The organism is Hydrogenophaga sp. (assembly GCF_030651625.1).
Lineage (GTDB): Bacteria > Pseudomonadota > Gammaproteobacteria > Burkholderiales > Burkholderiaceae_C > Hydrogenophaga.
In genome coordinates this window covers 1-112,901 of sequence record NZ_JAUSCF010000023.1, presented here as the reverse complement: position 1 = coordinate 112,901, position 112,901 = coordinate 1, and the positions used below count along the sequence as shown (strand labels likewise).

Sequence of the window (112,901 nt, the reverse complement as noted above, 5' to 3'; positions counted from 1 at the left end):
TGCTATCGCGAGGATTTGCAACGCAGCCATGGGTGTGAAGGCGCGGCTTCATATGCAAGTTATTTGTGGGACAGCACACTAGCCCGGTCCTGTACACGGGGCTGTCATCCAGGCACCTCCAGTGTCGCTGGCCCGATGACCGTTCTTGGGGCAATGCTGTCGTTGTCTGCGGCCATGGGGCCGAGGCCGGCCGAGCACCAGTTGACTGAATGGTCCGACAGGCACTGCCGACCTGGCGCGGGCTTCCTACTTCAAGCAGCTTACTGGACACAACCCAGGAACCAGCCTTTTTGTTCGTGCTGGAATGAGGGATGCCTCCGGGTTTCGTGCCCCCGAAACAAGGCCTGGACCTTGGTCGGTCCGGGATCATGTGTGCTGCTGAGAACAGGTTCAGAAACTGTAGTTGTAGTTGATTCTCAGGGTTGTCTGGCTGTGCGACACCGTGCCTGCCATGCCTGGGCCAAACATGTTGGGGTTGGTGCGCGTCACCTTGGGCGCAATGGCCACGGAGCCTGCCACCGAGTGCCCGCCACCGCTGCTCCAGCCCATGCCCAACGTGTAGTGGGTTTCGACCGTGGCAGGAAAGAGGGGGTTCAACGCGCTATCGGGCACAGGGTTTTTGCCGTGGTTGATGCCTGCACGCAAAGCCACGTTCGGTGTGAGCATGTACTGGCCACCCAACATGAAGACGGTCTGATTTTTCCAGTTCTGCGGGATGGAACCTTCCTGGAAGCCCATGCCCATGTCCATGGCCAGGCGGAAGGTTTTCATGCTGCTGGACCACTGCAGGCGCTTGATGTCGGCCGCCAGCATGAATCTGGGCGTGGCTTGCCAGGCCACACCTGCGCCGAATGTTTCTGGCCATTGGAAGTCCACCACTTTGAATTGTGTGGGTATCTGCCCACCCTGGGGGAACATCGCGTTGGGGAACATGGTGAAGGTGCCGCTCCCTTCCAGATCGCTGATGTCGGTCTTGCTGTGGTAAGTGCCCCCGATTGACAGCGTATCGGACACCTTGTAGTGCGCGCCGAGCTTGTATGCCCAGCCATTGCCTTTCGTCTGGCCGGTGAAGTCGCTGCTGTTGCTGAAGCTGACGTGTCCAGATCCGTCTGGCATCAGCATCTGCACGTCCATACTGGCCCAGACGTAGTCGACTTGACCAGCCACCGTCAATGCTTCGTTGACGCTATAGGCCAACGGCACCATCAGGCGGCCGAAGCCCACCTCGGACCGCATGGGCAAACCCGTGCCGTTGGACAGGAACGAGTTTGATCCGTACTCCGTCCCCATGCCGCCCTGGGCCAGCATGCCGAATCCGTAGGTCAGCTGACCCGTCTTCCGAATGAAAGACAAGGACGGCATGTGATAGGCGTCTCCCCCGGATTTGGCGCTCATGGGGCCGGCCATCGGATGGTTCATGCTGGTGTTGACATTGGGGGACAACAGGGTCCACCCCAACCCGAGGTTGATTCCCTCGGCTCGCAAGCCCAGCGTGGCCGGGTTGTTCATCAGCGCGGAGTTGCCATTGTCGTAACCGAACGAAGCCCCTCCCATGCCACCCGCTTTGGCACCGTAGGCTTCGAGGTTCATGCCATTGGTGGCTGCCGCAGGCACAGACACCAGACAGATCAGGGCCGCGGTGATGGCGGTGCGCTTGTGGTTGAAATGACGTCGTTGAGCGTTTGACATGCGAGGGCCCCAAGGTGGAGGAAGTTGATGGCGGCCCAAGATTACGCACGCGGGTATGGCGTGAACATGGGTGGAAACCGCATTACCCAGATGGACTACGCGTCATCACCCGTCGCGGTGATAGACGGTTCGGGCGACCTCTTGAAGAATCGGTTTCCACGCGGCGATGGACGCCTGCCCAGAACACTTCAGGAGACACAGATGGAATTCAACAAGGAATTTGACGCCTCGGGCCTGGCCTGCCCGATGCCGATCGTCAAGACCAAGAAAGCGCTGGCGGACATGACCAGCGGACAGATCCTGCGCGTCGTGGCGACCGACCCCGGCTCGGTGTGCGACATGGCCGCGTTTGCCGAGCAGACGGGCAACGCACTGCTCGAACAGGGCAACGAGAACAGCAAGTTCGTGTTCTACCTCAAGAAGGCCTGAACCCCTTCGCGCCCATTCACCCGCAGGAGACACGCAACGTGGCAACAAAAAAAATGGCGTTGATCGCCACCAAGGGCACGCTGGATATGGCCTACCCGCCGTTCATTCTGGCGTCCACCGCGGCCTCACTGGGCTGGGATGTGCAGGTCTTCTTCACCTTCTATGGCCTGCAACTGCTGCGCAAGAGCCTGGATGGCGTCCAGATCAGCCCGCTGGCGAACCCCGCCATGCCGATGCCTGTGCCGATGCCTGTGATGGTGCAGATGCTGCCCGGCATGGAAGCGATGGCCACGATGATGATGAAGAAGAAGATGAAGTCCAAGGGCGTGGCCTCGCTGCAAGAACTGCGCGACGTGTGCCTGGAGCTCGATGTCAAGTTCGTCGCCTGCCAGATGACGGTGGACCTGTTCGAGTTCGAGACCAGCGAATTCATCAAGGAAGTCGAATACGGCGGCGCCGCGACCTTCATGAAATTCGCCGGCGAGTCGGACGTCTGCCTGTTCATCTGACACCCTGTTCCGGCAAGGCAGCAAACACGGCGAGGTGGTCGTCCCATGCTGCCGCGTGCTGCTGCAGCGGTTGGTCTTTGCCTGAAATGGAGCCCTGCACATGAACGAAGGAATGAACCCGTCGATGCTGGTCGTCTGGGGCGGTTTTGTCCTGGCCTTCATCTTTGGCGCTGTGGCCAACAAGACCAATTTCTGCACCATGGGCGCGATTTCGGACGTGGTCAACATGGAGCACTGGGGCCGCATGCGCATGTGGCTGCTGACCATTGCCGTGGCGGTGATCGGAGCCAACCTGCTCTATTACTTCGGTCTGATCGATCTGTCCAAATCGGTCTACCAGCGACCGGTGCTGCCCTGGCTGTCGTTGCTGCTGGGCGGCGCCCTGTTCGGCGTGGGTATGACGATCGCCGCCGGCTGCGCCAACAAGAACCTGGTGCGGGTGGGCGGGGGCAGCCTGCGATCGGTGGTGGTGCTGACCGTTCTGGCGATCTCGGCCTACATGACGCTCAAGGGTCTGTTTGGCCAGTGGCGCGCCAGCTTCCTCGACCCGGTCTCTGTGGACCTGTCGAAGTGGGGATTCAGTGACCAGGGCCTGCCGCAGGTGCTGTCCAGGCTGACCGGTCTGCCGGACAAGACGGCACTGCTGATCACCATGAGCGTGGTGGGGCTGGCCCTGCTGGCCTTCGTGTTCAAGGACAAGCGCTTCCGCAGCAACCCATCGCACGTGTTCGGCGCGCTGGTGCTGGGCCTGCTGGTCGTGGCCGCTTGGTACCTCACCGGTCATCTCGGGTACGGTGAAGATCCCGAGACGCTTGAAACGGTCTACTTCGCCACCAACACGCGAACGCTGGAATCCTTGAGCTTCGTTGCGCCGGTCGCCTTCAACCTGGAAATGCTGATGCTGTGGACCGACAAGTCGCTGCGCATGACCTTCGGCATTGCATCGGCCATCGGCGTGGTGCTCGGCTCTTTCGTCTATGCCATCAGCACGCGGCAGTTTCGCTGGGAAGGCTTTGCCTCGATGGAGGATCTGCGCACCCAGCTCATCGGCGCGGTGCTGATGGGCTTTGGCGGGGTCACGGCGATGGGCTGCACGATCGGTCAGGGCCTGTCGGGCGTTTCCACGCTGGCGATCGGCTCCTTCCTGGCGCTGACGGGCATCGTGGGCGGTGCCGTGGCCACGATGAAGTGGCAGCAGCGCTGATCCGTTTATCAAGCCCCCACGCTCCACCGCTGACGCGGGTCGCTGCCCCCCCGAGGGGGCTGACCTTGCTTGGGGCGGCCCGGCGCTGCGGTCTTTTTGACCCCCACGCTCCACCGCTGACGCGGGTCGCTGCCCCCCGAGGGGGCTGACCTTGCTTGGGGCGGCCCGGCGCTGCGGTCTTTTTGACCCCAACGCTCCACCGCTGCGCGGGTCGCTGCCCCCCCGAGGGGGCTGATTCGGCTTGGGGTGGACCGGCACGGACTCTATGCCCCCACGCCCCGTCGTTTCACGCGTCTGGCGTCGAGGCGCGCCGCCGCGGCTGTGTGGCCAGGATCTGCGCGACGATGTGTTCCCAGGGCAGTTGCACCAGGCTGCCGTGTTCCCGCTGGGCCTGCACCACCAGGCGGTGCACATCGGGCTGTGGGGCGTTCAGCACCTGCTGCAGACCTCTGAGGCCACCACAGTGGAGGCGCATGACGGTGCCGTGGGTGAGTGGTGCGCCCGGGCGCAGCTTCAGCGGAAAGGTGGCCCGCTCCAGGAACAGGCGCTCCAGCGTTTCACAGTTCAGGTGAGCCGGGGCCTGGCTGCAGGCCAGCACCTCGCGCTCGGCCACCGAGTGCCGGACCGCCAGCTCGCAAACGGCCTGGCGCGACAGCATTGCCGACCTGAACACACAGGGCAGGTGGTTGACCTCGGCCTGGGTGCGACGGTAGGCGGCCTCGTCGACCATGTGCCGGACCTTCTTTATTCTTCGCCCGGTGGACCCGGTTCGCGCACCTGGCACAGCAGTTCTTCGGCCTGCCATTCGTTCTCGGCGAAGATCACCTTCACCTTGTCGGGCGTGTCTGGCGGCAGTGCGGCACGCACCGTCTTGGCCTGGCCGGAGGCGGCGGCAAAGGCGCCGTGCTCTTCCAGTTTGTCGAGCTGGCCAAAGGGCCTGATGCGGTAGATGTAGTACGGCACGGGGGTTCCTCAAAGGGACAGGGATGGGCTCATACGTAGCGTTTGCTGGCATTGCGCCGTCCAGGCAGCGCCTTCTGGATGATCACACCCCGCACGGCCGAGAGATCGGGCAACGGCCGGTCGGCGAAGGCCGGGTTGAGCGCGTGCAGGGTCCAGCCGCTGGCCTGCCGGCAGAGCTGGCGGAAGATCCACTCGCCGCCATGCTGGGCCAGCACGAAACTGCCGTCGCGCACCAGCCCCCCGGGCTCGATGAGGATGATCTCGCCCTCCAGGAACTCGGGCTCCATGCTGGTGCCAAGCACGCGCAGGGCAAAAGCTTCGCTGCCTGAACATGCCCCCACGGCGGCCAATGCCCCGGTAGCGCTCGACCGGGCATCGACGGGCAGGTCTTCCTGCGCTGCACTCACGCGGTCTCCCCCACTGGCTCGGCCAGCATCAGGGTGTGGATCTGCGTCGCCGGCACGCCCGCAGCGCGCAGTTCGGTGTCGAGCGCCTCCACGAAGGCCTCTGGTCCGGCGAGGTAGAAGTCGCAGTCGATCTCGAACAGGTCGGAGCGCATGGTGCGCGCCAGTTGCAGCGCACCGAAGGTCACGTCGGGCTCGGCCAGCAGCTCGTATTCGAACGGGTCCAGTGCCTCCGACCAGGCCCGGCACTGGTTGGCCAGAAAGTGCCCGTCCGGCCGCGTGGCAAGCCAGAAGAGCGAGAGCGAGGGCGCGTTGTCGAGGGCCAGGGCATGTTCGACCAGGCTCTTGACTGGCGCAAAACCGGTGTCGCAGGCGGCGAAGACCAGCGCTCGGGCGCTCTCGGCCAGCACGAAATCCCCCACCGGCCCCCACACCGTGACGCTGTCGCCGGTGTGGATACCGTCTGAAAACAGCTGGCGCGAAAACGGGTCCCGTGCATGGCGCTCGATGAAAAAATGCAGGTTGCGGTCGTCGCACGGGCAGCTGGCGATGGGGTACAGGGCGTGCACGTCGCTGCCGTCAGGTCGGTTCAGGCCCAGCGTGACCGACTGGCCCGCCAGGAAACGCAGGCGGTGGCTGCGCGGCGTCTGCAGGTGCAGCAGGCGCGTGCCCGGCGCCAGTTGCGTGACGGCCCGCACCGTGGCGACGATCTGCTGCTGCGGGATGTCCTGCGGGCCGCTGGCCTCCAGGAGTTCCAGCGTCAGCTCGCTGCTGGCTGCGGTGTGCGCACACGCCAGGGTATAACCCTGCGCACGCTCCGCCTCGGACAGCGGGTAGTCGCAGGGCTGGGTGCGTGCCACCTGGCCTGAGATCACGCGCACCTTGCACATGCCGCAGGTACCGTTGCCGCAGCCGTAGTTGAGTTTGAGCCCGGCGCGCAGGCCGGCCTGCAACAGCGTGTCGTGACCCTCTACACAGAACTGGTGTCCGCTGGGGCGCACCGTCACCTGGGCTGTCATGACCTTGAGCATGTCGTCCATCACCGTGAGCAGGTCGGCCTGTTCGGTCGCGAGCGCCTGGGCCAGACCCTGGTCGACAAAATCCTGCAGTTCAGACAACGCCAGCGGCGTGGCGCCGTTGTCTTGCAGGGCATGGATGCGCGCCTGCAGCGCAATGACCAGCGCGTGGTACCGCTGCAACCAGCGCCGCACATCGGCCAGCTCCTGCGTCTGGTGGAAGAGCCGCTGCGCCAGCACCTCCTGGCTGGGCAGCAGCCGCTCGCGCAGCCGCTTGCCGAAGGCCTCGTCGCGGATGTGGGCCACCCGCTCCAGCAGACCGGATTCTTCCAGCTGCACGCCGGGATAGAGCCGCAGCAACTCGTCGGTGGACACCAGACCCTCGGTCAGCGTCAGGGTGCCCGAACGCACCTGCTGCTGCAGCACACCCCGCGGCACGCCCACGAGCTGGGCCGCACGCCAGATGGTCAGCCAGTGGCTCATCGGCATGCCTCGCCCTGCGGGCTGCGGTGCGAGCTGGCTTGGGAGCGGCCCGGCGCTGCGCTCATGCCAACAGCTCCGGCTGGGCCGCCTGGGACGCATGGCGATTGGGCACTGGCGGCGCTCCGACACGGTCGAGAAAACGGGCCCGGTACAGCAGGCGCGGGCGCTGCGGGTCATCGGTGAAGTCGCTGCGCTCGTGCGGCACGTTGTTGGCGACGATGCCCATGCCAGGCTGCAGCCGCAGGCGAAAGATCCAGGGTGCTTGGCTGGACAGCAGTTGCTCCACAAAAGCGACCGCCGCCTTCGTGTCGGTGTCGTCCTTCCAGTTGATGCTGCGGGTGCGCGCGGTGTAGCGCATGTGCAGGGCGCCCAACGCTGGTAACACAGTGAACACCGGTCCGCTCTGCGCGGAGCGGGCCACGCCGTGCGCGTCAGTCCGCTCGGGAATGGTCATGGCGTCGGGTGCCATCAGCGCGCGTACCCATGCCGGGTTGGCATCGCGCAGCGCGATGTAGACCCGGTCGTGGTCCACCAGCCCGCTCATCCCGCCCACACCCGCCTCTCGCACGCAGTGCAGGACCATGCCTTCGATGCGACGCGAGAGTGGATGGTAGTAGCCGTCGGTGTGCCAGCGGATGGGCTTGTCGGTGTAGGGAATGAAGTCGGCTCGGGCGCCCGCCGCCCGGGATGACACCGCGATCGGCGAAATGCCGTCTTCGTCGGCCAGCCAGTTGGCGTCGAGCCGGTGCAGGCCCAGCTGCGCCCCGAGCAAGCGGGGCAGCGCCTTGTCCTCTTCGACGACCGGGCTGCGGTAAATCACCATGTTGGCACGCGCGCAGCTGTGCAGCAGGGCAGCGCGCTCGCCTGCGCTCAGGTACCGCGGATCGGCCACGTCGACAATCAGGTCTTCCACGCACCTGGGCTGGGTGGCCAGCTTGGCCGCCCGCCACTGCGCATACGCCTGCGGCTGGTCAAGGTCAAACGGGCTGTTTTTCGCAAGCAGATTCATGTTATCGCCTCCGGATACACAGGCGTCGCGAAGCCGACGCAAGCGAGAGTCCCATCGGAGTGCGTGGCTGCCACAGCACACGCCGTGGAACCGGCTTTGCCAGGCCACCAGCGTGGTCCCCCTCTGGGGGGAAGGCAACGGAGCCGACGCAGGGGGGCACCATTTCTAGTCTCCGCTGATCGCGGCGCGGCGTTTGGGTCGCGGCTCGGTGGACAGGGCGCCGTGCATACCCCGGCGCACCATCTCCAGCGCCTCCGGCACCTCGATGGCCATCAGCTGGTCTTTGACCCAGTGCCGGTCCTTGGCCGGCATGACGCCCTCGATGCGGCTGCCCAGGTAGCGCACGAAACCGAAGTCCGGCCCGTCGGGGCCGTGCCCGAAGTCGGCATAGGCTTGGCCCATTTCGTTGCAGAAATCGATGAACTGGTTGCGCCAGCTGTCCGCGCCGGCGGGCGGCGGCCCGAGCCATTCGAGTTCGCTCTCTTCCAGGATCTCGGCCACGCGGCGCACCAGCGCAGCCGTGAACTCGCCGCGCTGTTCCATGCCCATGCGTTCGAACGCCATGCGGTCCACCACCTGCAGAAGAAAGCCCAGGATCTCGCGCATGAAGGCGAAATACTGCGGGCCGACGTCGATGTCGAAGCGGGCTTCACGCATCTGCCTGACCATGTTCTGCGTCACGCGCCAGACGATGAAGGCGACGACGCTCGCGGTCTCCTTCGCGGACTTCGGTCGCCCGTTGTCAAACCACTGGTTCTTGATGCGCAGGGCCATGCGAACGTCTCAATATCCGCCCTTGCCGAGCGGCTGCGGCAAGCCGGCCACCTTCGCCGCCTGCTTGGCCGGCCCAAGCGGGAACAGGTCGTACAGGTACTTGCTGTCCACGCCCTGGCGGATCTCGCTGTAGCCCTTGAGCATGTTGCGGAAGTTGGGTGTGTGGCCGTGCTCGCGGTACTGGTCCCGCATGTAGCCGATGACTTCCCAGTGTTCGGCCGTCAGGACGATGCCGTCGGCCGCCGCGATCACCTGCACCGCCTCCTCGCTGTAGTCGGGTTCGAGCAGGTAGCCTTCGGCATCGGTTTCGATTTCAACGCCATTGATCTGATAGCCCATGCTGGTGTCTCCGTGTGAGGGTTGTTGAGGGAAGCGCCCTATTCGCCGACCGCCGCGGCCGACTTGTGCGGCACGAAGATGCCGCAGCCCAGCAGGCGGTGCCGGCCGAGACCGAGCTCCTGCAGGCGCAGCGAATCGGATGCGGAGAGCCCATGCAGCATCAGGCTGAAGGTGGTCAGCGCGCCGGCGGGCCAGGCGTGTTGCTGGCGCTTGCCGCAGATCAGCTGCGAGCGCACGGCCAGCGTCTGCAGATCGGCGTCCATCGTCTGCATGAAGGCGATCTCGTCGTCCACCTCGGCGGCCACCGCATAGGCATACAGGGTGCGGTGCGGCAGCAGTTCACGCGCATGCGGCTGGCCCAGGGTCACCGCCTGGTCACCCAGTTGCAAGGTGCGGCCGGCGAGCCCGGTCGCGGCAGCGAAGCGCTCCCGTGGCAGCCTCAGCAGCAGTCGCGTGCGTTGCGACAGCAAGGCCTCGGCTTCGGTGCCGGGTACCAGCTTGAGGGGGTGTATGCCGGCCAGCGGCTCGTGGTCGAGCCAGGGCATTTCCCGCTGAAGCGCCGCCCGCAAGGCCGGCGCCGCATCGCGCGGCAGGCTATGACCACCCAGCGGAAAGACGATGTCGATCACGGTGGCGAGCAGCTGTTCGTCAAGGCTGGCGCTCATGAGGTACCCGTCCGTCCGGGTTGTTCCCGCGCCCAACGCAGCAACGCCTGGCCCCAGTGCTCGGCGGTATGGGGGTCGATGTCGAAGATCGTGAAGCGGCGCCCTTCGCGGATGCGCGTGCGAAGCAGGCTCATGCCACCAGCGTCGTGGTCGTGCTGCTGCAACTCGATCTCCTGCCCACCGAGGGGGACCCGGAATCGGTCTAGCGGGGTGATCTGGCTCATGTCTCCGTCACTCCAGGGGTCGGCGCCGGCTGGCGGGCTTCGGTCAACCTGGAGACGGCAGTTGGACAGGCCGGAGTGGGACTGTCCAACTGCCGTCTCCAGGTTCATTTGCTATTGGCGCAATTCCGGGGCCGGCAGTCTATAGCCGGGACGGGTGGGGCTGCATAACCCATATGGGTAGTCCCGCCTAGCCAACGAGGGGGATAGCAAGACGCCCCTCTCGCCTCCTACGATGCAACCCATACCGGAAGGCGGGCCGACAGAGCCCCCGCAATGCCCACGATGCGAGACCGCCGTTGCCGACAGTGGCACCCCGACAGGAGACAAGACATGGCCAAAAAAATGCACGACACCCCGATGCTTGACGAGCTCGAGAGTGGCCCGTGGCCCAGCTTCGTGACCGGCCTCAAGCGGCTGGCCGGTGAGAAGGACTACATGGTGGACCTGATGGGTCAGCTGGAGACCTCTTACCGGACGCGCAAGGGCTACTGGAAGGGCGGCACGGTCGGCGTGTTCGGCTATGGCGGCGGGGTGATCCCGCGCTTCACCGAGCTCAAGGACGCCGATGGCAAGCCCCAGTTCCCCGATGCGGCCGAGTTCCACACGTTGCGCGTGCAGCCGCCACCCGGCATGCACTACGACACCGATGTGCTGCGCAAGATGTGTGACATCTGGGAAGAGCACGGCTCCGGCCTGATTGCCTTCCACGGCCAGTCGGGCGACATCATGTTCCAGGGCGCCAAGACCGACAAGGTGCAGGACGCCTTCGACGCGCTCAACGAACTCGGCTTCGACCTCGGCGGGGCCGGACCGGCGGTTCGAACCTCGATGAGCTGCGTCGGCGCGGCACGTTGCGAACAGAGCTGCTACGACGAGGCCAAGGCGCACCGACAGGTGATCAACACCTTCCTCGACGACATCCACCGCCCGGCACTGCCCTACAAGTTCAAGTTCAAGTTCTCGGGTTGCTCCAACGACTGCATGAACTCGATCCAGCGCTCGGACATGGCTGTCATCGGCACCTGGCGCGACAACATGCGCACCGACGAAACCCTGGCGCGCAAGTGGTTCGACAAGCACGGCATGAACGAGCTGGTGAACGATGTCATCAGCCGCTGCCCGACCAAGACCATCATGCTCAAGGAGGTCAAGGACGTGGCCCAGGGCCCGAAGATCTCCAGCGTGAAGATCAACGACACGCAGTGCCTGGAAATCGACAACGGCAACTGCGTGCGCTGCATGCACTGCATCAACGTCATGACCGGCGCGCTGGCCCACGGCACCGACACCGGCGCCACCATTCTGGTCGGTGGCAAGCGCACGCTCAAGATCGGTGACCTGATGGGCACGGTGGTGGTGCCTTTCATGTCGCTCAAGACCGACGAGGACTACAAGGGCCTGGTCCAGCTGGCGCAGAAGATCATCGATTTCTTTGCCGAGAACGCGCTGGAACACGAGCGCACCGGCGAGATGATCGAGCGTATCGGCCTGGTCAATTTCCTCGAAGGCATCGAGCTGGAAGTGGACCCCAACATGGTTTCCACCCCGCGCACCAACCCCTATGTGCGCACCGACGACTGGGACGAAGAAGCCGCCAAGTACATGGCGCGCAAGCAGGCCTCCGCCTGACCGGCACCTCGCGCCATCCTTCATCCTTCCGTCCAACTCCTCCACCGTCCAACCCGGGAAGGCAACCCATGGCCCAAATGCGAACACCCATCGAAAGCGGCGTGCCGGACAACAAGCCGTACCTGCATCCGACCCTGCTTAAAAACTACGGCAACTGGCGTTACCACGACCGCCCACGGCCCGGCGTGCTGCACCACGTCTCGCACAGCGGTGACGAGGTCTGGTCGGTGCGCGCGGGCACCCAGCGCCAGATGGACGTGCACACGATCCGCAAGCTGTGCGACATCGCCGATACCTATGCCGAAGGGCATGTGCGCTTCACCATCCGCTCGAACATCGAGTTCATGGTGGCCGACCCGAACAAGGTGGCGCCACTGATCTCGGCCCTGACCGAAAGTGGATTCCCCGTGGGCGGCACCGGCAACTCGGTGTCGATGATTGCGCACACCCAGGGTTGGCTGCACTGCGACATTCCCGGCACCGATGCCTCGGGCGCGGTGAAGGCCCTGATGGACGAGCTCTATACCGAGTTCATCCGCGAGGACATGCCCAACCGCGTGCACCTGTCCACCAGCTGCTGCGAGATCAATTGCGGCGGCCAGGCCGACATCGCGATCGTGATCCAGCACACCAAGCCGCCCAAGATCAACCACGACCTGGTGGCCAACGCCTGCGAACGCCCGGCCGTGGTGGCGCGCTGCCCGGTGGCGGCCATCCGCCCGGCGCTGGTCAACGGCAAGCCGTCGCTGGAGGTGGACGAGAAGAAATGCATCTGCTGCGGCGCCTGTTTCCCGCCCTGCCCGCCGATGCAGATCAACGACCCGGAGCACTCCAAATTCGCCATCTGGGTTGGCGGCAAGAACTCCAACGCGCGCGGCAAACCGACCTTCATGAAGATGGTGGCTTCCGGCATTCCGAACAACCCGCCACGCTGGCCCGAGGTGTCGGAGATCGTCAAGAAGATCCTCTACACCTACAAGGCCGACGCTCGCCCCTGGGAGCGCCTGTCGGACTGGGTGGAGCGCATCGGCTGGCCGAATTTCTTCGAGAAGTGCGAACTGCCGTTCACCAAGTACCTGATCGACGACTGGCGCGGTTCACGCGCCAGCCTGAACGCGTCGACCCACATCCGTTTCTGACCAACGCCTGCGGACCCAGCCCATGAAATTCGGACTACTTGTCAGCGAGGGGCCCTACACGCACCAGGCCTCGGACAGCGCCTACCAGTTCTGCGTGGCAGCGATTGCAAAGGGGCATGAGATCCAGCGCGTTTTCTTCTATCACGACGGCGTCAACAACGCCACGCGATTGACGGAGCCGCCGCAGGACGACCGGCACATCGTCAACCGCTGGTCGGCCCTGAAGGCCGAGCACAACGTCGACCTCGTGGTCTGCGTGGCCGCCGCGCTGCGCCGCGGCATCAAGGACGAGGTGCTGGCCCCGGGGTTTCGCATATCGGGCCTGGGTCAGCTGGTGGACAGCGGCATCAAGGCCGACCGCCTCGTGACCTTTGGCGATTGATATGAAGAACACCCCCGTTGCTTGCCCACTTCGTGTGGCCGCATCCCCCCTCAAGGGGGCAACGCCAGTGGCCCGGCAAAGCCGGTTCCACGGCGTTTCCCGCCCAGGCCATTTCACTCCCCAGTCCCATGCTGACTGGTTGAGTCTTTGAAATCGAGGATGTCTGAATGAAGAAGTTCATGTTCATCAACCGCAAGGCTCCCTACGGCACGATCTACGCGCTGGAGAGTCTGGAGGTGGTGCTGATCACCGCCACGCTCGACCAGGATGTCAGCCTGGTGTTCATGGACGACGGTGTCTACGAACTGGTCAAAGGCCAGCAGACCAAGGACATCGGCATCAAGAACTTCTCGCCCAGCTACCGCGCACTGGAAGGCTACGACGTGGAGAAGCTCTACGTGGATCAGGCCTCCCTGGCGCAGCGTGGCCTGAACGAGGTCGACCTGCTGGTGCCGGTCGAGGTGCTGGACACCGCGCAGATGGCCGAACTGATGGCGCAGCAGGACGTGGTCCTGAGTTTCTGAGGAGAACCCCATGCTGCACATCGTCAACAAATCCCCCCACCAGACCGGCTCGCTGGCGAGCTGCCTGCGCATGGCCCTGCCCGGACACGCCGTGCTGCTGATCGAGGACGGCATCTACGCCGCCACCACCGGCAGCCCGGTGGAGGCCCACCTGCGCGAAGCCGGTTCGCAAGTCAGGTTCTACGCACTCAGGCCCGACATGGACGCGCGCGGCATGGCGTCGCGCGCCCTGGACAACGTGACGCTGGTGGATTACGGCGGCTTCGTGGATCTCGTGGCCGAACACAGCGCATCGAACAGCTGGCTCTGAAGCCAGAGCCAGCTGCATTTTCATTCCGACAAACTGAGGAAATCACCATGAGCATCGCAATCAATGGCGCCACCTACGAAACCGACGAAGAAGGCTACCTGATCAACCTGGCCGACTGGAACAGGGAGATCGCCGAGCACATCGCCGAGGAAGAGAAGGTCCCGCTGACCGACAACCACTGGGAAGTCATCAACTTCCTGCGCGAGTACTACAACGAGTACCAGATCGCCCCGGCCGTGCGCGTGCTGACCAAGGCCATCGGCAAGCAGTTCGGCGAAGAGAAGGGCAACAGCAAGTACCTGTACGACCTGTTCCCCTACGGCCCCGCCAAACAGGCCTGCAAGATCGCCGGCCTGCCCAAGCCGACCGGCTGCGTCTGAAGCATCAGCTTCCGCCCGGCCTGCCGGGTTCGACCTGACTTCCTGACCCCTTCGCCACCCCGACCCAGGTCCATGCGATGAGCGCCCTCTCGATCTTCTTCGCTGCGCTGTTCTACCTGGCCACCGCCATCTTCGTGGTCGGGCTGGCGTTGAAGATCCGGCAGTACGCGGTCACGCCCGCGCCGTTGAAGATCGCCCTCACACCCGCACCGCTCACGACCACCGGCGTGGGCTGGCGCCTGACGCGCGAAGTGGTGTTTTTCGAGAGTCTGTTCCGCTCCAGCAAATGGACCTGGCTGTTTGGCTGGATGTTCCATGCCGCGCTGCTGCTGGTGGTGCTGCGCCATGTGCGCTATTTCCAGGAACCGGTCTGGCTGCCCATTGCCATGGTCCAGCCCTTCGGAACCTACGCGGGTTTCGCCATGGTGGCCGGTCTGGCCGGCCTGTGGGCGCGGCGCTTCCTGGTGGACCGCGTGCGCTACATCTCCACCCCATCGGACCACCTGATGCTGGCACTGCTGATCGCCATTGGCCTGACCGGCCTGGCGATGCGCTTCGTCGCGCACACCGACATCGTGGCGGTCAAGGTGTTCATGCTGGGCCTGATGCGACTGTCCATCCAGCCGCTGCCTGCCGACCCGGTGCTGCTGGTGCACCTGTCGCTGGTGGCCCTGCTGATGATCATCTTCCCCATCAGCAAGCTGCTGCACGCGCCTGGCCTGTTCTTCAGCCCGACGCGCAACATGACCGACAACCCGCGCGAAGCCCGGCATCTGGCCAGCTGGGCCGCGGCCCTGGACAAATAAACGGAACCCATCCGCCATGGCCACCGCCGCATTCACCACCCCCAAGCTGAAGCCCTACCCGGTCATCCCGCTGGTGCAGGTGGGCGCCACCTCGCACCTCAAGCCCTTCGTGGCATCGGAAGCGATCCAGAAGAACCTGGGCTTTCCGGGTGAGCTGGTGGAGGACTGGCAAGCCAAGGCGATCGCCAAGATGGGCGAGCTGCTGGGCAAGTACCGCTCGCTGCGTGTCTACATGGACGCCTGCGTGCACTGCGGGGCCTGCTCCGACAAATGCCACTACTTCCTCGGCACCGAAGATCCCAAGAACATGCCGGTGGCGCGCCAGGACCTGATGCGACAGGTCTACCGCCGCTACTTCACCTTTGCCGGCAAACACTTCCCCCGACTGGTCGGCGCCAAGGACCTGACGCGCGAGGTGCTGGACGACTGGTACAGCTACTACCACCAGTGCTCCGAATGCCGCCGCTGCTCGGTGTTCTGCCCCTACGGCATCGACACCGCCGAAGTCACCATGGCCGCGCGCGAGATCATGGACTCGATCGGCATGGGCCAGAAATATTCCAACGAGATCATCGGCAAGGTGCACCGCATCGGCAACAACCTGGGCATTCCCGGGCCGGCGCTGGAAAACACCCTGCTGGGGCTGGAAGAAGACACCAGGGACGAGACCGGCCTGGACGTGCGTTTCCCGCTCGACGTCAAGGGCGCCGAGGTGCTGCTGATCACGCCGTCGGCCGACTTCTTCAGCGAGCCGCACGTGGACAGCCTGATCGGCTACGCCAAGGTGTTCCACGCTGCGGGCGTCAGCTGGACGCTCTCCAGCATGGCCAGCGAAGCGGGCAACTTCGGCATGTTCATCGGCAACTACGAGCAGTTGCGCAAGATCGCGCTGCGCATCCGCGAGGCCGCGCTGGAGCTGGGTGTCAAACGCATCGTGGTCGGCGAATGTGGACATGCCTGGCGAGTGGCCTACAGCTTCTGGAACACGCTGGTGGGCGTCGGCGCCGGTGGCAAGGATCCATTTGCCATTGAGCTGCAGAACCAGCTGGACCACCGCTACAAGCAGCCCATGCACATCTGCGAGTTCACGCACGACCTGATCGAGCGCGGCGCACTGCAATTCGACAAAGAGAAAAACGACAACCGCATCATCACCTTCCACGACTCGTGCAACGTCGCGCGCGCTTCGCGCATGGGCGACTTTGCCGGCGGCCAGTTCACCATCCCTCGCGACATCATCAAGGCGGTGGCCAACCACTTCCACGACATGGCGCCCGAAACCATCCATGAAAGCACCTTCTGCTGCGGTGGTGGCGGCGGCCTGCTGACCGACGACCTGCTGGAGCTGCGCGTCAAGGGTGCGCTGCCGCGCATGGAGGCGCTGAAGAACGTGGTCGATGAACACGGCGTGAACTTCATGGCCACCATCTGCGCCATCTGCAAGGCGCAGTTCACCAAGGTGCTACCGCAGTACGGCTTTGACATGAGCATGGTGGGCGGTGTGCACCAGCTCGTGAGCAAGGCCATCCGGCTCGGTGACAAGTAAGCGCGCGCCGACGCCCCGCGACCACACAACGATCCCAGGAGACACGACATGTCAGCCAACCCCGAATCCGTCAGCGTCCAGCCCCTCAACTTCCGGCGCTACAAGGACGGCGACCACAAGCCGGGGCCTTGGCAGAAACAGATCTTCAACGCCGATCATTCGCACAAGTGCCCGACCTACATCCAGAGCACGCCACCCTGCCAGGGCAGTTGTCCATCGGGTGAGGACATTCGCGGCTATCTGAACATCGTGCGCGGCGTCGAGAAGCCGCCGGCAGGCATGCCCTGGCAGGAATACGCCTTTCGCCGCCTGACCGAGGCCAACCCCTTCCCCTCCGTCATGGGCCGGGTCTGTCCGGCGCCCTGCGAATCGGGCTGCAACCGCAACCAGGTCGAAGACTTCGTCGGCATCAACTCGGTCGAACACTTCCTGGGCGAGTACGCCATCGCCAACAACCTGGCTTTCAGGAAGCCAGATTTCTCCAGCGGCAAAAAGGTGGCGGTCATCGGCGGTGGCCCGGCCGGCCTGTCAACGGCCTACCAGCTCGCGCTGCGCGGCCACGCCGTCACGCTGTTTGACGAACGCGCCGAGCTCGGCGGCATGATGCGCTACGGCATCCCGGGCTTTCGCACACCGCGCCAGGTGCTCGACGCCGAGATCCAGCGCATCCTGGACCTGGGTGTGCAGGCGCGCACCAACTGCCGCATCGGCACCGACATCACGATGGAACAGATCCGCGCCGATTTCGACGCCGTGTTCCTCGGTCTCGGCGCCCAGTCCGGCCGCGGCCTGCCGGTCGAGGGTGCGGACGCACCCAATTGCGTGACTGCGACTTCCTTCCTCAAGGCCTTCAACGACGGGCGCCTGCGCCATGTGGGCAAACGCGTGGTGGTGGTCGGTGGTGGCGACACCTCGATCGATGTGGCCACCGTGGCGCGCCGCCTCGGCCACATCGACCAGATCCACGAGAGTGACCGCCCCGAGCATGCGATCGCGGGTCATGTGGCGCATGACGTGGCGGCGGTGTCGGCCAAGCAGGGCGCGGACGTGACCCTGACCTCCATCTTCGCGGTGGACAAGATGCAGGCCTCGCGCCACGAGGTCGAGCACGCGCTGTCGGAGGGCATTTCCATCCGCGGCGGTCTGGCGCCAGTGGGTGTGGTCCGCGGGCCGGACGGGCGCGCCACAGCGCTGCGCGTCATCCGCTGCGAGGCCAAGATCGTGGGCGGCAAGCTGGAGATCAAGAACATCGAAGGCACTGAAGAAGACCTCCCGGCCGACCTGATTGTCTCGGCGATTGGCCAGGCGGTGGACTTTACCGGGCTGGAGGAGTTCAACAACGGCAAGGGCGCGGTGCCGGCCGACAAGAACTACCAGGTACAGCCGGGCGTGTTCGCCGGCGGCGACATCATCCGTCCACACCTTCTAACCACCGCCATCGGCCACGGCGCCATCGCGGCAGAGGGCATTGACCGCTTCCTGCAGGGTGAAGCGCTGGAGAAGCGGCCCAAGATCGATGTGCATGTCTTCGACCTCCAGCGCAAGATGATCGAGAAGGGTCTGAGTTTCAGCGAGGTGCACGAACCGATCCACGGCACCGACGCAAGCAATGTGGCGATACACAACTTTGACAACCGCTCTGACCGCTACGTGATCTCGCACAAGGAGCTGTTCCTCGGCCACTTCAACTACACGCCGCGCAACCGGCGGACCATCGTCAACCTCACCGCCGAAGAGGCCCTGGGCAACTTCGACGAGCGCCTGCAGGCGCTGGTGGAGGCGCAAGCCCAGGCCGAGGCCAAGCGCTGCATGAGCTGTGGCCAGTGCTTCGAGTGCGACAACTGCGTGGTCTATTGCCCCCAGACCGCCGTGTTCAAGGTCCCCAAGTCCAAGTCCACCACCGGGCGTTATGTGGACACCGACTACAGCAAGTGCATCGGCTGCCACATCTGCCAGGACGTCTGCCCGACCGGCTACATCCAGATGGGCTTGGGCGAGTGACGGCCATGGGCCACCTGCTTCGACACCTCCCTCGCGCTGCGGCCCTGTGGCTGCTGCTGGCCAGCGCCGCTGTGCTGGCCGCCGATACGCCGGGTGTGGCACCTCGCGTGCCGCAGCCCGTGATCGAGCCCGCGCGCGGTGGCCAGTGTGTGGAAGACCCGGCCACCATGCGGCGTGACCACATGAAGTTCCTCCAGCACCAGCGCGACGAAACCGTGCACGGTGGCGTGCGCGGTGCGAAGCACAGCCTGAAGGCCTGCATTGAATGCCACGCCAGCCAGACCACCCAGAGCGTGGCGGCCAGCAAAACCAACTTCTGCGTCAGCTGCCACAGCTTTGCCGCAGTGAAGATCGACTGTTTCGAATGCCACGCCACGAAACCTGCGGCGACATCGGCCTTCCACCCGTTGGCCCACCCCACCGGCACCACCGCCCAGCTCACCCGGCTGGTGCGCGCGCTCGGTGCCGAGGGCGCCCCTGCAACGTCCCAACCATGAACCCGGCGCCTCCCACCTCGTCACAGAAGGCTGCCCAGCCCGGGCGCCGCGGCTTCCTGGGCATGGCAGCGGCGGGCCTGGCCGGCATCCTGCTGGCGCCCGGCGTGCGACTGATCGAAATTGCGCAGGCATCGCCTGCGGCCGGTGCGGCCACCGCTGGTGCCGACCCCCAGGTGCGCTGGGGCATGTTGATCGACAGCACAAAGTGCAGCAGCGGCTGCACCGACTGTGTGACCGCCTGCCGCACCGAAAACGGACTGCCCGAGAACCCCGGAACGACCGGTGCGCAGTGGATCCGCAAGATCGAGATCAAAGAGGTGCGCACCGGCAGGACGCAGTCTCTGCCCGTGATGTGCCAGCACTGCGCCGAACCACCCTGCGTGGATGTGTGCCCTACCGGCGCCTCGTTCAAGCGGGCCGACGGCATCGTGCTGGTGGACAAGCACATCTGCATCGGGTGCCGCTACTGTGTGATGGCCTGCCCCTACAAGGCGCGCTCGTTCATCCATGAACCCGTGACCAACCAGAACCCCGACGTGCCGCGCGGCATGGGCACGGTGGAGGGTTGCACGATGTGCGTGCACAAGGTGGACCGCGGCGAGCAGCCCGCCTGCGTGCAGGCCTGCAGCGCCGCAGGCCACGGCGCCATCGTCTTCGGCAACCTGAACGACCCGGAGAGCGAGATTTCGAAGCGCATCCGCGCGATCCAGACCTCGCAGTTGCGCGCCGACCTGAAGCTGGACCCTGGCGTCCGTTACCACGGTATCTAGCCCCAGGAAGCTCGACCATGAGAACCCGCGAAGACACCCGCAACTTCTGGCTGCTCGCCATCCTGGCTGGCGCGATCACGGCCGTCGGCCTGGGCGCGTCGCACTACATGGAGGTGCACGGCCACATCGTCACCGGCATGAACAACCAGATCGTCTGGGGTCTGCCCCACGTGTTCGCGATCTTCATGGTCGTCGCAGCCTCGGGCGTGCTCAACGTCGCCTCGATCGGCTCGGTCTTCGGCCAGGCGGCGTACAAGCACCGCGCACCGCTCTCGGGCCTTCTGTGCATCGCCTTGCTGATGGGCGGACTGATGGTGCTGATGCTGGACCTGGGTCGGCCCGACCGCGTGATCGTCGCGGCCACACACTACAACTTCAAATCGGTCTTCGCATGGAACGTCTTCCTCTACTCGGGCATGACGGCCATCGTGGCGGTCTACCTGTGGACGATGTTCGAGCGGCGCATGAACAAGTATTCGAAGACCGCCGGCCTGGCGGCCCTCGTCTGGCGCTTCGTGCTGACCACCGGGACCGGCTCGATCTTCGCCTTCCTGGTCGCGCGTCAGGCGTACCAGTCGGCGCTGCTGGCGCCGCTGTTCATCGTGCTGAGCTTCGGCTGGGGCCTGGCGGTCTTCCTTATCGTGCAGTCCACGATGTATGCGTGGGAGGGTCGCGTTCTCGACAGCGCGATCCGGCGCCGCATGGCCCGGCTGCTGGGGATCTTCATCGCTGCATCGCTGTACCTGGTGGCGGTCTACCACCTGACAAACCTCTACTACGCCAAGCAGGTCGCGTTCGAGCGTTTCCTGCTCGTCGACGGCGGCATCTATCCCTTGCTGTTCTGGGTCGGCTATGTGCTGATCGGCTCGGTGCTGCCGCTGCTGCTGGTGTTTCACCCGAGGCTCTCCAGCGAGCGAACCACCTTCGCCGCGTCGGTGCTAGTCGTGGGCGGCGCGTTTGCCTTTCTCTATGTCTTCATCATCGGCGGCCAGGCCTTCCCGCTGGAGATCTTCCCCGGCCACGAGGTGAGCAGCAGCTTCGGCGACGGCGTGATTGCGAGCTATGTTCCCTCGCTGCCAGAGTTCCTGCTCGGTGTCGGAGGTCTTGGGGCGGCCCTGCTGCTCACGGTCGTGGGCGTCCGCGCCTTCGACTTCATGCCGCAGGACGACTTCGTGTCCGCCAAGGTCTGATCATGAACCGCCTGCTGATCTCCGCGGCACACAAGTCTTCGGGCAAGACCACGGTCAGCCTGGGCCTGTGCGCGGCCTTCGCCGCACGCGGCCTCGCTGTGCAGCCCTTCAAGAAGGGGCCTGACTACATCGACCCGATGTGGCTGGGACGGGCCAGCGCCCGCGCCTGCCACAACCTCGACCCTTACCTCATGACCCCGGAGCAGATCGGCGCCGTGTTTGCCCGGCAGGCCGTCGGCGCCGACATCAGCATCGTCGAGGGCAACAAGGGCCTGTACGACGGTCTCGCGCTCGACGGCAGCAACAGCAACGCAGCGCTCGCACAACTGCTGGACCTGCCGGTGCTGCTGGTGATCGACGCGCGCGGCATGACGCGCGGCATCGCGCCGCTGATCCTGGGCTACCAGGCCTTTGACCGCCGGGTCCGCATCGGCGGCGTCATCCTGAACCGGCTGGGCGGCAGCCGGCACGAGGCCAAGCTGCGCGCCGTGATCGAACACTACACCGACGTGCCGGTGCTGGGCGCGATTGCCGAAGACACCGACCTCGCGGTGGCCGAACGCCACCTCGGCCTGATGCCGAGCAACGAACACGCCGACGCCGCACACCAGATCGACCTGATCGGTGAGCGCATCGCGGACCAGGTCGATCTGGAGCGCGTGCGGGCGCTGGCTTCCAGTGCGCCGGCGCTGGCCCTGTCATCCATTCACGTGGCGCCCACCGTGAACCTTGTCAAGCCCGTGCGAATCGCCCTGGCGCAGGACCGGGCCTTCGGTTTCTACTACCCAGATGACCTGCAGACCCTGCGCGACGCCGGCGCCGAGCTGCTCCCCTTCGACTCCCTGATCGACCCGGCGCTGCCCGAGGCCATCGACGGTCTCTTCATCGGCGGCGGCTTCCCCGAGCTGTTCATGCGTGAGCTGCAGGCCAACGCTTCGCTGCGCTCAAAGATCGCCGCTGCAATAGCGGAAGGTCTGCCGACCTACGCCGAGTGCGGTGGCCTGATGTACCTGGCCCGTTCGCTGCAATGGCGCGGCGAACGCTGCGCCATGGTGGGCGCCTTGGCGGGCGATGCCACGCTGCACGAGAAACCGGTGGGGCGCGGGTATGTGCACTTGGCCGCCACCGACCACATGCCCTGGAGCGGTCTGCAGGGTCGGTCCCTGCGCGGCCACGAGTTCCACTATTCCAGCCTGGACGGGCTGCCCGCAGACACGCGCTTTGCCTGGCGCGTCACGCGCGGTCACGGCATCGACGGACGGCACGACGGCATCGTGCAGCACAACCTGCTGGCCACCTACACCCACCTGCGCAGCGTGGCGGGCACCGACTGGGCACGCCATTTTGTCGACTTCGTGCGCGCCCGGCGTTCGCTCAGCGCCCGTGTTGCCTCGCAAGAGAGGCTGGCGGCATGAACTCGACCTTGACCTATCCAGCCGATGCGTTCACCCGCATCCTGACGGTCAACGGCCACCCGGTCGAAACTGACTCCGAAGGTTACTTGCGCCATCTCGGCGACTGGTCGGAAGACTTCGTGCGCGCGCTCGCCGCACAGGAGGAGTTGACGCTGACCGACGAACACTGGCAGCTGGTGCGCTACCTGCGGGCGTACTACGCCGAGCACGGCGTGCAGGCCCAGGTGCGCGCCATGATCAAACACTTCACGGCGGTCTGGGGCCCCGAGCGCGGCAGCAACCACCACCTGCACGATCTCTTCCCCCGCGGGGGTCCGCAGAAACAGGGCAACCGGCTGGCCGGCCTGTTGCGCACCAAAGGCGAACACTGAAAGGCGACCCGCAGCATGTTCACACTCACAGCAACAGCAGCACAGCAGATACGACAAGCCGCTCGCGAGAGCGACGCCGAACAACTGGCCCTGCGCGTGGCCGCCCGGCGCGAGCCCGACGGCTCCATCGGCTACGGCATGGGCTTTGACGATGTTGCGGACAACGACACGCGCCTGATGCTGGAAGACGTGGCGGTGGTGATCGCCGCGGCGCACGCCGACCTGCTGGAAGACACCGTGCTCGATTTCGTCGAGCTGGAGCCGGGCCAGTTCAACTTCATTTTCGCAAGCCAGCAGCCCTTGGCCCAGGTCCCCGCCACCAGCGGCTGCAGCACCGGAGGGGGTGGTGGCGGTTGCGGCAGCGGTGGTTGTGGCACGGGTGGCGGCTGTGGCTCCGGGAGCATGACCCTATGAACATCCGACCTTTTGGCGACCGGTCACGCGGCTGTGTCTACCTGGTGGGCGCCGGGCCGGGCGACCCGGAACTGCTGACGCTGAAGGCGGTGCGGCTGCTGGAGCGGGCCGACGTCGTCGTCTACGACAACCTCGTGTCATCAGGCGTGCTGGACTTTGCTTCGCCCGATGCGCAACGCATCTTTGCTGGCAAGCGGCGCAACGAGCACACCATGCGCCAGGAACAGATCAATCTGTTGCTGGTGCAACTGGCGCGCGAAGGCAAGCGGGTGGTCCGGCTCAAGGGGGGCGATCCCTTCGTCTTTGGGCGCGGCGGCGAAGAAATGCAGGAGCTCGCCGCACACGGTGTGGACTTCGAGGTGGTCCCCGGCGTGACCGCCGCCTGCGGGGTGGCCAGCTACGCTGGCATCCCGCTCACACACCGCGACCACGCACAGGGCTGTCTGTTCGTCACCGGTCATCTCAAGGACGGCAGTGCCAATCTGGACTGGGAAGCGCTGGTGCGCCCGCACCAGACCGTTGTGATCTACATGGGGCTGAACGCGCTGCCCGACATCTGCCGCCAGCTGATGGCGCACGGCGCTCCGGCCACGCGACCGATTGCCGCCGTTCAGCACGGTACGCTGTCCACGCAGCAGGTGCTCACGGGCACACTGGGCGACCTCCCGGCCAAGGTGGCAGGCAGCGGCTTCACATCACCCAGCCTGCTGATCGTGGGCGACGTGGTGAGGCTGCACGGCACGCTGCACTGGTTCGACCCGCAGACCGCTGCCGACAGCAGCCTCTCGCCCGCCCACCACGAGGTGCCTCAGCAGTTGCCGGCGCTCAATGCGGCAGTAGCCAACTGAAGTGAGCACCGCCGCAGCGCTTCGCGCTACCCACTCAAGGGGGCGGTACTGGCCGTCCGTCCTGAGCTTGTCGAAGGGCGACCCGGCGGTGCCCTGGGCTGCATCGCTTCATGCAAAGGGGTGGCGCTCCGGCCTTCAGTTCGAACGGCGTCCGGAGGAGTTGTCCGGGTCACCGCCCCTGCCTGAATGTTCGGTCGATGTGCGGTGCTCGAACGCGAACACGGCCGCTTCCACGCGCGAGCCCAGGTCGAGCTTGGCCATGATGTGGCGCACATGCAGCTTGACGGTGTTGTGGCTGATATCCAGTGTCTGCGCGATCACCTTGTTGCTCTTGCCGCGCGCCACCTGATCCAGCACCTGCCGTTCGCGCTCGGTCAGCGTGTCCACCAGGTCGCGCTTGACCGATCCCTTCTGTCCGCTCTGCCACATCTGGGCCAGCTTCAGGGCCATGGTCGGTGCCACCACCAGCTCACCACGCGCGGCACGACCGATGGATTCGATCACGTCGTCGGGATCCATGTCCTTGAGCAGGTAGCCGCGCACGCCAGCCCGCAGCGCCGCCGACAGGTCTTCTTCGCTGTTGCTCATGGTCAGCACGACCACCGGCACCTCGATGCCTTCGGTGCGCACCGCGCGCAGGACACTCAGGCCATCGACCGGGCCCAGGCTCAGGTCCAGCACCATCAGCTCGGGCTGAAACTCGCGCAGCAGGGGAATCACCTGCGCACGGTCACCGGTGGCCGCGACCACGACCATGCCGCTGCGGTTCTGCAGCAACTCGGACAGCCCGCTGCGGCACATGGCATGGTCGTCCACCAGCATCACCCGGGTCTGCATGGCCTGCGTGGCGGGTGTCGTCATGGTGTGTGTTCTGCGGTGGTGGCGGTGGACGCGGGCAGCAACAGGCGCACGCGGGTACCGCCACCCGCATTGTCACCCACCTCCAGGCTCGCACCGAGGCGCTGGGCCCGACTCTGCATGATCTCCAGCCCGAAGTGGGTGGATGCCGCGAGCTCTTTGGCCGAGGTCACGATGGTGGAGACGCCCGGCGCTGCCATGCCCAGGCCATCATCCTCGATGACGAATTCAAGTCCTGCCGGAGTCTTGTTGATGATCACCGCCGCGTGGCGGGCCATGGAGTGCTTGGCGATGTTGGCCAGCGCTTCCTGCACGATGAAGAACACCTGGACCTCCTGCGCATCGGACAGGTTCAGGCACCGGACTGTGTTGTGGATCTCCAGCGCGATGCCGGTCCGACCGAAGAATCCGTCGGCAATGCCCTGCAGCGCGTGCAGCAGACCCAGCGGGTCCATGCGGGTACGGAAATAGGTCATGACCTCGCGCAGGTTGTCGTGCACCTCTCCCACCGCCTGCTTGACGTCTGAAAAGTACTTGATGGCTTTCGGGTCGTCGTGGTCCAGCATGGCGTCTTTCAGCAGGGGCAGCCGCATGCGCGCGTACGCCAGGGTCTGCGCGATCGAGTCATGCACCTCGTTGACCATTTCCTGCCGCTCCTTCAAGACGGTGACCCGCAGGCGCTCGCGCTCGATGCGGGCATTGTGCAGTGACAGTCCCAGCAACTGCCCGATCAGGCGCAGGATGGTTTGAGTCGCCGGCGGGAGATCGAACCGGGATTCAAAGAACAGGTTGTAGATCCCCAGTACCTCGCCGGCGTGCGTCAGCGATATGGCCAACACGCCCTGGCACTGTCCGCCGAAATAGTGCCCACCGCCTTTTCGTTCACACGACCGCAGATCGTCCACCCAGCCCAGCACGTCGCCATCGACCGCGGTGCCACACATGCCGCAGCCCCGGTCCACCAGCCGCTCCGCTTCCTGCACATGGGGTGGCAGGCCCTGCTGCGCCACCAGCCGCATGTGATGGCCGTCATCGGTCAGCACGCGCACCGCACCGGCCTGGGCGCCCGCCAGTTCGGCAATGGACACCAGGAAGCGTTGCAGCAGCAACTCCAGACCGGTTTCGTCCCAATCCACCGACGTCGCCACACCCAGGGAGGTGGCGCCATCCTGCGTTGGGTTGCATGCAATCGTGGTCATGTTCTGTAGGGGCCCCGGCTTGGGCATGGCTGTGCAAACGAACCATAGTAGTGCACAAGCATGTACTGATACATGCTGAAAACCCCAAGTCGCCTTTGCGTAATGCGTCATGGATGTGCCGGGTGGCGGTCAGCCCGCCCCGCACGGGGCGACGCTACCCATCTGGGTGATGCCGGGTCACCCGTGTCGGTAATAGACGGGGATGCGGCCCCTGCTTTTAATAGGACCTCTCTGACGGTCCGGCCTGTGCGAAGCGAGGCTGGCATGGCTCCGTTTTGTAGACCCGCCAGCGAAAAGACCCCAACGCATGTCTGCCACACCGCTTCACGACCCCTGCACTGCTCCCCTGGCCGGCGCCACCACCGAGACGCGCAACACCACCTGCTACATGTGCGCCTGCCGCTGCGGCATCCGGGTGCACCTGCGCAATGGAGAGGTGCGCTACATCGAGGGGAACCCCGAGCATCCTTTGAACCAGGGCGTGATCTGCGCCAAGGGCTCGTCGGGCATCATGAAACAGTACTCGCCCGCGCGGCTCACGCAGCCGCTGCGCCGCAAGGCGGGTAGCGAGCGTGGCGCCGCCGAGTTCGAGCCGATCAGCTGGGACGAGACTTTCCAGATACTGGAAGACCGCCTTCGCCACCTGCGCAGCACCGACCCGAAGCAGTTCGCGCTGTTCACCGGCCGCGATCAGATGCAAGCCTTGACCGGGCTGTTCGCGCGCCAGTTCGGCACGCCCAACTACGCGGCGCACGGCGGCTTCTGCTCGGTCAACATGGCCGCCGGCATGATCTACACCATCGGGGGATCGTTCTGGGAGTTCGGCGGCCCCGACCTGGACCGCGCCAAGCTGTTCGTGATGATCGGCACCGCCGAAGACCACCACAGCAACCCGATGAAAACGGCGCTGGCCAAGTTCAAGCGCCAGGGCGGGCGCTTCGTCAGCATCAACCCGGTGCGCACCGGCTATTCGGCCATTGCCGACGAGTGGGTGCCCATCAAGCCCGGTACCGACGGCGCGCTGCTGCTGGCCCTGGTGCACGAGATCATCGCGCTGGGCCTGTACGACCGTGAGTTCCTGGCGCGCTACACCAATGCCGGCCAGTTGGTGAACCAGAACGCCGACAGCGATGACTTCGGCCTGATGCTGCGCAACGCCGAGGGCGACATCGTCAACCCGCTGCGACCGGCCAACTTCTACTGGTGGGACCGCCACAGCCAGTCCCCGGTGGCCGACCACACCGAGGGCACCGACCCTGCGCTGCTGGGCCATTTCCAGATGCCCGATGGCACGCCCGCCGTACCGGCCTTCCAGCTGCTGCAGGAACGCGTCAAGCCCTACACGGCCGACTGGGCCGAAGGCATCACCGGCATCCCGGCCGACACCATCCGCCGCCTGGCACGCGAGATGGGCATCACCGCGCGCGACCAGAAGATCGAGCTGCCCATCGCCTGGACCGACAGCTGGGGCAAACGCCACGAATCGGTCATTGGCAATCCCGTGGCCTTCCACGCCATGCGCGGCCTGGCGGCGCACAGCAACGGCTTTCACACCATCCGCACACTGGCCATCCTGATGAGCCTGCTGGGCACCATCGACCGTCCGGGCGGCTTCCGCCACAAGGCGCCTTATCCGCGCGCCGTGCCACCCAACGCCAGGCCACCGAAAGGACCGGATGCCGTCCAGCCCGACACGCCGCTGGGCGGCGCGCCACTGGGATGGCCCGAGAGCCCCGACGACCTGTTCGTGGACGACCAGGGCGAGCCGGTGCGCATCGACAAGGGCTTCAGCTGGGAGCACCCGCTCTCGGCACACGGCCTGATGCACAACGCCATCACCAACGCCTGGCGCGGTGACCCCTACCCGATCGACACGCTGATGATCTTCATGGCCAACATGGCCTGGAACTCGACGATGAACACATCCGAGGTCCGCAAAATGCTCAACGACAAACGCGAGGACGGCGAGTACAAGATTCCCTTCCTGGTGGTGTGCGACGCGTTCCAGAGCGAGATGACGGCCTACGCCGACCTGATCCTGCCCGACACCACCTACCTGGAGCGGCACGACTGCATGTCGTTGCTGGACCGCCCCATCAGCGAGTTCGACGGCCCGGTGGATGCGGTGCGCATCCCGGTGCTGGCGCCCACCGGCCAGTGCAAGCCCTTCCAGGATGTGATCGTCGAGCTGGCCTCGCGGCTCAAGCTGCCAGCCTTCACCGCGGCCGACGGCGGCCGCAAGTTCCGCGATTACCCCGACTTCGTCGTCAACTACGAAACCGCGCCCGGCTCGGGCATTGGCTTCCTGGCCGGCTGGCGCGGCAAGGGTGGCGAAAAAAGCATGCGCGGCGAGCCCAACCCCAAGCAGTGGGAGATGTACGAGAAGAACAACTGCGTGTTCCACCACCAACTGGAGCCCTCGCAGCAGTACATGCGCAACTGGAACGACAACTACATGCGCTGGGCCCAGGGCGTGGGCCTGCGACGCGACCGCGACCCCGTCGTCATCCACATCTATTCGGAATTCATGCAGCGTTTCCGCCTGGCCGCACAGGGCAGGAAGCCCTCGGGTCAGGGACCCAGGCAGCCGCCGGACCGCCTGCGCCAGCGCGTGATCACCTATTTCGACCCGCTGCCGTTCTACTTCGCCCCACTCGAAGAGCAGGCCACCGACACCACGCGCTACCCGCTCAATGCGGTGACGCAGCGCCCCATGGCGATGTACCACTCATGGGATTCGCAGAACGCCTGGCTGCGCCAGATCCACACCCACAACTACCTCTTCGTCAACACCCGTACCGCGCAGGCCCAGGGCATTGCCGACGGTGGCTGGATGTGGGTCGAGTCGCCCTGGGGCAAGGTGCGCTGCATGTGCCGCCACAGTGAAGCGGTGGAGCCCGGCACGGTCTGGACCTGGAACGCCATCGGCAAGGCGGCGGGTGCCTGGAACCTCAGCGCCGATGCCAACGAATCGCAACGCGGCTTCCTGCTCAACCACCTGATCAGGGAAGAGCTGCCCACCGCCAACGGCAAGACCGTCTCGAACAGCGATCCCGTCACCGGCCAGGCCGCCTGGTACGACGTGCGGGTCCGCATCTACCCGGCCGGCCCCGACGAACCTCAGCAAACCTGGCCACAGGCCGAGCGGCCCATGACCCTGGTGCCGGGCATGAGCGAAGCGCCGAAGCGCCGCGGCTGGATGGCCGGGATGGGCATGGGCAAGAGAAAGGGGCAGCCGTGACCCCGCTGGGAACCCAGGAGGGCAAGCCGTGACACAACTCGCGCTGGTCATCGACCTCAACGTCTGCGTGGGTTGCCACGCCTGCGTCACCAGTTGCAAACAGTGGAACACCTCCGGCGCCGCCGGCCCGCTGGTGGACGACAACCCTTATGGCGCCGACCCCACCGGCACCTTCTTCAACCGCGTGCAAACCTTCGAGGTGGGTGAGTACCCGAACACCCAGACCGTGCACTTCCCCAAGAGCTGCCTGCATTGCGAAGACCCCCCCTGCGTGCCGGTGTGCCCCACTGGCGCCAGCTACAAACGGGCCGAAGACGGCATCGTGCTGGTGGACGTGGACAAGTGCATCGGCTGCAAGTACTGCAGCTGGGCCTGCCCATATGGCGCGCGCGAGTTCGACGAAGACCGAAAGGTGATGAACAAGTGCACGCTGTGCGTGGACCGCATCACCAGCACCACGCTGCCCGTGGCCGAGCGCCAGCCCGCCTGCGTGCTGGCCTGCCCAGCCAAGGCGCGCCTGTTTGGCGACGTGCACGACCCCGAATCGGTGGTCTCGACGGCCATCCGCGAGCAGGGTGGCTACGCGCTGATGCCGGAGTGGAACACACGGCCGTCCAACCACTACCTGCCGCGCCGCCGCACCGAAATCACCATCCATGCCGAAGACCTGGTTCGGGTGGACAACCCACTCAAGATCGACGGCCAGCAACCCGAATTGCCACAACAAGGTGCAGGCCGCGAAGACTATGCAACTTGACGGAGGCCCAGACACACCATGAACCCAGCCTTCTCGGTCATCTTCCTCACGACGCTGATCGGCGCGGCGCAGGGCCTGTTCCTGGCCTTGTTCGGCGCGCAGTTGGCGGGCCTGGCATCACCGTTCTTTCTGGCCACCGGCGGCGCTGTGGCGCTGGCGTTGACGGTGGCGGGTCTGGTGGCCTCGTTCTTCCACCTGGGCCGGCCCGAGCGCGCCTGGCGCACCGCCACCATGTGGCGCACCTCCTGGCTCAGCCGCGAAGTGATCGCCCTGCCGCTTTTCATGGGCAGCCTGTTCCTCTGGACGATCGCGCAGGCGATGGGGCTGGGCCAAACGCTGGCCCTGGGCGTGCTCACGGCGCTGGCCTGCGGGGTCCTGTTTGTCTGCACGGCCATGATCTACGCGTCCATCAAGTTCCTGCAGGAGTGGGCCAGCGCGTACACGCTGGTGAACTACACCCTGCTGGGCCTGGCCTCGGGCTGCACGCTGGCCACGGCGCTGGCGGGCCAACTGGCACCGGAGCTGGTCGGTGGCTTCGGTGTGGCGGCTCTGCTGTTCACGGCGGTGGGGCTGGTCAGCCGGGGCCTGTCGCTGGCGCGCAATGAGCGCCTGGTGCCGCGCTCCACGCTGCAGACCGCGATCGGCATTCGCCACCCGCAGATCACTCAGCGCGCCCAGGGCTTCATGGGCGGCTCGTTCAACACGCGCGAGTTCTTTCACGGCAAGACGCCCGGTGCGCTGCGCAACGTGAAATGGGCCTTTCTGCTTGGCGCTTTCGTGCTGCCGCTTGCGCTGGTGGCGTTGGGCCTTGTGTCGGCCTCGGCCGGTCTGCTGGTGCTGGCCTTCGCGGTGCAGTACCTGGGCCTGCTGGCCGAGCGCTGGTTCTTCTTCGCGCAGGCCAACCACCCGCAGAACCTGTACTACCAGACGGTGGCCTGATGCGAGTTGGTCACACTGCCCGCTGGATTGCCTGGCTGCTGGCCATGACCGCCATGCTGATGGCTTCGCCCGCCCATGCGGCGGCCGGCGCTGCGGTGGCTGCGGGCACCGCCGTGGCCTGGTGGGTATGGCCACTGGCATTGTTCGGGGCGTGCTTCCTGATGGGCATCGTCGCGGTGCCCGCGGGCATTGGTGGCGGCACGTTGTTCGTGCCCATCGTGGGAAGCTTTTTTCCCTTTCACCTGGATTTCGTGCGCGGCGCCGGCCTGCTGGTGGCACTGGCCAGCGCACTGGCCGCCGGCCCCTCGCTGATGCGCGGCGGCCTGGGCAGCCTGCGCCTGGCCCTGCCGCTCTCGGCGCTGGCGGCAGCCAGCTCAATCGGTGGTGCCATGCTGGGCCTTTCCATGCCGGTCAACGTGGTGCAGATGCTGCTGGGTGGTGTGGTGCTGGGTATCGTGGTGCTGATGTTCGTGTACAAGAGTTCCGAGTACCCGCATGTGGCCCAGCCTGACGCGCTGTCACAGGCGCTGGCGCTGAACGGCGTTTTCATCGACGGGGCTTCACGCCGCGTCATCCACTGGCAGGTGCACCGCACCATACCTGGTCTGGTCACTTTCCTGCTCATCGGCGTGTTGGCGGGCATGTTCGGCATCGGCGCGGGCTGGGCCAATGTGCCGGCGCTCAATCTGCTGATGGGCGCACCGTTGAAGGTATCGGCTGGCACATCGAGCGTCGTGCTGTCGCTGGTGGACTCGTCGGCCGCCTGGGTCTACATCAACAAGGGTGCGGTGCTGCCCATGATCGCCGTACCTTCGGTGGTGGGCATGATGCTGGGCGCGCGCATTGGCGCGCGCTTGCTGGATGTGCTCAAGGGATCGGTGATCCGCAAACTGGTGATCGGCGTGCTGCTGTTTGCCGGCGCGCGCGCGCTGCTCAAGGGCACCGGGATATGGCCGTGAACGACGTGCTCCCGCCGCAGACCACGCCGGTGCAACCGCCCGAGCAACAGCGCTACGCCGACCTGCTGGTGTGGAGCACCCGGGTGGGGCTGGTCGTGGTGCTGCTGGGATTTGCGGCCTACGTCAGCGGCCAGGTGGCGCCACAAGTGCCCCTGGAACGCCTGCCCGAACTGTGGACCCTGTCATTGGACCAGTACCTTGCACAGACCGGCACGCCCACCGGCTGGGGCTGGCTCGCGCTGGTGCAGCGCAGCGATTTCTTCAGCCTGGGAGGCATCGCCCTGCTGGCAGGTTGTTCGGTGCTGTGCCTGCTGTCGCTGGTGCCGCTGCACGCGGCACGTGGCGACAAGGCCTTCGTATTTGTGTGTCTGGCCGACGCTGCCGTGGTGCTGCTGGCAGCATCGGGCGTTCTGACAGGGGGGCACTGAAATGGAGCACGCCACCAGGCCGCTTCAATGGACCTTCTCAAGGTGCGCGAGGGGTGCGCCCTGCAAGGTGCACTGGCCATCCGGCTGGCTCGCTTGGCAGCCCAGCGTCAACACCCCCTATCACGAGGCAGCGGAACCGCAGGACGTCAGACTGCCGGGGGACGAAAAGGTCTGCAACATGCTGGTGGCCAACGCCAACAACCGAACATCTTCCAACGACACACAAGGAAGCACACATGAGTGACGCACTGAACTACCTGCTCAAGGCCCGGCCCGATGCGCTGAGCCACTATTTTGCTTTTCTTAAGGATGCAGGCAAACACCTGGACCCCAAGACCCGCAACCTGATCTCGGTGATCACGAAGGTCGATGCGCAGACCGAACGCGGCTTCAAGCAGTACCTGGGCCGGGCACTGCGCGAGGGCAGCACGCCAATGGAGGTGCTGGACGCGCTGCTGATGGCCTTTCCCACGCTGGGGTTGGCAAAAATCATCTGGGCGGTGGACATCATCCTGGAAATGGACCTACCTGGGTTCCAGCCGGAGGCGCTCACCCGGCTCGCCCAATGGCACGACGTGATGGCCTGTGCCGAGGTCCCGGATGGCACAGTCGTTCGCACGGAATGTGACGGCCGGGGCCTCTTCATCTACCGCGACCAGCAGTCCTATCAGGTGTTCGACAGCCGATGCCCGCACCAAAATACCGACATCTCCGAACTGGCCCTTAAGAACAACATCCTGACCTGCCCCAAGCACCAGTGGGAGTTTGATGCACACAGCGGCGCCTGCATCAAGAATGGGAACAGTCCGCTAAAGCGCTTCGAATCCAGGGTCGACAATAACCGCCTGCTGGCGTATTGGTAGCCCGCGTTCCTCGGAACAGGTGTGGTGTGCCACGAACTCGCTCGACATGTTGTGAACAGGCGGGATGCTGGGCAATCGCCTGAACGGGTAGGCACCTGCGTCAAAGCCTGTTTCACCCGTGGGTTGTCAAACTTCCAATCAGCCCTGCGCCTCTCGACGCATGACGCACAGGTGGGCTCCTGCGGCGTGGATTCGAATGGAACAACAGGTGCGGGTCTTGGCACCAGTTCGTACCTTTCATGAGCGATCGTTGCTGGAACATGGTCTGGTCGCCCTCCGTCGGCGGCTGGTCCGGGTGGCCAAGCGCTTGCTTGAGTTCACGCTCGGTGAATGACCGGTTGCGGCGCTCGCACGCGTTTTGGCGGCATTCTCCAATGTCAGGACCCAGCCTGGAACCGACTTTGCGCAACCTAGAGACAGCGATGCAGCGTTTGCTGCCGGTAGCCGCCGCCTCGGGTACTCACGCTGGCTGATACCAAGCGGTCATAGGCCTAGGTGGAATTTAAGTGGCCTCCTTGCCGAGATCTGCTGCTCTCCATGTTCCAAAACTGCTGTCGCGATCAACCAGAGCAATTCACGACTTTCGCCTTCACACTTCGACAGATGCTGACTAGTCTGAAAACATCGCGTAACATCTTGTCGATGAGACTGTGTTTTACGAAGTCACTCGCTATTGCTACGGCGGTTTTTCTGACATCTTGCGTCACACTGCGCGAACCTGATTTTTACCCGATCAACAGCACTGCCTCGGCTTTGACTGCGCAACCATTCAAAGCAAGAATGGTCCCGGACACCGGTGGTGGGTGGACTGCTGGTTCAATCGAGGTTGTCGTCCCTGGGGGAGAGGCCTACCGTGGGCGATTCAGCATTGCTGCCGGCGGCTCCGTTGGTGTTTCTACGTCAATGTCAAGTGTTGTCGTCCCTGGGGCTATGCCTATCACAGGAACGGGTCTGGCATTTGGCGTGTCGCAGAACATGAAAGGCCAGGGCGTTGCAATGGCGGTGAGCCCAAGTGGAGCATCGCTGCAATGTGAAATTACCCAGGACTTCACGACATTTCACGGATTCGGAACGTGCCGTTCAACTGATGGCGCGGAATATCGCTTTATGTATTAGTTCTTTCTGGAGAACTCGCTTTAGTTTTTATCAAAACTGCAAGAAATTATATGATACGGATAAAGTTCTTTTCAATTCTTTGTGTTGCGATTTTGGTGACGGGATGTAGTACCGTTGCAGACCACAGAAAGGCAGTCACTGATGCCTCAGAGAACAAGTTGACCTTGGGCGTCGCCCAGAGAACCATCCAAGTTGGTATGTCACAGGCAGAAGTGGTCACGGCGCTTGGTTCGCCAAACATGGTCACAAGAGACAGATCCGGTGTCGAAACCTGGGTTTATGACAAGTTCAGCACGGACCGTGCATATTCAACCAGCAACGGTGGCGTTGCGGGGCTTGTGATCGGCTCTGGTGGCGCCGGAGTAGGCGGTGGCGCTAGTGCATCTGGGGCATCCTCCACCGTTCAACGGACACTCACCATTATCATTAAGTTCGAAAATTCGAGTGTTCGAGATTTTTCCTACAACTCAACCGCATTTTAAGGGTGATCATGCATTTTCTCTCTGCGCTGACCATTGTGGCTGCACTCGTTACGGCTGGATGTGTCACTCAGCCAATCGAACAGAAGTCTGCTCTTGAGTTGCAGGCTATCCAGGTCAAGGAGTTTGAGACCAATCAAAGAACAGCCTTTACTGCGGTGATGTCTGTTTTTCAAGATCTCGGTTACATCGTGAATTCTGCTTCGCTTGAGACCGGATTCATTACAGCAAAAAGTCCAGCCAAGACGGAGATGGTGATTTTTTCCGGATACATCATTACGGATGAAAAGGCAAATGCCTTCATCGAACAGATTGCGCCCAATCGAACAAAGGTTAGGCTGACTTTTGTGAGGACCGAGCAAAAAAGCACTGGGTTTGGTAAGGTGGGTGAGCGTGATATCCCAATAACTGATCCGGCTCCTTACCAGAGCGCATTTGCCAAGATCCAGCAAAGCATTTTCATTAGGTCTAATGTGAACTAGCTGGTGCGCCGGAAGTTGTATTGATCCTGCGAGTTTCTTGTTTGACCGTTGCACACGGCGCAGCACTTGCCAGAACGGCACCAGCGAGGCGAATTGCCATCTCCAGGCGGGGCGGCATTCATGCCCTGCTGCGGTCAAAGTTCCTTAAGTCAGTTATTGAACTCCCGTCATATACAGGTTGTCCATTTCAAGCGGCACTAAAGCGGGGTGCGGGTTGAGGAGCAAACTGACCGAGAGCAACTGAAAGACAGGTTAGAGCTGGTACAGCCGTTCATCGCGTCAAACTGGAGCGGCAGCATCCAGCCTAGACCTGACCTTGTCTGCCGTGGTTTGAACGGTCGCTCCTGGTCGATTGCTGTCGCGAGAGTCCGCGCAAAAACGGCCATTGAACAAACCCTTCCTCCTTCCGACAAAATTCTCGATACCGCTTACCCGATGGAAGCCGGTTACAGAGGGAACGGAAGCGCGGCCTAGAATGCTTGTTTCAACTGAAGAGCCTCCCATGACCACTGCCAAGAAGCCAACCGCCTTCAACCGTGCCCTCACCCCCAGCGCCGAGCTGGCCGCTGTGATCGGTGCGACGCCGCAACCCCGCACCGAAGTTGTGAAGCTGATGTGGGAATACATCAAGGCCAACAACCTGCAGAATCCGAAGAACAAGCGCAACATCCTGGCGGACGCCAAGCTCAAGGCCGTCTTCGGAAAAGATGAAGTCACCATGTTCGAGATGACCGGATTGGTGGGCAAGCACCTGAGCTGACTGGAAGCCGCGACGCGCTGTTCTGCAACAGCAGCGCCACCCCACTCGGCGGGCTCGGAAGATGACCAGCATCCCGCGCGCCGGACCGCCATCGTTCAGGCTGGTCCAGTCGAAACGCTTGCCATGGTGCTGGTGAGCTCCATGGCAAGCGCAAGTTGCACAGGTGGGGGCGTCGCTGTGGCAAGCTCAAGCGGTGAGCGGCAGCCGCAACCCATTCAGGTGACGTAGTCGCCACTCGCTTCGGGCTGGAACAACAAGCCAAGCACCTGGGCCTCGCGCAGCTTGCCGTCTGGCGTGGTCCAGCGCGCCACATCGCCCACGCGCAGGCCGATCAGGGCCGCGCCCAGCGGCGAGAGCACCGATATGAAGCCCTCTGCGGGCTCGGCATCGGCCGGGTAGCACAAGGTGAAGGTCTGCTGGCGCAGGGAGGCCGGGTCCTCCAGCACGACCTGCGAATACATGGTGAGTACATCGGCAGGTACGGCGCGTGACGCCACCAGGTCGGTGGCGGCGAGCACCTGCTCCAGAGCGGACGGCGGGTCACCGCTGTCGATCTGGTTCAGGCGGGCGAAGTCGAGTTCGGTGAGCAGGCGCTCAGCCGGCGGTTTCAGATTCATGAAGCACTCCAACGGGTGCGGTCCCGCCGCTGAAAGGCGGGCACGCGTTCGCGCGGGGCAGGTGCCCGGCGATCGTTGGTTTGCGCAAAAGAAAGAAAAAGGGGATCGCCGGGCTCAGGAAAGTGCGGCTGGCTGACGTGGCCCGGCCGCGCGTACGTGCTCGCACACGTTCACCGCCACCCCCGCCGATGGGCACGGGTCCGCCAGCGAGACGCCAAAGGGGATGAAAGGCTGCGACATCGGGGGATTATAGGAACCGGCCAGCAACCGGCACTGGCCAGGGCCAAATCAGACGGCCCGGACAAGGTGGCTAGGAGCCTGCGCGGCAGGCAGGAAGGCGGCAAGGGTTGGCGGCCCACGGCGACGAAGTGGCCTGTTTTTGTGCCGCATTTCACATTTCACGGATCTGTGCGGCCTGCCGATACAGGCCACAGAGCCACAGACATCCTTCTGTGCTCGGTGGCGCCGGCCAAGAGCCAGCGCTGCGGGACCTTTGCAGGGCAACGCCCTCACCGCTTCGAGACTTTCATGAAACTCACACTCAAACTGCCGCTGGCGTTTGCCACGGCCATGCTGGTGCTGCTGTGCGCGGCGCTCTATGGCATTCACAACCTGAACCAGGCCACCATTTCCTACGGCAACGCCCTGCAGACCAGCCAGCAGAACGCGGCAGCCGCCAGTGAACTGCTGGTGCAGTTCAAGACGCAGGTGCAGGAATGGAAAAACACGCTGCTGCGCGGCAAAGACGCCAAGGCACTCGACCGGCACTGGGGTGCTTTCAACCGGATCGAGACCGACATGCGCCCCACGCTGGAGGCCCTTGCCACGCGCCTGCCAGCCGGCGAATCCCGCCAGTTGGTGGAGCAGTTCGCACAATCCCACACCACCATGGGGGTGAACTACCGCAAGGCGTTCGAAGCGTTTCGCGAAGGCGACTTTGATCCCACCCTGGGCGACAAGGCGGTGAGTGGCATGGACCGCGAACCCGCCAAGCTGCTGGACGAAGCCGCTGCCCGCATCGCTGCCGATGGCGTGGCTGCGGCCGAAATCGCCAGCGCGCAGGCGCAGCGGGCCACGTGGCTGAGCATTGTGTTGATGGTGGTGGTGTGCGCAGCCGCGGTGCTGGCCGGCGTTGCCTTCAGCCGCTCGATCACCCGCCCGATTGCCGAAGCCGTGGCGGTGGCCAAAGCGGTGGCCGACGGGGACCTGAGCGTGAAGGTGAACGCGCGCGGCAAAGACGAAGTGGCGCAGTTGCTGCACGCCCTGGTTGCCATGCAGGGCAACCTTTCGCGCGTGGTCGCCGAGGTGCGGCGCAACGCCGACAGCGTGGCCTCGGCCAGTTCACAGATTGCCCAGGGCAACCAGGACCTGTCCGAACGCACCGAACAGCAGGCCTCGGCCCTGCAGGAAACCGCTGCGTCCATGGAAGAGCTGGGCACCACCGTGCGCCAGAACGCCGACAACGCGGGTCAGGCCAACCGGCTCGCACAGAGCGCATCCACCGTGGCGCTGCGGGGCGGCGACGTGGTGGGCCAGGTGGTCGACACCATGAAGGGCATCAACGACAGCAGCCAGCGCATCGCCGACATCATTGGTGTGATCGACGGCATCGCCTTCCAGACCAACATCCTGGCCCTGAACGCTGCGGTGGAAGCCGCCCGCGCCGGCGAACAGGGCCGGGGCTTCGCGGTGGTGGCCTCGGAAGTGCGCAGCCTGGCCGTGCGCTCGGCGGCGGCGGCCAAGGAAATCAAGGCACTGATCGACGCCAGTGTGGAGCGCGTGGGCCAGGGCACCGCCCTGGTGGACGAGGCCGGCAGCACCATGACGGAGATCGTGGCCTCGATACAGCGCGTGACCGACATCATGGGCGAGATCAGCGCGGCCTCGTCTCAGCAAAGCGCCGGCGTTTCGCAGGTGGGCGACGCGGTGAGCCAGATGGACCAGGCCACGCAGCAGAACGCCGCACTGGTGGAAGAAAGTGCGGCGGCTGCGGCCAGTCTGCAGGGGCAGTCGCGCCAGCTGGTGGAAGCGGTGGCGGTGTTCCGCCTGGGCTGACCCGGCAAGCACCTTCTGCCCGGGGACAGGCACCGGGATGGCTCAACTGGCTCCGGTGTGGGCCATGAAGAACGCCAGCATGGCCGCCGAGGCATCTGGTCCGGTGGGATCGGTGTGGCTGCCGCTGGCATCGCCGCCGGCCCAGGTGTGCCCGGCACCGTGCAGCGTCCACGCTTCGACCATGGGCTTGCCCGCGGTGTCCGTGTGCAGGGTGCGCTGGTAGCGGCGTCCGCCAGGCGACACGCCAGGCTCGGTGCGCACACTCAGCGGTGCTTGCGCCGCGTGCAGCGCCACCGTCTGCTGCACGATGTGTTCACCGTTGCGGTGCTGCACCGTGTGGTCGCGGTCGCCATGAAAGACGATGGTGGGCACCGCCTGGCGCGCCTGGCCAGTGGCCTTTGGCGTGCTGGCCGGCCGGGCGGCCGGGCCGGCAGCGGCGCGGCCCTTCATGGCGGCCAGCGCCGAAGGGATGTCGCTGGCCGCCATGAAGGGCAGGCCGGAATGCACCCCCACCGCACTGAAAAGCTCAGGGTGGGTTTCGCCCAGCACCAGCGCCATGGCGGCACCGGCCGAGAGGCCCGCCACGTACACCCGGCCATTGGCCACGGCGTGTTCGGACTGCACCGCCCGCACGATGCCGGCAATGATTTCAGGCTCGCCACCGGCGCGCGCCTGGTCCTGGGTGCGGAACCAGTTCCAGCAGCGCGACGGGTTGGCCCCGGCAGGCTGTTCGGGGTAGACCACCAGCAGACCATGTTCGTCGGCCAGGCGGTTCATGCGCGTGCCAGCGGCGAAGTCGTCGGGCGACTGGGTGCAGCCATGCAGCATGACCACCAGCGGCAGAGGCGCCGCGCCGGTCTTTACGGCCTGCGGCGGCAGGTAGAGCTTGAAGTTGCGGCTGCCGGCTGGGCCGGTGTGGCTGCGTGCGAGGAACTGCCCTCGGGCCTTCGCGCTTGCTGGTGCAGCCGGTGCTGCACCCAGATCGCGCGCCTCCACGTCGAACGTGCGCGCTTCATCGGCGGCGGCGGTGGTCCGTGAGACAGCCTGCGGGGCAGTGGCCATCCCCAGGCCAGCGGAGGCCAGGGCCTGTCGAATGGTCTCGGTGACGCCCTGCATGGGCCCCGCTTTGGTGTCGAGCCCGGCGCTGGCCAGGGCCTGTTCGATGGTGTCCTGGATGTTCATGGCGAGGGTGCCCGAGATGGGTTGTAGAAGTTTCAATGGGTGGTTCTCTGAACAGGGATGGAATGGATTGAAAAATGAAGCGATGCGCGGTACCGGGTTTCCGGCGGAAATGTCTGGGCCCGGGGTACCTTGGAACCGGCCTTGCCGGGCCGCAGGTATCGCCCGTCTTGTGGGGTGGCGCGAAGCGCTGCGGGGGTTACTTCGTCCTGTCGGCCAGCGCTTTTCGCACGGCCGGGCTGGCCTGGAAGGCGCCCAGCACCGTCACGGATTCGATCGCGGCCAGGGCCAGTTCGGGGGTCACATCGGCATCGATGCGGGCGAGGCCCACCACCTGGATCTTCAGCCGCTCGCCGGCGGCCACCGCGCGCTCCAGGTCGGCCCGGCCCAGGCTCTGCAGACCCAGCGTCAGGGTGCGGCGCGCCACGGTCTGGCGCAGGGTGTCGGCGTGCACGGCCAGCAGGTTGCGAACGGCGGTGCGGATCAGGTCCGACCGGTTGGAATAGAAGCCTTCCTGTACGAGCAGATCGATCTGCCCGAGGTCGACCACGCCCATGTTGATGGTCATCTTTTCGGTATCGCCCACGCGGGGTCTGGGTTCTGTGGTGGGCATTGTCATGGCGGCTGGCGGTGTTGAAGGAAGACCCGAATATAGGCCTGATGGATGTCAAATGGAATCCATATGGAATCTATTTGGCATCCATGTGTAACCCAACCAGGGTCTGACACCTGTCTCTGGGTAGGGTGCCGGGGGCGCCTGCATGGGTCAGTTCGACCACTCCAAGCCAGTCAAACGTCCCATGCAACGGACGCTGGGAGGGTGCCGGCGTGGCGAATCGCACGGATTCGGCGGACTTGTGAGCCAAGTCGGGTAAGTGCGCATGGGCAAGTACTGTCGCAACTGCGACCATGCGCGGATTTCGCAATGAAGCCCCATCAGGGCACCACCAGAGGCAAGACTCGATGCTCCCCAGCCTGACCAACGCCGCGCGGCACTACCTGCACGCCGGTATCCTTTCGCTCACCGCCCTGTGTTCCATGGGCGTCATGGCACAAAGTCCGGCACCGCTGAAGCTGGGCATCATCGGGCCCATGAGCGGGGGCTCGGCCGACTTCGGGCAGGCCATGCTCAACGGCATTCAGATCGCTGTGTCGGAAATCAACGCGGTGGGCGGTTACCTGGGACGCCCGCTGGAACTGGTGATCAAGGACGATAAGGGCGATCCCGAAACCGGTCTGAAGATGAGCGAGGAACTCGTCAAGGTGGACAAGGTGATTTCCACCATCGGTTTTTGCAACACTGGCGTGGCGATCAAGGCGATTCCGGTGTTCCAGTCCAACCAGAACCCGCTGATCGTGCCATGCGCGGCCGGCTCTCCGGTGACTCAGCAGGTGGAGCCCGCCGCGAGCTACATCTTCCGTGTGTCGCCAAGCGAGAACATCAAGGCACCCTTCATGGTGAAGGACATCCTGCGCCGTGGCCTGAACAAAGTGGCGATCTTTGCCGACGCCACGCCCTACGGCGAATCGGGCAAGAACGATGTCGTCAAGGCGCTGGCTGCGGCCAACCTTCAACCGGTCCATGTCACCTCGTTTCCGCTGGGTGTGAAAGACCTGAGCGCGGAAATGGAAGCGGCGCGCAACGCGGGCGCCAACGTGATCATTGCCTACACGGTGGGACCAGAGAACGCGGTGATCGCCCGCAGCCGTGCGGCCGTGAAATGGACCGCGCCACTGGTGGGGCCGTGGACGCTCTCATTCCCCAACTTCATCGACACGGCCGGGCCTGCGGCCGAGGGCACCATGACGGTACAGACCTTCATCGCCGAGCCCAGCAACGAACGCCGCGTGGCGTTCCTGAGTTCGTACCGGCGCATGTTTAAGGACAGCCGCATGGCCGTGCCCATGGCTTCTGCCCAGGGCTATGACGCCACCTACCTGCTGATGTACGCCCTGTTCGGCATCCGCGATGGCCGGCTCACCGGCCCGGCGATCAAGGCCCAGCTGGAGGACATCCGGCGCGTGTACTACGGCGTGGTGGCCACTTACGACAAACCGTTCAATGTCTCCAGCAAAGACGCCGTGACCGAGAACATGCTGGTGATGGGTCTGGTGCGCAACGGCGCGGTCACTTTTGCCTACCCGGAAGACGCCAGGCGCAACCTCTTCATCCAGCGCAAAACGCAGTGACGCCGATCGGGTGAAGCGTCGCGGATGCTTGCAAACGCCCGCGGTGCCGCGATACTTGGCACCAGCGCAGACCAAAAAGGTCTGTGTTCTGGTTTGGGTAAGGGCCCTGCAACGGAGCACGCGCCCGCGTCCATGCTTCAACCTCCTCACACGAGCCTCCAAGGCCATCCAGCATGCCGTTGCGAATCCTGATGATCGATGACAACGAAGACGATCTGCTGTTCACGCGGATCGCGCTGACGCGGTGTGGCGTCGACTACGACGTCCGCTCCTTCCAGAAGGCGCAGGACGCTCTGGACCACCTGAGCAACACGGCCGACCACGGCGTGGATCTGATCCTGCTGGACATCAACATGCCGGTGATGAACGGTTTCGATTTTCTCGAGGCCTTCGAGGCACTTGCCCCCCGGCAGCGCGGCAACACCGTCGTGGTCCTGCTGTCTTCTTCGCGCGACGCGCTCGACCGCGAACGCGCCACCCGGTTCGCCAGCGTGCGCGGCTTCCTGACCAAACCACTGGAACGAACAGCGGCTGCCGATCTGCCCGCACTCATCCCGGGCTGAGCTGGCAACGGCACCGGTTGACTGCCTGGGAAATGGATGGCACACACCGTCCTTTTGTCACGATTGACGACGCAGGGGGGGTGATAGAGTGCCCTGCATCCGTTCCACTGGGCGGTGCCAGCCCCGTACGCAGGTATCCCTCAGGCTTCGGGTGAACGACTCAGGTGAGGGGAACATCAACGCACTCGTTGCCGGGAGAAGCGTCCCTTGAAGCTCATTGCCGACCCCCTTCGTCGCGGGGCACTTTTGCTCTTTTGCATCGGCCTGATTGTCACTGGGTGGGCTGTCTGGTCGACCCAGCGCGCCAACCAGGCGCTGCTGGATGAACGCTTGCGTGGTCTGACCGCGGAAATCGTCGAGCTGATCCAGGAGCGCTTCGCACTCTACGAATACGGTCTGCGCGGTGCGCGAGGCGGGGTGGCAGCGGCAGGCGGTGCGGCGGTGACCCGCCAGCAATTTGAAGCCTATATCGACAGCCGCGACACCACCAATGAATTCCCCGGCGCCAGAGGGTTCGGCTTCATCCGCAAAGTACCCAGGGCCGAGGTGGACACGTTCCTGGAGACCGCGCGCGCGCAGGGGCGCCCTGACTTCGCGATCCGGGAAATCGAGCCCAACGAAGGCGACCGGTTTGTCATCGAGTACATCTACCCCGACCAGGGCAATGAAGGTGCCACCGGGCTGGACATTGCTTCAGAGGTCCGCCGACGCGAAGCAGCATTGATTGCGGCGCGCGCCGCACAGGCACGCATCACGGCACCCATCACACTGGTGCAGGCCAGCGGCGAGCGGGGCAAGGGCCTGCTGATGCTGCTGCCGGTGTACCCTGCCGGGCAGGTGCCGCTCTCACCTGGTGCACGCGAAGCAGCCACCGTGGGCTGGGTGTACGCCCCGCTTCTGCTCGACGATGTGCTGGCCGACCTCGGCCCCAGCGCCCATGAACTGAACCTCAGCCTGTCTGAGTACGAGGGCAACACACCGTTTTTCACCACCGTTCAAGGACAAGACGGCAGCACGCCGCTGGAGCCGACCAGTCTGTTCCTGAACGTATATGGCCAGGCCTGGAAGCTCACGGCCCAATCCACGCCCGCGATGGTGCAGGCCAGCCGCCTGACATCGCCCATCGAGGTCGGAATCAGGGGCGCCGGGCTGACCAGCGTGCTGGCCCTCTTGCTTTTCCTGATCGGACAGAACCGTCGCGTGCGCGAAGCGGCCCGGCGGCAGCGCGAATTCGGCTCGCTGTCGCGAGGGCAGCGCAGCCTTTCACCCCTGGTTTTTGCGCGCAGCGCGCTCGCTGTCCGGTCGCTGCTGGCCTTTGTGCTGGGCGTGGCTGCGCTGGGCATATGGCAATACCAGTATCAGATCAACAAGCAATACCAGACCACCAGCGCCGCGCTTGAACGCGTGGTCAACGGCATGGCGCAACTCACGGAAGATCGGCGCGAGTTCCGCAGCAGAGGCCTGCAGTTCCTCGCCACCACCCCACCGGTGCAGGACCTGGTGCGCGCTGTGCAGAACCAAGGTCTGGATCCCGTCGACCAGTCAGGCAGCCACCAGTGGGAGCAGCCCCTGCAGCAGATTTTCACCGGCTACATGGCCTCATCACCCGAAGTGCGCAAACTGCGCTTCTTTGATGCAGCCGCCACCGGGCGGGAACTGGTGCGGGTGGTGCAACTTGGAAGCGCTGCGGGGAACGTGCCGGTACCCGGGGGTCCGCTTTCTGCCAGCGACACGGCATTTCTGGGAGAGGTGCTGAGACGATCGCCCGGGGAGGTGCTGGTCTCCGACATTGAACTTCACCGCCAGCACGGCGCGTTGTCCGTTCCCCACTGGCCCAGGATCCGCTACGGCACACCGGTGTTCGACGATGAGGGCCTCCCCGCTGGCGCCATCGTCATGGACGTGGACGTGACCGGCGCGCTGGACGGTTTTGTGGCGCGCAATGCGTCGGGCATGACCATTTATGTGACCAATGCACAGGGTGACTATCTGGTGCACCCCGACAGCAGCAAAGTGTTCGGCTTTGAATTTGGTCAGCCACACAGATGGGCCGATGAATTTCAGTCCGTTGTGGCCGACAAAGAGCCGGCCACGGGCGCCATGAAGCAATGGAACGGACCCGAAGGCAAGGTCCTGGGGGCCCAGGCAGCACTGCGCGGCAATGGCCAAGGCAACGTGGGCACCCTGCAATTCATCGCCACGGTTCCTGTGTCGCAATTGCACCAGGCGGCATGGGCCGATGTGCGCAGCGGTGCGCTGCTGCTGCTGCTGATTGGCGCCGTGGCTTTCGTAATTCTTTACCTGTACTGGGTGAGCGTGCAACGCGCCTTGCAGGCACGCAGCGAGCGGCTGCGCCTGGCCGCCATCGTGGACCAGACAACCGACGCCATCATCGGCCTGGACACCACCGGCGTGGTGCTGTCCTGGAACCGCGGTGCCCAGCAGCTGTTTGGCTACTCGCCGGAAGAGGCCATTGGCCAGTCGCTGGATGCACTGACCATGCCCGAGGGTGCTGGAACGGATCAGCTCCAGCTGGTGAACCGGCTTGCTACCGAGGTGGATCGCACACCGCTGGAGGTCTGGCGCCGCACCCGGGATGGAAAGCGGGTCGAGGTGGCGATCACACTGTCGCCCCTGATGAGCAACAACGGTACTGTGGCTGGCGCATCTGCCATTGTTCGTGACATCACGGATGAGCGCGCGGCGCGGCGCAGCGTGGCCGAACTCAACACCCGCCTGGAACAGGACGTGCAGGAACGCACCGCGAGCCTGCTGGCGGAACAGCAGCGGCTGGACAACATCCTCCGGGCCACCAATGCGGGCACCTGGGAATGGAACGTTCAGACCGGCGAGCGGCGCTACAACGAACGCTGGGCAGAGATGATGGGCTACGCGCTGGCCGATATCGGCCCCGACCGCCTGGCCACCTGGCAAAGCCTGATTCACCCGGACGACAAGGAGGTGTCCAGCGCGGCACTGCGACGCCATTTCGGCGGCGAGACCGAGTTGTACGAGTGTGAACTGCGACTGCGCCACAAGGACGGACACTGGGTCTGGGTACTCGACCGCGGGCGCGTGACCAGCCGCACCGCCGACGGCCAGCCCGAATGGATGTACGGCACCCACCGGGACGTGACGGTGGCACACCAGGCACAGGAGCGACTTGCCAGCAGCGAAGAACTGCTGGACCGTACCGGTCGCGTGGCCGGTATTGGCGGCTGGCAGTTCGACATCGAGAACTGGACCATGGCGTGGACACCGGCCATGTACGACATCCACGAGGTCTACCCTGACTTTCAGCTGGATCCGACCAAGCCGCTGGACTTCCATCCCGATGGCGCACGCGCCCAGGTGAGGGCCGCACTGAGGGCTGCGCGCAAGCAGGGCACACCCTTCGATATTGAAGTACCCCTCATCACCGCGCAAGGCCGGCGTCTTCATGTGCGCGTGGCCGGAGAAGCCATTCGCAACACGGCAGGCAAGGTGGTGCGCATCGTGGGTGCCATGCAGGATGTGACCGCACGCCACGCCATGGACGCCGAGCTGCGCCGCATCAACGACCTGCAGCAGAGCATTCTGGAGAACATGCCCTGTGCGCTCAGCGCCTTTGACGCCGAGTTGCGGCTGGTGGCCTGGAACCCGCAGTTCGTGAGTCTGCTCAGCCTGGAGCCGCTGTTTGAGAAGGGCGTGCCGACCTTCGAGGACATCCTGCGCCTCAATGCCGCGCGCGGCGAGTACGGCGATGGCCCGCTCGAGCCCAGGATCCAGGACATGCTGGAACGGGCACGACACCCGGTGGCGCACAACTTCGAGCGCACGCGACCCAACGGCATGCCGCTGGAGATCCGGGGCACGCCCATGCCCGGCGGCGGTTTCGTCACCACCTACACCGACATCAGTGAGCGCAAGCGTGCCGAGCAGGAAATTGCCCGCAGCGAGGCGCTGCTGCGCGGTGCCATCGAGGCGGTGGGCGAAGCCTTCGTGCTGTTCGACCCGCAGGACCGCATGGTGCTTTGCAATGAGAAGTACCGCAGCATGTACGAAGGCATCCGCGACCTGACGGTACCGGGCGAAACCTTCGAGCACATGATCCGGGCCTGGGGCGAACGCGGGTTCCACGAGCTCGGCGAGGACAGTCTCGAAGAATGGGTGGCCGAGCGATTGCGAGCACACAATGCCGGCGACGCGTACTTCGTGCAACGCCTCTCCGGCGGCCGTGCCGTGCGCGTCATTGAACGCCGCCTGCCCGACGGGCACACCGTGGGCTTCCGCATCGACATCACCGACCTGGTGCGTGCCACCGACGCGGCCGAAGCCGCCTCCAGGGCCAAGGGCGAATTCCTGGCCAACATGAGCCATGAAATCCGCACCCCCCTGCACGCGGTGATCGGCCTGACCCACCTGTTGGCCGACACGCCGGTCAGCGCCCAACAACAGCAATTGCTGGACAAGTCGCTCATGGCCAGCCGGTCGCTGCTGGGCATCGTCAACGATGTGCTCGACCTCGCCAAGATCGAGGCCGGTGAGCTGACGCTGCTGCCCGAACCCTTCTATCTCGACAGCCTCGTCAGCGACCTCGACAACCTCTTCCGTGAACAGTCGAATTTGAAAGGCATCACCTTCGCGGTCGAACGCAGCGAGACGCTGCCCGCCGTGCTGGTGGGTGACGCGATGCGGGTGCGCCAGATCCTCAACAACCTGACGAGCAATGCGTTCAAGTTCACCAAAGGTGGCAGCGTGCGCGTGAAGCTGTGTGCCGTACCGCTGAAGGCCAGCGACCCGCCCGGCAGCGTGCGGCTGCGCGGCGAGGTGCGAGACACGGGGCTGGGCATTTCGCCCGAGGTACAGGCCCGTCTGTTCACGCCCTTCACCCAGGCCGATGCTTCCACCACCCGACAGTTCGGCGGTACCGGTCTGGGCCTGTCCATCGTGCGTCAGATGGCTGAAGCCATGGGCGGCAGTGTGGGCCTGCACAGCGTGGTTGACGAAGGCAGCACGTTCTGGTTTGAACTGCCACTGGGCATGTCCGACGCCAGCTGTGCGCTGGCAGACGATCCGCGCCAGGCGAGTCTGGAAGTCCTGGTGGTGGACGACACCGAAGACGACCGGCGTGCCTTGGTGGACATGGCGCGGGCCTTTGGCTGGCGCACCCACGTGTGCGATTCCGGCGAAGCGCTGGTGCAATGGATGACGCAGCGCGTGTCGTCTGGCCAGCCCCTGCCCGATGCCATGCTGGTCGACTGGCAGATGGGCGGTATCGACGGCCTCGAGGCGCTGGGCGTGCTCACCGAGCGCATCGGACTCAAGCAGCTGCCCGCCGCGCTGATGGTGTCGGCATCGGAACGTGAACGGCTGCTTCAGCTCGACATCCGGCAACTGGCTAGCGACATCCTGACCAAACCGGTGAACGCTTCGGTGCTGTTCAATGCCGTGAACCATGGCGTGGTCACGCGGCAGGGCAACAGCGACCGCGTGATGCCGCTGCGCTCCATGCCAGGCCTGCACACGCTGTGGCTGCCGGATGTGCGGGTGCTGCTGGTGGACGACAGCGACATCAACCTGGAGATCGCGTCGCACCTGCTGAAACGCGAAGGTGCGTCCGTGGTCACCGCCAGTTCGGGGCGACAGGCGCTGCAACGGCTGGAGGCCACTCCCGACGCCTTCGACGTGGTGTTGATGGATGTCCAGATGCCCGACATGGATGGGCTGGAGGCCACGCGACAGTTGCGCCAGCGTCCAACGCTCGCCCAACTGCCCGTGATCGCCCTCACGGCGGGCGCGCTGGCCGAAGAACGGCGACGCGCCATGGACGCCGGCATGAGTGCGTTCCTCACCAAGCCACTGGAGCCGCAACTGCTGGTGCGCACCGTGCGCGAGGTGATCGAAGCCGCGACCGGCCAGGCCCTGGCGGTGCGGCAGGCCGAGCCGCTCACTGCGCCCACCGACCTGTCCAACTGGCCCGACATTGAAGGGATCGACAGCGCACGCGCTGCCCAGCGCCTCAGCGGTGACCTCGCGCTGCTGCATTCATCGCTGCGCCGTCTGTTCAACGAATTCGGCGAATGGCCAAAAACCGCGCTGCCCGATCCGCTATCGCCGGCACAACGCACCGAGTTCGCCGCCAAAGCGCACAAATTGCGCGGGGCAGCTGGCTTGATGGCTGCCATGACGCTCCACCAGTCGGCCGGTGATCTTGAGAATGGCCTGCGAGATGGCAAGACCGTGGCCCAGCTTTTGCCGCACTGGCAGGCGATTGGACACAAGCTGCACCACCTTTTTGCGGCGGCCGAACCGTTTCTGAAAGCCGGCGTGTCGTCCCCTGCGGTGGAGCCCAGTGCCGATCAGGCACCGCTGACCAGCGAGGCCCTGGTTCAACTGGGAGCGATGCTGGAACAGCAGGACCTGGCCGCTCTCGAATGGGTTCAGCACCATGCGCCTGCCCTGCGTGCAAGGCTGGGCCAAGCCTTGCATGAGCGACTGAGCAGACAATTGGAGGAACTGGACTTTGCCAGCGCCGCTGCGCTGCTGGCCGACGAGATCGCCAAATGACCACCGCTGCCCCCACCGCCATCCCCGAGTCCACCGGGTCCGCCGTGCCCTCGGGTGGCGATTCTTCGCCTGGCGAGCAAGACCAGGCAGGCCTGCCTGGCATCCTCATCGTTGACGACGACCCCGGCATGATCCAGGCACTGGCCAAGACACTGCAAGGACTGGGTCGGCTTCGTTTTGCCACACGCGGCGCCGTTGCCCTGCGGCTGATGAAGGAGTCGGCGCCAGACCTGGTGCTGCTCGACGCGCAAATGCCTGGGCTCTCGGGTTTCGAGGTGCTCGATGCGATGCGCCTCGACCCTCAGCTGACCGATCTGCCTGTGATCATGATCACGAGCCATGCCGAAGAAGACTTCGAACAGTCCGGGCTTGAAAAGGGAGCGGCCGACTTCATTGCCAAGCCGCTGCGCCCCGCCATCGTGCAGGCGCGGGTGCGCACCCAGTTGCGCTTGAAGCAGGCCAACGACGAACTGCGCCACCTGTCCGCCGAGGACCGGCGCAAGCTGGCAGATGCGATGCACGACCTGCGCGCCAGTCACACCCGGCTGAAGCAGACGGCCGCCGACCTGGCCCTGGCCAACGAAGGGCTTCTGCAGTTCGTGCGAATGGCCTCGCACGACATGCGCGAACCGCTCAACACCATGGTTCAGTTCACCGGCCTGGTGGTGGAAGACCACGCACAGGTCCTGCCCGAAGACGCCCGGCGCTATCTGCAACTGGTGCTCAAGGCAGGGCAGCGCATGCGCACATTGCTTGACGACGTGGTGCGCTACGCGCGGCTGCAACAAACGGGCGAAGCCGAGCCACACAGCCCGGTGGCGCTCGATACCATCCTGAATGACTTGCGAGACGCACTCGCTGCCCGACTGAAAAACAGTGGTGGTTCGCTGCACATCGAGCCGCTGCCTGTGGTGATGGGACACGCCAGCCTGCTCTCGCTGCTGTTCCAGAACCTGCTTGCCAATGCCCTCAAGTTCGTGCCGGCGGGGCGCGCCCCTGAGGTGCGGGTCACGGTGAAAACCGACGGGCACATGGCGCGTGTCACAGTGAGCGACAACGGCATCGGCGTCGCCCCCGAACACCTCTCGAAGTTGTTCCAGCCTTTCCAGCGGCTGAACTTGCGCAAAGACTACGAGGGCACCGGCCTGGGGCTGTCCATCAGCCGGCAAATCGCCGAACTGCACGGCGGCCACATCGAAGTGCATGCCGATGTGGGCGGGGGCTCGTGTTTCTCGGTGACATTGCCGCTGGCATAGCCGCCCCGTACGGCAGCGCTTTGCGTGCAGCAGCAGCAGCAGCAGCAGCAGCAGCAGCAGCAGCAGCAGCAGCAGCAGCAGCAGCAGCAGGCCAACACCCAGGATTTTACCAGTCAGTCATAATGCAGACTCTTTAGTTTAACTATTGATCTGGTCACACCTGCCCTGGCCAGACCTGCACCATGACACGCCTGCCAGCCCACACCGCCACACCTCGCGCATTTCCCATTGCGCCCCTGACCCTGAGCGCACTGACGGTGCTTTTTCTGGTCGTCTCACAGGGCACCGCTCGCGCACAAGCGTTTGAAGCGGTGCGCCTCACCGGCGCAGCACCGGGACAAAGCGGTGGAACGGTGGGTGCGGCCGTGGTGGCCAGCCCGGTGTACCGGGGTTCGGACGAAAACCAGGTGAGGCTCTACCCTGGCGTGGATTACCAGTGGGCCAACGGTTGGTTTGCCGGCACCACCAACGGCATCGGGGTCAACCTGTCCCGCAACCCGGCAATACAGTACGGCACACGCATCACCGTGGATCTGGGTCGCAAGGAACGCCGCTCTGCGGCCCTGCGCGGCATGGGCGATGTGGACGTGCGACCGGAACTGGGTGCCTTCTTCAACCTGATCCCCGCGCCTGGCGTGCTGCTCACCTCTTCGCTGCGGTTGGGCTCAGGAAACGACCGCGACGGATGGGTGATCGACCTGGGTGCGAACCGCAGCTGGCGCATCACCGAGGCCACCAGCCTGGGACTGGGCGTCTCAGCCACCTGGGCCGATTCCAAATACGTGCAAAGCTATTTTGGCGTCACGCCGGCACAGGCCATTGCGAGCGGCTACCCACCCTACCTCGCCGAGGCTGGCGTTCGCGATGTGCGGCTGAGCGCTTCGTGGCGCTACCGCATCGCGCCGCGCACGGCGCTCACCGGCGCCGTGAGTGTGGGCAGCCTGCGAGGCGACGCCCGTAAAAGTCCGCTCACACGGGAGCGCAACCCTGTGGGTGGTGTGTTCTACGTGTCGCACGCCTTCTGATCGGACAGTTCAGCAAGCAATCGCTCCCGCACACCCGTCATGCCACGGTAGGCAAGCACCGCATCGCTCATGGAGCCCAGCGCCGCGTGCAACTCGGCCGACCGGCCTGGCGCCTCCGCGAGAACCTGGGGCAGCGGGCACACCATCACCCGGATGAAAAACACGCCCCGGCGCAACGCCGGCAGGGGCAGCGTGGTCTGGCGTTCGACGCGGAAGCAGAGCTGGTCGATCAGGAGGCCCGAAGCGCCCGGCGCACCGGCCTGTGCCAGCGCTTCGTCCCAGCGCAGACGTCGTGTGGCGGGGTGCTGTGGCAGGTCGGCACTGGGGGTCAGCAGCCACACGTGGCGCAGCATGGGCGACTGCCGAAACGCCATGTCGATGATGCCGCGTGCGCCGGCCTGCAACAGCGCGTTGTCGGCCACCGGGGCGTGGATCGCGGCGAAGTCCAGGCCCAGTTTGGTGGAGGGGTCCCAGTTGGATGGAAAACACACCGACAGGAAGCGGGTGCGCATGGTGCCCGACCCCTTCTCGGCGCCATCCAGATCAGGCTCGTCGTGCAACACCACGAAGTCTTCCTGCATGCCCAGGGCCAGCGCCTCGGGTTCGGGTGCCAGCGCCACACCGGTCTGGGCGGCGTAAGCCATGGCAATGGCTCGCAGAACCTGAACATCGGGATCGCCCACCTGGGCCGTCAAGCCCCGTGTGGCCAACACGTGGGCCTTGTGCACCGCGTAGGTTGGCGCGAGGTCGTCGCGCAGGAACAGCGGCACCGGCTCGGCCGCAAGCGCATGGGAATCCGCCAGTCGGGCCAGACCAGGGCGCATGCGGAACGGGGCATTCACCGGCCACGGCATCTGCGCGGCGGATGTGAAATGGGATGGCGTGGCAAGCTGGGTGGCGGGCATGGTTCAATGGACAAAGGCGGTCTAAAGGGACACATGGGTGAAGCGCGCAAGCTTCACATCTTGCGACAAGCGATTGCGCCGCCGGGTGCCAATTTCTGCGCACAATGCGGGCATGAACCACACGCTTTTCTTCGCCCGTTCCTTCTCTCGCGCCGCCCTGCTGGTCGTGGTCCCTGCGCTCCTGTGGGGCTGTGCCGCAGCGGGCAGCGCACCTCCCTATTCCGGCCCTGACAACGTGATGTGCACCATGGACGTCATCCAGTGCTCCAACGGCGACTGGGTGGGCCGCAAGCCGCCCGGGTGCCAATTCGCCTGCCCGGCTGGCAGCCAGCCGCTGGTGCCGCCTCGCTGAACATCTGCGGGCGCGCAGTGGTGGTGAACCTCCACACCGCGCCCGACTCGAAACCTTTTTCTTCAGTAAAAGAATCCTGCGATGCGCTCCTACCCCGTCAACAGCCCCGAAGCCGCCGCACGCCTGCTGGCCATGGTGCTGGTGGCCGATGGCCGCTATTCCATGACCGAAATCAGGGCACTGGACCGCCTCGATGCGCCCACCCAACTTGGCCTTTCCCCGGCCGCCATGCAGAGCGTGATCAACGACTTCTGCACCGACCTGCTGGCCGACGCCGGCGGCCAGTGGACCGACTCCACCCGCCTGGCCGAGGCGACCCGCCAGCGACTGATTGGCGAGGTGCAAGACCCCGCCCTGCAGGAGCGCGTGTGGCACCTCTGCGAGGCCATTGCCCAGGCCGACGGACACCTCGCCGACGGCGAAGTCGACATGCTCGACGCCCTGGCGTTCAGCTGGCGGCAGGTCAGGTAGCGACACCCCCCTGCGCGCCAATGAAGGGGGAAGCCGCGTCAGCGGCGCAGGAGGGTGTTCCGAACAACCTTCAGGGGGTGTTCACTTCTTGCACGCGCTGCCGCCCTCAGGCACGCCCATCCACTTGAAAAGGAATGCGGGAGGGCAGAAGCCGGTGATGCCGGACTGGAACAGGTTGAAGCCGGCAAAGGCGGTCAGGGCCAGGAACCACTGGTTCACAAAAATGGGGCTGCCTTCAAAGCCCAGGGCGAGCGAGAGCATGACGACAAAGCCGGCCATGATGCGGATGTAACGTTCGACGGTCATAGAAAACTCCTTGGTGAAAAATCAGGTTCAACAAAATCAGGATTCGGCGTGGTGCCGTCTGTAAACAGAGAAGTACAGAACGGGAATCACCACCAGTGTCAGTAGCGTGGACACAGCGATGCCGAAGATCAGCGAGACCGCGAGGCCGTTGAAGATCGGGTCGTCGAGGATGAAAAAGGCGCCCATCATGGCGGCCAGTCCGGTCAGCGCAATGGGTTGCGCGCGCACCGCAGCGGACTGCACCACCGCGTCGGCAAAGGCCAGGCCGCGCGCGGTTTCCAGTTCGATGAAATCGACCAGCAGAATGGAGTTGCGCACAATGATGCCGGCCAGCGCGATCATGCCGATCATGCTGGTGGCGGTGAACTGCGCGCCCAACAGTGCGTGGCCCGGCATCACACCGATGATGGTGAGCGGAATGGGTGCCATGATCACCAGCGGCGTGATGTAGCTGCGGAACTGCGCCACCACCAGCAGGTAGATCAGGATCAGGCCCACGCCGTAGGCAGCACCCATGTCGCGGAAGGTCTCATACGTGATCTGTGATTCGCCGTCCCACTTGATGGCGTACTGGCGGTACGGGTCGTCCGGCTGGCTGATCCAGTACTCGCCCAGCTCGCCTGCGTTGGGCAGTGCAGCGGCTGCCAACTGACTGCGAATGGCGAACAGGCCGTACAGCGGCGAGTCCTGCGCACCCGCCATGTCACCCATCACGTACGTGACCGGCAGCAGGTTCTTGGTGTAGCGGGGCTGGTCTGTCACCCCGCGCTCCACCCGCACCAGCTCAGACAAGGGCACCATGCGCCCACCGGAGGCCTGCATCGGCAAGGCCAGCAGGTCGTCCAGCCCCACCTGGGCTTCGCGTGGCAACTGCATCCGCACGGGCACCGGGTACCGCGCCTGGCCGTCGTGCAGGTAGGCGACGTCGGTGCCGGAAAGTGCGGCGTAAACCGTCTGCGCGATCACCTGTGCCGGAATGCCAAGCGACTCGGCGCGCTGGCGCTGGATGCGCAGGAAGGCGCGCGGTGCGTCCTCCTTCAGCGTCGTGTCGATGCCGACGATGTCGGGCGTGTCGCCGAAGGCCTTGGCCACGCGACGGGCCAGCTCGGCCCTGCCTTGTTCATCGGGACCATAGACCTCGGCCACGATGGGCGAGAGCACCGGCGGCCCTGGCGGTACCTCGACCACCTTGATGCGGGCACCATGTGCAGCAGCAATTTTTTCCAGCTCGATGCGGTGGCGCTGCGCGATGGCGTGGCTCTGCTCGCTGCGGTCGCTGGCGGCCACCAGATTGATCTGCAGGTCGCCACCTTCTGCGTCCGCACGCAGGTAGTACTGGCGCACCAGTCCGTTGAAGGTGATGGGGCTGGCGGTGCCGGCGTAGCCTTGCACGTCGGCCACTTCCTTTTGTGTGGCCAGCCAGGTGCTCATGTCCTGCAACGCGGCGGCCGTGTCTTCCAGGGGTGTGCCCGCTGGCATGTCGAGCACGACCTGGTACTCGCTCTTGTTGTCGAAGGGCAGCATCTTCAGCACCACCCACTGCACCACGGTCATGCCCACGGACAGCAGCAGCGCCACCAGAATGCCGGCCAGCAACAGCCAGCGCTTTTTCGCGCTCTGCAGAAAGGGCGTGAGCACACGGGTGAAGAGCCGCTGCAGACCACTGTTCAGCTTGCTCGGACCGTGGGCGTGTGCACCTGAACCCGTGGTCTTTGTCAGCTTGAGAGCGAGCCACGGCGTCACAGTGAAAGCGATGGCCAGCGAGATCGCCATGCCCATGCTGGCGTTGATCGGGATCGGACTCATGTACGGGCCCATCAGGCCACTCACGAAGGCCATGGGCAGCAGCGCCGCAATCACGGTGAAGGTGGCCAGGATGGTGGGGCCGCCCACCTCATCGACGGCACGCGGAATGATTTCGGCCAGCGGCGCATCGGGCGTGAGGCCGCGGTGGCGGTGGATGTTTTCCACCACCACGATGGCGTCGTCCACCAGGATGCCGATGGAGAAGATGAGCGCGAACAACGACACGCGATTGAGCGTGAAACCCCAGGCCCAGCTGGCGAACAGCGTGGCGGTCAGGGTGAGTATCACGGCCGCGCCAACGATGATGGCTTCACGCCGGCCCAACGCCAGGCCCACCAGAATGATCACGCTGCCGGTGGCAAAGATCAGCTTCTGGATCAGCTTGTTGGCCTTGTCGGCGGCGGTCTGGCCGTAGTCGCGCGTGATGGTGACCTCGACGTTGTCGGGAATCACGCTGTTCTTCAGATTGTCCAGGCGCTCGCGCACACCGCGCGCCACGTCCACAGCGTTTTCGCCTGGCTTCTTGGTCACGGTGATCGTGACGGCGGGGTAACGCTGGCCAGCCTGCCCTGCCTGGGCGGAGTCGGCCGCCGCTCCGGGCGTGAACCACACATAGTGCTGGGGCAGCATGGCACCGGCTTCCACCCGCGCCACTTCGCGGAGATACACCGGACGCCCCTGGCTCACACCCACCACGATGTCGCCAACGTCCTGCTCGTTCTGCAGGAAGTCGCCCGTCTGCACGCTGAGCATGCCCGGTTCGCTCGTGGTGGCGTCCGGGTTGGCCACCGAGCCGGCTGGCATGGCCTGGTTGGCTGAGGCGATGGCGCCATGCAAGGCCTGTACGCTCACGCCGCGCTCGCGCAGGCGAGCCGGGTCCAGCCACACATGCACCGCCCGGCCTGGGCCACCGATGGTTTCCACCTCGCGTGTGCCCGGCACGCGTTTGAGCTCACTCTCCAGCGCATGGGCCACACGCTCCAGGTCGTGCGCACTGTCGGCGTCACGGCTCCACAGGGTGGCGCCAAGCACCGGCACATCATCGATGCCCTTGGGCTTGACGATGGGCGCCAACACCCCCAGGCCTTGCGGCAACCAGTCCTGGTTGGCGTTGAGCACGTCGTACAGGCGCACCAACGCCTCGGTGCGTGGCACACCCACCTCGAACTGCACGGTGAGCACGGCCACTCCAGGGCGTGCCACCGAATAGGTGTGCTCGATACCATGGATTTGCGAGAGCACATGCTCGGCCGGACCTGCCACCATCTGGGCCACGTCGGCGCTGGATGCACCGGGGAACGGGATGAGCACGTTCGCCATGGTCACGTTGATCTGCGGCTCTTCTTCGCGTGGCGTCACCATCACGGCGAACAGACCGAGCAGCAACGCCACGAGGGCCAGCAAGGGCGTGATCGCATTGGCCTGAAACATGCGCGCCACCGACCCTGAGAAGCCGAGCCTCTCAGGCACTTTGGAGGTGGGGTTGTTGGGGTTCATGGCCGTGTTCCCTGGTGTGCTCGAACTCACTGGGCCACCTGCGCACCGCTCAGGCCGGCACGCACCGGATCGAGCGCGACCCGATCACCTGCACGCACGCCCGACAACACTTCCACGCCTGCCTCGCCATGGTCCGCGCCCAGGCGCACCGAACGCAACACAAATGCGGAGGGGTGTCCCTCGGCGGTGGCCAGGTACACAGCGGTCATTTCCCCACGACGCAGCAGCGCCGATGCGGGCACCAGAAGGCGCTCCCGCGCATTGGCGACAGCGGCACCCACAAAGCGCACCCGCACGTTGCGTCCGGGCACCTGGTCTGCACCGTCGACCTCGCTCAAGTCCAGGCGCCATTCCACTGTCTGGGTGACGGTGTCGGTCGCCGGCAGGCTGGTGCGTTGCGCGGGCTCCACCCAGCGGCCTTCAGGGCCGGGCAGTTGCACTTCGATGCGCTGCGCCTGCTGGGCCAACGCCTGCTGCGACGCAGGCACGTGCACCACCACCCGGATCGGCTGTGGCGCGTAGACCGTGACCAAGGGCGAGCCCGGCATGGCCAGCGTTCCAGCTTCGGCGTGTGTTTGCAGCACCCAACCGTCATAGGGTGCTGTCAGGCGGGTGAAGCCCTGGGCCAGCGACGACTGGGTTTGGCCGGCACGCGCAGCGGCCACACCTGCCGTGGCCGCGCGCAGCTGGGCCTGTGCGGTGTCCAGCGCGGCCTGGGCCATGAAGCCTTTTTCACGCAGCTCGCGGGTGCGCTCGTAGTGGGCACGGGCGTTGGCCAATTGGGCATCGGCCTGCGCAAACCCTGCTTGTGCCTGGGCAACGCCGGCCTGCGTGGCGCGGTCGTCCACCACGGCCAGCACCTGCCCTGCTTTCACCCGGTCACCCGCCTTCACACGCAGTTCGGCAATGCGCCCGCTGGCCTGCGCCGACAAGGTGCTCTGCCTCACCGCCTGAAGGCTGCCGTCCAGCGACAACGCCGATCCAACGGCCTGCGAACCCAGTGTCACCACGGGCACCTGCACGCTGGCCGTTGCCTGTGCAGGCTCGGATGCATGTGCCGTTGTGCCCATCCACAAGAGAGCGCCCGACAACAGCGCCAGCGATAGAGCGCCAAGCGCGAATGTGCGCGGCGCGGCAGGCGGGAGCGCCTGAGCAGCGCAGGAACGGGACCTGTAGAGACGGGACGTGATAGGGCTGGACATGGTGTTCTCCTGTACGGACCGAAGTATACACATATACCCCCAGGGGTACAAGTCAAGAACAGACAGGGGCGGCTTCATCCAACGTCAAGGACCGGGATCGACGGAAGGCATCCGCAGGGTGGTGCAGCGGCAGCAGACGTTGTTCTTGAAGCGCGTTGAGGCCAGTACGGGGGCGAATGCGAACTTTTTGCTACACAGTGGCTGAGGTCCACGCGGGGCGCGGTGTGGCCGGGGCGAGACCCGGCCACACCCGGCATCCGGAGAAACAAGGCGCATGCGGGAAGGAACCCCCTCGCCCCCATTCGCTCACCAGTGGGGCGAAGGTGGGAAGGCACCGCCTTCGAGCAATGGAACGCGACTCCTGCCCTCAGCCCTCTCCCGCTGCAAACGGCACCCGCTGGGCCACCGCGCAAAGCAACTCATATGAAATCGTGCCTGCGGCATGGGCCACCTCGTCCACCGGCAGCACCGCCCCACTCGCGCTTCGGCCCCAGAGCACCACCTCCGCGCCCACACCAATGGCATGGCCAGCTTCATCCAGTGGTGATAGGTCGACCGTGATCATGTCCATGCTCACCCGCCCCACCACCCGGGTGCGCACACCATTCACCAGCACCGGCGTGCCGTTGGGTGCATGACGCGGATACCCGTCGGCGTACCCGCAGGCCACCACGCCAACCCGCATTGGCCGGTCTGCCGTGAAGGCCGAGCCGTAGCCGACGGTGTCGCCCGCCTCCAGATCCTGCACGCCGATGAGGCGGCTGCTCAAGGTCATGGCGGGTTGCAGCGCCCAGTCGGCAGCGGTACGGCCGGGATGGTCTGGGGCGCTGCCATAGGTGGCAATGCCCGAGCGCACCCAGTCGGACGCGAGCACCTCGGTGGCTGCCTCGCCCGCGCGGCTGTGCAGTGGCACGGCAGCGTGGCGCAGGATGGCCGCGCTGTTGCACAGGGTGCGCTCGCCGGGCAGGTCGGCGGTGGCAGCTTCGAAAACCGACAGCTGGTGCGAGATGCCCCGCTGGCCGTCGGCATCGCTGAAGTGGGTCATGAGGGAAATCTCATCGACCTGCGGCAAGGCGTTCAGGCGGGCCCAGGCAGCGCGAAAGGCGCCCGGCTTGAAGCCCAGGCGGTTCATTCCCGAATTGAGCTTGAGAAACACCCGGTGCGGCACCTGGGTCTTGTGCGCAGCGAGCCAGTCGATCTGCTCGGTGCAGTGCACGGTGTGCCACACGTGCAGGCGCGAGCACAGTTCCAGGTCTCGTGGCTCGAAAACGCCTTCGAGCAGGAGCACCGGCCCGCGCCAGTCCAGCGCCCTTATGCGTTCGGCTTCGTCCAGGTCAAGCAGCGCAAAGCCGTCGGCCGAGCGCAGCGCCTCAAAGCAGCGTTCGATGCCGTGGCCGTATGCATTGGCCTTCACCACCGCCCACACACGGGCGTCGGGCGCACAATCGCGTGCGCGCTGCAGGTTGTGGCGCAAGGCATCGGAATGTACGGTGGCCAGAATGGGACGCGGCATGGTGGGTACGTTGGACCGGGGTTGTGGGAAAAGTCTCGGAGTGGGACCGCTCGCGGCATTCTTCATGCAAAAGGTGCTTGCAGATGCCCATTTCGGCACGAAGGGGCTTACAAGCCGTCACATTTGGCGTGCTATAACCCGCCATCGCTGGAGACCGCACCTCGAACTTTCGCACATAAATACCGCGACAGACCCCTTCTGCTCGCCGGACAGAGCCACAAATTCATTGCCATGAAGCGCGGCTTCTACACCATCATGACGGCGCAGTTCTTCAGCTCTCTGGCTGACAACGCGTTGTTCGTGGCCGCCATTGAACTGTTGCGCACGCGGGGTGAGCCGGAGTGGCAAAGCGCGGCCCTGGTACCGGTGTTTGCGCTGTTCTATGTGTTGCTGGCGCCGTTCGTGGGCGCTTTCGCCGATGCCAGGCCGAAAGGCCGGGTCATGTTCCTCAGCAACGCCATCAAGGTGGTGGGCTGCCTGCTGATGCTTTTCGGCGTGCATCCGTTGCTGGCCTACACGCTGGTGGGGCTGGGCGCGGCAGCTTATTCGCCTGCGAAGTACGGCATCCTCACCGAACTGCTACCGCCGTCTCAACTCGTCAAGGCCAACGGCTGGATCGAAGGCCTGACCATTGCTTCCATCATCCTGGGCGTGTTGCTGGGCGGGCAACTGGTGGGACCCTGGTTGTCGGGCATGCTGCTCGCCATCAACCTGCCAGGGGTGGACACAGGCATCACCTCACCGGCAGAAGCCGCCGTGGCGGCGCTGGTGACGCTGTACGCACTGGCGGCCTGGTTCAACACCCGCATTCCCCTGACCGGCGTCACGCCTCGCCCGCTACCTCGCAATCCCTTCGCGCTGCTGCCCGATTTCTGGCGCTGCAACTCCCGCCTGTGGCGCGACCGCCTGGGCCAGATCTCGCTGGCCACGACCACCCTGTTCTGGGGCGTGTCCGGCAACCTGCGCTACATCGTGCTGGCCTGGGCCGGCGCCGCCCTGGGTTACAGCACCACCCAGGCGTCATCACTGGTGGGTGTGGTGGCACTGGGCACCGCAGTGGGTGCCGTGGTGGCGTCGATGCGCATGCGACTGGACCAGGCCACACGGGTCATGCCGCTGGGCATAGCCATGGGCGTGCTGGTCATCTTGATGAACTTCATCGACAACGTCTGGGTGGCCGCCCCGTTCCTGGTGCTGCTGGGCGGCCTGGGCGGTTTCCTGGTGGTGCCCATGAACGCATTGCTGCAACACCGGGGACACAACCTCATGGGCGCAGGCCGATCGATTGCCGTGCAAAACTTCAACGAGCAGGCCTGCATCCTGCTGCTGGGCGCGCTCTACAGCTTCTCAACCGCCCTGGGCTGGTCGGCCTTCCTGGCCATCACCGCCTTTGGCGTGCTGGTGGCCGGCTTCATGGGGGTGATCACGCTCTGGCACCGGCACAACCAGCGCGTCCACCCGCACGAGCTGGAGCGACTCCTTGAAATTGCACGCCGGGACGACTTGCACGGCTGAATTCGGTACGCCCCCCTGCGCTGTATTGGGTACTCCCCCCTGCGCCGCTGACGCGGCTTCCCCCCTCTCTGGCGCGCCTTTGGCGCTTGGAGGGGGGACGGCATCTTGGGCCGGCGGAGCCGTCCCGCGCTGCCCCTGGACCAAATCACTTCGCTTTGGAGATGTGCCCGTATTTCGTTTCGGCGCATCCTGCTGAAGACAATGCCGGAGCGCGTGGCTTACTCCAAGGGCGCGGTGGAACCGGCTTGCCGGGCCACTCGCGCCGTCCTGTGCTGCCCCTGGACCAAATCACCTCGCTTTGGAGATGTGCCCGTATTTCGTTTCGGCGCATCCTGCTGAAGACAATGCCGGAGCGCGTGGCTTACTCCAGGGGCGCGGTGGAACCGGCTTGCCGAGCCACTCGCGCCGTCCTGTGCTGCCCCTGGACCAAATCACCTCGCTTTGGAGATGTGCCCGTATTTCGATTCGGCGCATCCTGCTGAAGTCCATGCCGGAGCGCGTGGCTTACTCCAGGGGCGCGGTGGAACCGGCTTTGCCGGGCCACTCGCGCCGTCCCCCCTCGAAGCGCCGCGCAGCGGCGCGCAACGGAGGGGGGAAGCTGCGTCAGCAGCGCAGGGGGGAGCTACCCAATATTCGTCGGGGCAAAGCCGTCGAGGCTGACCAGGCGGTGTTGTGCCAACGTGCGGTACAGGTCCGCCTCACCCACGGAGCGGGACAGGTAGGCGTCGCTGCCGGCGAGGCCCGCCTTGACGCGGTCCATGCTGCCAGCCGTGGGCGCAAACATGAACACCACCGGCGCGCCTTTGGGGCCCTTTTTCTGCTTGGCGACACGACAGACCTGCAGGGCATCGGGGTCGCCATTGAGGCGGTCGATGACAACCAGGCGGTAGGCGTGGTTCTGCATCATCACCAGCGCCTGCTTGGCTTCGCGCGACCAGTCGATGTTCAGGCCGTATTTCTTGAAGCGCTTGTGCAGGATGCGTCCTTCGACCAGGCTTTCTGCAACCAGCAACATGTCGCCGCGCGGGACGTCTGGCACAGAAGCCTTTTCCGTACCCGGGGCCGACTTGGTCGCTCGCCCGGAGCGCGTCACCGGGTTGGACGGCGGCGAGGGCATCTCGTCCAGGCCGCCAAAGTCGGTCAGGCGCACCACCCCCTGACGCGTGGAAGACCGTGGGGCCATCGCCGGCGGGGCGGCTGCGCTGGTCTCGCGTTGCATGGGACGCGTGGGGGGAAACTCCGAATCGACCGATCGGCGCCCGCTCTTGACGGCCGGAGCCATGGCGTGGTGCGCTTCGGCGCGTGCGCTTGTCGCGGGGGCGCGCTGCCCGACACGGCGCATGCTCTCGTCCAGACCCTGCAGCAAGGAACTGGTCGGATCGGTACTGGCGGGCGCCACCTTCGGACTCGGCGGACGCACCCCCACCAGGGCATCCAGCGCGGCCAGCACCGCCACCAGTTTCACCGGCTTGCGCTGCAAAGGCCAGCCTGTGCCGCCATCAGAGTTGCCAAGCAACAGCACCCGGCCGGGCAGTTCGGCGAACTGCACCAGATTCAGTGCCTGCTGATTGTCGGCATTGACGATCAGGATCTGTGCGTCCGACACCTCGTCCTGCACGGCGTAGGCCGGTGGACGGCGCGCCGCGAGACTGAAGAAGGATTCGAAGGTCGCTGATTCACTTTGTGCAAACCCCACCAGAGCGACCGAATACGCAGCAGCCATGCGTGTGCCTCAATGTGCTTTAACAAATTATTACTAATAAGTATGCCGCAATTTGGCAATACCCGGCAGTGCGTCCGGGGTCCACCGTGACACATTGCGCGACGTCAGTGATGTGAAGCCACAATGGGTGCCCCTTTCCAAACGCTGCAGGAACCCGGCATGGCCAGCATTTACGACTTCGAAGCCCTATCCATCGACGGGAAACCGGTGGCACTTGAGCAGTTCCGCAACAAGCCCCTTCTCATCGTCAACACCGCCAGCGCCTGCGGTTTCACACCCCAGTTCGGCGGCCTGGAGAAACTGCACCAGACCTACGGCGAGCGCGGCCTGGTGGTGCTGGGCTTTCCCTGCAACCAGTTCGGCAGCCAGGACCCGGGCAGCAACGAAGAGATCGGCGCCTTTTGCCAGAAGAACTTTGGCGTCACGTTCCCGATGATGAGCAAGATCGACGTCAACGGCGCCGGTGCACACCCCCTGTACCAGTGGCTCGCCGCCGAAGCGCCAGGCCTGCTCGGCAGCAAGGCCATCAAATGGAACTTCACCAAGTTCCTGGTGGGCAAGGACGGCCGTGTGATCAAGCGCTACGCACCCCAGGACGCGCCGGAAAAGCTGGCCAAGGACATCGAAGCGCAACTGGGGTAACCCGCCGTGGTGGCAAAGCCGGCGCAGGAAGCCTCTATATCCAGCGCAGCAACCACCCCGCCAGCAGCGGCAGGGCAACCGCGCTGAACAAGGCGCACAGCCCCATGGCCAGACCGGCGAAAGCGCCCATTTCGTCGCTCACCTGAAACGCTCGCGCGGTACCGATGCCGTGCGCGGCGGTGCCCAGTGCAAAGCCGCGCACGGTGGGGTCCTTGATGCGCAGCAGGTCAAACAGGGTGCGCGCGGTGGCCGCGCCCAGGATGCCGGTGCACACCACGAGCACGGCGGTCAGCGTGGGCAGACCGCCGATCTGTTCTGAAATACCCATGGCCACCGGTGCGGTGACCGACTTCGGCGCCAGTGACGCGATGGTGGCCTTGGACGCGCCCAGCGCCCAGCCCACACCGATGGCACTGACCGTGGCGGCCAGCGTACCCACCACCAGGGCCCCCAGCATGGGCAGCCACAGCCGCTTCAGACGAGCGAGTTGATCGAACAACGGCACCGCCAGCGCCACCGTGGCCGGGCCCAGCAAAAAGTGCACGAACTGCGCGCCTTCAAAGTAGGTCGCGTAAGGCGTGCTGGTGGCCCAGAGCAGTGAACCCAGCACGATCACGGACAGTGCCACCGGGTTGGCCAGCGGATGAAAGCCGGTGCGCCGGTATGCCACGAACGCGGCGTGATACACGAGCAGCGTGGCGGTGAGGCCCAGCAGTGGTGAAGCCGACAGGTAGACCCACACGTCGGCCAGGCGACCGGCCGACGCGCCCGCGAGCGGCGAGACCTCGTTCAAGACCCATCCTCGCCGTTGGCAGGCGCCACGCGCTTCATGAGCCAGGCCATGGTGATCGCCGCGCTCGCCAGCCCGACCCAGGTACTGATCACCAGGGCCACGCCAATGGCGAGCGCTTCGTCACCCAGCCGCTGCAGGTGCAGCATCACGCCCACGCCGGCGGGCACGAACAGCAGCGAGAGGTGCTGCAAGAGCGTCTGCGCCGTGGGCTTGATGGCGCCGGTCCACGCCGGCCGCAACACGAGCGCAAGCAGCAACAAAGCCATGCCCACCACCGGCCCGGGCACCGGCACCACCAACGCGCGCACCAGCGCCTCGCCCACCAGCTGGAACGCCAGCAGTGTCGCGAACGCCGGGATCACGAACGGGCGCCCTCGAACCAGGGCCAGTCCACGTCGCCAAGGGTTGCTGCAGCCGCGTGGGCCCTGCGTGCAGAGGTCAATGATCTTTTGATGAAGCGGTCACACATCCCCGTTTTCCTCCGACGTGAAATGACATTTCCAAGGGCGCCGCGGAACGGGCTTCGCCCGGCCGCTACGCGCCGCCCCCCTGGGGGGGTGACGCCGCAGGTGGCGCGGGGGGGGTCAACAGACTGTCCAGCACTTCCACCCAGTGCCGCACCGGGATGGACGTGCCGCTCTGCAGATGGGTGATGCAGCCGATGTTGGCGCTGGTGATCACGGCCGGCTGAAGTTCGCCCAGGTGGCCCAGCTTGCGGTCGCGCAACTGGTACGACAGCTTGGGATTGAGCACCGAGTACGTGCCGGCCGAGCCGCAGCAGAGGTGGGCCTCGTTCCTGGCCACCTGCACATTGAATCCCAATGCGGTCAGGTGTGTTTCCACGTCACCCTTGAGCTGCTGGCCGTGTTGCAGGGTGCAGGGTGGGTGATAGCCGATGACCTTTTTCGCATCGGGCACGCTGGCCAGCTTGGGTTTGAGCGCGGGCACCAGCTCGTGCAGGCATTCGCTCAGATCCTTCGTCAGCAGGCTCACACGCGCGGCTTTGTAGGCATGGGTCGGGTCGTCGGCCAGGATGTGACCGTATTCCTTCACGGTGACGCCGCAGCCCGAAGCGTTCATCACGATCGCCTCGACCCCCCGCTCCAGCAATGGCCACCAGGCGTCTATGTTGGCGCGCATCTGCGTCTTGCCGCCTTCCTGATCGTTGAGGTGGAACTTGACCGCGCCGCAACAGCCGGCTTCGGGAGCGATCACGGTCTGGATACCGGCCGCGTCCAGCACGCGCGCGGTGGCGCTGTTGATGTTGGGCATCATGGCTGGCTGCACGCAGCCGGCCAGCATCAACACCTTGCGGTCATGGGTGTTGGTGGGCCAGGGGCCGGCATCCTGCTTGGCCGGGACCTTGTTTTTGAGTGAAGCAGGCATGAGGCCACGCACCATCTGGCCCATCTTCATGGCGGGACCAAACAGCGGAGAAGGCAAGCCCTCCTTCAGCAGCCAGCGCACGACCTTTTCGCTCGCCGGGCGCGGCACTTTTTCGTCTACCAGTTTGCGACCGATGTCGATCAGGTGCCCATAGTCCACCCCGCTGGGGCAGGTGGTTTCGCAGTTGCGGCAGGTGAGGCAACGGTCCAGGTGCAGCTGCGTCTTGCGTGTGGGCTCTGCCCCTTCGAGCACCTGCTTCATCAGGTAGATGCGCCCTCGCGGACCATCGAGCTCGTCGCCAAGCAACTGGTAGGTGGGACAGGTGGCGGTGCAGAACCCGCAGTGCACACATTTGCGCAGGATGGCTTCGGCCTCGCGGCCGTCGGCACGCTGCTGGTATTCGGGGGAGAGATTGGTTTGCATACGGGTCAATCCATGGAAGCCTGGCGACGGGCCGCCCCAAGCCGGGTTCGCGCCCCTTCGGGGGGCAGCGACCCGCGCAGCGGTGGAGCGTGGGGGCTCATGTCCGGCCTGGATTGAAGATACCCGCCGGATCGAACTCGGCGCGCAGGCGCTGGGTGATGGTGGCGATGGCGGGCGACTGCTGGTCAAAGCGCGGAACGCCTGTTGCACCGTTGGCCCCGGTGCGGAACAGGGAGGCGTGTCCGTTCACGGCGGCGGCGGCCGCGCGGATTCTGGCAGCGTCGGATGCAGGCGCCCACATCCAACGCTGGGCGCCATGCCATTCAATCAGCTGGGCGTGGGGCAAGCCCAGCGTGGGAGCGGTCTGCGGTACCGAGAGGCGCCACAGGCACAGCTCGGGCGAAGGCGCCTCGAAGTAAGGCAGTCGGTGGTCGCGGCAGTCGGCCCAGTCGGGTGCGGCTTGCGTGTTGTGCATGCGCTCGCCGGCCGCCTCGCGCAGCATGCGCTCACACGCCGCCTCCACCGCAGCAACGGCACCGCGCAGGCGAACGAACAGCAGTTCCGGTGAGTTGGCCTGTGTGTCATCTCGCACCCAGCAGCTGGCATTCAGCGGCAGCGGCTGGCCGCCCCAGCGGTGCAATTGTTCCAGCGCGTCGTGCTGACTCAAAGTGAACACCAGCGTGGCTTCGGCCGGTGCGACCGGCAGAACCTTGAGGCTCACTTCGGTGATCAGCCCCAGCGTGCCCATGGATCCGGCCATGATGCGGCTGACGTCGTAGCCGGCCACGTTTTTCATCACCTGGCCACCGAAGGTGAGCAACTCGCCGCGACCGTTGATGAAGCGGCAGCCCAGCACGAAGTCGCGCACACCGCCGGCGCTGGCGCGTGCAGGTCCGGACAGCCCGGCGGCCACCATGCCACCCACGGTGCTTCCTTCGCCAAAGTGCGGCGGCTCGAACGCCAGACATTGCCCCTTCTCGGCCAGTGCCGCTTCCACTTCCGCCAACGACGTGCCGGCGCGCACGGTGATGACGAGTTCGGTGGGTTCGTGACTGACGATGCCTGCCCACGCCGCCATGGACAGGACTTCGCCCTGAGCGGGCTCGCCGTAGAAGCGCTTGGTGTCGCCCCCGACGATGCGCAGCGGTGTGCCTGCGCCGCTGGCTGCGCGTATCTGTTCGATCAGCTGGACCGGTTCTTCTGCAACGTGGGAAATCATGGCGGACATGGTAGCCGCCGGTGCCTGTTCCAGGCTTGAATTTTTTGCACGCAGCGATGCAATCGCCCTGGGCGCCTTCTGTCCTGCAGCGCCCGTCGGATGATGGTGTCAGCTCGCGTGGCCCAGGCACATGCCTGCATTGGGCCTGCCCTTGCATTCCCGCTTCAGTCTTCTGGCTCTGGCTGCGGGGGTCTCGTCTGACGGTGCCTTGATGAAACGCACGCTGGTGGGCAGACGGGGATCGGCCGTGCTGGCTGGGGCCTCATTTGTGACAGTGGCGGGCTTGTGTGTCTGAGCCCAGACAGACGGACCGACAAGGCACAGCAGGACCAGGGCGAGGATCGGGCGCACGCGAGGAATGCGACGGATGTGCGACGGGGTCATGGTGTCCTCCTGATGTGGTGATGCATCGCGGACATCATAGGGAGGCGTCGGCTGGATGCGGAGGGACCCCTGCCATCCTGGCCCGGAGCCGTTTGGCCAGGGCATTGAGAAGCCCGGTCCGACTGGCTGAATGGCTCGCACTTGTTCATGGCGAGGCCCTGAGGCCATGCCAAAAAAAGAGCCCGCATGCCAATGGCATTGCGGGCTCAACGTCCAGGGAGATTTCGGCTCCGCGGGCAGCGAGCAGCACTGGCTGGCTCGCCGCCGCAGGAGAAAGATCAGCGGTTGTAGGCGGTTTCGCCGTGGGAGGTGATGTCCAGACCCTCGCGCTCGGCTTCTTCCGTGACGCGCAGGCCCACCATCATGTCCACGATCTTGTAGGCGACGAAAGCGACCACCGACGACCAGACCATGGTGATCAGCACGCCCTCGGCCTGGATCAGGACCTGGCTGCCGATGGCGAAGTCGTCGCCGCCGGTGCCGCCCAGGCCAGGTGCTGCGAACACGCCGACCAGGATGGCGCCGATGATGCCGCCGATGCCGTGGATGCCGAACACATCGAGCGAGTCGTCAGCGCCCAGCATCTTCTTGAGGCCGTTCACGCCCCAGAGGCAGACGAAGCCAGACACCAGGCCGATGATGATGCCGCCCATGGGGCCTACCGAGCCGCAGGCCGGGGTGATGGCCACCAGGCCAGCCACCGCGCCGGACGCAGCGCCCAGCATGGATGCCTTGCCCTTCCCCAGTGCTTCACCGATGCACCACGCCAGCACGGCGGCGGCGGTGGCAAACAGCGTGTTGATGAACGCCAGGCCGGCGCCGCCGTTGGCTTCCAGGTTGGAGCCGGCGTTGAAGCCGAACCAGCCCACCCACAGCAGCGAAGCACCGACCATGGTCAGCGTCAGGCTGTGCGGTGCCATCGCTTCCTTGCCGTAGCCGATGCGCTTGCCCACCATGTAGGCGCCCACCAGACCGGCCATGGCCGCGTTGATGTGCACGACAGTGCCGCCGGCGAAGTCCAGCGCGCCCTTGTCGAGCAGGTAGCCGCCGGCACCCCAGACCATGTGGGCGATCGGCAGGTAGCTGAAAGTGAACCAGATGGCGCAGAACAACAGCACGGCGCTGAACTTCATGCGCTCGGCGAACGAGCCCACGATCAGGGCGCAGGTGATGCCGGCGAAGGTGGCCTGGAAAGCCACAAAGATGTACTCGGGAATCTTCACGCCGTCGGTGAAGGTATCGGCCAGCGAGTCGGCGTTGATGCCCATCAGGAACACCCGGTCCAGGTTGCCGATGATCAGTCCCTCGCCTCCGAAGGCCAGGCTGTAGCCGTAAACGGCCCACAGCACGGTGATCAGCGAGAACACCACCATGACCTGCATGAGCACGGACAGCATGTTCTTGCTGCGCACCAGGCCACCGTAGAACAGCGCCAGGCCGGGCAGGACCATCAGCACGACGAGGATGGTGGAGACCATCATCCAGGCCACGTCGCCCTTGTCGACCGTGGGGGCAGCTTCTTCTGCAGCAGGGGCCTCGGCCGCAACAGGTGCGGCTTCGGTGGTTTCCATCGCGGCCGCGGGTGCTTCGGTCGCCGTCTGGGCGATGGCGTTGACGCCACCAAAGGCCAGGCCCAATCCCAGCATCAGGGTTGCTATGAGGTTTTTCATGTTCATGTGCTTTCTTGTACGGGAAGGGCGATCAGAGGGCTTCATTGCCCGTTTCGCCGGTGCGGATGCGCACCACTTGTTCGAGGTCGCTGACGAAAATCTTTCCGTCGCCGATTTTTCCGGTGCGTGCTGCGCCTTCAATGGCTTCGATCACGCGCTCGACGAGGTCGTCCGCCACGGCGGCCTCGATCTTGACCTTGGGCAGGAAGTCGACCACGTACTCGGCACCGCGGTACAACTCGGTGTGGCCTTTCTGACGACCAAAGCCCTTGACTTCGGTGACAGTGATGCCTTGCACGCCCATGCTGGAAAGTGCTTCTCGCACCTCGTCCAGCTTGAACGGTTTGATGATGGCTGAAACCATTTTCACGACGAACTCTCCTGGGGGTTGTGTAGGGTCCATAGCCCCAAGCACAATGTGTGCCACATCGGTGCAAAAGTGGCCACAAAGCGGTCTTGACGCACCAATTCAGAGAGCCAACGACAAACAACCTGTGCGCAAAGCGTCACAGGTTGTTGACGGTTGAGGGCGGGCGTCATCTCAGGTGCCCCTTGCAGAGCACGCTACTTGTTGACGAACTCCGGATAGGCTTCCTGACCGCACTCGGCCAGGTCCACGCCCTTGTACTCGTCTTCTTCGGACACCCGGATGCCCATGATCATCTTGAGCGCGCCCCAGACGATCAGGCTGGTGCCGAACACCCACACGAAGATGGTCAGGCCGCCGATGATCTGGCCCGAGAAGCTGGCGTCGCTGTTGGTCAGCGGAACCAGCAGCAGCCCCAGAATGCCGCAGGTGCCGTGCACCGAGATCGCGCCCACCGGGTCGTCGATCTTGAGCTTGTCCAGGAAAGTGATGGACAGCACCACCAGAATGCCGCCGGCAAAGCCAAACAGCGTGGCCAGCAGGGGCGTGGGGGTGGAGGGTTCGGCGGTGATCGCCACCAGCCCGGCGAGTGCACCGTTGAGCAGCATGGTCAGGTCGGCCTTGCCATACAGCAGACGCGACAGCAGCAGCGCGCCCACGGCGCCGCCGGCGGCGGCCGTGTTGGTGTTGAGGAACACCATGGCCACGCTATTGGCGTTGGCAATGTCACCCAGCTTGAGCACCGAGCCGCCATTGAAGCCGAACCAGCCCATCCAGAGAATGAAAGTGCCCAGCGTGGCCAAGGGCAGATTGGCGCCGGTGATGGCCCGCACCTCGCCCTTGGGGCCGTACTTGCCCTTGCGGGCGCCCAGCAGAATCACGCCCGCCAGCGCAGCGGCGGCACCCGCCATGTGCACGATGCCCGAACCAGCAAAGTCGGAGAAGCCCAGGTCACCGAGGGTGTACATGCCGAACACCGAGGCGCTGCCCCATGTCCATGAACCTTCCATGGGGTAGATGAAGCCCGTCATGACCACAGCAAAGGCCAGGAAGGCCCAAAGCTTCATGCGCTCGGCCACCGCGCCGGAGACGATGGACATGGCCGTGGCCACGAACACCACCTGAAAGAAGAAGTCGGAAGCGTTGGCGTAGATGGAGTCGCCACCAAAACCGCCTTCGCGCGTGGCGAATTCGGCCAGCTTTTCGGTCGCGAGGTTTTCACCGCCGGCAATACCGGAGAGGAAAATGTCGCCCTCATACATGATGGCGTAGCCGCACACCAGGTACATGATGCAGGCAATGGCAAAGAGCGCGACGTTCTTGGTCAGGATCTCGGTGGTGTTCTTGGAACGCACCAAACCTGCTTCAAGCATCGCGAAGCCGGCGGCCATCCACATGACCAGCGCGCCGCAAACCAGGAAATAGAACGTGTCCATGGCGAACTGGAGTTCGTACACGTGGTTGGCGACGTCGGCCGATTGGGCCATGGCGGTACCGGCGAGCAGGGCCAAGCCGGCACCCAGCAGGGTGTTTCGGGTTTTCATGAGGGGTTTCCTTTCAGAGGGCTTCTTTGCCGTTTTCGCCGGTGCGGATCCGGACAACTTGTTCCAGATCGCTGACGAAAATCTTTCCGTCGCCGATTTTTCCGGTGCGCGCGGCACCTTCAATGGCTTCGATCACGCGCTCGACGAGGTCGTCAGAAACTGCGGCTTCGATCTTGACCTTGGGCAGGAAATCGACCACGTACTCTGCGCCGCGGTACAGCTCGGTGTGCCCCTTTTGACGACCGAAGCCCTTGACTTCGGTGACAGTGATGCCTTGCACGCCCATGCTGGAGAGCGCTTCTCGCACCTCGTCCAGCTTGAACGGCTTGATGATGGCGGTGACCATTTTCATGCTGTGATTCCTCTTCTGGAAACTCGGGAAGGCGCCCGACCCAAAGGCCTGCCGCCCGCGTTGTTGCATTCGCTCACAACGCTATGCAGGGACCATGCCAATCCGAATTCGGAGTCTGTCCGGCCCACCGCACACATCCTTCTGACGCCACCACTTCCCCCAAACTTGGGGTGGGTTTGAACCCTGCGTGTGCCATGATTTCCGGGTTGGCGCACGTCTCGCGCCATGACACCAAAAGCGTGCGCACCATTCAGGTGCGCTATTCCGAAGGTCAAACACGTGGCCATCGGAGGCGTTAAGCGCACCAAATCAGGGAGAAAACATGAGCTTGTCGCTGGTGCACAGCCGCGCGTTGCTGGGGCTGGAAGCACGGCCGGTCTGTGTGGAGGTCCATCTGGCCAACGGGCTGCCCAGTTTCACGCTGGTCGGGCTAGCCGATACCGAAGTCAAGGAAGCGAGGGAGCGGGTCCGGTCGGCGATTGCCAACAGCGGTCTCGACTTTCCCAGCAACAAGCGCATCACGGTCAACCTCGCACCGGCCGACCTCCCCAAGGACTCGGGTCGCTTCGATCTGCCGATTGCGCTGGGCATCCTCGCGGCCAGCGGCCAGATCAGTGCGGCACGCCTGGCGGGCTGGGAATTTGCGGGTGAGTTGTCGTTGGGCGGCGAGTTGCGACCGGTGCGCGGCGCGCTGGCCATGAGCCTGGCCTTGCATCGCTCATCGCCCGGCAGCGGAGGGCCGGCACTTCCCACCCGGCTGGTGCTGCCCCCAGGCAGCGCCGAAGAAGCGGCCCTGGTGCCGGAAGCGCAGGTTTACCGGGCGAGACATTTGCTGGATGTGATTGCCCACTTTCTTCCGGAATCACAAAACGTGACCGAACCCCCGCCAGACGACGGTGGCTGGCAACGGCTGACCCCTACCAGCGCCGGTCGCGCGCCCCACTACGCCGATCTGGCGGATGTGAAAGGCCAGATCGCAGCCAAGCGTGCATTGGAGATCGCGGCGGCCGGCGGCCACAGCCTGCTGATGATGGGGCCGCCCGGATCGGGCAAGTCCATGCTGGCCCAGCGCTTCGCTGGCCTGCTACCCCCCATGAGCTCACTCGAAGCCCTGGAGTCGGCGGCCGTGGCCTCGCTGGCGGGACGGTTCTCGCTGGAGCGCTGGGCGCAGCGCCCCACCTGCGCGCCCCATCACAGTGCCAGCGCCGTGGCGCTGGTGGGCGGTGGTTCGCCCCCAAGACCGGGTGAAATCTCGCTGGCGCACCACGGTGTGCTCTTTCTGGATGAACTGCCCGAGTTTCCAAGGGCCGCGCTCGAGGCCCTGCGCGAGCCGCTGGAGAGCGGCCACATCCGCATCTCCCGCGCGGCCATGCAGAGCGAGTTTCCGGCCCGCTTCCAGCTCATTGCGGCCATGAACCCGTGCCCCTGCGGCTTTTTGGGGCATCCCACCAAAGCCTGCCGGGACACGCCCGATCAGATCGCCCGCTACCAGGGCAAGCTCAGCGGCCCCCTGCTCGACCGCATCGACCTGCATGTGGAAGTGCCCGCGCTGCCACCCGACGACCTGTTGCAAGGCGCTGCCGGGGAACCCAGCAGTGCGGTGCGTGAGCGTGTGCAGACCGCGCGCGCCCTGGCCCACACCCGGCAAGGCCAGCCCAACCAGGCCCTGGCCGGACAGGCGCTTGACGAGCACGTGCTGGCCGAAACCACTGCGCTGAAGTTCCTCAACACCGCCGCTGCCCGCCTCGGCTGGAGCGCGCGCAGCACCCACCGCGCCTTGCGCGTGGCCCGCACCATTGCCGACCTGGCGGGCGCCCAGGGCGTGAGCGCGAGCCACGTGGCGGAAGCGGTGCAATACCGGCGGGTCTTGCGTCAGACCCCGTGAAACCGGCGTCTGGAGCCTGCACCCTGGCCAAACGCCGGTCAAACCTCTTTGCTCAAGAACAGCCACGTCGATGCTGCGCGCACGTGCTGGTAAGGTGCACCTTTTTCTGCCATCCCTGTTCTCAGTGAGGAGACCGCCATGAGCTACCCCGACACCCGACTTTTCATCCAAAACGAATGGCGCGAAGCCACTGCTGGCGAGACGCTCCCCGTGTTCAACCCGGCCACCGGCAAAGAGATCGGCCGCGTGGCGCACGCCCGCCAGGCCGACCTGGATCTGGCACTCGAGGCCGCACAAAAAGGCTTCGAGGCCTGGCGCGACACGCCGGCCATCACCCGTTCCAGAATCATGCGCGCCGCCGCAGGGCTCATGCGTGAACGCGCCGGCGCCATCGCCGCGTTGTTGACGCAGGAGCAAGGCAAGCCGCTGGCCGAGGCCAAGGGTGAAGCCATGGCCGCTGCCGACATCATCGAATGGTTCGCCGACGAAGGCCTGCGTGTCTACGGCCGCATCGTGCCCTCGCGTGGCAACCTCGCCATGCGCCAGATGGTGCTGAAAGACCCGATCGGCCCCGTGGCCGCTTTCACGCCGTGGAACTTCCCCATCAACCAGGTCGTGCGCAAGCTGGCGGCGGCCCTGGCCACGGGCTGCTCCATGATCGTCAAGGCGCCCGAAGAAACCCCGGCCGCACCCGCCGAGCTGGTACGCGCCTTTGCCGACGCCGGTCTGCCCCCGGGTGTGCTCGGTCTGGTCTATGGCACACCATCCGAGATCTCCAGCTACCTGATCGCCCACCCGGTCATTCGCAAGATCACCTTCACCGGCTCCACGCCGGTGGGCAAACAGCTCGCCGCACTGGCCGGCCAGCACATGAAACGGGTGACCATGGAGCTGGGCGGGCACGCGCCAGTGATCGTGGCCGAAGATGCCGACGTGGCCCTGGCCGTGAAGACCGCGGGCGGTGCCAAGTTCCGCAACGCGGGACAGGTTTGCATCTCGCCCACGCGCTTTCTGGTGCACGAGAGCATTGCCAAGGACTTCTCTGCCGCATTCGTCAAACACGCTGTCGGTCTGGCGGTGGGCGACGGTACCGCCGAGGCCACTCAGATGGGCCCGCTGGCCAATCCGCGCCGTGTCACGGCCATGGCCGAGTTCACCAGGGACGCGGTGGAGCGCGGCGCCACACTGGCCACGGGTGGTGAGCGCATCGGTGAAGCCGGCAATTTCTGGCAGCCCACCATCCTGACCGACGTGCCGCTCGATGCCCGCGTGTTCAACGACGAGCCTTTCGGCCCGATGGCGGCGGTGCGCAGTTTCCAGACGCTGGACGAAGCCATTGCCGAGGCCAACCGCCTGCCCTTCGGGCTGGCAGCCTATGCCTTCACGAGCTCCCTGAAGAACGCAGACCTGCTGGCGCGCCGTGTGGAGGTGGGCATGCTGTGGGTGAACATGCCGGCCATGCCGTCGGCCGAGATGCCTTTTGGCGGCATCAAGGACTCGGGCTACGGGTCAGAAGGTGGACCGGAGGCCATGGAGGCCTATCTGAACGCCCGCGCCGTGACCATCATGAACGTCTGATGGAATCCAACTGGAAACCGCCAGGCGGTTTCGTTCCAAGGGGCGTTGACGCTAGAAGCCGCCACCGCGACCATCTCGGCCGCGCAACCCGCAAAGGGTCAAGTGACATTCAGGCTGTTCTGCGTTGCTAACATGATTCCGGCTTGCGCAAAAGCCGCCTCAATTCACGGCGCCGACCAGGCGCTTTCAACGGGAGCCCCCATGTCACTTTTCAAGCTCACCTCCATCGCTGCCGCTCTGCTGGTGGCGTCGGCCACCGTCATGGCGAAGCAGCCCGACCAGCGCGCGATCGAATTCGCCAAATCCATCGCCGATCAATCCCCCCAGCAACCCAAGGCCGCGACGGGTCAGGGCAACGGATCCATCTTCAGCGCCTTGCAGGCGGTCCTGAACTCGCTGGTCAAGAAGGACGGTACCCAATGATGCGCACCGTTTCTGTTCGCGGCCGCTTGCTTGTCGCCGCCCCTCTGTTGTCGGCGCTGTTGCTGGGTTGTGGCGGTGGATCCTCCGGGGCCGAGGTGGTGCCGCTGTACGCAGGCACCTACTTCGTGGTGATGAACAAGACGGTGGACGATTGCAACACCGGCGTGGCCAACCGCATCGAGGTCATCCAGACGGTCAGCCAGTCGGGGCGCAACGTGACGCTGGTGAGCAACGCGGCGGTCCTGCAAGGCCAGGTGGACCCAGACAACTTCGGCATCTCTACATCGGGCCAGACCTTTCAGGACGGTGTGCGCGTGACCACCGGGGTGGTGTACCGCGCCTCCAACACGCCGGGCCTGTTTGGCGCCGGCCTGTCCATCGTGGCGGATTCGGACCGTCAACGCTGCATCGTGGCCTACAACGGTCAGGCGCAATTGCAGTGAGTCTGAACGCCAGCGACGCCGGGCGTTTGGCGGCGGCGCTGGCGGCGAGTTTCACGCGCTGAGATGCGCCCTTCACTGCCCTACAAAACAACCGCTAGAACATGGGCTGGCGCGTGTTGGAAGCTTCCACTTCCCGGAAACGCACACACACAGGATCGTTCGTGAAGCCCGGGCTGCGGCATTCGCGGGTGCGGCACACCTCCCGTGCAACGAAGTTGGTGCTGGAAGCGCAAATCATGTCCACCGTCTGAACTGGCCGCGACGGCTGGGCCGCCGCGAGGGCAGCGACTTCTGCCGCCCTTTGCCGGGCGGCTTCTTCTGCGCGGCGTCGCGCTTGTTCCGCCTGTTGTTGCTCGCGGACCTGCTCTGCCCGCACCTGCTCGACAGCGGCCAGAGCGCGGGCTTCTTTTTCGCGCTGTTCGCGCAGGCGGCGTGCCCGGTCTGCCGAGGCCACCGCTGCAGCCTGTTGCTTGATGCGCGCGGCCTGTTCATCCGCTGCGGCCACCGACGCGGCATCGGCATCCACAAGATCATCTTTCGATGCAATGGCAATGCTTGCGCCGAGTTGGGCCCCCAGGCCCGCAGTCTGGGCGACCACCGGAACAGCAGAGACCGCGACAGGCACGGGCATGGCGCTCTCCTGTGCGCTCCACCACCAGGCTGCGACGGCGGTGGCCACCAGTGCCAGGCTCACCATCACCACCAGCTTGGCGTTGCTGCCGCTGGGCGCGACCGATACAGGAATGGGCTTGGTGGGTGCCACGATGTCGGGCACCAGTGAAGCGTGGCAGTTCTTGCATGAGGTGGCCACCAGCGAGTTCTTCGCCTGGCAAGCGGGGCAGATTTGCGTCGGGCCTTTGGATGCCGTTTCTTCAGCAGGGGCTGCCGGAGCCGCTGCGGCAGAACCTGCCAGCGCGACCATGGACGTGGCACAGCCCCGGCAGAACAACGCCTTGTCCCGGTTGTCTGTACCACACGCTATGCAAACCGCCATGAATCACCTGATCGCTTAAGTTGGATGGGGTTTCTAGCACGCGGCTCTGCGAGACGTTCAGCCAGGTTTGCAGGCGGCGAAAACGGTGGGATGGACGGCAGTCCGGCCGTCAAAACACCCCCGTCAGATGAGTACTAAAGAATTGGCGCCAGCCAGCGCTGCAATTCGTTTTGCGGCACACCGCTGCGCCTGGCGAGATCCTGCGCCTGGTCTTCACCGATCTTGCCGACGTTGAAGTAGGTGCTCTCCGGGTGGCTCAGGTAGAAGCCGCTCACGCTGGCAGCCGGGGACATGGCCAGGCTTTCGGTGAGCGTCATGCCGATGTCCTTGCATTGCAGCAGCTCGAACATGGCGCGCTTGACGCTGTGGTCCGGACAGGCCGGGTAGCCGGGGGCGGGGCGGATGCCCTGGTACTTTTCCTTGATGAGGTCTTCATTGCTGAGCACCTCGTCGGCAGCGTAGCCCCAGAGGTCGGTGCGCACGCGCTGGTGCAGGCATTCGGCAAAGGCTTCGGCCAGGCGGTCGGCGAGCGACTTGAAAAGGATGGCCGAGTAGTCGTCGTGCGCGTCAAGGAACTGCTGTTCCTTCTTCTCCACGCCCAGGCCGGCGGTCACGGCGAACAGGCCCACGTAATCATCGGCCACACCCTGGGGTGCCACGAAATCGGCCAGGCAACGGCTGGGGCGCATCACACCGTCGATTTCCTGCTTTTCGGTCTGCTGGCGCAGGCCGTGCCAGGTCAATGCCACGGTGCTGCGGGTTTCGTCGGTGTAGAGCGTGATGTCGTCATCGTTCACGGTGTTGGCCGGGTACAGGCCGATCACGCCATTGGCTGACAGCCAGCGGCCTTCGATGATCTTCTTCAACATCGCCTGTCCGTCGGCAAACACCTTGCGTGCGTGTTCGCCAACGATCTCGTCGTCCAGGATGGCGGGGTACGGGCCGGCCAGGTCCCAGGTCTGGAAGAAAGGGCCCCAGTCGATGTATTTGGCGATCTCGTTCAGGTCGAAGTTCTTGAAGACGCGCTTGCCGATGAACTTGGGTTTGTGGGGTTTGAAGTTGGCCCAGGCGGACTCCGAAGAGCCCTCACCCCAGCCCTCTCCCGCCAGCGGGAGAGGGAGTGAAGCCGGACGCCACTTGTTCGCGCGAGCCTTTTCAAGTGGCCACATCGGCACCTGCTTCTTGTTGGCGTGCTGGGTGCGCACCTTGTCGTAGTCGGCGTTGAGTTCGGCGATGTACTTCACCCGGCTGTCACCGATCAGGCTTTGCGCCACGCTCACGCTGCGCGAGGCGTCGGGCACATAGACCACGGGGCCGCTGTAGTGCGGCGCGATCTTCACGGCGGTGTGCACGCGGCTGCAGGTGGCACCGCCGATCAGCAGCGGAATCTGCGTGTCGCGGAAGTGCGCGTCCTTCTCCATCTCGCCGGCCACGTACTGCATCTCTTCCAGGCTGGGCGTGATCAGGCCGGAGAGGCCCACGATGTCGGCGCCCTCTTCCTTGGCCTTGGCCAGGATCTCGTGGCAGGGCACCATCACACCCATGTTCACCACTTCAAAGTTGTTGCACTGGAGCACCACGGTGACGATGTTCTTGCCGATGTCGTGCACGTCACCCTTCACGGTGGCGATCACGATCTTGCCTTTGGGTTTCACGTCGCCACCCGCCGCCTGCAGGGCCAGCTTTTCGGCCTCGATGTAGGGCAGCAGGTGGGCCACGGCCTGCTTCATCACGCGGGCGCTTTTCACCACCTGCGGCAGGAACATCTTGCCCTGGCCGAACAGGTCACCGACCACGTTCATGCCGTCCATCAGCGGGCCTTCGATCACGTGCAGCGGGCGACCACCGTCGGCTTCGATCAGGCGCCACATCTCTTCGGTGTCTTCGGTGATGAACTCGTTCATGCCGCGCACCAGCGCGTGCGTCAGCCGCTCGCGGATCGGCAGGCCACGCCATTCGTTGCGCTTGCTGTCGTCCTTGGCCGCGCCTTTGGCGTTTTCGGCCACATCCACCAGACGCTCGCCGGCATCGGGCCTGCGGTTCAGCACCACGTCTTCCACACGCTCGCGCAGCTCAGGCTCCAGTTCGTCGTACACGCCCACCATGCCGGCGTTGACAATGCCCATGTCCATGCCGGCCTGAATGGCGTGGTACAGGAACACGGTGTGGATGGCTTCGCGCACCGGGTCGTTGCCGCGGAAGCTGAAGCTCACGTTGGACACACCGCCGCTCACCTTGGCGCCGGGCAGGTGCTGCTTGATCCAACGCGTGGCGTTGATGAAGTCGACCGCGTAGTTGTTGTGCTCTTCAATGCCAGTGGCGATGGCAAAGATGTTGGGGTCGAAGATGATGTCTTCCGGCGGAAAACCCACCTCGTCCACCAGCACACGGTAGGCGCGCTCGCAGATCTCGATCTTGCGCTCGTAGGTGTCGGCCTGACCCTTTTCGTCGAAGGCCATCACCACGGCGGCGGCGCCATAGCGCTTCACCAGACGCGCCTGTCGTTTGAACTCGTCCAGGCCCTCTTTCATGCTGATGGAGTTGACCACGCCCTTGCCCTGCACGCAGCGCAGGCCGGCCTCGATCACGTCCCATTTGGAGCTGTCCACCATCACCGGCACGCGCGCGATGTCAGGCTCGCCAGCGATGAGGTTCAGGAACTTCACCATGGCGGCCTGGCTGTCCAGCATGGCCTCGTCCATGTTGATGTCGATGATCTGCGCGCCGTTTTCCACCTGCTGGCGCGCCACGGCCAGCGCCTGCTCGTATTCGCCGTTCAGGATCATGCGGGCGAAAGCCTTGGAACCGGTGACGTTGGTGCGCTCGCCCACGTTGACGAACAGACTGCCTTCGCCAATGCGCAGCGGCTCCAGGCCGGAAAGCAGCATGGGGGGCACGGGGGTGGACGAGGCGGGAGACGAAACGGTATCGGACATGAGGCTCACCAGAGGGGCTGACAAAAACTGGTGAGCGCCGTTGGGTGACCCGGCACGGTGTGCGGGATCAGGAACCGGGGTTCCCCCTCAAGCCTGACACCGGGTGCGCGCGATGGAAACATCGGGCCCGGCGCTGCAGCGCTCCTTGAGAACCTTTGATTTTAGCGGCTCCTCACGCGAGACGGCCGCTGACGCGTACGGCTACACGCCGTCCAACTCTCCGGCCAGCGCCCAGTGCCGGCCCTGGCGGTGCAGGATCGCGTTGACGGCTTCACCATTCAGGCGCTTGGCCTGCAGCATGGCTTCGCGCAGATCGGCCAGCCCACCTTTGGTGAGCGCCGAAAGATCGATGAAGGTGCACACATCGCGCGAGGGCATGACCGCCACCACGCCGTTGGGCGCGTGTTTCTTGAGCGTCTTGTCCCACAGGTCGTCCAGCAGCAGCACGCTGCTCTCATGGGAGCCGTCGAGCTTGATGTGCAGGGCGCGGTAGCTGGCGTCCTTCGCGTTGGCCCTTTTGAGCTTCAGCTCCCCCTTCACCAGGCGGCTCAGATTCGCCAACGCCATGCGGTGCAGCTCATCGACCGAGAGTCCGGCGTCTGCCAGGTCTGACGCCAGCACGGCGTTGAAACGCTTGCCGTCTTCGACCACGTACTGCACACCAAACGCGCCTTTGGTGGCGCGGGTCACGGGCAGGTCCAGCAGGCTCAGGTCTCCGTCCAGGGGAATTTTCAGATCGCGCATGACCAGCTCAGGGGGCATCTGCGCGCCGTCGGCAAGGCCTTCTGTGTCGATCAGGCGAATGCGCGGCAGTGCGCCTGACAGCCGCGCCAGCGCCTGCTGGCGGACCACATCGTTGGCTGGCCATTGCACGGCGCTGGCCGCCGGTTCGGCGCGGGACTTCTCAGTTGCCACGGGTTTGGTGGAAGCCGCGGCCTGGGTATCGATGCGATGCACCCCTTCGCGCTCTTCCCCCCCTCCCAGCACCTCCACCTCATCCGCCGCTTTCATCTTCTCGACCGTGTCGGGCTTTGGGGACCTGCGCGCTTTTTTGGCACGTTGCTGCTCTCGCGTTTGGGCCCGTTGGCGGGCCGCTTCGGCGCTGTGGCCGGCCTGGCTGGGCGACTGCCAGGAGCTGTGCGCGGATGAACCGCGGCCGATGAACGCGGCCACAGGAATCAGCCGCACGATCGGAGCCAGGGCGAGCAACAGGAACAAGCCCTGCTGGGCCGGTCGCATGCCGGAGGCCTTTCCCGCCTGGATGACCCCCCAGGCAATGGCGATTGCAGCCCCTGCGTACGCCCCCATGGCCACAAGGCCCAGCGGGCCATCCGCCGCGCTGACGATCAGGGCCAGCCAGAACACCACCTCACCCACCAGCCCCAGTTGCATGAACCGGCGGGCATCCAGCAGCAGGGCCTCTCGCACGTCTGCTGCCGTGATTCGGAGCTCATACCGGTCGTCTTCATCTTCAAGTGAGATTTCCATGGCGTTCATAGGCATTCGCTCAAAAGAAGCAAATCATAAGTAAATAGCACTCAGATGCCCATGGCACAGAGCCGCCGGAAACCGCCTTTCGTCGGGCCCCGAACCTGAACGATCGCGCGCATTGGTGCAGGAATTGCTTGATGACGCCACCTACCTCTGCCTCGCATGCCACACCCACTCACCGACTCCGAATCAACGACCGCCGACTGGCACGCCCAGGAGCTGCTGCTCATGCGCGAGGTGATGAAGCTGGTGGGGCGCAGCCTGGCACCGGCAGAGGTGTTTCGCGAAATGCTGCACCTGATGAGCGAGCTGCTGGGCCTGAACCGGGGGCGCATGATCCTGGCCGACGACGCGTTGCCCGGGCGCAGCCGCACAGCGTCCATCCGCCACGCCTACGGCCTCACGGCCAATGAGATCGCGCGCGGGGTGTTTCACTGGGGTGAAGGCGTGACCGGGCGGGTGCTGGCCGGTGGCCTGCCAGCCATCGTGCAAGACGTGGACGCAGAGCCGCTGTTTCTGTTCCGCACCGTGGCGCGCGCCCAGTTGCCGCCGCAGACCGTGGCCTACATCGCCCTGCCCATTGCGCTCAATGGCGTGACCATTGGCGTGCTGGCATGCCACCGCATCCGCAGCCGCCAGCGCCACCTGAACGACGACCTGGCCGTGCTGCGCATTCTGGCCACGCTGGCCGGGCAGCTGCTGCAACTGGAACAGCTGGTGGCCGAACAGACGCGCCAGCTCGAAGCCCGTAACGCCGAACTGGCCCGCGCCCTGGACACCAACACCGCGCGCTACGGCCTCATTGGCCGGTCACCCGCGCTGCTGCAGGCGCTGGGCGAACTGGAGCGGGTGTCGCAGTCGCAGGCCACGGTGCTGCTGCTGGGCGAGTCCGGCACCGGCAAGGAACTGTTTGCCCGCGCGGTGCACCTGGCCAGTGGCCGGCACGACCAGCCCTTCATCAAGGTGAACTGCTCGGCCATACCGGAAACGCTGTTCGAATCCGAATTGTTCGGCCACGAACGCGGCGCCTTCACCGGCGCCAACTCAGCACGCCCGGGCTGGTTCGAACAGGCCAACGGCGGCACCATCTTTCTGGACGAGATTGGCGAGCTGCCGCTGGCCATGCAGAGCAAGCTGCTGCGCACGCTGCAGGAAGGCACGCTGGTGCGGCTGGGCGGTCAGCGCGAAGTGCGCATCGACGTGCGCCTGGTGGCCGCCACCAACCGCGACCTGGCGCGCGAAGTGCAGGCCGGCCGCTTCCGGCAAGACCTGTACTACCGCCTGAACGTCATCCCCATTCGCCTGCCCAGCCTGCGCGAACGCCGCGACGACGTGCGCGCCCTGGCCCTGCACTTCATCAGCCGTGCCAACCAGGCTCACCAGCGCAACGTGCACCTGGCCCCCGACGCCATGGCCCGCCTGGAATCGCTGGACTGGCCAGGCAACATCCGTGAACTGGGCAACCTGGTGGAACGCCTGGTGCTGCTGGCCGACCACACGCCGGTGATGGCTGCCGAACTGGAGCGGTTTCTACCGGGCGCGGCGGAAACTTCGATGCTGGCGCCTGCGGATTCCTCTCCGCCATTGACTTCGGCGGACCACGCAGACACCAATGGCGGTGCGCCCCTGGTGCGGGACTACCTTCGCGCGCAGTCACACAGCGTCCAGTCGCTGCAGGACGCGCTGGCGCGCCACCAAGGCAACCAGTCGCGGGCGGCGCAGAGTCTGGGGTTGACCTTGCGGCAGTTCGGTTACCGGCTTCGCAAGGCGGGGTTGCGGTGAACATTGATGTGTCAGGTCAACGCACGGGGGCACCGGATGTGTGACAGCATCTGCTCCAATCCCTTGAACAGCGACCGCCAGGACGCATGTGCATTCACAGACGCCAACAACACGAGGCCCACATGAAGACCATTGACGAGATGCTGCACCTGGCCTTGCTGTCCCCCGACGAGCACCAGCAGATCAGCACCTGGATCGCGCAGGCTCAATCACCCGATGAGATCTTGAAGATGCCACCCTCGCTGTGGCGGGCGGTCGAACGGGCCAGTGCGGTCATGGGGATTGATGAGGATCTGTTGCGGCCACCGGCGCTGGATGCTGACGACCTGGTTTGCCGATAGGGCGCCACCTTTTCGACCGATTGGATTGACCATCAAAGCCAATCAGATTCAATCCCTTCCCGTTGCGTGGAGTCCAACTACGTCAAGTTAGCTGCGGCCATACGCCGACCACCTCACGATCGGACCTCGCCCCATCTGGACCGACATGTAAACGCTTCGAAAGCCACCGAGGTCTTTGACTTGAATTCGGGACCAAGCCTTCTTCATGTACTCGAGCGAATGTAGGGAAAAGAGTGGATACATAACTGGGACGAGGAGGTACCCTGGTCCGTAGGCTTCTCTGCTTGGAAGGTATGACTTCTTCTCCAGTTTTTTCCTCACGACATCTACAAACCGATCTGCGAATCTCGCATCTGGCTCTAGAAATGGGCCATATTCAATTGCCCTGTGTTTCTCTTCGGGTGTGGCGTACGAATACTCATCTTGCGCAAAAGCACCACTCCAAAAGGCGTCCGTCACCTCGACCCAGCTCGTTGTTCGCCCAGAGCGAATGATTGCCTCTGGCTGGGTCGGTTCGGCAACAACCTCATAGCTCGCTCGATATCGTGAGTTGAGCCAAGAGATAAACGCAGCCACCTGTGCCCGTTCATGCTCTTGCTGTGTATCCCTGCGTCTGTGCATGCGCAACTATCCACCCGGCTGAACCGCATGCTGCAAAACCTCGGTCGCCCACTGATTGAGGCTCTTCCCTGCCGCCTGAGCCGCCACCAGCGCACGACCGTGAATCTCTGGGGGGACACGCAGGAGCAGCTTGCCTGAAGCAGGCTTCTCTGGTGTTACGCCCTCCTTCTTGCACTCGGCCAGGTAGTCGTTTACCGCATGCTCGAATTCCGCACGCAGTCCAGAAACGGTTTCACCATGGAAGCTGATGATGCCGTGGATACCCAGGATGCGACCCACGAAAATGTTGTCGCGCTCGTCGTATTCGACCCGGGCGGTATAGCCCTTGTGGGACATGGTGTTCATGGCTGTACTCCTACACGTTCAAGCATTTCGCGAGCCTCTTCAACCTGATAACGCTTCGCTTCCTTGCCCGGATGAGGTCGATGGCAACGCCATTGTTCACCCTGCAGTTCAATCTTTACGCGCGAGCCCTCGCGCTCGGTGACGGAACCCCCAAGCGCCTTGATCAGCGATTCGATGTCCGAGAAAGGAATGGACGCCGACGTTGGGCGCGTGAAGATCGCGAGAAGGGTCTTGCGCTGCTTGGCGTTCATAGACGGATGATATCGAAAAGTGATATCACCGACAACCAACGCAGTCGCCTCTCAAAGGCAGTTCTCTCGCTGCAAGTACCTGCCCACGCTCGCCGTCAGTCTGGCTGCATCGCCTTTACCCGTAGCAGCAATGTGTTGACACATTGGCAACACATTGACCTGGGTGAGATCTTTCAACAGAAGTCTCCCTGGGTCGAAAACCCCAATTTAACCAAGAAAATCAACAACTTATCTGCCGATCAACCGCTCCGGACACACCCCTTCCCCACATGGCACGCCCATTGCAAAGAAGCCCCCAGGCAATCCCGCCCGCCGCTTCTTTTGATGAGGTTTCCATGAGCATCGACGCCATCCTGATCGCACCCGATCAACTCGCCGCCCTGCAAGCCGCCGGACCCGTGGTGGTCATCGACACCCGTGACGCGGACACCTTTGCCGCCGGCCACATTCCCGGCGCAGTGAACCTGCGCGAGGTGTTCACCTTTCTGGCCACCTCCACACCCGAAGGCCTGCAGGCGCTCAAATCGACCTTCGCGGAAGCGTTGGGCAAGGCAGGCCTCTCTGGCAAGGAAACCGCCGTGTTCTACGAAGACGCGATGAACAGCGGCTACGGTCAGTCGTGCCGGGGCTACTACCTGCTCACCTGGCTGGGCTACCCCAAGATCAAGGTGCTCAATGGCGGCTTCAGCGCCTGGAAGGCTATGGGCCTGCCGGTGTCCACCGAAGCGGCCACCCCTGTGCCCGCCACTTTCCCTGACCAGCCCCTGACCGATGTGATGCTCACCCAGGCCGACGTGCAGGCCGCGCTGGGCACCGACACCGTGCTGCTCGACGTGCGCGATGTGGACGAATGGATTGGCGACAGTTCCAGCCCCTACGGCAAGGACTTCGCGCCTCGCAAGGGCCGGCTGCCGGGCGCGAAGTGGGTGGAGTGGTACCGCTTCATGAAGCCTTCAGCCCAGGGCCCGGTGTTCAAGACGCCGGACGAGGTGAAGGCCGAATGCGCCACCGCCGGCATTGCGCCAGACGACACGATCTACCTGTATTGCTTCAAGGGCGCGCGCGCTTCCAACACTTTCCTGGCGCTCAATCAGGCCGGCTTCAGCGATGTGCGCATGTACTTTGGTTCGTGGAACGAATGGTCGCGCGACGAGAGTCTGCCGATCGAAACCGGTCTGCCTGTGGCCGCTTCTGCCAAAGCCAGCAAGCAGCCAGAAATGGCCCTTGCTGCCTGAACCAGTCTGCGACCTCCTTCACTTCCCCCTTTCCCTTTTTCACTTCATCGAACCCACGGAGACGCCATGTCCGACGCCACCACGCTTGAACCCACCACCACCGTCACCGCCTACCTGCGCCCCATCGACGGCGATGGTCTGGCCACCTTTGCCGCCAAGGGCAAGGCGAACCCCGGCAGCCGGGGCACCAACAAGGTCCACACGGTGATGGAGGGCCAGTACCGTTCGCTCTCCTACGTGGGCAATCACGCGCCGGTGGTGGTGGACGAGCCGCTGCACCTGTTCGGCGAAGACACGGCGCCCGCGCCGGGCGAGATCGTGCTCAGTGGCCTGGGTGGTTGCATTGCCGTGGGTGTGACAGCCGTGGCCACCTGGAAGGGTGTGAAGCTGAGCAAGCTGGAGGTGTTTCTGGAAGGCGACATCGGCAACCCGGCTGCCTGGGGTGCCGGCGGTGCGCTGGAGAAAACGCCGCCTGAAATGGGCTTTCAGGCCATTCGCGTGAAGGTGCTGGTGGAAGGGGATGCACCGCGCGAAGTGCTGGACGAGATCGTGCAGCACGCCAACTTCTATTCGCCGGTGGCCAACAGCATGCGCAACCCGATTCCGTTTGAGATTTCGATGGCTTGAGATTTCTTGCTCCCTCCTCCTTTGGGGGAGGGCAGGGGTGGGGGCATGCATGAAGCGGCGCAGTAAGTGCATTTGTCGGCGCGCGGGCCCCCATCCCCGCCTTCCCCCAGAGGGGGAAGGAGCCAATTCCCCTGTTCGCCCTGAGCCTGTTGAGGGGCTCACCCATCTGCTGGAGCTTGAATGAACCCGAACGACCTCCCACCCGAACTCACGCACGAAGCCTATGCCCAAGCGCTGCTGGCAGCAGTACGCGAAGTGGCGCAAGGCCCGCTGGCCGCTGTGGTGGACGCCTGCGACCGCGACGGTTTTTACCCGCGCGACGTGTTGCAGCAACTGGGTGCGCTGGGCGTGTTCAGCGCGCACCTGGATGCCCCGGTGGGTCGGGCCGATTACGGGCTGGCCATCCGTGCCATGGCCGAGGTGTCGCGCGTGTGCGGCGCCACAGGCTTCATGGTGTGGTGCCAGGCGGTGTGTGGGCTGTACATGCAGGCTTCGGGCAACCCGGCGCTCATGGGTGAAGCGCTCACCGCGCACGCCAGCGGCGCCACGCTGGGCGGCACCGGCATGTCCAACCCCATGAAGAGCTACGCACAGATCGAGAGCCTGCTGCTCAAGGCCACGCCGGTGGAGGGTGGCTATCTGGTGAACGGCTCGCTGCCCTGGGTGAGCAACCTGGGGCCGGACCACGCCTGCGGTGTGCTGGCAGCCGTGATGGATGGAGATCAAGGCGCGAACAGAGAAGTGATGTTCCTGCTGCGCTGTAACGGCGAAGGTGTGACGCTGCGCGAATGCCCGAGCTTCTCCGCCATGGAGGGCACGGGCACCTACGCGCTGCATCTGAAGGACCACTTCATCGGTGCTGGCGAAATCATGGCCGACCCGGCCAAGCCGTACATCGCGCGTATCCGCGCGGCCTTCGTGATGCTCCAGTGCGGCATGGCGGTGGGCGTGACGCAGGGCGCCATCGATTCCATGTGGGCGGTGGAAGACCCGCTGGGCCATGTGAACCAGTTCCTGGAAGACCGGCCCGATGCCCTGCAGGCCGAGCTGGACGCGCTCACCGCGCGCGTGATGAAGCTGGCCGAAACGCCCTTCAACCCGTCGGTGGAGTTTTTCATTGATGTGCTGGACGCGCGCGCCCACGGTGCCGAACTGAGCCTGCGCGCTGCGCAGTCGGCCCTGCTGCACCAGGGCGCGCGCGGCTACCTCATGAGTTCGGACGTGCAGCGCCGCGTGCGCGAATCGCACTTCGTGGCCATCGTCACACCGGCCATCAAGCACTTGCGCAAAGAAATTGCGCGACTGAGCCAGGAAGTGAGCCCGGCATGAGCGCATCAAGCGGGTCAGCCCCAGTGAGCACCCTATCCGCCATCTATGGCGAGGTGCGCGAGATGCCACCCTCCGACATGCCCACCCCTCCGTTCGGGCTGAGCCTGTCGAAGCCCTCGCCCGACGCATCAGCATCACAAGCCACCGCACCCTTCCACACCTACATCTGCGAAGCCTGCGGCTACATATACGACGAAGCCATCGGCGACCCAGACAGCGGCCTGAAGGCCGGCACCCGCTTCGAAGACATCCTCGAAGACTGGTACTGCCCCCTGTGCGGCGTGACCAAGGCCGACTTCACCCCTTACGAAGCCCCTAGCTTGGAGACCCTGCGCGCCCGCATGAACAGCGGTGTGCCAACGGCCGTGGCACCTTCGCGGCAGGCACCCGGCGTGGTGATCGTGGGCGGTGGCCGGGCCGGCTGGCAGATGGCCGAATCACTGCGTGCACTCGACGCCGCCCTGCCCATCACCCTGGTGAGCGCCTGCACCGCCGACGTGTACGACAAGCCGATGCTCTCCATCGCCATGGCGCGCCACATGGACCTGGACCGACTGGTGAAAGAGACCGGCACCCAGGCCGCCGAACGCCTGAACGTGCGCCTGCTCGCCCACACACACGCCGTGCGCATCTGCCCTGACACACGCACCCTGCGCACCACCCGCGGCACGCTGCGCTACGACCAGCTGGTGCTAGCCCACGGCGCACAGGCCGCGCTGCCGCCCGCCTTGCCGGCCGAGCTGTGCTGGCGCATCAACCACCTGGGTGCCTACCGCAAGCTGCGCGCCGCACTGGGGGAAACAGCCAAAGACGTGGTGATCGTGGGCGCCGGCCTCATCGGCAGCGAACTGGCCAACGACCTGGCGCTGGGCGGCCACCGCATCACCCTGCTGGACGTGATGCAGCGCCCGCTGGCGCGCTGGCCGGGCGAACAGGCTGGTGACCCGCTGCTGAACGCCTGGCAGGACCTGCCGATCCGCTTCGTGGGCGGTGTGCAGGTAGCCAGCGTGGAACGTCTGGGCGAGCGCTACCGCGTGACCACCGCATGCGGCCAGCGCTTCCCGGCCGACCAGGTGGTGGCCGCCGCCGGCCTGGCCACACCGCCGCGCCTGGCGCAGAGCGCCGGCCTGGCCTGGGACCAGGGCATTGCCGTAAAGCCGCAAGACCTGGTCACCAGCAACCCGCGCATCCACGCCCTGGGCGACTGCATCAGCATCCAGGGCCAGACCAGCCGCTTCATCGAACCCATCGCCCGACAGGCCCGCACGATAGCGGCCGCCATTTGCGGTGCTGAAGCGGTGCCTTACGAGGTGCGCCCCGCTACGGTGCGTGTGAAGACGACCACACATCCTTTGACGCTGCATTGAGCGCATCACCATTCGAGAATGCCTAATCACTGAGCAGATCGATGTAGGCTTGGTAGCTGAAGGTGCGGTTCTTTTTCTGGCCGGTGACCTCGGTCACGATACCCAGTTCCTCCAGCAACTTGACGGCGGCGCTGGCGGTGGGGAAGGTGGTGCTCAAGGCCTGCCTGACCCGCTCCACCGTGAAGCGCGGCATGGTGGGCAACAGTTCAAACAGCCGGTAGCTGGCCGGCCCCGCCTTGGGGTGCTGCAACAGACGACGTCGGTCAGCGGCCACCAGGCTCGCCAGTGCCACGATGTCCCGTTCGGCTTTGGCCGCCGATACCTCGACCCCTTCCAGGAAGAACCCCACCCAGGTTTCCCAGTCGCCGCCGGTTCGGATGGCAAACAACAGTCGGTAGTACTCGGCCTGATGGTGCTTGAGGTATCCGCTCAGATACATGAGCGGTTCGGGCAACAAGCCCCAGTGTTCCAGCAGGGCCGCGATGAGCAAGCGACCCATGCGACCGTTGCCATCGAGGAACGGGTGGATGGTTTCGAACTGCGCGTGCACCAGCGCCACTTTGACCAGCGGCGGCAGGTCTCCGTCTGGCGCGTGAATGTACTGCTCAAGGTCCGCCAGCAGACCGGGCACTTGATCGGCCGGGGGCGGCACGAACACTGCGTTGCCGGGCCGCGTGCCACCGATCCAGTTCTGAGAGCGGCGCAATTCGCCCGGCTGTTTACCAGTGCCGCGCACGCCGTTGAGCAACAGGCGTTGCGCGTTGCACAACAGGCGCACACCGAGCGGCAATCCGGCCGTATCGCGCAGGTTGTCCTGTACCAGTCGGAAGGCCTGCAGGTAGTTGGTGACCTCTTCCACGTCGTCGGTGTTGCTCACGGCAAGGCCGGCTTCATCGTCAAACAGGTCGGTGAGCGTGGCCTGTGTGCCCTCTATCTGGGAGGTCATCAAGGCTTCCTTGCGGATGGCACTGTACAGCAGCCAGTCCACCGAAGGCACCAGCTCTGCCACGGCAGACAGCCGCGCCAGGGCCGTTTGTGCTGCTCGGTTGCGCTCCACCCAGGCCTCGTCTGCCAACGCTGGGGCTGAAGGTGGCAATGTGTGGGGGATAAAAGCCTTGACCGGCTCACCCAGCGTGGTGGTCGTTGCGTAGCGGCCTGTGATGCGTGCCATATGCAAGATTTCTTGACATCAGACTTCGCATATTAAAGCGAACTTTAATTTGATGGCAGCCTTTTAAAGCAAACTTTCAATAGCCATTCACACCGCCTGCACCGCAATCACCCGCCTCGCCGGCTTTTCAGGCCGTTCCGCCCGCGCCCGCAACTGCCCGCACCCACCTTCTACATCTTGCCCGGCGGAGTGGCGCAATTTGGTGAGAATGCCCAGACGGTGCAGGTGGCGTGCCATGGCGGCGGCACGTTCCCAGCTGGGGCGGCGGTAGGGCAGGTCGTCGACCGTGTTGTACGGAATCAGGTTGAGCACCGCGTACTTGCCCTTGAGCAACCGCTCGATGCCGGCCAGTTCATCGTCGCCGTCGTTGATGCCTTCGAGCAACGTCCACTGGTATTGAATGGGGTAGGCGGTGGCGCGCGCGTAGGCCTCGCCGGCTTCCACCAGTTCGTCGGGCGTCATGCGGGGTGCGCGCGGCAGCAGCTGCTCGCGCAACGCGGCACGGCTGGTGTGCAGCGAAAGCGCCAGCGCAGGCTTCACACGCCCTTGCGGCAGGGCCTCGAACACGCGCGGGTCGCCCACGGTGGAGAACACCAGGTTCTTGTGGCCGATGTTGCCCAGCGTGCCCAGCAGGTCGATGGCCTCCAGCACGTTGTCCAGGTTGTGCGCAGGCTCACCCATGCCCATGAACACCACCTTCTTCACCGGGCGCAGCGTGCGCGCCAGCGCCACCTGGGCCACGATCTCGGCGCTGCCCACCTGGCGCACCAGACCGCCTTGCCCGGTCATGCAGAACACACAACCCACCGCGCAACCCACCTGGGTGGACACGCACAGCCCGCCGCGCGGCAGCAGCACGGTCTCCACCAACTGGCCGTCGTTCAGGGCCACCAGCAGGCGCGCGGAACCATCATCACCCGCGTGTTGTGATTGCAGGCGGGCCAGGCCTGCCATTTCGTCCGACAACGCGGGCAAGGCATTGCGCAGCGCGGTGGGCATGAAAGCTTCCAGTGCGCGCCGCCCTTTGTCTTGCGGCTGGGCCTGCGACCACAGCCTCAGCACCCGCTGCTCGTGCAAGGGTTTGGCGCCGAGGGCGCGCAGGCGTTCGCGGAGGGTTTCGATGCGCATGTCTGGCTGGTGCGGAAAAATCAATACCCCGATTAGGACACAGGGCCAGCCGGAACGCAGACGGCTTCAACCGGCCTTGAAGAAGCGCAACACCGGCCCCAGTGCGGCCAGGGCCGCGTAGCAGCCCACGATCTGCCAGTACATCGAGGGCGCTTCGTCCCGGTCGTAGACCCGACGGAAGTAGGCCTTTCCCGTGAGCAGGGAAAGCAGAAACGCCACCGAAAACACCATACCAAACCAATCCATTCACGCGCCTCCTTGGAACACTATCGGACAGTCACGGCAGGACAACAAGCATCGCCCTTGTGTGCCGTCGCCCACGCCGTGAGAATGTCCTCACTGCCCACCCACATTCAATACAAGGAGCCCCCCATGCTGGAGATGGTGATCACCGCCCGTCCTGCCGATCTTGGCCACGGCCTGACCGTTCGGCGTGTGCTGCCCTATGCCAAACGCCGCATGGTGGGACCGTGGATCTTCGTGGACCATGCCGGCCCGGTCACCATGGCGCCGGAAGACACCAGCGCCGCCGACGTGCGGCCGCACCCGCACATCGGGCTGTCCACCGTGAGCTACCTGCTCAGTGGCCAGGTGATGCACCGCGACAGCTTGGGCGTGAAACAGTCCATTGTGCCGGGCGACGTGAACTGGATGACCGCTGGCCGCGGCATCTCGCACTCCGAGCGCTTCAGCCACCCCGAGTCGTTCGCCGGCGGCGGCCTGGAGCTGATGCAGCTGTGGGTGGCCCTGCCCGAAGCCGATGAAGAAACCGAGCCCGCCTTCACCCACTACCCGGCGGCGGATCTGCCGGTGCAGGAAGCCGGCGGCGTGTGGATGCGCCTGATCGCCGGCAGCGCCTACGGCATGACCAGCCCGGTGCGCACGCATTCGCCGCTGTTCTACCTGCACAGCGAATGGCAAGCCGGCGCATCCAGAACCCTGCCCGGTGGCCACAGCGAGCAGGCGGTCTACGTGGCACACGGCGAAATCGAACACGCCGGTCAGACGTATGTGCCGGGTCAGTTGCTGGTGTTTGGCGACGATGAGAATGCCGTGATCACAGCCCGCGAAAAAAGCACGCTCATGATCTTCGGCGGCGAACCGCTGGGCGAGCGCCACGTGTTCTGGAACTTCGTGTCGTCGAGCAAGGCGCGCATCGAACAGGCCAAGGCCGACTGGCGGGCGGGCCGTATTCCGCTGCCGCCGGACGACAACCAGGAATGGATTCCGCTGCCGGGTTGAGACCAAAGGTCAGTGCGTGCGTGCTTCAGCCTCTGACACGCCCTGCAAGATCAGCGAGTGCCAGCCCGTGCGGTAGGTCTCGTAGCCCGGTGACGCAGCGTGTGCCACGCAGGTGGGCTTGCCGTCCACCCGCAACACCGCCGAGCTGCGCGACTGTGCCAGCAAGGGCTTCCAACCGCTCAGGTCGATACGCGCCGGGCCGTTTTCTTGAGAATCGGCCAGCACCTGACCACTGTCGTCGATGATGCAAACACGCGTTCTGCTCCATTCGTCCGTCGTGAGCGGTGTGCGGCGCACGATGGTCAGTGCCAGTGCGTCCCAGTTGAACAGGATGCCGAGCACACCCAGCACCTTGCCTCGCACATCGCCACCTTCGCGCACCGCGCAGGCGTACACCAGCACCCGCTGGCCGTCGACCAGTTCTGATGCATGCACGCTGGAGCAGGCGAACTCGCTGCCGTCGCGCGAAGCCAGGGCCTGGGCGAACCAGTCGCTGCCAGACACATCGGCGCCCACGCTGTGAAACTGCGCCGGGCGGCCGTTGACCAACACCGTGCCCAGGGCGTCCACCAGCACCAGGTCGCTGTAGACGGTGTACGAGTCCAGGATCTGCCCCAGCCGCCGCTGCGCATGGCGCCGCCGGTCTTCGCTCGGGTCGCGCACGCAATCCACAGCAGCTGCATCGGTCGCCCACCAGCGCACGTCGCAGCTGCGTTCATAGAGGTTGCGGTCGATCAGGTCGATGTTGGTGAGCGCGAGCTCGCACAGGCGGGCATCGCGCACCTGCGTCACGTAGCCCTGCACCGCATGACGCATCTGAACACCGGTGTGCTGAGCATCGCCGCGCAGCCGGTCGGTGAGCATCTTGACCTCGCCTGAGAGGCGGTTCATTTCGCTCGCAACCACCGCAAAGCTGCCACCGGCAGCACCGGCGTGCGCGGCTTCGATGCGCGCATTGACCGACAGCAGCTGAGTGGAAAGGTTCACCCTGCTCACCTCGTCCAGTGCCGTGTCCACACCCCGCAGCAGCGATTCCGACAACGAGCCGATCACTGCGATGTGTTGTTCGACCGCTTCACCGCGGTCGGTCCCGTTGGTGCCCGCTGCGGTCGCACCGTTTGCCCTGTCTTCTGCCATCACGAGACTCCTTGTTCACCTGCCCCGAGAGTCTTTCGACACATCCCCCGTGGGCTTGAGCCGTGAACTGGAATACCTGCGCAATCAGTGTCTGCCGTCACAAACCCAGCGCGGTCAACCCTGCATGCTCGTCGGGCCGCCGGCCCAGCGGCCAATGGAACAGCCGCTCGCTTTCATGGATCGGTCGGTCGTTGATGCTGGCGTGGCGCTGCTCCATATAGCCCTGCGCGTTGAACTGCCAGTTCTCGTTCCCAAAGGAGCGGAACCAATGCCCCGAATCGTCGCGCCATTCGTAGACGAAACGCACCGCGATGCGGTTCCCAGCAAACGCCCACAACTCCTTGATGAGCCGGTAATCCAGCTCCTTCGCCCACTTGCGCACCAGAAAAGCATGCACCTCGCCCCGACCCACCGGAAACTCAGCCCGGTTGCGCCAGCGCGTGTCTTCGGTGTAGACCTTGACCACGCGATCAGGATCACGCGTGTTCCAGGCGTCCTCGGCCATGCGCACCTTTTGCGCGGCGGTCTCGGCGGTAAAGGGAGGCAATGGTGGTCGAGGTTCCATGACGTGATCAACTTTCAAAAGGAATGCGGCGCGTAGCGCATGCCAGGTACAAAAAGAGTGCTCCAGCTGCAGGCCCCCACCCCAACCCTCCCCCAGTGGGGGAGGGAGCGAATGCGCGCATGCCTGAGGGGTAGTCCGCTCCCGCTTGTGCCGTGTGGCCGGGCTGAGCAGCGCAGCGGCGTGGGGATCAGAAATTCGCATGTCCGAAGGCCGCGCAGCGGACAAGTTTGCGAATTTCCCCCACGACGCGAGCAGCGCAAGGAACCCCGCAGGGGCCCGAACTTCGGCTCGCCTTTCTTTGGCCTACGTTTCTTTGGCGAAGCAAAGAAAGGTAGGTCGGCCGCCGGGCCGAGACCCGGCCAAGCCAAGCTTCCGGAGAAAAAAAGTGGCACGGCTAGCCCCTCTACCCGGAGGCGCGGTGAGTCTTCACGTCCTGCAGTCAATACTGCTTATAGGGGAGGAACTTGCCCGACATCACGATGTTCACCCGATCCCCATTCGGATCGGCCTGGCGCTGCATGTCCATCTTGAAATCGATCGCGCTCATGATGCCGTCGCCGAACTCTTCGTGGATCAGCTCCTTGAAGGTGGTGCCGTACACGCTCACCAGTTCGTAGAAGCGGTAGATCAGCGGGTCGGTGGGCACCGAGGTGGGCAGCGAACCCTTGTAGGGCACCACCATCAGCCACTTCTGCTCATCGGTGGAAAGGCCAAATATCTTGCCCAGCACCTTGGCCTGCGCCGGCGTGGCGGTCATCTGGCCCAGGCACAGCGCGGTGGTCCATTCCTTGGACTGGCCTACCTTCTTGGCCACGTCGGCCCAGCTCAGGCCTTTGGTGACTTTGGTGGAGATGATCTTTTCGGTGACGTCGAGTCGGCTCATGTGTTGCCTCTTGGTGGTTGGTGAAGAAAAGTTGGAGCGAGGGGAAGTTGTCCAGGGACACCGCGGATCCGGCTTCGCCGGTCCCAGGTGTCGCCCCTCTCTCTGAGGGGGTGGCGCCGAAGGCGACGCGGGGGGTTCAATGGGCTCGCGCACGCGAGACCAAAAAATCCACGATGTGATTGCGCAGCTCGTAGTAGCCATCCAGGTGATGCAACTGTGCGCGGCTGCGCTGGCGCGGCAGCGGGTTCACCACCACCTCGGCCATGCCGCCGGGCACGTAGCCCTGCTCGGTCTCCTGGCCATTCGTCATCAGAAGGATGCGGTCGGCCAGCAGGATGGCTTCGTCCACATCGTGCGTGATCATGAACACCGTCTGGTGTGTCTCGTTCACGATGGCCATGAGCTCGTCCTGGATGGTGCCGCGGGTGAGCGCATCCAGTGCGCCAAACGGCTCATCGAGCAGCAGCATCTTGGGCTGGATGGCGAAGGCGCGCGCAATGCCCACGCGCTGTTTCATGCCACCTGAAAGCTGGCTGGGCTTTTTGTCGATGGCCGGGCTCAGGCCCACCAGTGCCACGAACTTCTCCACGTGCGCGTTGATCTGGCTGCGGCTCCAATCCGCCCAGCGCGACTTGACTGCGAACGCGATGTTCTGCCGCACCGTGAGCCAGGGCATGAGCGCGTGGCTCTGGAACACCACACCGCGCTCCAGGCTGGGGCCGGCGATTTCTCGCCCGTCCATGAAGCAGTGGCCACTGGTCGCGGTGTCCAGTCCCGCGAGCACGTTGAGAATGGTGGTCTTCCCGCAGCCGCTGTGGCCGATGATGCAGACGAACTCACCCTTGTCGATGGTGAACGACACGTCGGCAAACACCGGCTTGTCGGCCTGGTAAGCCTTGGCGAGTTGTTCGACTTTGAGGAAACCAGTCATCGGGGAGGCTTTCGGTGTGGCGGCTGAGGTAGCGGTTGACTTGGCGTCGGTGGCGGCCTGGCGCGCAGCCACTTCAAGCCGTTCTTCGGATTCACTCCACATAGGTCACCACCTTCTGCAGTTGCGCAAACATCAGGTCCAGCAGCATGCCCACCACGCCGATGAGCAGCACGGCAAAGATCACATTGGTCAGCGACAGGTTGTTCCATTCGTTCCACACGAAGTAGCCCACGCCTGTGCCTCCCACCAGCATTTCGGCGGCCACAATCACCAGCCAGGCGATGCCCATGCTGATGCGCATGCCGGTGAGGATGGTGGGCGCGGCAGCCGGCAGGATCACCTGGAAGGCCTTGCGGATCGGGTTCACTTCCAGCGTGCTCGCCACGTTGAGCCACTCGCGTTTCACAGCGGACACCCCGAACGCGGTGTTGATCAACATGGGCCACACGGAGCAGATGAAGATCACGAAGATGCCGCTCACGTCCGAGTCCTTCAGCGTGTAGAGCGCCAGCGGCATCCAGGCCAGCGGGCTGATGGGTTTGAGCACCTGCACGAAGGGGTCGAACGCCTTGCGCATCAGCGGCGACATGCCAATGAGGAAGCCCAGCGGAATCGCCACCGCCATGGCCAGCAGAAACCCGAGCCCGACGCGGGCCAGCGAATGCGCCAGCTGGATGCCGATGCCTTTGTCGTTCGGCCCGTTGTCGTAGAACGGGTCCGACAGGTGCCCCCAGCTGGCTCTGGCCACTTCAACAGGCGGCGGGAAGCCGGTGCTCTTGGCCGCACCGGGATCCCGGCCCATCATCTTTTCGTACTCGATCTGCTCGGCCGTGAGGCCGGCCGACGACCCGCCGATCGACGGCCCCGTGGTGGACAGCTGCCACGCCCCCACGAAGACGACGAAAATCAGCAGCGACACCATCGCGGCGCGGAAGTTGAGGTGAGCGTTTTTCATCGATCAAGGTCCTGCAAAACAGAAGGCACGTTCCAGAAACACGGCCGGCTCCACCCGATGGGGCCGCAGGCGCTGCGCCATCGAGGGAATCCGCGCAGTGCGTCAGGGTGGCTCAGGCAGCGCGCCGGATAGCGAAGCTGTTGAGGTATTCGGCCGGCTTGGCCGGGTCGAACTCCTTGCCCATGATGGTGTGTTTCTTGTAGGCCGGACCTGCCGTGAACTCCTGGCCCAGGTCCTTCATGTGCTTGCGGGCGTCGGTGATCAGGAACACGCGCTCGGCGATCTGGTTGTAGTTCACGTCACCCTTGATGTAGCCCCAGCGCTGCATCTGGGTCAGCATCCACACCGCCATGCTCTGCCATGGCATGGGGTCGAAGTCGGCGCGCTCGGGCACGTTCTGGATCTTGCCCAGACCATCGGCAAAGCGACCGGTGAGCACCTGGGTCAGCACCGCTTCGGGTTGGTTGAGGTACTGGCTGGGCGCGATCACCTTGGCAATCAGCTCGCGGTTCTTCGGGTCGCGCGCCATCGCAGCCGAGGTGAGCACCGCGCGGTAGAGCGCCGCGAACGTGTTGGGGTTCTTCTGGATGAATTCGGTGCTGGTGCCGAAAGCGCAGCACGGGTGTCCATTCCAGAGGTCGCGGGTGAGCACGTGGATGAAGCCGACTTCATCGAACACCGCGCGCTGGTTGAAAGGGTCGGGGCCGAGAAAGCCGTCGATGTTGCCGGCGCGCAGGTTGGCCACCATTTCCGCCGGCGGGATCACGCGCAACTGCACGTCGGTATCGGGGTTCAGGCCGGCCTCGGCCAGGTAATAGCGCAACAGGAAGTTGTGGATCGAGTAATCGAACGGAATGCCGAACCTGAAGCCCTTCCAGTTCTTGGGATCGCGGTTGTCCTTGTGCTTCAGGCTCAGCGTGATGGCCTGGCCGTTGATGTTCTGGATGGTGGCCACGTTCATGGGCACCGCGTTACTGCCCAGACCGAGGCTGATGGCAAGTGGCATCGGCGAGAGGAAGTGCGACGCGTCGTATTCCTTGTTGATCATCTTGTCGCGCACCAGGGCCCAGCCAGCGGTCTTGGTGACCGCCACGTTGAGCCCCTGCTTTTGGTAAAAGCCCAGCGGCGCGGCCATGATCAGCGGCGTGGCGCAAGTGATGGGAATGAAGCCGATGGTGAGGTCTTTCTTTTCCAGCGAACCTTGCTTCTCCTGCGCCATGGCCTGCAGGCTGGCCACCGGCAGCACGCTGGCGATCGCGGCCATGGCCGTACCCTTGCCCACGGCGCGCAGGAAACGGCGGCGTTGCTCGTCGTGCGGGAACAGCGCCTTCACCAGGGTCGCCTCGATGAACTCGTTGCTGTAGGCCTCGAACTCGGCCGTCTCGCTTCGCCGGCGCAATTCCACGGCCGCGCTGTCGGCGGCCACTTCGGCATGGTGGTCGGCCAGCGTGTGGTCCCGGCCACAGCTGCACTTGAGCATGAGTGGTCGGTCGGCGTTGTAAGGATCGAAGAATTCGGACATGGCGCACCTCGTGAGTTGATGACGCTTGGCACTTCGCAAGCACCGGGCCAGAACGCCCGCCACATCGACCGTTTGGCGGACCCACTGGCAAATTCGCAAGTCCCAAACCGACGCCGTGTAGGGGCAGCCCTACAAAACCCTGCGGCGACTGCCAGATTCAGGGCGTCACGGGCGGCCGCGCATGGCGTTCGGCATACAGCGCCAGCTCAACATCGTTTTTGGCACCGGTCTTTTCCAGGATGCGCGCACGGTAAGTGCTCACCGTGTTGGGGGCCAGGCCCAGCTGTGCACCAATTTCGCTCACGGTCTGTCCCTGCGTCAGCAAGCGGTACACCTGGTGCTCGCGGTGCGAAAGTGTTTCGGGCCCGCCTTGTGCGCCTGTGCTGCCCACCGCAGCGGCCAGCGCCTCAGCGGTGTCCTGCGTGAGAAACACGCCACCACTGGCTGCCTTGCGCACCGCAGCCAGCATGTCGTCGGGGTCGGCGCTCTTGTTCAGATAGCCGCAAGCGCCCATGCGGATGCAGCGCACCGCGTACTGCTTCTCCGGGTAGGTGCTGAGCATGAGCACTGGCAAACGCGGGTGTTCGCGCTTGAGCACCTGCAGCACGTCCAGGCCATCGAGCCCCGGCATGGCGATGTCGAGCAGCACCAGGTCCAGGCCTTCGCTGCCTCGCAGGGCTTTCACCTGTGTCAGCACTTCCGGCCCGGTCTGGGCCTCGGCCACCAGCTGCACATCGGAGGCATCGGCCAGGATCTGCTTCAAGCCCTCGCGCACGATGCGGTGGTCATCGGCGATGAGAACGCGAATGGTCTCGGTCACGATATCGTCCCTGTTCATGCTGGGTTGCCCTCTGGAAGCGCCAACGTAAGGCACATGCGCGTACCAGCGCCCGGTGCGCTGTGGATGTGGATCTGGCCGCCGAAATGCCGCGCGCGCTCGCGCATGCCCATCACGCCATAGGCATCGGCCGCTTCAAAAGCCTGCGGGGGCGCGCCCACGCCGTCGTCCTGCACGGTAAGCACCAGCTCGCCTGCGCGCGCGGTGATGTCGACCGCCAGGTGCCTGGCCCGGGCGTGGCGGCCCACGTTGCTCAGCATTTCCTGAAAGATGCGAAACACCGCCATGGCCAGGGGTTCGGGGGGGTCGGGCACGTCGTCCACCGCCATGCACCAATCCAGTGCGAGTTCAGCCGATTGAACGAACTCCTGCGCCTGCCACTCGAGCGCGGCCCACAGGCCCTGGTGATCGAGGATGCTGGGCCGCAGGTCGGTGATGATGCGGCCCACGTTGTCCACCGCGTTTTCAATAAGCCGGCTCATGTTCTGGCACTTGCAGCGCATGCGGGTGCGCATGTCTTCGGCCGCGTCCGGACTGCGCTGGGTCTGCTCGGCCAGGCGCTTGTCCATCCAGTTCACATCCATCTTGAGCGCCACCAGCAGGCTGCCCAGTTCGTCATGCACCTCGCGTGCGATGCGGGTACGCTCGTCTTCACGCACGGTTTCCGACCATGCCGCCAGCTCGCGCACCTGGTGAAGCGCCGTCTCCAGCGCGCCCGTGCGCTCTCGCACGCGCTCTTCCAGTTCGTCCTTGGCCCGCTGCAGGGCGTCGGCCGCCAGGCGCCGTTCGGTGATGTCCACAAAGGTGACCACCGCACCGCGCACCTGGCCCTGGTCAACGATGGGATGGCTGGAATACTCCACCGGAAAGGCGCTGCCATCGCGGCGCCAGAACACCTCGCTGTCGATGCGGCACGGCAGGCCCTGGCGGAAGGCGTTGAAGATCGGGCACTGCGCCTCAGGGTAGGCAGAGCCGTCGGCCCGGGCATGGTGGGTCAGCTCGTGCATGTTGCGACCCTGCACCTCGTGCGGCTCGAAGCCGATCATGCGGGCACCCGCCAGGTTGATGAACACACAAAGGCCGTCCAGATCTACCCCATAGATGCCTTCGCCGGTGGAGGCCAGCAGCAGCTCCAGCGGGTTGCGCCAGGCCTCGCTGGCGGCGGCCAGCGGTTGACGAAGCCAGGCGTGTGGGTCCATTTGCATGACATGCATCAAGCAATGGATGTGCCACTCAGGTGCACACCCACCCAAAACCGGCGTGACACGGCACAATCTCACGTCGTTGCCGCACGCCGGCCAAACCCTCCCACCACCGCCCCACCATGGCATTCCTCGACATGCTGTTCGGCAGCCGGCGCAGTGTCCGCGCCACTGAAAACGCCCTGCAGGTCGAAGGCTCGGCCAGCGCCCATGAAGCGGCTTTCCTGTTGCGAGCGCCCACCGCCCTGATGCAGCTCGACGAAGTCGAGGCGCTGACCGTGGTGCGCTTCATGCGGCCCTGCCGCCACAGCACGGGCACCATCATCATCCGGCAGGGTGAAACCGTCGACACCGGATTCATGGTACTGGTGCTGGAAGGCGAGATCACGGTGGAGTCGCTGATGCCCAGCCGGGCCGAACCGGTCACCGTCAACGTGGTGGGGCCCGGCAGCCTGATCGGGGAGATGTCACTGGTCGACGGCGCCGCCCGCTCTGCCACCTGCACCGCCAGCACCGACGTGCACTGCGCCGTGCTCGACCGCCAGGCGCTCGAAAGCCTGATTGCCGAACAACCCACCACCGCCGCCAAGCTCATGACCGCTGTGGCCCAGCGCCTGGCCGAGCGCCTGCGCGACAACCGGCACAAACTGCAGGTTTACAGCCAGCTGGTGCAGACGATGCAGGACGAGATCGACAAATTGATGGAGTAGCTTCGGCACTCCCCCCTGCGCCGCTGACGCGGCTTCCCCCCTCCGTAGCGCGCCTGCGGCGCTTCGAGGGGGGACGGCATCTCGGGCCGGCAAAGCCGTCCCTGGCTGCCCCTGGACTGGGGCACTTCGCGCCGGTGGCTTCTTGGATTGGACACTGTCAGTAGACTCCCCTTCGCTCCTCGCGCTTGAGGTTTCGCGCATACCTCAGCCTCTCCGCCAATGAAGGGCAGCCAAATCCAAGGGCAGCAAGGGTCCGGCTCCGCCGGCCCAAGCTGCCGTCCCCCCTCGAAGCGCCGCAGGCGCGCTACGGAGGGGGGAAGCCGCGTCAGCGGCGCAGGGGGGTGCTACGTATTCGGAGCGGTCTTCGAGCTCCAGATCATGGTGATCACCAGAATGCCCATGACCACACCCAAAGAGATCGCCACCGGGATCTTGTAGATGTCGATGATCATCATCTTGGTGCCGATGAACACCAGGATCACCGCCAGGCCGTAGTTCAGCAGGTGGAAGCGGCTGGCGGCCGCCTGCAGCAAAAAGAACATGGCTCGCAGGCCCAGGATGGCGAACACGTTGCTGGTCAGCACGATGAACGGATCCTTGGTGATGGCGAAAATGGCCGGGATGGAGTCGACTGCGAAGATCACGTCGGTCATGGCCACCAGCGCCACCACCATCAGCAGCGGCGTGGCAATCTTCTTGCCGTTCTCAAGCGTCCAGAACTTCTCGCCGTCGTATTCCTTGCTCACCGGCAACACCTTGCGCAGCAGCCTGAGCGCAGGGTTGTCGTCCAGGCTTTCTTCCTGGCCGGCGGCCCACCACATCTTCACGCCGGTGAGGATGAGGAAGGCACCGAACAGATAAAGAATCCAGTGAAACTGGTCCAGCAGCCAGGCGCCCACCAGGATCATCACCGTGCGCAGCACGATGGCGCCGATGATGCCGATCATCAGCACGCGCTTCTGGAACGCGGGCGGCACAGCGAAGTAGGTGAAGATGAGCAGGAAGACGAAGATGTTGTCCACCGCCAGGCTCTTCTCGATCAGGTAGCCGGTCAGGAACTCCAGCGCCTTCTCGTTGGCCACGGCCGTGGAGCCGGACATGTCCTTCACCGCCCACCAGAACATCGCGTTGAACACCAGGCTGAGCAGCACCCAGGCCAGCGACCACCAGAGGGCCTCCCGCACCCCCACCTCGTGGGAGCCTTGCTTCTTGAGCACGGCGAAGTCCACGAAAAGCGCCGCGATCACGAACGCGACGAACACAAGCCACAGCCAGGGTGGCGCAATTGATTCCATGAGAAAGACCTCGATTGGTGGTGTTGAAAACACCCCCAAGGTCTTGCCAGGGCCTGGGCATGGCGCCCGGCCTGAGGTTTCCGGCCGCCCCGGCCTGAATGGCCAAAGCAGCGTGCTGACGAAAACCCCTTCAGCCGGGGCGGGCTGAAAACCCGCTGGCTGATCGACTACTCCCCTTGATGGGACGGTCGATTATGCTGCATTGGCGTTTTATGCACCATGTTCAAGCCCTTGGCTCACGTTCTACGAACGCGCCTTTCGTGAAACAAACCACAGGACTGTCGCAACTTTGCCCTCATGCGCGGCCCAGACAGGGATCGGATTCTTTTGCCCGAAGCGCCACCCCGTGCGCCTGAAGACCGAAACCACGCGATAAGCAAGGATTCCGTCCGCGAGAAGTGCCTTCATCCAGAGATACCGTGGAACCGGCTCTGCCGGGCCACTGGTGTATCGTCCCCTGGAGGGGGTAGCGCGAAGCGCTGCGGGGGTGGGCCCAATCAGGCAGCTTCGCGGTAGAAGAAGTCCTTGCGCAGACTGCGTGGCGCCAGCGGTTCCACGCCGACGCGAATGGCCTCGATGTGCTGAGGCGTGGTGCCGCAGCAGCCGCCCACAATGTTCACCAGCCCTTCAGACGCAAACTCGCGCAGGAGGCGGCCGGTGACCTCAGGCGTTTCGTCGAAGCCGGTTTCGCTCATCGGGTTGGGCAGGCCGGCGTTGGGATAACAACTGATGAAGGTGTCGCCCGCGACCTTGGCCAGTTCCTGGATGTAGGGGCGCATGAGGGTGGCGCCCAGAGCGCAGTTCAGGCCCACCGCCAGCGGCTGCAGGTGGCGCACGCTGGCCCAGAAGGCGGTCACGGTCTGCCCACTGAGGATCCGGCCCGAGGCATCCGTGACGGTTCCGCTGATGATCAGCGGCAGGCGTTCGCCACTGTTTTCAAAGTATTCGTCGATGGCGAACAGCGCGGCTTTGGCGTTGAGCGTGTCAAAAATCGTTTCCAGCAGCAGCACGTCCGCCCCGCCTTCCACCAGCGCTTCCACCTGCTCGTGGTAGGCCGCACGCAATTGCTCGAAGGTCACATTGCGGGCGCCAGCGTCGTTCACGTCGGGGCTGATGCTGGCGGTTTTTGGCGTAGGGCCCAGGGCGCCGGCCACGAAGCGCGGCTTGTCGGGCGTGCTGAACTTGTCACAGGCCGCACGGGCGATGCGGGCCGAAGCCAGGTTCATCTCGCGGGCCAGATCGGCCATGTCGTAGTCTTCCTGCGCGATCGTGGTGGCACCAAAGGTGTTGGTCTCGATCAGATCGGCGCCAGCGGCCAGATAGCCCTCGTGAATGTCCTGGATCACCTGCGGCTGCGTCAGGCTCAGCAACTCGTTGTTGCCCTTCACGTCTTTGTGAAAGTCCTTGAACCGCTCGCCCCGGTACTGCGCCTCGCCCAGCTTGAAACGCTGGATCATGGTCCCCATGGCGCCATCCAGAATGGCAATGCGTTGCGAGAGGATGGCGGGCAGTGCCTGGGCGCGGGTGTAGGTCGGGGTGGTCATGGACCCGATTGTAGGAAGTCAGGCGGTTGCCGCGCGCAGTGGATCATCCGTCCTTGCCGATGTGCAGAATAATCATCCGTGAGCGTCACGGTTCAACTCACCTTTCAGTTCAACGCATGGCGTCGGAGGACATTTCATTGAATGACTCGCCGCAACCAATCGTCCAGGCCGTCGCCAGTGAGGCGGCACACGTTTTCTCGAAAGGGGTAGTCGAGCAGATTCGGTTGATCGCAGGACTGGGGGTCGAGGGTGATGCCCATTGCGGCATCACGGTGCAGCATCGGTCCCGGGTCGCACGCGATCCCGGGCAACCGAACCTGCGACAGATTCACCTCATTCACGCAGAACTCCTCGAGGAACTGGACACCCAGGGTTTCTCCGTGTCACACGGTCAGATCGGCGAAAACATCACCACCCGCCATCTCGATCTTCTTGCGCTGCCGGTGGGCACCGAATTGCACCTGGGGCCGTCCGCCATCGTCAGACTGACGGGGCTGCGCAACCCTTGTCACCAGCTCAACCGGTTCCAGGAAGGGCTCATGGCTGCCGTGCTGGACCGCTCGTCGGACGGAGCACTGGTGCGCAAGGCGGGCGTGATGGGTGTGGTCACGGCGAGCGGCGTGGTGCGGGCCGGTGACCTCATCACGGTCAGACTGCCTGTGGCCCCGCATCGATCACTTGAGCCGGTCTAGGAGGCCGCATGACAGCGGCCTGAGTCCCGGACGGCCCATGCCCGACAATATCCCTTATGAATCACCTGCTCCCCAAGGAAGCCTGGGCATGGCTGCAGGCCGAGACCGCGCGACGCGCCGCGCTGGGCCAGGACGCACCGCTGTTCGTCGACGTGCGCATGGAGATCGAGTCGCTTTACGTGGGTCGGCCGCCTGGCGTAGAGAACATTCCCTGGTACGAATACCCCGACCTGACCCCCGATCCGGCGCGATTTGCGGCGGCGGTGGAGGACGAAGCTGGCAACAAGGAGCGGCCGGTGCTGCTGATCTGCCGCAGTGGCAAGCGCACGCTCGACGCCGGAATGGCGCTGGAAGCAGCGGGCTTCAAGGAAGTGGCGCACGTGGTGCACGGCTTTGAAGGCGAGCTCAACGATGCGTTCAAACGCTCCAGCCTGAATGGATGGCGGTTCGATGGCCTTCCATGGGAACAGATGTGACCCGCAGTGGCACCCTGTTCGCCTCCACGGACGAAGACGCGAACCCAGAACCCAACAGATCGATTCATGATTGACATTTCCCCTGAAGGCGAGGTGCTGGAGACCAGCCTGGGCGTGCTGAACGAAGTGTTCGGCTTTGATGCGTTTCGCGGCCCGCAGGCCAACATCGTGCAGCACGTCTGCGCGGGTGGAGACGCGCTGGTGCTCATGCCCACCGGCGGCGGCAAGTCGCTGTGCTACCAGGTGCCCGCGATTGTGCGCGAGCGCGCCGGTCAGGGCCTGACCGTGGTGGTCTCGCCGCTGATTGCGCTGATGCACGACCAGGTGGGCGCGCTGCTGGAGGCGGGCGTGGCCGCTGCGTTCCTGAATTCCAGCCTGTCCGGCGAAGACGCGCAGCGCATTGAAAAGCAGATGCTGCGCGGTGAGCTCACATTGTTGTACGCCGCACCCGAACGGCTGACCACACCGCGCTTTCTGGCGCTGCTGGACTCGCTGCACGAGCGGGGCAAGCTCAGCCTGTTTGCCATCGACGAAGCCCACTGCGTGAGCCAGTGGGGGCACGACTTCCGGCCCGAATACCGCGGACTGGTGGTGCTGCACGAGCGCTTCGCCGGCGTGCCGCGCGTGGCACTCACTGCCACCGCCGACGACCTCACCCGTGCCGACATCATCGAGCGGCTGCAGCTGGAGGCCGCGCGCACGTTCATCAGCAGCTTCGACCGACCCAACATCCGCTACCAGCTGGTGGAGAAAAAAGACGCCACCACCCAGCTCCTGCGCTTCATCCGAGACGAACATACTGGCGGCAATGGCGTGCACGACGCCGGCATCGTCTACTGCCAGTCGCGCAAGCGCGTGGAGGAAGTGGCGGCCATGCTGGTGAGCGCAGGCCTGTCTGCCCTGCCCTACCACGCGGGTCTGGACGCCGCCATGCGCCAGCGCCACCAGGACCGTTTTCTGCGCGAAGAAGGTCTGATCATGGTGGCCACGATCGCCTTCGGCATGGGCATCGACAAGCCCGACGTGCGCTTCGTCGCCCACCTGGACATGCCAAAGAACATCGAAGGCTACTACCAGGAAACCGGCCGGGCCGGCCGCGATGGTGAGCCCGCCAACGCCTGGATGGCCTACGGTCTGCAGGACGTGGTGAACCAGCGCCGCATGATCGACGAAAGCCCGGCGGCGGACGAGTTCAAGCAGGTGCTGCGCGGCAAGCTCGACGCCCTGCTGGTGCTGGCCGAGGCCAGCGACTGCCGACGTGTGCGCTTGCTGAAGTACTTCGGAGAAGACAGCAAAGCCTGCGGCAATTGCGACAACTGTCTGAATCCGCCCGAACTGATCGACGCCACCGAGTCGGCGCGCAAACTGCTGTCGTGCATCTACCGTGTGCAGCAGTCCAGCGGCAACGCCTTTGGCGCCGGCCACATCATGGACATCCTGCGGGGCAAGGTGACCGACAAGGTCACCCAGTACGGCCACGACAAGCTCAGCACCTTCGGCATCGGCGCCAACATGAGCGAGACCCAGTGGCGCGCCTTGTTGCGGCACCTGATTGCCCGTGAGGCGGTGCAGGTGAACGACGCGCCGTACAACACCCTGCACCTGGCCGACGCGGCGCGCGCCATCCTCAAGGGTGAGCAGGAAATCTGGTTGCGCCAGGTCAGCGAGAAAGCCGAACGTTCGCGTGGCGCTCGGGCGAGTCGCGCAGGCCGTGCCACCACGGCACCAGAAGGTCAGCCGCTGAGTCTGGCCGAGCGCGATTGCCTGGATGCGCTCAAGGCTTGGCGCGCTGAAGTGGCGCGCGAGCACAACCTGCCGGCGTTCGTGATCTTTCACGACGCCACGCTGCGCGCCATCGCCACCCGCCGCCCCCAGACAGATGCCGATCTGGACGGCATTTCTGGCATCGGCCAGAAAAAGCGAGAAGCCTACGGCGCGGACGTATTACGTGTGGTGAGTGCTTTCGGGTAGGTACGAACAGTCATTTCGACTGCGACTGTCTACCTATGTGGGACTCCCATTTTTAAGGCCGACCGCCTGTCGGTGAGACCCCCTTTTCTCTGAAGAAAAGCTCAAGCTCTTACACCGTTTGGTCGATGAAGCGGATGAGCCCGGGCTGTTCCCGGCGAACCCCCGAACATCACAAATGGAGTGCGGCATGTTCTTCAAACTGCCCTGGTTTGGCAAAAAGTCGAAAGAGACTTACCACGACACACAGGTCCTGGAACTGGACTTCATCGTCGACGAGTTTCACGATGCCATGTCCGACATCAAGGATCCCGTTCGCACCCGTTTGCAGGCCTCGCTCATGATGTGCGAGAGCCCCAAGGACCTCTGGTTCCTGCGCAGCAAGCTGTTCGCGCTGATTTCAAAACACCATTGCGAAAGCATTGCGCACACCCGCGTGGCGCGGCTGGACCAGAAACTTCGGTTTTTGGTCGATCACCACCCCGACTACTCGCCCGACGAGCTGCCCACCGGTCCCATGGCCCTGGTGCACTGAGCGTCAGAATCAGGGGCTTTTCTCTGCCTCATGCAATCGCTTCCTTTTCAACTTTCTTCTCTCCTCTTGCCCGTCCATGTGACGGGCTTTTTTTGCCTTTGAATGGGGCCTCGCTGCCGCCTCATGAGGTTGAGCCCCGGCATTCACCATCCGGCTCCCTAAAATTGCAGCCATGTCGAGCGCCCTCCCCATCCTCATCGTGCTAACCGGCCGCACCCACGCCCACATCCGCCAGCGCCTGGGCGACTTTGACGACTGGATCGCCGTCGGGCTGCGAGAGGGCGGTGCGAAGGTGCGGACACACGACGCCCGGGGTGACCAGCCCCCGCCGCCGTTGCACAGCATTTCCGGCATCGTGATCACCGGCTCCCACGCCATGGTGAGCGACCGCGAGCGCTGGAGCGAGGCGCTGGTGCCCTGGTTGCAGCAGGCGGTGAAGCATTCCGTGCCCACGCTGGGCATCTGCTATGGCCATCAGTTGCTGGCGCACGCACTCGGCGGCGAAGTGACCCACCACCCAGAAGGCGTCGAGATCGGAACGGTGAAGGTGCAGCGCCACCCGCAGACCCAGGACGATCCCCTGCTGGGCCACCTGCCATCCATCTTCGAGGCCCAGGCCGTGCACTGGCAAACGGTGCGGCGCCTGCCGCCCGGAGCGGTCGTGCTGGCCAGCAACGCCCACGAGCCGCACCACGCCTTTCGCTGGGGCACCAACGCCTGGGGCGTGCAGTTCCATCCGGAATTCTCGGGCGAAGCGCTACGGGCCTACCTCGAATGTCTGGGCCCGACGATGGCACGCGAAGGTCAAGACGCCACTCAGATCAGCGCGAGAGTGAAAAACACCCCCGAAGCGGCATCGGTGCTGGCCACGTTCGCACGACTGGCTCGAACCCCATAAACCGTACATCCGTGAGCGCGAAGTGCCTTGGTTCAGAACGCCGCGGAGCCGGCTTCGCCGGGCCGCCAGCGTTGCCCCCTTGAGGGGGTGACGCGCTGAAAGCGCAGCGCGGGGGTGGGCCAGCAGAATCTAGAACCCAATGGTTCTAGATTCGCGCACTTCCGGTTTGATGCGGTGCTCGGCTTCGAGCTGGGCCATGAATTCCTCGGGCGCCAGCGCCTCCGCAAGGATCTCCACCTGGCGTTTCACCGCTGCAAAGTCACCCGGGCACAGCTGATCGAGCTTCAGCAGTCGCGCCGCCAGCCCTGCGTCGAACCGCGCCACATCGCCATCGAGCGCTTCCGTCACGAACATGGTCTCGCGTTGCACCGCCGTGAGCGGCTTGAAGCGGATCTTGAAGGTGAAGCGCCGCAGCGCCGCCTGGTCGATGCTGTCCATCAGGTTGGTGGTGCAGATGAAGATGCCGGCAAAACGCTCCATGCCCTGCAGCATCTCGTTCACCTCGGTCACTTCGTAGGTGCGTTGCGCACCCCTGCGGTCCTGCAGGAAGCTGTCGGCTTCGTCCAGCAGCAGCACCGCCTTTTCCGACTCGGCCTCGCGGAACATGGCGGCCATCTGCTGCTCGGTCTCGCCCACGAACTTGCTCACCAGGTCGCTGGCGCGCCGGATCACGAGCGGTCGTTCGAGCTGCTGGGCCAGATGTTCGGCCAGCGCGGTCTTGCCGGTGCCGGGCGCACCATGAAAACACAGGCACCCGTGCCCACGCGCTTTCAGGGCGTTGATGATGCGCGGCAGCTCATAGCGCGAATCCACGTTCAGCATGTCCAGGCTGTACTGGGTCACGCTTGGGCGCTGCACCAGGTCGGGCCGGCGGCCCAGGGCGAGGTCGGCATTGCGCAGCTGGCGCTCGATCAGGTCGTCGAGCAGCGGTACCACCCTGGATGGCCCCTTCGGCGTACGGCGCGCGCCGGCTTTACCCGGGCCAGATGCCAATTCTGCAAAACGCACGGCGGTGCGGATCTGCGCGGGCGTGAGGCCTTTGCGTTCCGTCAGGCGCGCCACCAGCGCATCAGACACCGCGGTACCTTCCAGCGTCTTGCGCACCAGTTGCTCGCGCGCGCCCGGTGGCGGGCTCTTGAGTTCCAGGTGATAGGCAAATCGGCGACGAAACGCCGGATCAATCTGTTCGATGCGGTTGGTCACCCAGAGTGTGGGCACCGCGTTCGATTCCAGTATCTGGTTCACCCAGGCCTTGCCGCTGACGCTGCTGGTGTGTGAGGGCGCCACATGTTCGGCACGCGCCATGATCTGTGCCGCCTCGCTGGAGATGGGCGGGAACACGTCTTCCACCTCGTCAAACAGCAGCGCGGAATGTGCGGTTCCCTTCAGAAACACCTGGGCGATCTGCAGCGACCTGTAGCGATCGCGGCCGCTCAGCGCGTTGCCGTCGCGATCGGCGTATTCCACTTCAAACAGTTCCAGTCCCGCTGCATGCGCCACCACGCGTGCCAGCTCGGTTTTGCCGGTGCCGGGGGGGCCATACAGCAAAACGTTCACGCCGGGTTCGCGGCGTGCCACCGCTTCACGCAGCAAACCGCAGAGCAAGCGCACGTCTTCGCCCACGTATGCAAAATCCTTGACACCCAGGGCCGAACTGGCGGCAGGCCGGGTGAACACCGCCATGAGTTCGCTCTGGGTGCGGTACTCGCGCATCAGCACCGGAGGCAGTTTCTCGCTGACCTTCATCAGGTCGGCCAGGTCGGTGATGTTGTGCTCGGAGATCAGGTTCTCCACCATGCCGATGCGTTCCAGCCGCGAACCCGCCCGCAGCGCCTCTCCCACTTCACTGGCTTTCACGCCCGCCACGTCGGCAATGGCCGCGTAGGCCTCTGGCGCGTTGTTCACCTTGAATTCGACCAGGATGGATCGCAGGTCGCGCTGGTAGCGCGCCAGCGTGCCGTAGAGCAGCAATGCCCGTTCGGCCCGGTTGAGCTGCAGCAGTCCGGCCAGTGCGTCGATGTTCTTCTCCACCAGCGTGGACTGCTTCTTGAGCGCCTGGCTGAGCCAGTCGCCGGTCACCGCCAGCACCGCCAGCAAGTCCTTGGGGGACTCCTTGGCGTATTCATCGAGATAGAAAAAAAGCGTGCCCTCTTCGTAGGGGCCACGCCACACGCCATAACGTTCCATGAACGCAGGGATCGAGAGCTGCTCCTGGCCGCTCCACAGGTCGTTGTCGCGACAGCGCCGGTTCAGGAAATCACGCAACCGGGCCAGCACGGTGAGTGGCCAGACCAGGTGGCGCCCGGCCAGCGAGAGCATGGTGTTGAGATCCCGGCGCACGTTGAAACGCGGGCCTTGTCGGGCGGCCAGCGTGAGCACGAAATGTGAACACATCAGATCGAGCACCGGGGCCTGACGCAAGCCATGGGGCACAAACACACGGCCTTCGCCCACGAAATGGCTTCGCCCTTCGCGCGACTCTTTCGGGTCCAGCGCCGGGCGAGACACAGTCTCGACGGGCTGCACCGTGCGTTTGGCCATCCAGACACCTCCGTTGACACCGCCGGAAGCCACCAGGGCATGCCAAATGCGGTATTGAAGCGGAACATACCCCAGCTTGATGATTCATGGAAGGGCGTGATGCAAGCAGGGTGGGGAATTTGTCGGGCTTTCGCACCCGCTGCATGCGCCGGCATGGCGTCACAATCGCTTCATGCTGACAAGACAAGACGTTGAGGCGGCCGCACAGCGGCTGGACGGCCAGATACTGGACACGCCATTCGTGGAATCGCGCACGATCTCGCAGATCGTCGGCTGCCAGGTGTTCCTGAAGTTCGAGAATCTTCAGTACACCGCCTCGTTCAAGGAGCGCGGCGCCTGCAACAAGCTGGCGCAACTCACCGCCGAGGAGCGTGCGCGCGGCGTGGTCGCCATGAGCGCGGGCAACCATGCACAAGGTGTGGCCTACCACGCGCAGCGCCTGGGCCTGCGCGCCGTGATCGTGATGCCGCGCTTCACACCGGGCGTCAAGGTCGAGCGCACGCGCGGATTCGGCGCCGAGGTGGTGCTGCATGGGGACACATTGGAGGCGTCGCGTGCCCACGCGAGGGAACTCGCCGAGCGCGAGAGCCTGGTGTTCGTGCACCCTTACGACGACGAAGCCATTGCCGCCGGCCAGGGCACTGTGGCGCTGGAGATGCTGCGCATTCAGCCCGACCTGGACACGCTGGTGGTGGCCATCGGCGGCGGCGGGCTCATTGCCGGCATGGCCACGGCGGCGAAGGCGATCCGGCCCGGCATCGAGATCGTGGGTGTGCAGGCCGAGCGGTTCCCGGCCATGTACAACGCCATCAAGGGCACGCACCTGCCCCAGGGCGCCAGCAGCATTGCCGAAGGCATTGCCGTGGGTACGCCAGGCGTGATCACCCAGGCCATCATCCGCGAGAAGGTTGATGACCTGCTGCTGGTCGATGAAGGCGACATCGAGCAGGCCATCGTGATGCTGCTGGAGATTGAGAAAACGCTGGTCGAAGGCGCGGGTGCTGCAGGTCTCGCTGCGCTCATCAAGCACCCGGAGCGGTTCGCGGGCAAGCGCGTCGGTCTTGTGCTGTGCGGTGGCAACATCGACCCGATGCTGCTGGCCTCCATCATCGAGCGCGGCATGGTACGTGCCGGTCGGCTGGCGCGCATCCAGGTCAATGCGCGTGATGTGCCCGGCAACCTGGCGCGCATCACGGCCACCGTGGCCGAAGCCGGCGCCAACATCGACGAGGTGCACCACCAGCGCGCCTTCACGTTGCTGGCCGCGCAGAACGTGACGATCGAACTGGTGCTTCAGACACGCGGTCGAGAACACATTGACCAAGTGATCGAGGCGCTGCGGGCCGAGGGCTTCGAGGCGCAGGTGGGCTAGGAGCCTGCGCGGCAGAAGGCATCGAAGCGAAACGCGTGGGAAAAGAGCCCAATTCGGCGCCGATTTTGAGGACTGTGGCCGTAGCCACAGCCGGAAAAACGGGGGCGAAGTGGGACTTTTCTCCATGCGTTGC

The 112,901-nt window shown here is 64.8% G+C and carries 106 protein-coding genes and 1 riboswitch; of the genes, 56 read left to right on the top strand and 50 right to left on the bottom strand.

The genetic code is table 11. The features are described from left to right. Positions 1-390: 390 nt before the first annotated feature. Positions 391-1,689: an OmpP1/FadL family transporter gene (locus tag Q7V46_RS10610; protein ID WP_304913509.1), complete on the bottom strand. Its 1,299-nt coding sequence runs from the start codon at positions 1,687-1,689 to the stop codon at positions 391-393. A 201-nt stretch (positions 1,690-1,890) separates the two neighbouring features. On the opposite strand from Q7V46_RS10610, the gene Q7V46_RS10605 reads away from it, so the two are divergent. The 3 genes from Q7V46_RS10605 to Q7V46_RS10595 all read left to right on the top strand — a co-directional run bounded on the left by Q7V46_RS10605 (position 1,891) and on the right by Q7V46_RS10595 (position 3,831). Next, complete coding sequence (locus Q7V46_RS10605) at positions 1,891-2,118, top strand: sulfurtransferase TusA family protein (RefSeq protein ID WP_304913579.1); 228 nt, start codon at positions 1,891-1,893, stop codon at positions 2,116-2,118. 38 nt (positions 2,119-2,156) lie between these two features. Next, complete coding sequence (locus Q7V46_RS10600) at positions 2,157-2,627, top strand: DsrE/DsrF/DrsH-like family protein (RefSeq protein ID WP_304913508.1); 471 nt, start codon at positions 2,157-2,159, stop codon at positions 2,625-2,627. A 100-nt stretch (positions 2,628-2,727) separates the two neighbouring features. Then, positions 2,728-3,831 carry a YeeE/YedE family protein gene (locus Q7V46_RS10595; RefSeq protein WP_304913507.1) on the top strand — a complete coding sequence of 368 codons (1,104 nt, stop codon included), beginning with the start codon at positions 2,728-2,730 and terminating at the stop codon, positions 3,829-3,831. 286 nt (positions 3,832-4,117) lie between these two features. On the opposite strand, the gene Q7V46_RS10590 is transcribed toward Q7V46_RS10595, so the two are convergent. The 9 genes from Q7V46_RS10590 to Q7V46_RS10550 all read right to left on the bottom strand — a co-directional run bounded on the left by Q7V46_RS10590 (position 4,118) and on the right by Q7V46_RS10550 (position 9,708). Continuing rightward, entirely contained in the window at positions 4,118-4,561 is a 444-nt protein-coding gene (locus Q7V46_RS10590) for a hypothetical protein (RefSeq protein ID WP_304913506.1), read from the bottom strand. 14 nt (positions 4,562-4,575) lie between these two features. Further along, entirely contained in the window at positions 4,576-4,794 is a 219-nt protein-coding gene (locus tag Q7V46_RS10585; protein ID WP_304913505.1) for a hypothetical protein, read from the bottom strand. A 29-nt stretch (positions 4,795-4,823) separates the two neighbouring features. Next, complete coding sequence (locus Q7V46_RS10580) at positions 4,824-5,201, bottom strand: S24 family peptidase (RefSeq protein ID WP_304913504.1); 378 nt, start codon at positions 5,199-5,201, stop codon at positions 4,824-4,826. Next, positions 5,198-6,697 carry a 2Fe-2S iron-sulfur cluster-binding protein gene (locus tag Q7V46_RS10575; RefSeq protein WP_304913503.1) on the bottom strand — a complete coding sequence of 500 codons (1,500 nt, stop codon included), beginning with the start codon at positions 6,695-6,697 and terminating at the stop codon, positions 5,198-5,200. Before Q7V46_RS10575 ends, Q7V46_RS10580 begins: the two co-directional genes overlap by 4 nt. A 61-nt stretch (positions 6,698-6,758) precedes the next feature. Continuing rightward, positions 6,759-7,706, bottom strand: coding sequence for a TauD/TfdA family dioxygenase (locus Q7V46_RS10570; protein ID WP_304913502.1), 948 nt, complete (start codon positions 7,704-7,706; stop codon positions 6,759-6,761). Between the two features lie 165 nt (positions 7,707-7,871). After that, positions 7,872-8,480, bottom strand: a complete 609-nt coding sequence (locus tag Q7V46_RS10565; protein WP_304913501.1) for a hypothetical protein — start codon at positions 8,478-8,480, stop codon at positions 7,872-7,874. Between the two features lie 9 nt (positions 8,481-8,489). Further along, the gene (locus Q7V46_RS10560; protein WP_304913500.1) at positions 8,490-8,819 is read right to left on the bottom strand and encodes a TusE/DsrC/DsvC family sulfur relay protein; all 330 of its coding nucleotides are present in this window, start codon (positions 8,817-8,819) and stop codon (positions 8,490-8,492) included. Between the two features lie 38 nt (positions 8,820-8,857). Next, positions 8,858-9,484, bottom strand: a complete 627-nt coding sequence (gene cas6, locus Q7V46_RS10555) for a type I-MYXAN CRISPR-associated protein Cas6/Cmx6 (RefSeq protein WP_304913499.1) — start codon at positions 9,482-9,484, stop codon at positions 8,858-8,860. Then, a complete protein-coding gene (locus Q7V46_RS10550; RefSeq protein WP_304913498.1) occupies positions 9,481-9,708 on the bottom strand; it encodes a hypothetical protein in 228 nt (75 codons plus the stop codon). The genes cas6 and Q7V46_RS10550 overlap by 4 nt, the downstream gene beginning before the upstream one ends. A gap of 330 nt (positions 9,709-10,038) precedes the next feature. Between Q7V46_RS10550 and dsrA the strand changes: the two genes are divergently transcribed. The 16 genes from dsrA (at position 10,039) to cobA (ending at position 23,930) form a co-directional block, all read left to right on the top strand. Next, positions 10,039-11,337 carry a dissimilatory-type sulfite reductase subunit alpha gene (gene dsrA, locus Q7V46_RS10545; protein WP_304913497.1) on the top strand — a complete coding sequence of 433 codons (1,299 nt, stop codon included), beginning with the start codon at positions 10,039-10,041 and terminating at the stop codon, positions 11,335-11,337. A 68-nt stretch (positions 11,338-11,405) separates the two neighbouring features. Then, complete coding sequence (gene dsrB, locus Q7V46_RS10540) at positions 11,406-12,476, top strand: dissimilatory-type sulfite reductase subunit beta (protein WP_304913496.1); 1,071 nt, start codon at positions 11,406-11,408, stop codon at positions 12,474-12,476. Between the two features lie 22 nt (positions 12,477-12,498). Beyond that, on the top strand, positions 12,499-12,858 hold the full coding sequence (gene tusD / locus Q7V46_RS10535) for a sulfurtransferase complex subunit TusD (RefSeq protein WP_210825989.1): 360 nt from the start codon (positions 12,499-12,501) through the stop codon (positions 12,856-12,858). Between the two features lie 167 nt (positions 12,859-13,025). Then, complete coding sequence (gene tusC / locus Q7V46_RS10530) at positions 13,026-13,382, top strand: sulfurtransferase complex subunit TusC (protein WP_304913495.1); 357 nt, start codon at positions 13,026-13,028, stop codon at positions 13,380-13,382. Between the two features lie 10 nt (positions 13,383-13,392). Further along, on the top strand, positions 13,393-13,692 hold the full coding sequence (tusB, locus tag Q7V46_RS10525) for a sulfurtransferase complex subunit TusB (protein ID WP_304913494.1): 300 nt from the start codon (positions 13,393-13,395) through the stop codon (positions 13,690-13,692). A 47-nt stretch (positions 13,693-13,739) separates the two neighbouring features. Continuing rightward, positions 13,740-14,072, top strand: a complete 333-nt coding sequence (locus Q7V46_RS10520; RefSeq protein ID WP_304913493.1) for a TusE/DsrC/DsvC family sulfur relay protein — start codon at positions 13,740-13,742, stop codon at positions 14,070-14,072. 77 nt (positions 14,073-14,149) lie between these two features. Next, positions 14,150-14,878: a respiratory nitrate reductase subunit gamma gene (locus Q7V46_RS10515; RefSeq protein ID WP_304913492.1), complete on the top strand. Its 729-nt coding sequence runs from the start codon at positions 14,150-14,152 to the stop codon at positions 14,876-14,878. 16 nt (positions 14,879-14,894) lie between these two features. Continuing rightward, positions 14,895-16,424 carry a sulfate reduction electron transfer complex DsrMKJOP subunit DsrK gene (gene dsrK, locus Q7V46_RS10510; protein WP_304913491.1) on the top strand — a complete coding sequence of 510 codons (1,530 nt, stop codon included), beginning with the start codon at positions 14,895-14,897 and terminating at the stop codon, positions 16,422-16,424. Positions 16,425-16,472: 48 nt separating this feature from the next. Then, a complete protein-coding gene (locus Q7V46_RS10505) occupies positions 16,473-18,425 on the top strand; it encodes an NAD(P)-binding protein (RefSeq protein WP_304913490.1) in 1,953 nt (650 codons plus the stop codon). Positions 18,426-18,430: 5 nt separating this feature from the next. Continuing rightward, positions 18,431-18,922 carry a hypothetical protein gene (locus tag Q7V46_RS10500; RefSeq protein WP_304913489.1) on the top strand — a complete coding sequence of 164 codons (492 nt, stop codon included), beginning with the start codon at positions 18,431-18,433 and terminating at the stop codon, positions 18,920-18,922. After that, positions 18,919-19,692 carry a sulfate reduction electron transfer complex DsrMKJOP subunit DsrO gene (dsrO, locus tag Q7V46_RS10495; RefSeq protein ID WP_304913488.1) on the top strand — a complete coding sequence of 258 codons (774 nt, stop codon included), beginning with the start codon at positions 18,919-18,921 and terminating at the stop codon, positions 19,690-19,692. The genes Q7V46_RS10500 and dsrO overlap by 4 nt, the downstream gene beginning before the upstream one ends. Before the next feature lie 17 nt (positions 19,693-19,709). Next, entirely contained in the window at positions 19,710-20,882 is a 1,173-nt protein-coding gene (nrfD, locus tag Q7V46_RS10490; protein WP_304913487.1) for an NrfD/PsrC family molybdoenzyme membrane anchor subunit, read from the top strand. 2 nt (positions 20,883-20,884) lie between these two features. Further along, positions 20,885-22,297, top strand: a complete 1,413-nt coding sequence (locus Q7V46_RS10485; protein WP_304913486.1) for a cobyrinate a,c-diamide synthase — start codon at positions 20,885-20,887, stop codon at positions 22,295-22,297. Beyond that, complete coding sequence (locus Q7V46_RS10480; protein ID WP_304913485.1) at positions 22,294-22,668, top strand: TusE/DsrC/DsvC family sulfur relay protein; 375 nt, start codon at positions 22,294-22,296, stop codon at positions 22,666-22,668. The genes Q7V46_RS10485 and Q7V46_RS10480 overlap by 4 nt, the downstream gene beginning before the upstream one ends. 15 nt (positions 22,669-22,683) lie before the next feature. Then, complete coding sequence (locus Q7V46_RS10475; protein ID WP_304913484.1) at positions 22,684-23,082, top strand: hypothetical protein; 399 nt, start codon at positions 22,684-22,686, stop codon at positions 23,080-23,082. Continuing rightward, a complete protein-coding gene (cobA, locus tag Q7V46_RS10470; RefSeq protein ID WP_304913483.1) occupies positions 23,079-23,930 on the top strand; it encodes a uroporphyrinogen-III C-methyltransferase in 852 nt (283 codons plus the stop codon). The genes Q7V46_RS10475 and cobA overlap by 4 nt, the downstream gene beginning before the upstream one ends. 135 nt (positions 23,931-24,065) lie before the next feature. On the opposite strand, the gene Q7V46_RS10465 is transcribed toward cobA, so the two are convergent. Both Q7V46_RS10465 and Q7V46_RS10460 read right to left on the bottom strand, forming a co-directional pair. Next, the gene (locus Q7V46_RS10465; protein ID WP_304913482.1) at positions 24,066-24,791 is read right to left on the bottom strand and encodes a response regulator; all 726 of its coding nucleotides are present in this window, start codon (positions 24,789-24,791) and stop codon (positions 24,066-24,068) included. Next, the gene (locus Q7V46_RS10460) at positions 24,788-25,987 is read right to left on the bottom strand and encodes a GAF domain-containing sensor histidine kinase (RefSeq protein WP_304913481.1); all 1,200 of its coding nucleotides are present in this window, start codon (positions 25,985-25,987) and stop codon (positions 24,788-24,790) included. Before Q7V46_RS10460 ends, Q7V46_RS10465 begins: the two co-directional genes overlap by 4 nt. Before the next feature lie 307 nt (positions 25,988-26,294). On the opposite strand from Q7V46_RS10460, the gene Q7V46_RS10455 reads away from it, so the two are divergent. The 9 genes from Q7V46_RS10455 to Q7V46_RS20000 all read left to right on the top strand — a co-directional run bounded on the left by Q7V46_RS10455 (position 26,295) and on the right by Q7V46_RS20000 (position 36,011). Then, a complete protein-coding gene (locus Q7V46_RS10455; RefSeq protein ID WP_304913480.1) occupies positions 26,295-29,228 on the top strand; it encodes a molybdopterin oxidoreductase family protein in 2,934 nt (977 codons plus the stop codon). 28 nt (positions 29,229-29,256) lie between these two features. Then, positions 29,257-29,985 carry a 4Fe-4S dicluster domain-containing protein gene (locus Q7V46_RS10450; protein ID WP_304913479.1) on the top strand — a complete coding sequence of 243 codons (729 nt, stop codon included), beginning with the start codon at positions 29,257-29,259 and terminating at the stop codon, positions 29,983-29,985. Between the two features lie 18 nt (positions 29,986-30,003). After that, positions 30,004-30,924: a DmsC/YnfH family molybdoenzyme membrane anchor subunit gene (locus Q7V46_RS10445; RefSeq protein WP_304913478.1), complete on the top strand. Its 921-nt coding sequence runs from the start codon at positions 30,004-30,006 to the stop codon at positions 30,922-30,924. Continuing rightward, positions 30,924-31,883: a sulfite exporter TauE/SafE family protein gene (locus tag Q7V46_RS10440; protein WP_304913477.1), complete on the top strand. Its 960-nt coding sequence runs from the start codon at positions 30,924-30,926 to the stop codon at positions 31,881-31,883. Before Q7V46_RS10445 ends, Q7V46_RS10440 begins: the two co-directional genes overlap by 1 nt. Further along, a complete protein-coding gene (locus tag Q7V46_RS10435) occupies positions 31,880-32,311 on the top strand; it encodes a hypothetical protein (protein WP_304913476.1) in 432 nt (143 codons plus the stop codon). The genes Q7V46_RS10440 and Q7V46_RS10435 overlap by 4 nt, the downstream gene beginning before the upstream one ends. Positions 32,312-32,547: 236 nt before the next feature. Further along, a complete protein-coding gene (locus Q7V46_RS10430; protein ID WP_304913475.1) occupies positions 32,548-33,174 on the top strand; it encodes a Rieske 2Fe-2S domain-containing protein in 627 nt (208 codons plus the stop codon). Between the two features lie 537 nt (positions 33,175-33,711). Further along, positions 33,712-34,290 carry a hypothetical protein gene (locus tag Q7V46_RS10425; protein WP_304913474.1) on the top strand — a complete coding sequence of 193 codons (579 nt, stop codon included), beginning with the start codon at positions 33,712-33,714 and terminating at the stop codon, positions 34,288-34,290. Between the two features lie 490 nt (positions 34,291-34,780). Further along, positions 34,781-35,251 carry a hypothetical protein gene (locus tag Q7V46_RS10420; RefSeq protein WP_304913473.1) on the top strand — a complete coding sequence of 157 codons (471 nt, stop codon included), beginning with the start codon at positions 34,781-34,783 and terminating at the stop codon, positions 35,249-35,251. Positions 35,252-35,606: 355 nt separating this feature from the next. Continuing rightward, on the top strand, positions 35,607-36,011 hold the full coding sequence (locus tag Q7V46_RS20000; protein ID WP_370690328.1) for an SWIB/MDM2 domain-containing protein: 405 nt from the start codon (positions 35,607-35,609) through the stop codon (positions 36,009-36,011). A gap of 215 nt (positions 36,012-36,226) precedes the next feature. On the opposite strand, the gene Q7V46_RS10410 is transcribed toward Q7V46_RS20000, so the two are convergent. Next, positions 36,227-36,628, bottom strand: coding sequence for a GreA/GreB family elongation factor (locus tag Q7V46_RS10410; RefSeq protein ID WP_304913472.1), 402 nt, complete (start codon positions 36,626-36,628; stop codon positions 36,227-36,229). A 114-nt stretch (positions 36,629-36,742) separates the two neighbouring features. Then, positions 36,743-36,868: a hypothetical protein gene (locus tag Q7V46_RS10405; protein WP_304913471.1), complete on the bottom strand. Its 126-nt coding sequence runs from the start codon at positions 36,866-36,868 to the stop codon at positions 36,743-36,745. A 288-nt stretch (positions 36,869-37,156) separates the two neighbouring features. Between Q7V46_RS10405 and Q7V46_RS10400 the strand changes: the two genes are divergently transcribed. After that, positions 37,157-38,683: a methyl-accepting chemotaxis protein gene (locus Q7V46_RS10400; protein ID WP_304913470.1), complete on the top strand. Its 1,527-nt coding sequence runs from the start codon at positions 37,157-37,159 to the stop codon at positions 38,681-38,683. Positions 38,684-38,725: 42 nt separating this feature from the next. Here the strand turns inward: Q7V46_RS10400 and Q7V46_RS10395 are convergent, their stop codons facing one another. Further along, positions 38,726-39,901 carry a PHB depolymerase family esterase gene (locus Q7V46_RS10395; protein ID WP_304913469.1) on the bottom strand — a complete coding sequence of 392 codons (1,176 nt, stop codon included), beginning with the start codon at positions 39,899-39,901 and terminating at the stop codon, positions 38,726-38,728. Positions 39,902-40,061: 160 nt separating this feature from the next. After that, positions 40,062-40,475, bottom strand: coding sequence for a CopG family transcriptional regulator (locus Q7V46_RS10390; protein ID WP_304913578.1), 414 nt, complete (start codon positions 40,473-40,475; stop codon positions 40,062-40,064). A gap of 350 nt (positions 40,476-40,825) precedes the next feature. Here Q7V46_RS10390 and Q7V46_RS10385 point away from each other — a divergent pair, with 350 nt between their 5' ends. The 5 genes from Q7V46_RS10385 (at position 40,826) to Q7V46_RS10365 (ending at position 51,445) form a co-directional block, all read left to right on the top strand. Further along, a complete protein-coding gene (locus tag Q7V46_RS10385) occupies positions 40,826-42,052 on the top strand; it encodes an ABC transporter substrate-binding protein (protein ID WP_304913468.1) in 1,227 nt (408 codons plus the stop codon). 173 nt (positions 42,053-42,225) lie between these two features. Then, positions 42,226-42,615, top strand: coding sequence for a response regulator (locus Q7V46_RS10380; protein ID WP_304913467.1), 390 nt, complete (start codon positions 42,226-42,228; stop codon positions 42,613-42,615). A gap of 207 nt (positions 42,616-42,822) precedes the next feature. Beyond that, the gene (locus tag Q7V46_RS10375) at positions 42,823-49,164 is read left to right on the top strand and encodes a PAS-domain containing protein (RefSeq protein ID WP_304913466.1); all 6,342 of its coding nucleotides are present in this window, start codon (positions 42,823-42,825) and stop codon (positions 49,162-49,164) included. After that, complete coding sequence (locus Q7V46_RS10370; protein WP_304913465.1) at positions 49,161-50,420, top strand: hybrid sensor histidine kinase/response regulator; 1,260 nt, start codon at positions 49,161-49,163, stop codon at positions 50,418-50,420. The genes Q7V46_RS10375 and Q7V46_RS10370 overlap by 4 nt, the downstream gene beginning before the upstream one ends. Before the next feature lie 182 nt (positions 50,421-50,602). Further along, positions 50,603-51,445 (top strand): MipA/OmpV family protein, encoded by an 843-nt coding sequence (locus tag Q7V46_RS10365; RefSeq protein WP_304913464.1) that lies wholly within the window; start codon positions 50,603-50,605, stop codon positions 51,443-51,445. On the opposite strand, the gene Q7V46_RS10360 is transcribed toward Q7V46_RS10365, so the two are convergent. Further along, complete coding sequence (locus tag Q7V46_RS10360; RefSeq protein WP_304913463.1) at positions 51,424-52,350, bottom strand: heme-dependent oxidative N-demethylase subunit alpha family protein; 927 nt, start codon at positions 52,348-52,350, stop codon at positions 51,424-51,426. The genes Q7V46_RS10365 and Q7V46_RS10360 overlap by 22 nt on opposite strands. Before the next feature lie 112 nt (positions 52,351-52,462). On the opposite strand from Q7V46_RS10360, the gene Q7V46_RS10355 reads away from it, so the two are divergent. Both Q7V46_RS10355 and Q7V46_RS10350 read left to right on the top strand, forming a co-directional pair. Further along, positions 52,463-52,702 (top strand): hypothetical protein, encoded by a 240-nt coding sequence (locus Q7V46_RS10355; protein WP_304913462.1) that lies wholly within the window; start codon positions 52,463-52,465, stop codon positions 52,700-52,702. An 81-nt stretch (positions 52,703-52,783) separates the two neighbouring features. After that, a complete protein-coding gene (locus Q7V46_RS10350) occupies positions 52,784-53,173 on the top strand; it encodes a TerB family tellurite resistance protein (protein ID WP_304913461.1) in 390 nt (129 codons plus the stop codon). A gap of 81 nt (positions 53,174-53,254) precedes the next feature. On the opposite strand, the gene Q7V46_RS10345 is transcribed toward Q7V46_RS10350, so the two are convergent. From Q7V46_RS10345 to alr, 4 genes are all read right to left on the bottom strand, one after another. After that, entirely contained in the window at positions 53,255-53,479 is a 225-nt protein-coding gene (locus tag Q7V46_RS10345; protein ID WP_304913460.1) for a DUF2892 domain-containing protein, read from the bottom strand. A 36-nt stretch (positions 53,480-53,515) separates the two neighbouring features. Next, entirely contained in the window at positions 53,516-56,782 is a 3,267-nt protein-coding gene (locus Q7V46_RS10340) for an efflux RND transporter permease subunit (RefSeq protein ID WP_304913459.1), read from the bottom strand. Positions 56,783-56,808: 26 nt separating this feature from the next. Then, the gene (locus tag Q7V46_RS10335) at positions 56,809-57,984 is read right to left on the bottom strand and encodes an efflux RND transporter periplasmic adaptor subunit (protein WP_304913458.1); all 1,176 of its coding nucleotides are present in this window, start codon (positions 57,982-57,984) and stop codon (positions 56,809-56,811) included. Between the two features lie 367 nt (positions 57,985-58,351). Then, positions 58,352-59,497: an alanine racemase gene (gene alr / locus Q7V46_RS10330; protein WP_304913457.1), complete on the bottom strand. Its 1,146-nt coding sequence runs from the start codon at positions 59,495-59,497 to the stop codon at positions 58,352-58,354. A 231-nt stretch (positions 59,498-59,728) separates the two neighbouring features. Here alr and lplT point away from each other — a divergent pair, with 231 nt between their 5' ends. Then, positions 59,729-61,012 carry a lysophospholipid transporter LplT gene (gene lplT, locus Q7V46_RS10325; protein ID WP_304913456.1) on the top strand — a complete coding sequence of 428 codons (1,284 nt, stop codon included), beginning with the start codon at positions 59,729-59,731 and terminating at the stop codon, positions 61,010-61,012. Positions 61,013-61,634: 622 nt separating this feature from the next. Here lplT and Q7V46_RS10320 read toward each other — a convergent pair. Continuing rightward, a complete protein-coding gene (locus Q7V46_RS10320; protein ID WP_304913455.1) occupies positions 61,635-62,735 on the bottom strand; it encodes a response regulator in 1,101 nt (366 codons plus the stop codon). Positions 62,736-62,894: 159 nt separating this feature from the next. Between Q7V46_RS10320 and Q7V46_RS10315 the strand changes: the two genes are divergently transcribed. Beyond that, positions 62,895-63,377: a glutathione peroxidase gene (locus Q7V46_RS10315; RefSeq protein WP_304913577.1), complete on the top strand. Its 483-nt coding sequence runs from the start codon at positions 62,895-62,897 to the stop codon at positions 63,375-63,377. Positions 63,378-63,411: 34 nt separating this feature from the next. Here Q7V46_RS10315 and Q7V46_RS10310 read toward each other — a convergent pair whose 3' ends face one another. The 9 genes from Q7V46_RS10310 to glnK (Q7V46_RS10270) all read right to left on the bottom strand — a co-directional run bounded on the left by Q7V46_RS10310 (position 63,412) and on the right by glnK (Q7V46_RS10270) (position 71,515). Next, positions 63,412-64,170, bottom strand: coding sequence for an LrgB family protein (locus Q7V46_RS10310; protein WP_304913454.1), 759 nt, complete (start codon positions 64,168-64,170; stop codon positions 63,412-63,414). After that, positions 64,167-64,532 carry a CidA/LrgA family protein gene (locus Q7V46_RS10305; RefSeq protein ID WP_304913453.1) on the bottom strand — a complete coding sequence of 122 codons (366 nt, stop codon included), beginning with the start codon at positions 64,530-64,532 and terminating at the stop codon, positions 64,167-64,169. The genes Q7V46_RS10310 and Q7V46_RS10305 overlap by 4 nt, the downstream gene beginning before the upstream one ends. Before the next feature lie 172 nt (positions 64,533-64,704). Continuing rightward, on the bottom strand, positions 64,705-65,979 hold the full coding sequence (gene glcF / locus Q7V46_RS10300) for a glycolate oxidase subunit GlcF (protein ID WP_304913452.1): 1,275 nt from the start codon (positions 65,977-65,979) through the stop codon (positions 64,705-64,707). A 97-nt stretch (positions 65,980-66,076) separates the two neighbouring features. Continuing rightward, complete coding sequence (gene glcE / locus Q7V46_RS10295) at positions 66,077-67,207, bottom strand: glycolate oxidase subunit GlcE (RefSeq protein ID WP_304913451.1); 1,131 nt, start codon at positions 67,205-67,207, stop codon at positions 66,077-66,079. A gap of 99 nt (positions 67,208-67,306) precedes the next feature. Beyond that, on the bottom strand, positions 67,307-67,582 hold the full coding sequence (locus Q7V46_RS10290) for a hypothetical protein (RefSeq protein WP_304913450.1): 276 nt from the start codon (positions 67,580-67,582) through the stop codon (positions 67,307-67,309). A 278-nt stretch (positions 67,583-67,860) separates the two neighbouring features. After that, positions 67,861-69,252, bottom strand: a complete 1,392-nt coding sequence (locus Q7V46_RS10285; protein WP_304913576.1) for an ammonium transporter — start codon at positions 69,250-69,252, stop codon at positions 67,861-67,863. A 31-nt stretch (positions 69,253-69,283) separates the two neighbouring features. After that, complete coding sequence (gene glnK / locus Q7V46_RS10280) at positions 69,284-69,622, bottom strand: P-II family nitrogen regulator (protein ID WP_304913449.1); 339 nt, start codon at positions 69,620-69,622, stop codon at positions 69,284-69,286. A gap of 194 nt (positions 69,623-69,816) precedes the next feature. Beyond that, positions 69,817-71,163, bottom strand: a complete 1,347-nt coding sequence (locus Q7V46_RS10275) for an ammonium transporter (RefSeq protein ID WP_304913448.1) — start codon at positions 71,161-71,163, stop codon at positions 69,817-69,819. A 13-nt stretch (positions 71,164-71,176) separates the two neighbouring features. Next, positions 71,177-71,515 (bottom strand): P-II family nitrogen regulator, encoded by a 339-nt coding sequence (gene glnK, locus Q7V46_RS10270; protein WP_304913447.1) that lies wholly within the window; start codon positions 71,513-71,515, stop codon positions 71,177-71,179. 322 nt (positions 71,516-71,837) lie between these two features. Here glnK (Q7V46_RS10270) and Q7V46_RS10265 point away from each other — a divergent pair, with 322 nt between their 5' ends. The 4 genes from Q7V46_RS10265 (at position 71,838) to Q7V46_RS10250 (ending at position 75,844) form a co-directional block, all read left to right on the top strand. Then, positions 71,838-73,400 carry a YifB family Mg chelatase-like AAA ATPase gene (locus Q7V46_RS10265; RefSeq protein ID WP_304913446.1) on the top strand — a complete coding sequence of 521 codons (1,563 nt, stop codon included), beginning with the start codon at positions 71,838-71,840 and terminating at the stop codon, positions 73,398-73,400. Positions 73,401-73,538: 138 nt separating this feature from the next. Beyond that, positions 73,539-74,978, top strand: coding sequence for an NAD-dependent succinate-semialdehyde dehydrogenase (locus Q7V46_RS10260; RefSeq protein ID WP_304913445.1), 1,440 nt, complete (start codon positions 73,539-73,541; stop codon positions 74,976-74,978). A 201-nt stretch (positions 74,979-75,179) separates the two neighbouring features. Continuing rightward, positions 75,180-75,401: a hypothetical protein gene (locus tag Q7V46_RS10255; RefSeq protein WP_304913444.1), complete on the top strand. Its 222-nt coding sequence runs from the start codon at positions 75,180-75,182 to the stop codon at positions 75,399-75,401. Next, complete coding sequence (locus Q7V46_RS10250; RefSeq protein ID WP_304913443.1) at positions 75,398-75,844, top strand: hypothetical protein; 447 nt, start codon at positions 75,398-75,400, stop codon at positions 75,842-75,844. Before Q7V46_RS10255 ends, Q7V46_RS10250 begins: the two co-directional genes overlap by 4 nt. Before the next feature lie 94 nt (positions 75,845-75,938). On the opposite strand, the gene Q7V46_RS10245 is transcribed toward Q7V46_RS10250, so the two are convergent. The 3 genes from Q7V46_RS10245 to Q7V46_RS10235 all read right to left on the bottom strand — a co-directional run bounded on the left by Q7V46_RS10245 (position 75,939) and on the right by Q7V46_RS10235 (position 81,262). Beyond that, positions 75,939-76,838, bottom strand: a complete 900-nt coding sequence (locus Q7V46_RS10245) for a zinc ribbon domain-containing protein (protein ID WP_370690323.1) — start codon at positions 76,836-76,838, stop codon at positions 75,939-75,941. A 134-nt stretch (positions 76,839-76,972) separates the two neighbouring features. Beyond that, entirely contained in the window at positions 76,973-79,774 is a 2,802-nt protein-coding gene (gene metH / locus Q7V46_RS10240; protein WP_304913441.1) for a methionine synthase, read from the bottom strand. Positions 79,775-79,799: 25 nt separating this feature from the next. Further along, positions 79,800-79,927: riboswitch (S-adenosyl-L-homocysteine riboswitch) on the bottom strand. A gap of 48 nt (positions 79,928-79,975) precedes the next feature. Further along, positions 79,976-81,262, bottom strand: a complete 1,287-nt coding sequence (locus tag Q7V46_RS10235; protein WP_304913440.1) for a hypothetical protein — start codon at positions 81,260-81,262, stop codon at positions 79,976-79,978. Positions 81,263-81,427: 165 nt separating this feature from the next. Between Q7V46_RS10235 and Q7V46_RS10230 the strand changes: the two genes are divergently transcribed. Next, positions 81,428-83,047 (top strand): sigma 54-interacting transcriptional regulator, encoded by a 1,620-nt coding sequence (locus tag Q7V46_RS10230; protein ID WP_304913439.1) that lies wholly within the window; start codon positions 81,428-81,430, stop codon positions 83,045-83,047. 122 nt (positions 83,048-83,169) lie between these two features. Then, positions 83,170-83,388 carry a hypothetical protein gene (locus tag Q7V46_RS10225; RefSeq protein ID WP_304913438.1) on the top strand — a complete coding sequence of 73 codons (219 nt, stop codon included), beginning with the start codon at positions 83,170-83,172 and terminating at the stop codon, positions 83,386-83,388. Between the two features lie 627 nt (positions 83,389-84,015). Here the strand turns inward: Q7V46_RS10225 and Q7V46_RS10220 are convergent. Together Q7V46_RS10220 and Q7V46_RS10215 are read right to left on the bottom strand one after the other, a co-directional pair. Next, complete coding sequence (locus tag Q7V46_RS10220; protein WP_304913437.1) at positions 84,016-84,354, bottom strand: type II toxin-antitoxin system HicB family antitoxin; 339 nt, start codon at positions 84,352-84,354, stop codon at positions 84,016-84,018. Then, entirely contained in the window at positions 84,351-84,605 is a 255-nt protein-coding gene (locus Q7V46_RS10215) for a type II toxin-antitoxin system HicA family toxin (protein ID WP_304913436.1), read from the bottom strand. Before Q7V46_RS10215 ends, Q7V46_RS10220 begins: the two co-directional genes overlap by 4 nt. 335 nt (positions 84,606-84,940) lie before the next feature. Between Q7V46_RS10215 and Q7V46_RS10210 the strand changes: the two genes are divergently transcribed. The 4 genes from Q7V46_RS10210 to Q7V46_RS10195 all read left to right on the top strand — a co-directional run bounded on the left by Q7V46_RS10210 (position 84,941) and on the right by Q7V46_RS10195 (position 89,163). Continuing rightward, positions 84,941-85,840: a sulfurtransferase gene (locus tag Q7V46_RS10210; RefSeq protein WP_304913435.1), complete on the top strand. Its 900-nt coding sequence runs from the start codon at positions 84,941-84,943 to the stop codon at positions 85,838-85,840. Positions 85,841-85,906: 66 nt separating this feature from the next. Then, on the top strand, positions 85,907-86,467 hold the full coding sequence (locus Q7V46_RS10205) for an OsmC family protein (protein WP_304913434.1): 561 nt from the start codon (positions 85,907-85,909) through the stop codon (positions 86,465-86,467). 180 nt (positions 86,468-86,647) lie between these two features. Further along, on the top strand, positions 86,648-87,796 hold the full coding sequence (locus Q7V46_RS10200) for an acyl-CoA dehydrogenase family protein (protein ID WP_304913433.1): 1,149 nt from the start codon (positions 86,648-86,650) through the stop codon (positions 87,794-87,796). A 23-nt stretch (positions 87,797-87,819) separates the two neighbouring features. Then, the gene (locus Q7V46_RS10195; protein WP_370690322.1) at positions 87,820-89,163 is read left to right on the top strand and encodes an FAD-dependent oxidoreductase; all 1,344 of its coding nucleotides are present in this window, start codon (positions 87,820-87,822) and stop codon (positions 89,161-89,163) included. Between the two features lie 22 nt (positions 89,164-89,185). Here the strand turns inward: Q7V46_RS10195 and Q7V46_RS10190 are convergent, their stop codons facing one another. From Q7V46_RS10190 to Q7V46_RS10180, 3 genes are all read right to left on the bottom strand, one after another. Further along, positions 89,186-90,334 (bottom strand): Fic family protein, encoded by a 1,149-nt coding sequence (locus Q7V46_RS10190; RefSeq protein ID WP_304913432.1) that lies wholly within the window; start codon positions 90,332-90,334, stop codon positions 89,186-89,188. 87 nt (positions 90,335-90,421) lie between these two features. Continuing rightward, positions 90,422-91,462, bottom strand: coding sequence for an RNA methyltransferase (locus Q7V46_RS10185; protein ID WP_304913431.1), 1,041 nt, complete (start codon positions 91,460-91,462; stop codon positions 90,422-90,424). A 66-nt stretch (positions 91,463-91,528) separates the two neighbouring features. Next, the gene (locus tag Q7V46_RS10180) at positions 91,529-91,708 is read right to left on the bottom strand and encodes a hypothetical protein (RefSeq protein WP_304913430.1); all 180 of its coding nucleotides are present in this window, start codon (positions 91,706-91,708) and stop codon (positions 91,529-91,531) included. Positions 91,709-91,834: 126 nt separating this feature from the next. On the opposite strand from Q7V46_RS10180, the gene Q7V46_RS10175 reads away from it, so the two are divergent. Then, complete coding sequence (locus Q7V46_RS10175) at positions 91,835-92,704, top strand: pirin family protein (RefSeq protein ID WP_304913429.1); 870 nt, start codon at positions 91,835-91,837, stop codon at positions 92,702-92,704. A 9-nt stretch (positions 92,705-92,713) separates the two neighbouring features. On the opposite strand, the gene Q7V46_RS10170 is transcribed toward Q7V46_RS10175, so the two are convergent. From Q7V46_RS10170 to Q7V46_RS10135, 8 genes are all read right to left on the bottom strand, one after another. After that, on the bottom strand, positions 92,714-93,841 hold the full coding sequence (locus tag Q7V46_RS10170) for a cache domain-containing protein (RefSeq protein ID WP_304913428.1): 1,128 nt from the start codon (positions 93,839-93,841) through the stop codon (positions 92,714-92,716). Positions 93,842-93,938: 97 nt separating this feature from the next. Next, positions 93,939-94,406 (bottom strand): nuclear transport factor 2 family protein, encoded by a 468-nt coding sequence (locus Q7V46_RS10165; RefSeq protein WP_304913427.1) that lies wholly within the window; start codon positions 94,404-94,406, stop codon positions 93,939-93,941. A gap of 439 nt (positions 94,407-94,845) precedes the next feature. Continuing rightward, entirely contained in the window at positions 94,846-95,289 is a 444-nt protein-coding gene (gene cynS, locus Q7V46_RS10160; protein WP_304913426.1) for a cyanase, read from the bottom strand. Positions 95,290-95,425: 136 nt separating this feature from the next. Next, positions 95,426-96,322: an ABC transporter ATP-binding protein gene (locus Q7V46_RS10155; protein WP_370690321.1), complete on the bottom strand. Its 897-nt coding sequence runs from the start codon at positions 96,320-96,322 to the stop codon at positions 95,426-95,428. Continuing rightward, positions 96,312-97,175: a nitrate ABC transporter permease gene (ntrB, locus tag Q7V46_RS10150; RefSeq protein ID WP_304913425.1), complete on the bottom strand. Its 864-nt coding sequence runs from the start codon at positions 97,173-97,175 to the stop codon at positions 96,312-96,314. The genes Q7V46_RS10155 and ntrB overlap by 11 nt, the downstream gene beginning before the upstream one ends. A 112-nt stretch (positions 97,176-97,287) precedes the next feature. Beyond that, entirely contained in the window at positions 97,288-98,697 is a 1,410-nt protein-coding gene (locus Q7V46_RS10145; protein ID WP_304913424.1) for a CmpA/NrtA family ABC transporter substrate-binding protein, read from the bottom strand. Between the two features lie 157 nt (positions 98,698-98,854). Beyond that, positions 98,855-99,535 (bottom strand): response regulator transcription factor, encoded by a 681-nt coding sequence (locus Q7V46_RS10140; RefSeq protein ID WP_304913423.1) that lies wholly within the window; start codon positions 99,533-99,535, stop codon positions 98,855-98,857. Further along, entirely contained in the window at positions 99,532-100,740 is a 1,209-nt protein-coding gene (locus Q7V46_RS10135; protein ID WP_304913422.1) for a PAS domain S-box protein, read from the bottom strand. The genes Q7V46_RS10140 and Q7V46_RS10135 overlap by 4 nt, the downstream gene beginning before the upstream one ends. A gap of 119 nt (positions 100,741-100,859) precedes the next feature. Between Q7V46_RS10135 and Q7V46_RS10130 the strand changes: the two genes are divergently transcribed. Continuing rightward, on the top strand, positions 100,860-101,447 hold the full coding sequence (locus Q7V46_RS10130; RefSeq protein ID WP_304913421.1) for a Crp/Fnr family transcriptional regulator: 588 nt from the start codon (positions 100,860-100,862) through the stop codon (positions 101,445-101,447). A 344-nt stretch (positions 101,448-101,791) separates the two neighbouring features. On the opposite strand, the gene Q7V46_RS10125 is transcribed toward Q7V46_RS10130, so the two are convergent. After that, entirely contained in the window at positions 101,792-102,742 is a 951-nt protein-coding gene (locus tag Q7V46_RS10125) for a TerC family protein (RefSeq protein ID WP_304913420.1), read from the bottom strand. A gap of 497 nt (positions 102,743-103,239) precedes the next feature. After that, the gene (locus tag Q7V46_RS10120) at positions 103,240-104,286 is read right to left on the bottom strand and encodes a homocysteine S-methyltransferase family protein (RefSeq protein WP_304913419.1); all 1,047 of its coding nucleotides are present in this window, start codon (positions 104,284-104,286) and stop codon (positions 103,240-103,242) included. 116 nt (positions 104,287-104,402) lie between these two features. On the opposite strand from Q7V46_RS10120, the gene Q7V46_RS10115 reads away from it, so the two are divergent. The 5 genes from Q7V46_RS10115 to Q7V46_RS10095 all read left to right on the top strand — a co-directional run bounded on the left by Q7V46_RS10115 (position 104,403) and on the right by Q7V46_RS10095 (position 108,855). Continuing rightward, positions 104,403-104,978 carry an MOSC domain-containing protein gene (locus tag Q7V46_RS10115; RefSeq protein WP_304913573.1) on the top strand — a complete coding sequence of 192 codons (576 nt, stop codon included), beginning with the start codon at positions 104,403-104,405 and terminating at the stop codon, positions 104,976-104,978. Positions 104,979-105,034: 56 nt separating this feature from the next. Next, positions 105,035-105,454 carry a rhodanese-like domain-containing protein gene (locus tag Q7V46_RS10110; protein WP_304913418.1) on the top strand — a complete coding sequence of 140 codons (420 nt, stop codon included), beginning with the start codon at positions 105,035-105,037 and terminating at the stop codon, positions 105,452-105,454. Positions 105,455-105,520: 66 nt separating this feature from the next. Then, positions 105,521-107,425 carry a DNA helicase RecQ gene (gene recQ, locus Q7V46_RS10105; protein WP_304913417.1) on the top strand — a complete coding sequence of 635 codons (1,905 nt, stop codon included), beginning with the start codon at positions 105,521-105,523 and terminating at the stop codon, positions 107,423-107,425. Between the two features lie 187 nt (positions 107,426-107,612). Then, positions 107,613-107,957 carry a hypothetical protein gene (locus Q7V46_RS10100; protein WP_304913416.1) on the top strand — a complete coding sequence of 115 codons (345 nt, stop codon included), beginning with the start codon at positions 107,613-107,615 and terminating at the stop codon, positions 107,955-107,957. A 172-nt stretch (positions 107,958-108,129) separates the two neighbouring features. After that, positions 108,130-108,855, top strand: a complete 726-nt coding sequence (locus Q7V46_RS10095; protein WP_304913415.1) for a glutamine amidotransferase — start codon at positions 108,130-108,132, stop codon at positions 108,853-108,855. 129 nt (positions 108,856-108,984) lie between these two features. Here Q7V46_RS10095 and Q7V46_RS10090 read toward each other — a convergent pair whose 3' ends face one another. Further along, positions 108,985-111,249 (bottom strand): ATP-binding protein, encoded by a 2,265-nt coding sequence (locus tag Q7V46_RS10090; RefSeq protein ID WP_370690327.1) that lies wholly within the window; start codon positions 111,247-111,249, stop codon positions 108,985-108,987. A 319-nt stretch (positions 111,250-111,568) separates the two neighbouring features. Between Q7V46_RS10090 and Q7V46_RS10085 the strand changes: the two genes are divergently transcribed. Next, entirely contained in the window at positions 111,569-112,768 is a 1,200-nt protein-coding gene (locus tag Q7V46_RS10085) for a threonine ammonia-lyase (protein WP_304913413.1), read from the top strand. The last annotated feature ends 133 nt before the right edge of the window (positions 112,769-112,901 follow it).

Coding starts and splice junctions, on each gene's coding strand:
- Q7V46_RS10455 (WP_304913480.1), top strand. CDS start 26,295: ATGTCTGCCACACCGCTTCACGACCCCTGCACTGCTCCCCTGGCCGGC.
- Q7V46_RS10440 (WP_304913477.1), top strand. CDS start 30,924: ATGCGAGTTGGTCACACTGCCCGCTGGATTGCCTGGCTGCTGGCCATG.
- Q7V46_RS10345 (WP_304913460.1), bottom strand. CDS start 53,479: ATGACCGTCGAACGTTACATCCGCATCATGGCCGGCTTTGTCGTCATG.
- Q7V46_RS10230 (WP_304913439.1), top strand. CDS start 81,428: ATGCCACACCCACTCACCGACTCCGAATCAACGACCGCCGACTGGCAC.
- Q7V46_RS10275 (WP_304913448.1), bottom strand. CDS start 71,163: ATGAAAACCCGAAACACCCTGCTGGGTGCCGGCTTGGCCCTGCTCGCC.
- Q7V46_RS10180 (WP_304913430.1), bottom strand. CDS start 91,708: ATGGATTGGTTTGGTATGGTGTTTTCGGTGGCGTTTCTGCTTTCCCTG.
- Q7V46_RS10565 (WP_304913501.1), bottom strand. CDS start 8,480: ATGGCCCTGCGCATCAAGAACCAGTGGTTTGACAACGGGCGACCGAAG.
- Q7V46_RS10130 (WP_304913421.1), top strand. CDS start 100,860: ATGGCATTCCTCGACATGCTGTTCGGCAGCCGGCGCAGTGTCCGCGCC.
- Q7V46_RS10225 (WP_304913438.1), top strand. CDS start 83,170: ATGAAGACCATTGACGAGATGCTGCACCTGGCCTTGCTGTCCCCCGAC.
- Q7V46_RS10595 (WP_304913507.1), top strand. CDS start 2,728: ATGAACGAAGGAATGAACCCGTCGATGCTGGTCGTCTGGGGCGGTTTT.
- Q7V46_RS10215 (WP_304913436.1), bottom strand. CDS start 84,605: ATGAACGCCAAGCAGCGCAAGACCCTTCTCGCGATCTTCACGCGCCCA.
- Q7V46_RS10315 (WP_304913577.1), top strand. CDS start 62,895: ATGGCCAGCATTTACGACTTCGAAGCCCTATCCATCGACGGGAAACCG.
- Q7V46_RS10175 (WP_304913429.1), top strand. CDS start 91,835: ATGCTGGAGATGGTGATCACCGCCCGTCCTGCCGATCTTGGCCACGGC.
- glcE (WP_304913451.1), bottom strand. CDS start 67,207: ATGTCCGCCATGATTTCCCACGTTGCAGAAGAACCGGTCCAGCTGATC.
- Q7V46_RS10140 (WP_304913423.1), bottom strand. CDS start 99,535: ATGAACAGGGACGATATCGTGACCGAGACCATTCGCGTTCTCATCGCC.
- Q7V46_RS10355 (WP_304913462.1), top strand. CDS start 52,463: ATGAACCACACGCTTTTCTTCGCCCGTTCCTTCTCTCGCGCCGCCCTG.
- Q7V46_RS10290 (WP_304913450.1), bottom strand. CDS start 67,582: ATGACCCCGTCGCACATCCGTCGCATTCCTCGCGTGCGCCCGATCCTC.
- dsrB (WP_304913496.1), top strand. CDS start 11,406: ATGGCCCAAATGCGAACACCCATCGAAAGCGGCGTGCCGGACAACAAG.
- Q7V46_RS10365 (WP_304913464.1), top strand. CDS start 50,603: ATGACACGCCTGCCAGCCCACACCGCCACACCTCGCGCATTTCCCATT.
- Q7V46_RS10485 (WP_304913486.1), top strand. CDS start 20,885: ATGAACCGCCTGCTGATCTCCGCGGCACACAAGTCTTCGGGCAAGACC.
- dsrK (WP_304913491.1), top strand. CDS start 14,895: ATGGCCACCGCCGCATTCACCACCCCCAAGCTGAAGCCCTACCCGGTC.
- Q7V46_RS10165 (WP_304913427.1), bottom strand. CDS start 94,406: ATGGAACCTCGACCACCATTGCCTCCCTTTACCGCCGAGACCGCCGCG.
- Q7V46_RS10200 (WP_304913433.1), top strand. CDS start 86,648: ATGAACCCGAACGACCTCCCACCCGAACTCACGCACGAAGCCTATGCC.
- Q7V46_RS10260 (WP_304913445.1), top strand. CDS start 73,539: ATGAGCTACCCCGACACCCGACTTTTCATCCAAAACGAATGGCGCGAA.
- ntrB (WP_304913425.1), bottom strand. CDS start 97,175: ATGAAAAACGCTCACCTCAACTTCCGCGCCGCGATGGTGTCGCTGCTG.
- Q7V46_RS10500 (WP_304913489.1), top strand. CDS start 18,431: ATGGGCCACCTGCTTCGACACCTCCCTCGCGCTGCGGCCCTGTGGCTG.
- Q7V46_RS10380 (WP_304913467.1), top strand. CDS start 42,226: ATGCCGTTGCGAATCCTGATGATCGATGACAACGAAGACGATCTGCTG.
- recQ (WP_304913417.1), top strand. CDS start 105,521: ATGATTGACATTTCCCCTGAAGGCGAGGTGCTGGAGACCAGCCTGGGC.
- Q7V46_RS10220 (WP_304913437.1), bottom strand. CDS start 84,354: ATGAACACCATGTCCCACAAGGGCTATACCGCCCGGGTCGAATACGAC.
- tusB (WP_304913494.1), top strand. CDS start 13,393: ATGCTGCACATCGTCAACAAATCCCCCCACCAGACCGGCTCGCTGGCG.
- tusD (WP_210825989.1), top strand. CDS start 12,499: ATGAAATTCGGACTACTTGTCAGCGAGGGGCCCTACACGCACCAGGCC.
- Q7V46_RS10520 (WP_304913493.1), top strand. CDS start 13,740: ATGAGCATCGCAATCAATGGCGCCACCTACGAAACCGACGAAGAAGGC.
- Q7V46_RS10120 (WP_304913419.1), bottom strand. CDS start 104,286: ATGACCACCCCGACCTACACCCGCGCCCAGGCACTGCCCGCCATCCTC.
- Q7V46_RS10155 (WP_370690321.1), bottom strand. CDS start 96,322: ATGTGGAGTGAATCCGAAGAACGGCTTGAAGTGGCTGCGCGCCAGGCC.
- Q7V46_RS10390 (WP_304913578.1), bottom strand. CDS start 40,475: ATGCCCACCACAGAACCCAGACCCCGCGTGGGCGATACCGAAAAGATG.
- Q7V46_RS10340 (WP_304913459.1), bottom strand. CDS start 56,782: ATGAACCCCAACAACCCCACCTCCAAAGTGCCTGAGAGGCTCGGCTTC.
- Q7V46_RS10190 (WP_304913432.1), bottom strand. CDS start 90,334: ATGGCACGCATCACAGGCCGCTACGCAACGACCACCACGCTGGGTGAG.
- Q7V46_RS10085 (WP_304913413.1), top strand. CDS start 111,569: ATGCTGACAAGACAAGACGTTGAGGCGGCCGCACAGCGGCTGGACGGC.
- Q7V46_RS10265 (WP_304913446.1), top strand. CDS start 71,838: ATGAGCTTGTCGCTGGTGCACAGCCGCGCGTTGCTGGGGCTGGAAGCA.
- Q7V46_RS10145 (WP_304913424.1), bottom strand. CDS start 98,697: ATGTCCGAATTCTTCGATCCTTACAACGCCGACCGACCACTCATGCTC.
- Q7V46_RS10170 (WP_304913428.1), bottom strand. CDS start 93,841: ATGGCAGAAGACAGGGCAAACGGTGCGACCGCAGCGGGCACCAACGGG.
- Q7V46_RS10430 (WP_304913475.1), top strand. CDS start 32,548: ATGAGTGACGCACTGAACTACCTGCTCAAGGCCCGGCCCGATGCGCTG.
- Q7V46_RS10095 (WP_304913415.1), top strand. CDS start 108,130: ATGTCGAGCGCCCTCCCCATCCTCATCGTGCTAACCGGCCGCACCCAC.
- Q7V46_RS10480 (WP_304913485.1), top strand. CDS start 22,294: ATGAACTCGACCTTGACCTATCCAGCCGATGCGTTCACCCGCATCCTG.
- Q7V46_RS10505 (WP_304913490.1), top strand. CDS start 16,473: ATGTCAGCCAACCCCGAATCCGTCAGCGTCCAGCCCCTCAACTTCCGG.
- lplT (WP_304913456.1), top strand. CDS start 59,729: ATGAAGCGCGGCTTCTACACCATCATGACGGCGCAGTTCTTCAGCTCT.
- Q7V46_RS10135 (WP_304913422.1), bottom strand. CDS start 100,740: ATGCAAATGGACCCACACGCCTGGCTTCGTCAACCGCTGGCCGCCGCC.
- Q7V46_RS10350 (WP_304913461.1), top strand. CDS start 52,784: ATGCGCTCCTACCCCGTCAACAGCCCCGAAGCCGCCGCACGCCTGCTG.
- Q7V46_RS10570 (WP_304913502.1), bottom strand. CDS start 7,706: ATGAATCTGCTTGCGAAAAACAGCCCGTTTGACCTTGACCAGCCGCAG.
- Q7V46_RS10420 (WP_304913473.1), top strand. CDS start 34,781: ATGCATTTTCTCTCTGCGCTGACCATTGTGGCTGCACTCGTTACGGCT.
- Q7V46_RS10210 (WP_304913435.1), top strand. CDS start 84,941: ATGAGCATCGACGCCATCCTGATCGCACCCGATCAACTCGCCGCCCTG.
- glcF (WP_304913452.1), bottom strand. CDS start 65,979: ATGCAAACCAATCTCTCCCCCGAATACCAGCAGCGTGCCGACGGCCGC.
- cas6 (WP_304913499.1), bottom strand. CDS start 9,484: ATGAGCGCCAGCCTTGACGAACAGCTGCTCGCCACCGTGATCGACATC.
- cobA (WP_304913483.1), top strand. CDS start 23,079: ATGAACATCCGACCTTTTGGCGACCGGTCACGCGGCTGTGTCTACCTG.
- Q7V46_RS10090 (WP_370690327.1), bottom strand. CDS start 111,249: ATGTGTTCACATTTCGTGCTCACGCTGGCCGCCCGACAAGGCCCGCGT.
- dsrO (WP_304913488.1), top strand. CDS start 18,919: ATGAACCCGGCGCCTCCCACCTCGTCACAGAAGGCTGCCCAGCCCGGG.
- Q7V46_RS10515 (WP_304913492.1), top strand. CDS start 14,150: ATGAGCGCCCTCTCGATCTTCTTCGCTGCGCTGTTCTACCTGGCCACC.
- Q7V46_RS10475 (WP_304913484.1), top strand. CDS start 22,684: ATGTTCACACTCACAGCAACAGCAGCACAGCAGATACGACAAGCCGCT.
- Q7V46_RS10360 (WP_304913463.1), bottom strand. CDS start 52,350: ATGCCCGCCACCCAGCTTGCCACGCCATCCCATTTCACATCCGCCGCG.
- Q7V46_RS10125 (WP_304913420.1), bottom strand. CDS start 102,742: ATGGAATCAATTGCGCCACCCTGGCTGTGGCTTGTGTTCGTCGCGTTC.
- Q7V46_RS10255 (WP_304913444.1), top strand. CDS start 75,180: ATGTCACTTTTCAAGCTCACCTCCATCGCTGCCGCTCTGCTGGTGGCG.
- Q7V46_RS10460 (WP_304913481.1), bottom strand. CDS start 25,987: ATGACCACGATTGCATGCAACCCAACGCAGGATGGCGCCACCTCCCTG.
- Q7V46_RS10605 (WP_304913579.1), top strand. CDS start 1,891: ATGGAATTCAACAAGGAATTTGACGCCTCGGGCCTGGCCTGCCCGATG.
- Q7V46_RS10560 (WP_304913500.1), bottom strand. CDS start 8,819: ATGGGCTATCAGATCAATGGCGTTGAAATCGAAACCGATGCCGAAGGC.
- Q7V46_RS10445 (WP_304913478.1), top strand. CDS start 30,004: ATGAACCCAGCCTTCTCGGTCATCTTCCTCACGACGCTGATCGGCGCG.
- Q7V46_RS10250 (WP_304913443.1), top strand. CDS start 75,398: ATGATGCGCACCGTTTCTGTTCGCGGCCGCTTGCTTGTCGCCGCCCCT.
- Q7V46_RS10425 (WP_304913474.1), top strand. CDS start 33,712: ATGTTCCAAAACTGCTGTCGCGATCAACCAGAGCAATTCACGACTTTC.
- nrfD (WP_304913487.1), top strand. CDS start 19,710: ATGAGAACCCGCGAAGACACCCGCAACTTCTGGCTGCTCGCCATCCTG.
- Q7V46_RS10610 (WP_304913509.1), bottom strand. CDS start 1,689: ATGTCAAACGCTCAACGACGTCATTTCAACCACAAGCGCACCGCCATC.
- Q7V46_RS10335 (WP_304913458.1), bottom strand. CDS start 57,984: ATGTCCAGCCCTATCACGTCCCGTCTCTACAGGTCCCGTTCCTGCGCT.
- tusC (WP_304913495.1), top strand. CDS start 13,026: ATGAAGAAGTTCATGTTCATCAACCGCAAGGCTCCCTACGGCACGATC.
- dsrA (WP_304913497.1), top strand. CDS start 10,039: ATGGCCAAAAAAATGCACGACACCCCGATGCTTGACGAGCTCGAGAGT.
- Q7V46_RS10100 (WP_304913416.1), top strand. CDS start 107,613: ATGTTCTTCAAACTGCCCTGGTTTGGCAAAAAGTCGAAAGAGACTTAC.
- alr (WP_304913457.1), bottom strand. CDS start 59,497: ATGCCGCGTCCCATTCTGGCCACCGTACATTCCGATGCCTTGCGCCAC.
- Q7V46_RS10205 (WP_304913434.1), top strand. CDS start 85,907: ATGTCCGACGCCACCACGCTTGAACCCACCACCACCGTCACCGCCTAC.
- Q7V46_RS10575 (WP_304913503.1), bottom strand. CDS start 6,697: ATGAGCCACTGGCTGACCATCTGGCGTGCGGCCCAGCTCGTGGGCGTG.
- glnK (WP_304913447.1), bottom strand. CDS start 71,515: ATGAAAATGGTCACCGCCATCATCAAGCCGTTCAAGCTGGACGAGGTG.
- Q7V46_RS10185 (WP_304913431.1), bottom strand. CDS start 91,462: ATGCGCATCGAAACCCTCCGCGAACGCCTGCGCGCCCTCGGCGCCAAA.
- Q7V46_RS10235 (WP_304913440.1), bottom strand. CDS start 81,262: ATGGAAATCTCACTTGAAGATGAAGACGACCGGTATGAGCTCCGAATC.
- Q7V46_RS10405 (WP_304913471.1), bottom strand. CDS start 36,868: ATGTCGCAGCCTTTCATCCCCTTTGGCGTCTCGCTGGCGGACCCGTGC.
- Q7V46_RS10245 (WP_370690323.1), bottom strand. CDS start 76,838: ATGGCGGTTTGCATAGCGTGTGGTACAGACAACCGGGACAAGGCGTTG.
- metH (WP_304913441.1), bottom strand. CDS start 79,774: ATGTCCGATACCGTTTCGTCTCCCGCCTCGTCCACCCCCGTGCCCCCC.
- Q7V46_RS10110 (WP_304913418.1), top strand. CDS start 105,035: ATGAATCACCTGCTCCCCAAGGAAGCCTGGGCATGGCTGCAGGCCGAG.
- Q7V46_RS10385 (WP_304913468.1), top strand. CDS start 40,826: ATGCTCCCCAGCCTGACCAACGCCGCGCGGCACTACCTGCACGCCGGT.
- Q7V46_RS10320 (WP_304913455.1), bottom strand. CDS start 62,735: ATGGCTGCTGCGTATTCGGTCGCTCTGGTGGGGTTTGCACAAAGTGAA.
- Q7V46_RS10590 (WP_304913506.1), bottom strand. CDS start 4,561: ATGGTCGACGAGGCCGCCTACCGTCGCACCCAGGCCGAGGTCAACCAC.
- cynS (WP_304913426.1), bottom strand. CDS start 95,289: ATGAGCCGACTCGACGTCACCGAAAAGATCATCTCCACCAAAGTCACC.
- Q7V46_RS10285 (WP_304913576.1), bottom strand. CDS start 69,252: ATGAAAAACCTCATAGCAACCCTGATGCTGGGATTGGGCCTGGCCTTT.
- Q7V46_RS10550 (WP_304913498.1), bottom strand. CDS start 9,708: ATGAGCCAGATCACCCCGCTAGACCGATTCCGGGTCCCCCTCGGTGGG.
- Q7V46_RS10465 (WP_304913482.1), bottom strand. CDS start 24,791: ATGACGACACCCGCCACGCAGGCCATGCAGACCCGGGTGATGCTGGTG.
- Q7V46_RS10400 (WP_304913470.1), top strand. CDS start 37,157: ATGAAACTCACACTCAAACTGCCGCTGGCGTTTGCCACGGCCATGCTG.
- Q7V46_RS10370 (WP_304913465.1), top strand. CDS start 49,161: ATGACCACCGCTGCCCCCACCGCCATCCCCGAGTCCACCGGGTCCGCC.
- Q7V46_RS10410 (WP_304913472.1), bottom strand. CDS start 36,628: ATGAATCTGAAACCGCCGGCTGAGCGCCTGCTCACCGAACTCGACTTC.
- Q7V46_RS10115 (WP_304913573.1), top strand. CDS start 104,403: ATGGCGTCGGAGGACATTTCATTGAATGACTCGCCGCAACCAATCGTC.